Here is a 115,343-nt window from a genome sequence, read left to right on the forward strand (position 1 = left end):
AGACCGTCATCGCGCAGCTGCCAGGCTGGCTCGCCCACTACAACGAGGTGCATCCGCATCGCGCTCTGGGCTATCGTACATCGCGCAAACCCGCGAGGCCCCGTCAGGCCTTTAGGGGGCAACAACAGTTTGCTTTCGGGGGTATCTTCACGGGGACCGCCCGGCACCACTGCCGGACTACCCCATGGCCCTGCCGTCATTCCTGCCGTCGCGCGACAGGGCAAAGGTGGCGCACTCGGGCAGGGCAGGGACCGGTGCTCGACACGCGTGCGCCGTCGTCACCACCCTCGAGCACGCGCCGCGTGCCTGGCATGGCCGCGACCGGAGCATCCTCGAGAAGACGGTCGGTGATCGTCGAGCGACCGATCCCGACGATGCAGTTCGACGCGGAGGGCCGCACAGGCCGCAATCTTGAGAGAGAAGGCCTCAAGCCGGTGAGCGTTCAGAAGCCGCTCTCGAGCACCAAGCCATTCGACATTATTGCCGTCCATGCTCGCGTGATAGCTCGACAATGACTTCGCCGATCAGCTCTCTCAGCCAACGATGTGCCGGATCGTGGCGGTAGCGAACGTGCCAGGCCATCTCGACCGGAAAAGTGCCCAGATCGACCGGCGCAGCGAGAACCTTCAGACGCGGGTCGTGTCGGAGGCGGCGGCAGATGAGATCGGGCAGTGTCGCGCAGTAATCCGTCACCGCAATCATCTCCGCCACCGCAAAGAAGTTGGTGACGGAGATCGCGACGTCGCGCTTCAACTCTTGCTGCGCGAGCGCCTGGAACAGGCCGGCGCGCATGCGGCCGGGCGGCACGATGTTGACGTGCTTCAGCGTCTCGAACTGCTCGCGCGTGATCGTGTCGTCGACAGTCGGGTGATCGGCGCGAACTACGCAAGCGAGGCCTTCGTCCATCACATGCTGGACGACGAGGTTGTCCGGCGGATCGATGATCCGGCCAAGGACGAGCGCGGTGGTGCCGGAGACGACGCCCGTTTCGGAGAGGTCGTTGCCATAGGGCGTCAGGCGCAGCCGGATGCCGGGCGCGACCCGTTGCAGTCGGGCAACGATCGCCGGCACCAGCACGAATTCGACGTAGCCGTTGGGGGCGATGGTCAGCAGCCGCTCGGTGGTAGCGGGATCGAACGCCTGCTGGCCCAGCACCGCATCGTCGAGCCGCGAAAGCGCCTCGGCGATCGTCGGCGCGATCGCCAGAGCGACGGGCGTCGGCAGGATGCCATAGCGTTCCCGGATGAACAGCTGGTCGCCGAGCATCAGGCGCAATCGCGCGAGCGCATTCGACAACGCCGGCTGCGTCATCCCCAGGCGTTCCGCCGCGCGCGTGACGCTGCGCTCCTCCAGCAGGGCGACGAAGATCGGCAGGAGGTTGAGGTCGTAGCGCATGCAGTCATACTGAAGACGATATATCCGGGATCAAGATAATAAACTTCTGGAATATGTCGTCAGCCGCCATCTTGCTCCTGCCGCAGCGACTGCGGCGCATGGCAACGGAAGGCTTCCATGACCAAGGCGACCATACTCATCCTCGGGTCCAACGCGACGCAGATCACTCTACGGGGCGGCGGCAGCGCGTCGATCGGCCAGTATCTCAACGAGACGACGGTGCCCGCGATGGCGCTGATCGATGCCGGCTACGATGTCGTGCTCGCCACGCCCGACGGCACCAAGCCGCACATCGACGCGGTGTCCGACGATGCCAGCCACTTCGGCGGCGACCGATCCGCGTACGATCATGCCCGCCGCTTCTTCGCCGACGATGCGACGATGAACGACGTGCAGACCCTGCGCGCGGTGATCGAGGGCGGGCTCGACCGGTTCGCGGGTGTGTTCGTGCCGGGTGGCCATGCGCCGGTCGTCGACCTGATGCAGGATACCGATGCCGGCACGATCCTGCGTCACTTTCATCAGGTCGGGAAGCCGACCGCCCTGCTGTGTCACGGTCCGGTCGCCGTGCTGGCGGCGCTGCCCGAGGCGGCGGCATACCGGGCCGCGTTGGTGGCGGGCGACACGGCCGGAGCGACGGCGCTGGGCCGCGGCTGGGTCTACGCCGGCTATCGCATGACGGTATTCTCCGCGAGCGAGGAGCGCGTCGCCGAGGAGCATCTGCTGAAGGGGACGCTTGAGTTCGACATGCCGGCAGCGCTGCGGCTCGCCGGTGGTGAGGTGTCCGTCTCCGACACCGACTTCGCCCCCAACGTCGTTGTCGACCGCGAGTTGATCACCGGCCAGAACCCTGCATCCGACCATCAGCTTGCCGCAGCGCTGATCGACGCGCTGGATCGTTCGCTCGCGACCGCGTGAGCACGCGCATGACCGGCGGAGCACTGCGACCGCGCTCCGCCGCATCTTCCCCCGGTTCGAGGACCATTGCCATGCCTGCCAACGTCAAGATCGTCGCGATCCTCTCCGCCCATCCCGGTAAAGCCACGGCGCTGCGCGCACTGCTGGATGGCATGATCGCGCCGAGCCGCGCCGAGGCCGGCAATCTGCGCTACGACCTGTGGCAGGACCGGGCGAATGCCGACCGCTTCGTGCTCGACGAATTGTACCACGATGCCGATGCTGTCGCCGCGCACCGCGAAAGTCCGCATTTCCAGCATTACGCTTCGCTGATCGCTGAGCTCGCGGAGCGGACCGCCGTCGTCGTCGATCCCGTCACCGTCGCCTGACGCCGAACCGCCCCAGGTCTGCCGTCAGGCGATCGTCGGGACGATGCCGCCTTCGGCGCGGATGGCGGCGCCGTTGGTGACGGCGGCGAGCGGGCTCTACGGTCAGGTACGACGATCCTGATCACGCAATCGCCGGTCGATACCAGCGCAGGCGAGCCGCTTACCGTCATGGACGCGGCCGTTCCACAGCCGTAAGCGTCTATGATGTCCTGAATTACCGTCGACGACCTGGGAGAATGACGATGCGCAATGTGGCAAGTGCGATGGCCATCGTCGCCACGCTTCTATTCTCGACTGCCTTGCCAAAGAGCGCCGGCGCGCAATCGACGGGGTTGGACGACATGGTAGGTGCCCGCGCGGGCCAGTCCGAGGGTGAACTGCAGCGCCGCGGCTACGTCAACACCGGTGGTTCGAAGAGTGACGATCGCAGCTACACCAACTGGTGGAACGCAGCTCGTCGCCAGTGCGTGACGATCGCAACGATGAACGGGCGCTTTGATTCGATCACGCCCACCACCGCGCCCGACTGCCGTCAGCCCGCAAGCATGCGGCCACGCCCCGATGCCGGCGTCCGGCCTCGGCCAGGCTATGTGCCCGAACCAAGCTATCCACGTCCGCCAGACCAACCTGAGGGTGAACGTCCTTCCACGCTCCCGAGTGGTCCGGGAATAGTCGTTGGCGGCAGACCTGTCGGCCTCGGCTTGGTCTGCTTCGGAGACGGAACGCACGACGGCGTCGCAACCGGCACGACGTGGACCTGGAACCCGAGGCGAGATCGCTACGAGTATGGCAGCTACACGGAGTCTCGGCCTGAGATGTTCGATGCCTCGCTGATGGTGCAGACCTGGGATGGCGGCGGCCGGATCAGACTGCCGAAGTCGCTGATCCCGCCGATCAATTCGCGGGGGAACAATGGGTGGTGGGACCTATCGAACGTCTCGGTCGGCCCTGATGAGATACGCGCGACCTATCGGCTGAATGGACTGAATAAGCCGAGGATCGTCATCGATCGCCGCAGTGGGCGGATAACCGTGCAGGGCTCGTCCAACTACGGCTTCCGCGGACGTTGCGACACGATTGGTCACGACCAGCCACGTCGGTTCTAGGCGCATTGTCTCTGCCGATCGAACCGGCGCGGTCGACCGACCTCGTGGTCACGACGGCGATGTTCCACGGCTTCGGTCTCATGGTGATCGGGCGCTTGAAGCGAGCGCTCGATCACGGGCGACCACCCATCGCTGCCCCTCACGAGAGAACCAACCCGGCAGTTGCCGCCGTACGTGCGGCGAGATTTTAGTGGAAAGCTGTCCGGCGGCGTCCGGAGCTATGTCAGTCAAACAGCGCCTGATACAATTGACATATGTTATGTTATCACATTACGGAATGGCCCGTTAAATGCAGGGCATCAACAATGACCGTATCGAATATGAGGCATGTGCGAGCGGTACTTTTCGCCGGAACATGCATCCTTCCGTGGTCGTCGCTGGTGGCACAGGGGCCATCGATAGCGGCGGATGGAAAGGCGGTAACGCCCCGCGCCGGCGACATCGTCGTGACCGGGCGCTCGCTCGCCGACGATGGTCAGGTGGCGCTTCCGATCACCGTGCTCGCAGGCGACGAACTCGCGCACCGCCGCCAGGGCGGACTTGGCGAAACGCTGGCGGGACTGCCCGGTATCCACCTCGATAATTTCGGCGGAGGCGCTTCACGACCCGTTATCCGTGGCCAAACGCTGCCCCGGATCGAAATTCTGAGCGATGGCGCGAACGTCTTCGATGCTGCATCCGTATCGCCCGATCACGCGATCGCTACTGATCCACTGCTGCTCGACGCGATCGAGATACAGCGCGGCCCGGCCGCCGTCCGCTACGGCGGTAACGCGATGAATGGCGCGATCAATCTCATCGACGGCAAGGTGCCAAAGTCGATCCCCGCCGGCGGCCTGAGCGGCGCGACAGAGGTCCGTCACGGCACCGGGGATCAGGAGAAGACCGTGATGGGCCGGGTCACCGCAGGCGTCGGCGCGTTCGCCGTGCATGTCGAGGGTTCGAGCAGATCCAGCGAGGACTATGACGTTCCCGACGCCTACGGCAGCGACAAGCTCCGCGATTCCTTTGCGGACAGTGCAAGCTACAGTGCCGGGGCCTCGTGGATCACGTCAAAGGGATATCTGGGAGCAGCCTACACTCGCCAGACGAACAGTTATGGCTTGCCGGGACACAGCCATGCCAACGGGGCGTGCCACACCCACGCCATCAGGCTCCATTGCGCGATCCACGGCTCGATCACCCATCCGTTCAGGGGGCTCGACGATACGCTACCGGCCACCATCGACCTGCGCAGCGATCGCGTCGACATTCGCGGCGACTATGACAGCCTCGTTCCCGGGCTGGATCATCTTCGCATGCGCTTTTCCTACACCGACTATGCACATCGCGAACTCGACGGGCGGCTCGTTTTCGCGATCTACACGAACAAGGTTTATGACGGGCGCGTGGAGGCGACGCATCAACCCGTGCTGGGCTTTACCGGTACGTTAGGCGTCCAGTACACCAGTGGATTGTTCGGCGGCATTGGTAGCAGCCGCCCCAACATCCGCGACAATCAGGAGAAATTCAGAACTGACGACCTCGGCGTATTCCTGACCGAGCGAAGGTCGATAGGCATCGTGGATTTTGCGATTGCCGCGCGGAAGGACTGGAGAACGATCAATGTCGTACACAGGCCGTATGAGGAACTGCTGCCCGCTTCCTTCATAGCAGAACTCACTCCTGAAGAGTTGACTAAGGCGAAAGCGGTATTTGCCAGATCCTTTGAACTAAATTTTCCTGAATCCGACGTGTCGCCGTTGTCAGTGTCGCTCAGTGCGACAGCCAATATGTCGGATGGATTTTTCGCTGGAGTATCGCTTGGGCGATCACAGCGCGCTCCCGGCGTGCGTGAACTCTATGCGAAGAATAACAATCTGGCGACGAGCAGCTATGAGATCGGGCTCGCGCGAACGGAATTCCTCAGGGACCTTCCGCGACCTGTTTCAAACATCCTCGAAACTGCAAAGTCGATCGACGCGAACTTTGGCAAGAAGGGCGGAACGATCGAGTTTGACGTTGGCCTGTACTACAAGAATATCGACAACTACATCTTTGCGCGATTCCTGAGTTCGGAACCCGGAGCGATCCTGCTGGCGTACACGCCGGCGGATGTGCGTTTTCTGGGGGTCGACGGACAGATCAGCTACCGGCTGGATGCACGATCGCAAGTGACGGTGTATGGCGATTATGTCGACGCCGATCTGAAAAGCACGAACGACAACCTTCCGCGTCTTCCACCCGGACGCCTGGGTGTGCGCTATGCACTAGCCGAAGGTCCGATTACGGCCGATGTCGATTATAGCCGGACGTTCGCACAGATCCGCTTCGCCTCGTCCGAAACGCGGACCGCAGGATACGACAATCTCAACGCTACGTTTGCCTATCGTTTCGATACGGGATTGGGCAGAAGCGTGGAGTTCTATGTCCGCGGAACCAACCTGACCAACCAGCTTGCGTTTGCACACACGTCGTTCGTCAAGAATCAGTCGCCGCTGCGTGGCCGCAATGTCGTCCTCGGCATGCGCCACCAGTTCTGATCGACGGAGATATCATAGTCAGGTTCCTCGATCTTGCTCGGTTCCGCCGCGCTCCTGTCTTCGTTTGCCAGGGACAGGACGCGGGTATCGGGCACAGGTCCAGCGACCAGCTGTCTGAGCTGGCGGTCCTCTTCCGCAAGCAGCTTCAGGCGCTGCAACTCGGCGATGCCGAGTGCGCCCCGTAGACCTGCTTCAGCCTGCGTTGCCGGAGACCCTGCGTGGCGGCGTGGTCAACATGGATGCGACCGCCGGACACTGGGCGCCGGCACGCGCACGTTCCGGCGGCGCATCGAAGCGGAGAGCACGGACTGCCGGCACCGTTGAACGCGACGTGCGAGGCGCTTGCCCGGCAATCCATGAACGGGCGATGCTGCTCCGACTGAACCGCTTTTTCCCGGCTTCGGTGTGCCCATTCTTGCCTGTACGCCTTCCGCACACGGACGGGCACGACACCGGAGGTTGTACGACGCGGCGAATTACACGAGCGCCTCGCCCAATCGGAATTAAATATCGTCGAGCGCCAGGGTGACCAGCGAACTCATTGCCGCCGCCGCTTCATCGGGGTCGCCAGCGTGGATCGCGTCATAGACACGACGATGATCGGGAATGGGGTCGCGCGGCAGGGCGCGGTCACGCTGTCTCAGTCGGGTCGTCCATTCCACTCCCGCGGTGATGCCTGAGCTGAGCGAGGTTGGCGCGTCATTCCGGGTGGCGAAGATGATGCGGCGTGAATGGCCCGGTCGATCGCCTGTCCGGCTCTGGTCGCCAATGTCTCGTCAGCCATCATTTCCAGCGCGTCGTGCATCGTCCGCAGGTCGTCGTCATCCCGTCGCTTCGCGGCCAGCCGGGCGGCATAAGGTTCGATAGCAGACCGAAGTTCGAAGAGGCTGCGCAGCAGTTGCATATCGGGCGTATCCGCGAAGGCCCACTCCAGCACGTCCGGGTCGAGCATGTTCCATCTATGTCGTGGCAGTACGCGGGCACCCGTCTTCGTCCGGCTCTCGACAAGGCCCTTGGCGATCAGGGCCTGCACAGCTTCCCGATAGACGCCCATCCTCTCTGACGCCGTCAAATCCGTCGGCAGTATTTTCCCGGAATATACTCACCCGAGATGATCGCCTCGCCGAGCCCCTGAGGCGGCGCCCCGTGGGCAAAGACTTCTGGCCCTGCGGTCGAGCGCAATTCCTGGCTCCAACAATATCCTGTTGTCGGACGAGAACGATTCACTACCGCGGCGAACTATCGCCGACGAACCGACTGAAGAACGGCGTATTCAAGGAAATGAAACGAATTATGAAATGATCTATCCCACTGTTAATAATCTACAAATTTAGACCTGTGACGCTTAAACTATTAGCTTGATATATTTTATTCTAACATTGTATTATGATGTCTGCCCATGGCTTACAAAGTCGACGGTTGGGGAAGGATTAATCTTGTGAAAGCAGCATTGCCTTGCGGATTGGCGTCAGGCGTACTTTCGGGCGCATCCGCTTGAGGGCAATCAGACAATGGAATCCGAGTACCTGGAATGACAGGGGGTTGGCGAAGCCAATGTTACCTATATCGACGGCGAGCAGATCGTCCCGGCCGCAACCAATCTTCCATCGTGCCGCAACACGCTGCCCGGAGTGTCGAAGTACAGTTTCGACATGATCGGCCTTTACGAGCTCGGGCCGACGAGCATCCGCGTGGCATACAATTATCGTGGCGCCAACGTCGATACCTTCGGTGGCCCCGGCGTGTTCACTACCGTCTATTCGGACAAGGTAGGCAGGCTTGATCTTTCCGCGAGCTACAACCTCAACGATAACATCACGCTGACGGTGGACGCCACCAACCTGTTGCGCACGCCCTATCATAGCTACGTCAAGGACTCGCGTTACCCGCGTGACGTGCGGTGGGAGGCGAGCCTTTTGTCGGCCGGTGTTCGCTTCCGGTTCTAACGGGCCGGACGGTCGTGACGGCTGCTGTTACCCGTCACGGTCGCACGCCGTGTCATCGAATTGTCCAGGAGACATCTTCATGCTCGTATCCCGTCGTTTCCTGCTAGCCGGCGTCAGCGCGGTCGCCATCATGCCGATCGGCGGCGCGGCGTTTGCCGGGCAGGTCCGCCAGAGCGTGAAGCCGGTGCCGGCACGCTTCGTCCGGTTGAAACCGTCCCTTTTCGCCGACGCGTTCGAGGCCAATCGTCGCTACTTGCTCGAACTCGATCCCGAACGCCTGTTGCATAACTTCTACGTCTCCGCCGGGTTGCCCGCGCCCAAGCCGGTGTATGGCGGCTGGGAGGCGATGGGGATCGCAGGCCACATGATGGGTCACTGGCTGTCGGCATGCGCACTCGTCATCGCCAACACCGGCGACCGGCAGTTGTCTGCGCGGCTCGATCATGCGCTGGCGGAGATGGCGCGAATCCAGACCACGCACGGCGATGGCTATTGCGGCGGCACCACCGTCGAGCGCGATGGCAAGGTCGTGGACGGCAAGATCGTTTTCGATGAGTTGCGGCGCGGTGATATCCGCTCCGGCGGGTTTGACCTGAACGGCGGTTGGGTGCCGCTCTATACATGGCATAAGGTCCACGCCGGCCTGCTCGATGCCCACATACTTGCCAACAATCCGCGGGCCATGCCGATCATGCTGGGGATCGCAGGGTATCTGGCGAGCGTCCTCGAACCGCTGACCGACGAGCAGATGCAACGTGTACTGGCGGCCGAGCATGGCGGTCTGAACGAAACCTATGCGGAAACCTATGCGCTGACCGGCGACCGGCGATGGCTCCGTATGGCCGAGAAAATCCGTCACAAGGCGGTGCTCGATCCGCTGACAGTGCAGCAGGACCGGCTTTCCGGTCTTCACGCCAACACCCAGATTCCGAAGGTCATCGGGCTTGCCCGCCTGCACGAGCTGACCGGAAAACCCGCACATGCGACAGCGGCACGTTTCTTTCACGATCGGGTCGCACACCATCACAGCTACGTCATCGGCGGCAATTCGGAACGCGAGCACTTCGGACAGCCCGACATGCTGTCCGCCCGGGTCACCGAGGCCACATGCGAGGCGTGCAACAGCTACAACATGATGAAGCTGACGCGCTACCTGTACGGCTGGCAACCGGATGCGAGCTGGTTCGACTATTACGAACGCGTTCAACTGAACCACATCATGGCGCATCAGCATCCGGAAACAGGCCGGTTCGTCTATTTCATGCCGTTGGCACCGGGTGCGCGGCGCGTTTTCTCCAGCGCGGAGGACAGCTTCTGGTGTTGCGTCGGCTCGGGTATTGAGAGCCACGCCAAGCACGCGGACTCGATCTGGTGGAGTGACGCTGCGACCCTCTACGTCAACCTCTTCATTCCGTCCGAACTGGATTGGCCCGAGCGTGAGCTGGGCATCACGCTGGACACGAAGATGCCTTCCAGTGGCACCGCGACCCTCACCTTCCGCCGGGCGCCCGCGAAATCGCAGGAGCTCGCCGTTCGTTTGCCCGGATGGGCACAGAACCCGGTGATAACCCTCAACGGTGAAGCGATCACACCGAAGGTGCGCAACGGCTATGCGGTGATCGACCGGCCCTGGAAAGCTGGCGACGCCCTGCTCGTCACGTTGCCGATGACATTGAAGGCGGAGCCGCTGCCCGGTGATCCGTCCGTGGTGGCATTCACTCACGGGCCGCTGGTACTGGCGGCGGATCTGGGTGCCGCGGCCGAGCAATATGATGGCGTCGGGCCGGCGCTGGTCACCGCTGCCGCCGCCACGGCGGTGCTCACGCCGTCAGACGTCGACGGCGCGTTCCGTGCGATCGGTGCACTGGACGAAAAGCTGATCTTCAGGCCGTTCTTTTCGCAATATGACCGTCGTGCCGCGGTTTACATCCCGACGTTCACGCCGGAGGGGTGGACGCGGGCCAGGACCGATTACGTGGCCGCACAGCAAGCGGCTCGTACGCTCGCACGGCGGACGGTAGATGTCGTGCATCTCGGTGAAATGCAGCCGGAGCGCGATCACGGTTTCAGTGCGGCACATAGTGAAATCGTCAACTGGAGCGGCCGCGCGGCGAGGCGGCTTCGCCCCGGGGAATCGATGCGGATGATATTGGCCCGGCGTCCGGGGCCGGCAATATTGCGTTTACTGGTGGCCGCCGGGGATGCCGGTCGCGAAATGGCCATCACCGTCGACGGCCAGACGCTGGGTAAGGGGCGTCCCGCCGGTGACGCGACCGGTAACCTGGTTTCGGTCGATTATATCGTCCCTTCCAGCGGAGCGCAGGGGTCGCCGAATGTGGAGGTCACGGTCGCGGCGCAAAAGGAGGATGCGGTAGTCTACGAGATTCGGATGCTATCGGCGCCGAATGGATTGGTGTCGGTAACGTGAGCCGGCCCGGGCGAGAGGCAGTGGGCCCGTCGTCGTTCGTGCCCTCCCGATAACCTGCGCAAGAAAGCCTGCGAAACGCAAATCAGGCGATGGCCACAAGGGTCATCGCCCGAACATCGGCGCTACTTCCCGGCACGGGAATGGCGGTCGATGAAATCCTGATGTGACGGCATGTGGCGGGCGGCGGCGGCGGTGACTTGACCGATACGGTCGAGCGCGGCGCGTGCCTCGGCCAGGGGTAGCGCCGCGCCTATCGGATCATAGCTCGATGCGAGCAGCCCCTGGCCGTCCATCACTGCCAGCCAGCTCGTCTTGGTGAACAGCTCGTCGGTTTCGCGGAACACACGCCCCGTGCGGTTATAGATCGCGATCCGCTCCGCCAGCGTATCGGGGATCGGCATATCGGCGAGATGGCGCCAATAGGCGGTGTCGCGGCGGCCCGTGGCGTGGAAGTGGAGGATGATGAAATCGCGGATGCTGTCGAATTCGGTCGTCATCAGCCGGTTGTATCGACGGGTGTCGGCCGGTTCGAACGCGCGGGTCGGCAGCATCTCGAGCAACCGGGCGATGCCGGTCTGGATCAGGTGGATGCTGGTCGATTCGAGCGGTTCGAGGAAGCCGCCGGACAGGCCCAGCGCAACGCAATTGCGCACCCACAATGCCGAACGCCGCCCGGCGCGAAAGCGCAGCGTGCGGGGTTCGGCGAGCGCTTCCCCCTCGATATTGGCGAGCAAGGTCGCGGTCGCCTCGTCTTCGGAGACGTGATCCGCGGCGAAGACATAGCCGTTGCCGACGCGATGCTGCAGCGGGATGCGCCACTGCCACCCGGCGGCATGTGCGGTCGCACGGGTATAGGGCGGCGGCGGTCCGGTAACGGCACTCGGCACCGCGACCGCGCGATCGTTGGGCAGCCATGACGACCAGTCCTGAAAGTCCGCACCGAGTGCGTCGCCGAGCAGCAGCGAACGGAAACCCGAACAGTCGACGAACAGGTCCGCCTCGATCCTGCCGCCATCCGCCAGCGTAACCGCATCGATGAAGCCGTCGGTGCTACGGAGTGAGACATCGACCACGCGGCCTTCGCGGCGGACGACGCCTGTGGCTTCGGCGCGCGTGCGCAGGAAGCGCGCGTAGAGCGTCGCGTCGAAGTGGAAGGCATAGCCGATATGCGCAAGCGGCGTGTTGCCGGGCTGGGGCCGCATGAACCGCCCCGCCGCCGCCGCCGTCGCGCAGATCGAATAGTCCGATAGTGGACCGGCCGCGCCCTCCGCGCGCAAGCGCCGCCACATTGCCTCGAACGGCACCGCACCGGGATCGACGCCGTAGACGCCGAACGGATGGAAATAGCGGTGGCCGAGGTGGCGCCAGTCGACGAATTCGATTCCCAGCTTGAACGTGCCGCCGGTCGCGCGGACGAAGTCGTCCTCGTCGATGCCGAGCAGGCCGTTGAATGCCTGAATCGGCGGGATGGTCGCCTCGCCGACGCCGACGGTGCCGATCTCTTCGGATTCGACGAGCGTGATCGCGGGTCCATGGGGGCCGAGCACGCGGGAGAGCGCGGCAGCCGCCATCCAGCCTGCGGTGCCACCGCCGATGATCGCGATGCGGCGAACCGGGCCGTCGTCTTTCGCGTGGGTCATGACATCGCCTTGCATTGCAGGAACAAATTGCCGGTCAGTCGTCCGCGGCGCGGATCGGCGGCGGTAACGGGCAAATGCGACACCAGACCCGAATGGAGCAGCGCCGCACGGTATAGCACGAGCCGGTCGTAGCGAGCCTCGACCGCGCCGATGCGCTCGAACTGCGCGTCGGAACCGGTCCGGTAACCGGACGGCGGATGATCGATCATCTCGCGGTCCAGCGCAGCGCGATAGGAGGGCAGGCGATCGGCATCAATCGTCTCGTACCCGGTGGCCGAATGGCGGAAGAAGCCGGTGCCGTCCGCATCGTCGGGCGACAGGAAATGCACGGTCGCGAATTGTAGCCGGTCGACGGTGTCGACATGGGGCACGCACTGGTCGGGGCTGAGCGCCTCGGGTGGGATGGTCACCAGCGAGAAATTGCCACGGGCGCGGGCGGGAACGACCGGAACAGCGGTGAAATGCGCGGCGATCAGCGGCAGCACGAAGCGGATCATCGCTTCGATATACGCGACGGGAGCAGGCCCGAGCAGGCCAGGATAGCCGCTGCCTGCGCGTGCGGCGTCCGTAAACGACGTGTTCGCTGCCGCATCGACCAGCGCATCGGGGATGCCGCTGGCGCCGTCGATGACGACGACGGGTTCCCCCTCTTCGCCGACATGCAGCAAGCGCGTTGCGCCGGGCTCGGCGAACCAGCGTCGATCTTGATTGGTATGCGGGGTCACGATCGGCATCGAGTTCATCCACGCGGTACAGACGGGGCAGGATTGTGACGCCCGCCGCCGGCATCGGCAACGGGCAGTCATATTCGGTCATCGTTCGGAAACGGCGACCGGAGCTAAAAAACTGGCGCGATCGGAAGATCGCGCCAGGACAGGAGGAGCAGATCAGTAGGTTGCGCGCAACGACAGGCCGAACCGACGATCGTTGAGCTGATACTGAAGCGGCTGGGCCTCGGTCTGGATGTACGTAGCGTTCATCCGGTTGTTGAGGTTCACCACATCCGCCGACACGGCGATATGATCGTTCAGGTTTACGCTGAGCGATGCATCGAGCGAGGCATAGGGTTTGGCATATTGCGCAAATCCATTGGCGCCGCTGCCCGTCGTCGTATCCAGGTAACTCGAACGCCAGCTCCACGCGAGGCGGGCCGTGACCGGACCTTTCTCGTACAGACCGATCAGATTGTAGCTATGCTTCGACAGCTTCTCGAGCGGCAATTGTGGGGGCAGGTTCGAATTCGCCACCCCGGTCGGGTTCGAGACGCTCGAGTCGACGTATGTGTAGTTCGCCTGAACACCGAAACCGCTCAGCAAGCCCGGCAGGAAATCGAAGAACTGTTGGTATGCGACTTCCGCGCCCTTAACCGTGCCCTTGCCGGCATTGATCTGTGTGCTCACGAGATAACGGCGGCCCTGGAACGTCTGCTCATAGAAGCCCGGCGCCAGGAAGCCATCGACCTTCTTGTAGAACAGGCCCCCGGTCAGTGACCCCGCTCTCGCGAAATACCATTCTGCGGTCACGTCGAAGTTGTTCGACGTGATCGGATCGAGCCGCGGATTGCCCGCGCTGGCACTCGCGCGGCCCTGCTGATCGAGCTGGTTCGGATTGTTGAGCGTCAGGTTGGTCGACAGCTGATCGAAATTCGCCCGCGCCAGACCTTTCGAATAGGCGAAGCGCATCTGGAACTGGTCGGTCAGACGGGCGCGAAGGTTCACGCTCGGAAGGGCCTTGGTATAACTGTTAGTGGCCTGGAACGGGGTGACGACCGTGCTGGTCACGCCGTTGGTCACGACCGTGGCGAACGCCGAACCGGCGGACGTCGTGCTGGTCTTGATGATGCGAACGCCTGCTCCACCATCGATGCGAATGCCGCCCGCATCGAACGCATAATCGGCGACTGCCCAGGAGGTGTAGGTCTTTTCCGTTTGATTGTTGAGATCGCCCGGCGTGAACGCGTCCTTGGTCCGTGCGCCGAGCAGCGCATAAAGCGCCTTTGTCTGCTCCCAAACGCCGTCGCCTGCCGGGAATGCCGGATAAAGCAGACCGCCCTTCACGGTGTTACCATCGAACCAGTTGGACGACGGACCCCGCATCGCGAGCTGCGGGTTGCGGCCGAGCGGGATCAGCGGCGTGCCGGCAGGTGCCGAACAGCTGCCATCCGGGCCGATCGCGGTGACGCAGACGCCGTTCCAGGTGCCGCGCAAGTCGATGGTATTGTCCGCATAACGGGCGCCGCCGCGCAGCTTCTGGAGGAACCCGCCCTCGATGTCATATTCGATGTCGTAGGCGAGCGCGAGCGTATCGGCGTCATTGCGCTGTAGCGAATCCGCGATGAACGGGGTCGTGTAGTTCGCCGGATTGTTGAGCAACGACGGGTTGGCGACGTCCCAGCGCGGATATTTGCCGCGCAGGTCGAAGGTGACGCCGGTGGTATGCGGCGAGGTCAACACGGTCTGGCCACTCGTTGTGTACAGCGACAGCACATGGCCGTTGCGGTCGGCATTATAGTAGGACTTCAGATACTGGACGTCGAAATTGGCCTTTGCATTCGGCGTAGCCTGCCAGCCGACGTTGAATGTGAGGTTCTGGCTCGCGCTCCACAGTTCCTGATCGAACCGACCGGTTTCGAAGGTTTGCGGCGAGATCGTACCGCTGGTCGCGTAACCTTCCTTGTTGAAGGTGAAGGCGGCACCGGGAGCTGCCTTGGCCGCGTAAACGGTCTGCACGCCGTTGACGAACGTGTCGGATATGCTGTTGGCGTCGTAAAAATAGGCGCCCGTGCGATTGAACCAGTATTTGGTTCCCTGATATTGCGCGGTGACCAGCACATCCGGATTGGCCTGCCACTGCAATGCGGCAGCGACGCCCAGACGCTTGCGATCACCAGTGTCGTCATAGATTTCAAAGCCATAGGGAATCTTGGCACTGGCTGGCGCACCGGTGATCGTGCCGGGCTGCGCATTGCCGAACGGACCGGCGAGCAGGCCGTCCTGACGATACTGGCTCTTGGAATATACGGCATTCAGCAGCAGGCCGATCTCGCCCATGCCGGTGTCGTAACGGTTGCTGTAAAGGCCCGAGATCGAGCCACCGTATTTGTCGACACGATCGTAATAGTTGCCGCGTGCCGTCATCGAAATGACCTGGCCTGCCGTGTCGAACGGCTTGCGGGTCCGCAGATTGACCGCACCGCCGACGCCGCCTTCGATGATTTCGGCAGGCGCATTTTTATAGACGTCGATACCCGACAGCAATTCGGGCGGAATGCCTTCCAAATCGAACGAGCGACCGCCGGACGCGGAATAGACCGCGCGGCCGTCCAGCAGGTTCTGCGTCTGCGTCAAGCCGCGAACCGCGATTGCGGGCGAGGTGCGGTGATCGAAGTCGGTTGCGCCTTCGCCATAGCGGCGCTGGATCTGCACACCGGTGACGCGCTGCAGGGCTTCCGTCGTGTTGACGTCGGGAAGCTTGCCAATGTCCTGCGCGCTGATCGAGTCGACGATCTGGTTGGAATTGCGCTTGATCGCCTGAGCGGTGCCGAGGCTCGCACGGACGCCGGTGACGACAATGTCCTGATCGCTCGCCGGATCGGCCGCGGCCTGATCGGCGGTCTGCGCGACGGTGGTGCTTGGCTGTGTTTGCGCCTGCACGTGTCCTGCGCTGACCAGCGCGACCAAGGATGCGCCGGCGAACAGCCGGCCGTAATGACCCTTCATATTCCTCTCCCCTACTACCGACATCAGTGCCGTGTAATGTCCGACATATACCCAAGTCGGTTATGCCGGACAAATAAAAAGCGTGGCTATCGACCCATGATTCCGCGAGGGTGTGGCGGATATCACGCACACCCCAGGGAAGGGTTTGAAGAGGTTGGCAAAACGTGACGGGCTGCGGCCGGCGCATGTGACCATTGCACGCACGCTGGGGGTCGCCATCGTTACCGGCGAGTATCTTCCGGGTGCGACAATTCAGGGAGAGTTCGATCTCGCGGACCGGTTCGGGGTGGCGCGGAATGTAATCCGCGAAGCGTTGCGCATGCTGATCGCGAAGGGGCTTATCGAGAGCCGTCGAAAAACGGGTACGCGCGTACGAGCGCGTGCCGACTGGAATCTGCTGGATGCCGAAATGCTTGGCTGGATGTTCGAAGGTGCGCCGCCGCTCGCCTTCGTGAGGGATTTGTTCGAACTCCGGCTGATTATAGAGCCTGCGGCTGCCGCTCTTTCGGCGGAACATCGCACGATGCGGCAACTCTCCCGCATGGGCTATGCGCTTGAATTGATGACCCGGCATGGCCTGGATAACAGCGAAGGGCAGGAGGCAGATGAGCAATTCCATGCCATTCTGCTCGAAGCGACGCACAACGAACTGCTTGGTAGCCTGGCCGTCAGCATCTCGTCCGCCGTGCGGTGGACCACGTTTTTCAAGCACCGTTCGAGCATCGTTTATCCCGATCCGATCCCCCAACATCAGGATCTGTTCGAGGCGGTAGCCCGGTCTGACAGTGCCGGCGCGCGCGCGGCGGCGACCAGTCTGATCGATCAGGCGCGCCGCGATACCGAGATTACGCTGGCTGACGGTAACCCGACTCGACGGCACGAGACGCGCCTATAATGTCCTACATATAACTTTTTAGATCATTATATGGATCGGTGCATCGCCATGCGAGATTTTATGTCCGGTATGGTTTGTGGCATTCGCAGCGGCAGGTTGCGGCGCATCACGCTGGCGCTTGCGCTGACGGCATCGGCGGCGTCGGTCGGGGCACAGGACAGCCGGTTCGTGTCGATCAAAGGCGACAAGCGGGCATTGCGCGTGGACGGCCAGCCGTTTCTGCTACTGGGTATTCAGCTCAACAATTCGAGCGGTTTCCCTGCCGAAATGCGCCGGCTGGCACCGGCGATCCGTCGCAGTCAGGCCAATACCGTCATGGCGCCGATCGGCTGGGAATCGATCGAGCCGGTGGAGGGGCGGTTCGACTGGTCTGCGGTTGACGGACTGATTGCCGAGGCACGCTTGCAGCAGGTTCGGCTGGTGCTGCTGTGGTTCGGCACCTGGAAGAACGCCAATATGAGCTATACGCCCGCCTGGGTGAAGCGCGATACAGTCCGCTTCCCGCGGGTGGTGAATGCCGAAGGTCGGCCGATCGAAGTGATCTCGCCGATCAGCGTCGCAGGGCGCGAGGCCGACGCACGCGCTTTTGCCGCGCTTATGGTGCATCTGAAGGTCGTAGACAGGCGGCAAAGAACCGTCATCATGGTGCAGGTCGAGAACGAGGCGGGCACGCTGGGCGCCGATCGCGACTACGCGCCCGCCGCGGAGGCTCTGTTCCGGGCGGCCGTGCCGCCCGACATGCCGGGTGCAAGGCCCGGTGACTGGACCGCCAGCTATGGTGAGCGAGCGCCCGAGGCGTTCATGGCCTATCACACCGCGCGTTATATCGGTGCGGTCGCCGCGGCGGGGAAGCGTGCCTACGATCTTCCCCTTTATGCAAACGTCTGGCCGCGCGAGCAGCCAGGGCTGTTGCGCCCGGGGGACAGCTCGCCGTCGGGCGGAGCGGTATCGTGGCTGTTGCCGCAGTGGCGCGCGTTGGCCCCGGCGATCGATGTCGTCGGCGTCGACAATTACGACACAAACGCCGCGCCTTATATGGAGATCGCGCGCGCCTACGACGTGTCGGGCAATCCGCTGTTCGTGCCAGAGACGGGGGGCAGCATGGCCCACGCACGCCATGCTTTCTGGACGCTGGCGCAGCCATATGCAGTCGGCATCGGAAAGTTCGGTATCGATACCGGTTTCGGCATCAAGGATGGCAAGCAGATCGAGGAGCCGATCGCCCTCGACTATCGCCTCTTGCGTGAAGCGGTACCGTTTCTGGTGCCGTTGCGTGATGCCGGACAGGTGCGCGTCGCGGTGGAGGAGGATGGCATGGCGAACGTGCCGCTCGTTTTCGGCGACGTGGATCTCGTCGCCCGCTTCGGCGATGTGCGCGATGGCTATGGCGGACCGCGGGGGCAGGGCAATGGCGACCTATCCGGCAGGGTAATCGTTGCACGCGCCGCAGCCGATCGCTTCCTGCTCACCGGCGTGAGTGCCAACCTCAGGTTCGCGACCCGGTTGGGCAGGGCAGGCAGCGTCCAGCTCGTGTCCGTGGGGGAAGGGCATTTCGAGGGCGGCCGCTGGGTGCGCGACCGACTGGTCAATGGCGACGAAACCGCATTCGGCCTGATCCTGCCGGCGACGGGTCGTTCGCTGATGGTGACCGTGCAGGTGAACCCATGACGGCGCGGGTCGCATTTGCGATGCTGCTCACCGCACCGGTCGCTCTGACCGCAGCGGATGCGCCGGTGCGCTGGAATGCTGCCGGTTCTGGCAATCCCTTATTACCGGGCTATTTCGCCGATCCGTCCATCGTCCGCGATGGCGGACGCTGGTACGTCTTCGCGACGATCGATCCGTGGGGCGACGATCGATTGGGCATGTGGGTGTCGGATAATGGCCGCGACTGGCGTTTTTCGCAACCGGACTGGCCGACCAAGGCGGCGGCGACCAGCCCGACCTCGGGCGATTCGAAGGTATGGGCACCATCGGTAGTCAGGGCGGCGAACGGACGCTGGTATATGTACGTCTCGGTCGGCAGCGAGGTATGGGTCGGCAGCGCGGCATCGCCGGCCGGGCCTTGGGCCGACGCCAATGGTGGCAAGCCACTGATCGCAAAGGACTTCGCGCCTGCGTATCATATGATTGATGCCGAGGCGTTCATCGACAGCGACGGGCAGGCGTATCTGTACTGGGGATCAGGGCTCAACTGGGTCAACGGCCACTGCTTCGCCGTCCGCCTGAACCCCGACATGGTGACGTTCGACGGCCCGCCCCGTGACATCACACCGGCGCATTATTTCGAGGCGCCGTTCATGGTAAAGGCGGGCAAGCGTTACGCGCTGACCTACAGCGACGGCAACACCACCAAGGATACCTACACAGTTCGTTATGCGATCGGCGACACCCCCTTCGGGCCGTTCGAAGAAGCGGCCAACAGCCCGATCCTGAGCACCGACGCCGTGCGTGACATCGTCAGTCCCGGTCATCACGCCGTTCTCCGCAGCGGCACACAGAACTACATCCTGTATCATCGGCAGGCGCTGCCGTGGCCGCGTGGCGGCGACGACGTATTGCGACAGGTGGCGATCGATCGACTTGCGATCGGAGCGGATGGCACGCTGGCCCGGGTAGTGCCGACACATGGCAGCGTGGTCGGCGGGTTTGGCCGGGCGCGGCTGCGCGGGCTGCGCTGGCAGGCGTTCGGAAGCACGGGAGATCCCGTCTATGCCCCCGCTCGCGCTGCAGACGACAATTACGCGACGCTTTGGCGAGGCGGCGGGGAGGGGCGGGCCATGCTGGTGGCCGATCTGGGATCGGTGCGCGCAGTGCGGGGTAGCCGTTTGCGGCCGGAATATGCAACGCGATCCTATGAACTGGGGATCGAGGCGTCGACTGATGGCAAGGTCTGGCGCGCCGCGGTGCCGGTCGCGGTGCTGTCGGGATCGCCAATCACGTTACTGCATCCGCTGCGAGCACGGTATCTGCGACTGACGACCGCACACGGCGGGAATGGCTTTTGGGAATGGTCGATCGATTGAGAGCGATGCGGGCGCGACCGGTCAGCCGGCGGGGCAGGCGGGTCTCGCAGGTCCGCGGGTCAGGACGATGGTGACCACCGATCTTGGAGGCGCGGTCGTCCCGCTGACGCAGCGCGCATCGTGCGTCTGGTCGGTCAACACCATTTGCGGATGCCAGCCGGTGGGAACGACCAGCCAACGGGGGGTGATGCCGCCATTGACGTGCACCAGCGCCAATGTCCGTCCATCGGGCGACAGCGCACCCGCTGTGTCGAGGTCGTCGACCGGGACCAGTCGGTAACCGGGGCGGATATAGCGGCTGAACTGCGCCATCGCCCAATATTTACGGGTGATGTAGATCGCATGTGGCCCCTTTGCGGATGCGGTCAGATCGGTCTTCACGAGGCCCCAGTTCGATCCGGGTCCGATTTTTCCCGTGGCATCCTTGCGCGCCGACATATCCTCGATCGCTTGCCAGAACACCCAGGCCGCGGGTTCCAGTCGCTTGAGGTCGAGCACGATGTGTTCGGCAAAGGCCAGCGCCGAAGGCATAGCATCGAAATCTTCGGGGTCTCCGTCGAGCGGGGTGTCGTCCTCGCTCATCCATAGCCGGATACCCGCAGCCCGCGCGGCATCGCGCACGCCCGTCTGATGGATGTTGCCATAACTGTGGACGTTGAGCTGGCCGATCCGGGCCATGGTCGTCGGCGGGTAGGCGGCGATATCGGTCAGGAACAGGTGGGAACTGGTTTCGTCCGGCGCAGCGATGACGGTCGAAAGCCTGCGCGCCTTCAACGCGGCGTCGGCGGCGTCGATCATCGTGGCCTGTAGTGCCGGGCTCCAGTGCGCACCTTCCTGCTTGTTGGCGGCGAACCAATAGTTCGTGTTGGGCTCGTTGACCGGCGACAGCGTGCGGAAGGTAATTCGGTGGCGTCGTTGCAATTCGTCGACGCTGCGCGCCAGATAGGTGGCGAAGCGCCCTTCCTCGCCCGGCCGCAGATTGTCGTCGTCGCCCCGTTCAGCGCCCGACACGCGGCCGGATATCGTCATGAACCAGGGTGGCGAATTGGAGAAGGCCTCGAAGATCGCAGTCGGCACCCGGTCGCGGATCGCATCGAGCCACCAGCGTTGCGTCGCATCCTGCGACCAGTCCCACATCGCGGGCGCGTCGGCTCGCCAGTCCTCACCCGTCGTGCCGGACGGCAGCCGCCAGAAGCCGGGAACGGCGCCGCCGGGGCGCAAGTACGGCTTGATACCGCCCGCATTGCCGCCGCCGATATTGTAACGCGCGATCGTCCAGCCGAGCCCGCGGTCGGTATAGAACAGATCGGCCAGCCGGTCGCGCTCCGCCAGCGGCCAGTCGCCGGTAACGTTGGCGAACCAGGCAAGGGCAGTGCCCCATCCCTCGAACTCCGTCGAGGGGCGATCGATGGCGGGCCGCAGCGTCACCGTAACGGGCGTTGCGAGCGTGGACGACGGTGCCGTTCCGGTCGTCAACAGCGCAGCGGCCAGCATCGTCGATTGCAACATCGTTCTCGCTCCCCCGATACGGCCATTCCGATCGCGTCGGCCTGATCTCTTGCGTAATCGGTCCAAAACGATATGTCGGACATGAAATCGGATCAACCGATGATTTGGGGAGCGGACGATGCGGCGATCATGGCTGGGGTTGGGATTGCTCGCTGGCACCGCGACCGGCGCGGTATCCGCGCAGAACACGCCGCAGGTTCAGCCGGTGCAGGTCGACCCGGCCCGACCGGACTGGGAGAATCCCGCGGTGTTCGCGCGTGGCAAACTGCCCGCCCGTGCGACCGGCTTTCCCTTCGAGACACGCGAGAAGGCGCTGGCTGGCGACGAAGCATCGTCGGCGCGCTACGTGACGCTGGACGGTACGTGGAAGTTCGCACTTTCGCCCGACGCCGATGCGTTGCCTGCGGGATTCGAACGACCGGGGTTCGACGTGTCGGGGTGGAAGGACATCAAGGTCCCCGCCGACTGGCAGGCGGAGGGGTTCGATCAGCCGCGCTACAACAACATCACCTATCCGTTTCCGGCCAATCGCCCGCTGATCCCTCACGCTACCAACCCGGTGGGGTCGTATCGCCGCGATGTGACGATGCCCGCCATTTGGGTCGGCAATGACGTGATCCTCCACATCGGTGCGGCAGGATCGGCTTACTACGTTTGGGTCAATGGCGAAAAGGTTGGCTATTCCGAGGATTCCAAGCTGCCGGGCGAGTTCGATGTCACACGATGGATGAAGCCCGGCCGCAACACGATCGCGATCCAGATATTCCGCTGGTCGGACGGCAGCTATCTGGAGGATCAGGATTTCTGGCGGGTTTCGGGCATCGAGCGGTCGGTGTATCTGATGGCGGCTCCGTCGACGCGGATTGCCGACACCTTCGTTCACGCGGGACTGGATGCAGACTATCGCGACGGCATGCTTGCGGTCGACATCGCGGTGTCGGGAACTGCGGCGGCGACCGCTCGTGTGACGGTGATGGAGGGCACACGACAAGTGCTGACCGCCAGCCGTGCCGTGCCGATCCAAGGCGAGCGGCGGGTGACGTTGGAGGGCAGGGTGCCGGCGGTCCGAGCCTGGACGGCGGAGACGCCAGCCTTGTACACGCTCGTAACCGAGTTGGTCGATGCACGCGGCCGGGTGACGCAATCGACTGCGCGGCAGATCGGCTTCCGCACCGTCGCCATCCGGAACGGCCTCGTGTCGGTCAACGGCAAGCCGATTACGATCCGCGGCGTCAACCGTCACGAACATGATCCCGAGACCTTCCACGTCATCAGTCGCGCGTCGATGGAGCGCGATATCCAGTTGATGAAGCGCAACAACATCAACGCGATCCGTACGTCGCATTATCCCAACGACCCGTATCTCTACGATCTCGCCGATCGCTATGGCCTGTACGTCATGGACGAGGCGAATATCGAGAGCCACGCGTACATGGATTACGCAAACAAGCATCCGCGCGAGCGGGCGGCATACCAGATCGGCTTCGATCCCGCGTGGAAGGATGCGCACGTCAGCCGCGTCGTCAACATGGTTGAGCGCGACAAGAACCATCCGTCCGTCATCTTCTGGTCGCTCGGCAATGAGGCAGGGATCGGGCCGAACTTCGAAGCGGCGGCGGCGGCGGCGGCGAAGGCACGCGATCCCGATCGACTGATCAGCTATCTCGGCTGGGGCACGTGGGACGGGATCAGCGATCATCGCCCTAACCATTATGCCGACATCTATGCGCCGATGTACGATCCGGCCGTGAAGATGGAGGATTATGCGACCAACTGGAACTTCGCCCAACCGATGATTCAGTGCGAATATGCGCATATGATGGGCAATTCGGGCGGTAACCTGAAGGAATATTGGGATACGATCTACGCGCATCCCGACAAGCTGCAGGGCGGGTTCGCATGGGACTGGGTCGACCAGTCGATGTACCGCTATACCAACGATGGTCGCCGCTATTGGGGCGATGGCGGCGAATATGGTCCCAATCCGGGTGGCGAGATCGAGTTCGGCGACGGGCTGCTACAGGCGGATCGCACACCCAATCCGCTACTTTACGAGCTGCGCAAGGTCTATTCTCCCATCCAGTTCGACGGGTTCGATCCGGCGAGCGGGCGGGTGACGGTGCGGAACCGCCACGACTTCCGCGACCTGTCCGGCTTCGCGTTCGATTGGGTGGTGCTGGAGGACGGTGTCGACGTAGCGAGCGGCGCGCTGGCAACACCTTCAGTCGCGCCGCATGCTGCGGCGTTGGTCACGCTGCCAGTCGCCGCACTGCCTCGCAAATCGGGTGCGGAATATTTCGTGACGGTCCGGGTCAGGACCCGGAGCGAGGCGGTGCCGCTGGTGCCGGCGGGCACGCTGGTCGGTTTCGAGCAATTTGCGCTGGATCGAGTGGCGGAGCGGGCAGCGCCTGCGTCTGGCACGGATCGCGGCGAAGTGCGCGTCGCGAACGGTAGCGGCGTGATCGTGATGTCGGTCCAGTCCACGACGCTGGAGATAGACCGGACGACCGGTCTGATCCGCCGCTATGCTCGTGACGGGCGTGCGCTCGCGTCCGGGGGGGCTCCGCATTTCTGGCGCGCGGTGACCGACAACGACATCGGCATCGGCACCGACAGGCAACTCGCGGCGTGGAAGGGTATGAGCGACACCCGCCGCGTTACCGGTGTGCGCAGCCGCCGCACCGCAGTGGGTGGCGAGGTGACCGTGGAATTTGCGCTGGGCGATGGCGCGGCGACCTTTACGACGACTTATACGATGGCGGGGGACGGCAACGTCGCGGTCACGGGTTTTCTCACGCCCGTGAAGACGGACTTGCCGCCTCCGTTTCGCGTCGGGCTGGCGTTCGCGCTGCCGACCGATCTGAAGACGGTCGCATGGTACGGGCGCGGACCGCATGAAAGCTATACCGATCGCAAGACGTCGGCACCGATCGGCCTGTGGCGTGGAGCGATCGCCGAGCAGAATCACGATTACATCCGGCCGCAGGAGACGGGCAACAAGGTCGACGTCCGCTGGATGGAGCTGTCCGGCGCGGGCGGCGGGTTGCGTATCGCCGGCGACCGTCCGCTGATGATGAACGCGCTCGCGTTCCCCTATGCAGACCTTGATCGGCACAAGCCCGGTACGTGGAAGTCGACCGATGTCGTGCCGCACGGGCAGGTGACGTTGCTGGTCGACAGCGCGCAATGGGGCGTCGGCGGCGACACCCAATGGAGCGAGTTTGGCAAGCCGCTGCCGCACTATCGCACCACCCTGACGCCCACCCGCTTCTCCGTACGCCTCACGCCCTTTGCCGGCGAGGGCACGATGCCCGACAAGGCGCTTCCTGCAAGCGCAACCGCAGAGGAATGAGATGTCCGACCTGGAGTTGATCACCCGCCGCGGTGTCGTCGCCGGCGCTCTCGCCATCGCCGCTGCGCCGGGGGCCGTCGCGCGAACCCGCGACCCGATCGTGAACCCGATCGTCCGCCAGCGTGCCGATGCGCAGGTGTTCCGCCACAGCGACGGCTGGTATTACATGACCGGATCGGTTCCGGAATACGATCGACTGGTACTGCGCCGTGCGAAGACGATCGTCGGCCTGTCGGCGGCGCCTGAAGCGGTCTTGTGGCGGCACCCCGCGACAGGGCCGATGTCGGGATACGTGTGGGCGCCCGAGTTGCACCGGATCGACGGGAAATGGATCATGTATTTCGCCGCCGGGCCAAGTGGCGGCGGTGCGGACGTGTTCCGCATCCGGACCTATGCGCTCGCCTGCACCGCCACGAACCCGATGACCGGCACCTGGTCGGTGTTGGGCCAGCTCGAGACCCCATGGGACAGTTTCACGCTCGACTCGACCAGCTTTGTCCACCGCGGCCGCCGCTATCTTGCGTGGGCGCAAAAGGAGCCGGGGATCGCTACCAATTCCAACCTCTACCTTGCGCCGCTGGCGACACCGCTGACGCTTGCCGCGCAGCCTGCCAGGCTTTCGGTGCCGACGCTCGAATGGGAACGGCGTGGGTATAAGGTCAACGAAGCGCCCGCACTGCTCGCGCGCAACGGCCACCTGTTCATGACCTATTCGGCGAGTGCCACCGATGCACGCTATTGCATGGGGATGCTGACGGTCCGCGACGATGCCGACATCATGGACCCGGCCGCATGGACAAAGTCGCAAACGCCGGTGTTCCAGTCATCGCCCATCACCCATGTGTACGGACCGGGACACAACAGTTTCACCGTCGACGAACGCGGCCGCGACATGCTCGTCTATCACGCGCGCGATTACGACAGGATCGAGGGTGATCCGTTGCTCGATCCGAACCGTCACACTCGCGTTCAGCCGATCCGTTATCGCGCCGACGGGACACCCGATTTTGGGCAGCCCGTCGCCAACGGCAAGCTGATTTGAGGCGATCCTACAGACCGAACCGAAGCGTGGCGCGAAGATCGCGACCGGCGAGCGGCGCGAAATCCTTCAGGAAGCTGGATGCGCGCCGCGCCGTGACATCGAAGATATTGTTTGCGCTGAGGAGCAGCTGCGTCTTGTTGTCGCGCCCGAACGGCGACAGGGCGATGCTGGCGTTGACCATCGTATAGTCGTTCGTCCGGGTTTCGAAATCGGCGGTTCGGTTCTGCCGGAAGGCGTGCTCGACCTCGGCGCGAGCGGTCAGAAAATCGGTCTGCGCTTCCAGCCCGCCGAGCACGCGCGGCGCCGGAATGCGCGGTACCGGTCCGACATCGACGATATTGGCGTGGACGTAATCGCCCAGCACGTCGGCGTTGATCCTGGTCGATCCGATCGTGAACAGGGACGCCGACAGGTCGGCCTCGAACCCATAATAGCGCGCGTCTGCCTGCTGGTACTGGAAGCAGGGAAGGTCGACCTCGCGCGGGTCCGCCGCGGCCTGGCAGACCGCAGGATCGACCTGATTTTCCGAGATGTAATTGGAAAACCAGTTGTAATAGGCGGATGCGTCGAAGTTTGCGCGATCGGTATGCGCGTGCAGCGTCGCCTCGACGCCCCAGCTCTTCTCGAGCCGGAAATCGGGACTGCCGAGTTCGTACGCCTGCGTACCGGCATGGCCGCCGTTGGCGAACAATTCCTCTGCCGACGGCGCACGTTCGGTGCGTGACAGGTTGACGCCGAAACGGACGGCATCGCTGACACCATAGGAAGCGCCGAGCGAACCGGACAGCGCGTTGAAGCTGCGATTGCCAACGAAAAAGCGATTGTCAGGATCGGTCTTCGCCGTCAGGTCGCTCCATTCGTAGCGCAGCCCGCCCTCGGCACGGAAGCGGCCGAAGTCGAACTGCTGGACGGTGAACAGGCCGGTCTGGTTGGTTTCGTTGCGCGGCAGGAAGGCCTCTTCCCCGGCGACATCGAACAAGCGATTGAAATACTGGACGCCGGATGCCCCGCTCCAGGGGCCTCGGCGGGCTTGAACTATTTCTACGCGGCCTTCGGTGCCGTTGTTGAAAAAGGCGGTTCCGATCGAGCCGTCCTCCTCCAGTTCGTAATGGCGATAGGTCGCGTGGCCGATCCGCACACGGATGGCGCCGATGACGTCGCCGCCGGTCCGGACTTCGCCGCGCAGGTCGACGCGGTTCTGCACGAGGTCAAGCCGCGGCGCCTCCTGTTCCTGTCCCACGGCGGTCGCGTAGCGGATCGGGATGCCGTACAGGCTGTCGTAGTGGCTGTACGACACGCCGAGCGAGCCGGTGTCGGTGACGATGCTGGCGCCGACGCCGGCGGTCCAGGTCTCTGCGGCGGAATTGGGCAGCTTGCCGCGGATGGCGGCGGAGCCCGCGAAGTCGATCGGCTCGTCCGCAGGATCCTGCGGCAGTCCGACCTGACCGAGCGCCGCAGTCCGGGCGCCACGCGACAGCGCATTGCCGCCGATCCGCAGATCGCCGGTCTTGAGGTACGATCCATCGGCGTGCAGCACCAGATGATCGCCGACCGCGACGTCGCCGGCGCCTTGCAGCGAACGCTCGTTCGCGGCCGAACCGTAGTTGGCGATACCGTTCAGGCGATAGCCGTTGGCCGGCAGGGTGCGCGGGATGCGCGTGTCGACGACGTTGACGACGCCGCCGACCGCGGACGATCCGAAGAGCAACGCCGAGGGTCCGCGCAGCACCTCGATCCGCTCGGCGAGCAGCGGATCGATCACCACGGCGTGATCGACCGAGGTGTTCGACACGTCGATCGATCCGATGCCGTCGGTCAGCACGCGGATACGCTCGCCCTGAAAGCCGCGCAGGATCGGGCGCGACGCGGTCGGTCCGAACGATGTCGCCGACACGCCGGGCAGGCGCGCGAGCGTTTCGCCGATCGTGGGACGCAGCGCTCGGCTCAACGCCTCGCCACTGAGTACGGACGTGCCTTGCAACACGTCGCGCTCGCTCTGCTGCAAGACGCCGGTGACGATGATGTCGTTGGACCGGGGAGCGGGCGCGGTGTCGCTGCCCTGCGTCGCGGTCTGCGCATATGCGGCCGGCATGGCCAGCAGGGACACGAGGCTGACCCCGATCAAAAACGTCTTCATAGCTGCCCTTTCTGAACGAGGCATCCGCTTAGGAGGTACAATATAATGTATCAATCCGTTTCTGTGTGCGATGCGGCGAAGCGAGGCCGGGCGTGCGGAAGCGATGCGCCGAAGTGAGTGGAGGGAGGCGGTCCCAAGCCCGGCATCCGTGTTCGCCGACCATGTTCCCCGGCCTTCGCCGGGGACCGAAAGGAAGGCTGGCGGTGCAGCCTTCCCGCTATCGCGCGGTCGACATGGAATACGGCCGTGCCGCGGCGGCGCTGCCCCATTCACGGTTGGGGGTCGCCGCCATCGTGAAGCGGAGTTCGCCGCCCGCCCGAATCTCTGCGTCGCGAACGAAGCTGCGCGTCAGCGGCCTGCCGTTGAGTGTCACCGCGGCGACGTATAGGTTGGTGTCGGACAGGCCATCCGCGACCACGGCGAAGCGTTTGCCCGCCGGCAGCTTCAACACCGCACGATCCACGAACGGACGGCCGATGACATATTCGTTCGAGCCCGGCGCGACCGGGTAGAAACCGAGTGCGGTGAACACCAGCCAGGCCGACATCTGGCCGAGGTCGTCGTTGCCCGACAGGCCATCAGGCGTCGGCTTGTATTGCGAGGCGACGATCTGGCCGAGCCGCTCCTGCGTCCGCCACGGCGCGCCGGCGTAGCCGTACAGATAGGCGACGTGATGGCTCGGTTCGTTGCCGTGGATGTACTGGCCGATCAGTCCGGCGATATCCTCGGCATGGCTGTAGTCGAGCTTCGAGGTGTCGTAGTCGAACATCGCGTCAAGCCTGGCGATCGTCTTGGCGTCGCCGCCGAGCAGGCGGATCAGCCCGGCCTGATCCTGCGGCATGAACCAGCTGTATTGCCACGCATTGCCTTCGGTATAATCCGAGCCGTAGTTGATCGCGGTCGGATCGAAGGGGGTGCGGAAGGCACCGTTCGCCAGCCGTGCGCGCAGCCAGCCGCTCTTGATATCGAAGCTGTTGCGCCAGTTGCCGGCACGTCGATCGAACCGGTCCGCGACCTCGGTACGGCCCATCGCGCGCGCCATCCGGGCGATCGTCCAGTCGTCATAGGCATATTCGACCGTCTTCGACGCCGCTTCGGGTTCCTGGTCGATCGGGACGTAGCCGCGCTGCATATAGGCGCCGAGGCCGCCATAGGGGGCGTAGGTCGCGCTGGCGATCATGGCGTCGAGCGCGGCATCGGCATCGAAACCGCGGATGCCCTTCAGATAGGCGTCGGCGATCACCGGCGCAGCGTGATAGCCGATCATCGTCCATGTCTCGCGCCCGGCGAACTGCCAGACGGGCAGGATGCCGTCGGGGCTGTGGCGGCGACTTTCGATCAGCGAGCGCACGATGTCGGTGGTGGTCCGTTCCGGCTGGACCAGCGTCAGCAGCGGATGTTCGGCGCGGAACGTATCCCAGAGCGAAAAGGTGGAGCGGAAGGTGAAGCCGTCGGCCCGGTGGACCTGATCGTCCGGCCCACGGTAGCGCCCGTCCGCGTCGCTCCACACGCCGGGCGCGAGCAGCGTATGATAGAGCGCCGTGTAGACGCTGGTGCGCATCGGCGCGGCGGCATCGATCTGCACCGCGCCCAGCGCATCGCTCCACGCGGCGGCGGTGCGGGTGCGGACGGCGTCGAAGCCGCCGGTTTCCGCATCGAGATTGGCGATCGCGCCGTTCTCGTCGACCCCAGACAGCGCCACCTTCACCTCCAGCGGGGCAGCGAGACGGCCGAAGTCGATCTGTGCTTCCAGCGCGCGACCCAGCTTTTCCGCGACGGCGGTGCTGCCGCGCCCCGGTCCCTGAAAGCCCTTGTAGGTCACCGCCGCGTCGCGATCGACGAAGCTGTGCGCGGTGGCCGGCGTGGAAAAGCGCATCGCGAAATACAGCTTGCGGCCCGGCGCCCACCCGCGCGTCTCGCGGAATCCGGTCAGCGTGCCGTCGGGTCGCCAGTGCAGGCCGGACCACAGGATCTTGCCGGGGTAATCGTAGAGCGATGACCGCAGGTCGAGGACGAGGTGTGCCGCCTGTCCGGCAGGGAAGGTGTAGCGGTGGACGCCGACGCGGGTGCCCGCCGTCATTTCCGCGCGAATGCCGCCGTCGCGCAACGTCACCGCATAATAGCCGGGGTGCGCGATCTCGTCGCGGTGGTCGAACCGCGATCGATAGCCGGAACCCGGCCGCTTCGGATCGCCGGGGTCGAGCCGCACCGTATCGCCCGCCTGCGGCATCACCAGCAGGTCGCCGAGATCCGAATGGCCGGCACCTGAAAAATGGGTGTGGCTGAACCCCTGGATTGTCGGGTCATCGTAGCGATAGCCGGCGGCATGACCGTAGCAGGCGCGGATCTCGCACGTCGTATCGGTGTCCGGCGATAGCTGGACCATGCCGAACGGCGCGGTCGCGCCGGGAAAGGTATGGCCCTCTCCACCGGTGCCGATCATCGGATCGACCGCATCGATCGGGGCGGGAACGCTCTGCCCTACGGCGGCGGTCGATAGCGACAAGGCGATCAGGATTAAGGTGCGCATCCCGTGAGTTAAGCAGGTGCGGGGGCTATCTGTCCAACATCATCCGGCCGGCGGCGCGACATAGGGTTCGGTCGACACGGCGTAGATCGCCGGCGCACCTTCCATGTTGGTGCGATAGACGATCCATTTCCCGTCCGGCGTGAAATGTTCGTTGGGTTCCAGCGTATAATCGTGCGTCGCGAGGCTGGCGAGGCGGGTCGTTTCCAGCACGCCGGGCGAGATCAGCCCGGGCTGCGGCGTCGCAGTCGCGCGCGGTTTGAACAGGCTGATCCATTTGCCCGCGTTGCTGCCGTCGCCGGCGAACACGCTGCGATCCGGCGACAGGGTGAAGTGATAGGAGCCCTGATCGTCGGCCAGCGCATAGCGCGACCGCGCGCCGGAGGTGACGTCGTAGCTCGCCAGCCAGCCGGCGCCCTTCGCCGGGGTACGCAGGTCGTACCAGATCGTCTTGCCGTCGCTGCTCCAGAATTCGTGGCCGGCGATCTCGCCCGCGATCGTACGGGTATGCACCCGGGTCAGGCCCTTGCCGTCGGCGCGGATCGTCCAGATGCGGTCGACCTTGCTCCACGGCCCTTCGTGGCAGAACATCAGCAGTTTGGGATCGGTCGGCGAGAACTGGACGTGGTTGAGCCAGTCCGTCGCGCGATGGATCGTCCGCCGGCGACCATCGGCGATCGCGATGCTGTACATCTCCATCGGCACCCGCGCCGCCAGCCGCGCCTCCATCCACTGCGCCTTGGCCGCACCGAACGACAGCGGCTTGCCGTCGGGGCCGGTGCCGGCATAGCCCGGCGCGCCCGTCTTCGGATCGCGGCGGCCCTGCGCGGCGATCGCCGGCGGCGGCGGTTGCAATTCGCGTTCGCCGGCCAGCAGCGTCTCGTCGGCGTTGATCGCCTCGATCCGTCCGCCCGGCACGTCGGCGACCTTGCGCGTCGCACCGCTATCGAGGTCCACCCGCCATACCTGGAACGGTCCGCCGTCGTCGACCGCGACGTCGCGCACGGTGTAATATGCGCTGCGGCTGCGCGGGCCGGCGAACAGCAGCCGGTCGACCTTCGCGCGCAGCACCAGTCGCGTCGCCCACGTTTTCAGATCGACGACGCGGATCCCCTCCGGCGTCAGGTAGATCATCAGGTCGCCCTGCGGCGTGAACGGATTGTAGTTGAAATAGAGGGCGTAATTGCCCGGCGTCGAATCGATGCGGACGATCTGGCGCCCGGTCGTCGGGTCGACCCACGATGCCGGAGCGGAAAGCGTGGCGGCGGCGAGGGACAAGATGGTCAGCATCGGCTCTCGATCGGTCGTTCAGAAGGATGTCGGCTCCGCCCGTCCGGTGATCATCCGGACAGGCGGAGGGCAGGGGTGCGTCAGAAGCGCGCGGTCGCGCCGAGCGTGAACGTGCGACCGATGCGCGTCTCGAACAACGTGTCCTGACGCTTGCTGTCGATATACAGCGAGTTGCGTTCGTCGGTGAGGTTCTGCACCTCGGCGATCAGCTTGAACTGGTCGGTGATGTTGAACGAGGCAGAGGCATCCACGAACGTGTTCGGGCGATTGCCTTGCAGGTCGCTGCCCGGCGAGGCCGGGATGCCGCGGATGTAGCGGTCGCGATAGCTCGCCGTGCCGCGGATGCTGAAGCGCTTGTCCTCGTAGTACAGCGTGCCGCTGGCGGAGTTCTTCGACAGGCCGACGAGGTCGGCGGTGCTGGTCACCGTCGCCACCCCGTTCACGGAGGCGAGGACATAGGTGATTTTCGACGTCACGCGATTGTAGTTGGCGAGGACGCCGAAGTTGCTGAGGAAGCCGGGCAGGAAGTCGAGTTGCACCTGCGCATTGACCTCGAACCCCTTCAGCTTGCCGCCGGGCGTGTTGAGCGGGCGGCTGACGTTGAAGATTTCGGTCGGCGCCGTGTTGGTGTTCGCCAGCAGCGCGTCCGGCAGGCCCAGTTCGTTGAACGGGATCTGGCTCGACACGCGCTGAACGTAGGTGCCGATGTCCTTGTAATAGCCAGCGATCGACAACAGCGAGCCGGGCTTGAAATACCATTCGAGGCCCAGATCGGCGGTGTTCGCGCGGATGGGATCGAGCAGCGGATTGTTCAGCGTGCCGGTGCGAGTGGTGGCGGTGACGCCGCTGTTGGGTGCCAGCGAGGGCAGGTCGGGACGCGACATCACCTTTGCGCCCGATACGCGAAGCAGCAGTTCGGGCTGCAGCTCGAACACCACGTTGGCGGACGGCAGCCAGTCGTTGTAACTGCGATCGACCACCGCACGCTGGCCGCGCAGGCCGGTGGGCGTGGTCGCATCGGCGACCGGGATGAAGCCGACCGAATGCTGGTTGGTGCGGACATAGCGGATACCGAAGTCACCGCGCACGGGCAGGGGCAGAGCCGACCCCGTGTCGAACTGGCCCATGGCATAGGCGCTCGTCACCTGTTCGCGGATCTGCGACACGCCCGCACCGCATTCGGCACCGCAATAGCGCACGCCATCGAAGTTGAACGTCTTTTCCCACGCCTCGCTGTCGATCGCGACCCAGCTGGCGGGCGCGCCGGTGCCGAACAGCTTGTCGACGCCGCTGATCTGGCGCGTGATGCTCGACAGGCTGGTGCCTGCGGGCAACGCGGTGACGACCGTCTGCGCCAGAAAGGGCAGCGTCCCCTTCGACTGGAAGTCGGATTCGCGATACTGGCCGCCGGCGCGAACCTTGAAGCCCGGCGTCGCCTTCCATTCGAAATTGGCTTCGTAGGTCTGGTTGACGGTCGTCTGCTTCAGGGGACGGCCCTGGAAGCTGAATCCGCCGAGTACGGTGCCGTCGGACAGCGCGGGCGCGTAGGCGAAGTTGGCGGGATTGGCGACATCGAAGCCGAAGCCGAGCGTCGGCGTGCTGCCACCGTCACGATAGTCGATCGTGAAATTGTCGGTGTCGATCGCATCGATGAAGGTCTGGAGCCGCTTCTTGCCGTCGAGGATCGACTTGTTGACGCCGGCCATCATCGTCACGCGGAACGTGTCGGTGAAGTCGTGCTCCAGGTTCCAGTTCACCTGGCCGAAGCTGGAGACGTAGCGGTCGACCAGCCCCTCCGACCGGACGTCGACGCCGTCGAACAGGCCGTAGGTCAGGCTGCCGAGCGGATCGAAGCTGATGTCGCGCACCGACGTCATCGGCTGGCCGTTGTTGGTGACGCTGCGGCCGAACGAGATGGCGGCGATGTAATTGTCGCGGCGGGTGACGTCGAGGCGCGAGTAGAGCGTGTCGATCCACATGTTGGTGGCGTCGTCCGGCGCCCATTGCAGCGTGACCGATCCGCCGATCCGCTCCTGCTTCTGTTCGGAATTCACATAGCGCGGCAGGCGCGGCAGGAAGGCGCCGCTGCCCTGAACGTTGGGCAGGTCGGGCCGGCGCAGGCCGATGACGGTGTTATAGGCGGCCGCGGTGCTGGTGCGCGGGTTGCCGGTGCTGCACAGCGACGCGGTCGCGCCCTTGGTGCCGAGCGGCGGGCTGACCGGCGTGAAGCCGACCGGGGTACAGAAGGGCGCGTTGACGCCTGCGGTGGTCAGGCCGTTGGTGTTGGCGGACAGGATGTCGACCGCGGAATAGCCGACCTCGCGGGTCTCGCGCTTCTGGTACGACCCGGAGGCGAGGATGCCGAACTTGCCGTCGCCGAACTGTTTGGAGATCAGCAGCGAGGCGCGCGGGTTCACCTTCTTCGCCAGTTCGCCGTAGGTGCCGCGCAGCGTCGCCGCGACGACGAGATCCTGCTTGTAGTCGAGCGGGCGGGGCGCGCGCAGGTCGACGGTCGCGCCGAGCGAGCCTTCCTCGAGGTCTGCGGACGGCGTCTTGCGCACGGTCAGTGCCGAAAAGATCTCGGACGGGAAGACGTTGAAGTCGAAGCTGCGGCCGGCGTTCTGTGCGCCGTAGATGTCGGACGAGCCGGTCTGTGCCGATCCCTCCATCCCGTTGATGCGGACGCGGGTGAAGGCGGCGCCGAGGCCGCGGACCGAGATGTTGCGCCCTTCGCCGCCGTCGCCGCGTGCCAGCGACACGCCGGGCACGCGCTGCATCGATTCCGCCAGATTGGAATCGGGGAATTTGCCGACGTCTTCGGCGACGATGCTGTCGATCGCCGCGGTTTCGCTGCGCTTCTGGTTGAGCGCGCTGTTGAGCGATGCGCGGAACCCGGTGACGACGATGTCGTCGCCTTCGGTCTGGACCGCCGGCGTCTGGTCGGCCGCGGTGGTCGCGGCGGGCGTTGCGGTCGCGGTGGAATCGGCGGACGGCGTCTGGCTCTGCTGCTGTTCGGGCGCGGTTGCGGTCTGCGCGACGGCGGGCGTCGCCGTCAGGCCGATCGTCAACGCGATGAACGATGTAGTGCCGCAGATACGTCCCAGACGATTGACGTGCATAGCCTTACCTCTCCTGTGCTGCCGATCGGATCAGGTCCGACTTCTTGGCGTGTTCGCAAGCGACGCTAGGCACCGGACGGGCAGGGTCAAGCCATCATTTGCCGCGGTCTACCACGATATGGGATGCGCACGGTATCCAGATCGTTTCGCACATGGTTTGTCGGCGAGTGTGACCATCGCGCAACATCCCATGCGAAACGTCCATTTCAGGCCTAGCGCCGGCTCGTCCTGACGAGTGTCGCCGTCGTCAGGCCTTCCGCCCGGGCGGTCAGCGTCAGCGCGCCGGCACCACGACCGCGCAGGAACGCGACGGCCTTGCCACCCACCACCTGTCGCGTGGTGGCGGAGAAGGGGGTGTGATCGGTGATGCTGCCGTTGTCGAAGGCCGCCAGCGTGCCCGCGCCGGTCACCGCCAGCGACACCGCATCGGTCGCGGTCGGCACGATCACGCCGCGCGCGTCGACCACCTCGATGCGTACCGCCGCGACGTCGTCGAAGCCCGACCCGACGTCGCCGCGTTCCGCGACCAGCCGCAGCGCGGTCGCCGGCCCGGCGGTGCGCAGCACGTCTTCGGCGACCTTGCGCCCGCCGCGATAGCCGATCGCGCGAAGTTCCCCGGACGCGAACGGCACCGACCAGGTGATGGCGGAATCGTCTGCGTTGCGCGGCTTGCGGCCCAGCGATCGGCCGTTGAGCAACAGGTCGACCGTATCGACGTTCGCATAGACCTCGACCGTCTCGGCATGCGGCTGGCGATCGGTCGGCGACCAGTCGGCGAGCGCGCCCGGCCCCCTGGGCTGCGGCACGGCGATTCCGACCATCGTCGGCATCTCGCTGACGTCGATCACCTCGGTCACCCGCCGCGCGAGCTTGACCATCGGCGTCTCCGCCCACCAGCTGGCGCGTTCCCAGCCGATCGGCTTGACGCCATCGACCCGGTCGACGAGGCCCGATGGATTGCTGATCGCGGGCCAGCCGATCCGGTCCGCCTCGCCGAGGTAGTCGACGCCGGTCCACAGAAACATGCCCGCATAGGCAGGGTCGTCGCGCACCACGAGCCAGCTGCCGCGGTTCTTGCTGTTCTCGGTTCCGACGATCGCGCGCGACGGCTTGTCCGCATGTGCCTTCGCCAGTTCGGTCTCGCGGTAGTTCTGGCCGACCACGTCGAGCAGGTCGGCGGTGCCGTTCTGGTAATCACGCGTCGTGTTGGGGCGGAACAGCGCCATCGTCACCGGCCGCGTCGGATCTTCGGCATGGAAGATCGTCTTCAGCCGGGTGATGATCGATTGCGCGACCAGCGGATAGGGCGTGTCGTGGATCTCGTTGCCGATCGACCAGATCACCACGCTGGGATGATTGCGATCGCGCCGGACGAAATCACGCGCGTCGATCGACGACCAGTCGGTGAAGAACAGGTGATAATCCTGCGGGTTCTTCGCGACCGTCCACATATCGAACGCCTCGTCCATGACGACCAGTCCCAGGCGGTCGCACAGGTCGAGGAATTCCGGCGAGAAGGGATGGTGCGCGGTACGGATCGCATTGACGCCGAGCGCCTGCAATCCGCGCAGCCGACGTTCGTAGACCGCGAGCGGCACCGCCATGCCGAACGGCCCGCCATCGGCATGGATCGCGACCCCCTTCAGCTTGATATTGCGTCCGTTGAGCCAGAAGCCGCTGGCCGGCACGAAACGGGCATCGCGGACGCCGAACGGCACGCGCTCCTCGTACAGGATCGTCCCGTCGGCGGCGCGGACGCGGACCAGCGCGCTGTGCATCGCCGGGTCGCGGATGTCCCATCGCCGGGGATCGGCGATCGATCCGGTCAGCGACAACGCGATCGTACGACCGGCAGGCAGCGTGACCGTCGATCCGGAAACCAGCGGGAGTTCGCGCCCGTCCGGCGTGCTGACGATCGCCTCGAGCCGGGCCTGCACCGGTGCGGCGGACTGGTTGATGACGTCGCTGACGATGGTGAAGCCTGCGTTGCGTGCGTCGGGTGTCGTCACGCGAACCTGCGTGCCCCATGCTTCGGCATGGACGTCGCCGGTGACGATCAGGCGAACGTGGCGATAGATACCGCCGCCGGCATACCAGCGCGAGGCAGGCTGCGCGCTGGTGTCGGCACGGACGGCGATCACGTTGGCGCCGCCGGCCGCGGCGAGGTGGGGCGTGATCTCGTAGCGGAAGCTGGCATAGCCGTTGGGACGATGGCCGACATGATGGCCGTTGATCCATACTCCGGACCGTTCCATCACGCCGTCGAATTCGACGAACACACGCTTGCCGGCTGCCCCGGACGGCGACGTGAAATGCTTGCGATACCAGGCGACGCCGGTCGGCAGAAAGGCGCCCGAACCGGTCGCGGCCGCATGCTCGTCGAACGGGCCGGCGATCGCCCAGTCGTGGGGCAGGTCGACGGCCTGCCAGCGGCTATCGACGAACGCCGGCTGCTCCGCGCCGTTCACGTCGCCCCGGTTGAAGCGCCAGTCGTGATCGAACCCCTGCGTTCCGATGGGTTGCGCGACGGCCGATACCGACGCCAGGCCCAGCAGCACGCATGCCGCCGCCATGATCTTCGCCCAGTGCATTCCGCTCTCCCGATCTTTTCGGGCAGTCTGCGTTAGCCACGGCAATTCCGCAATGCGTTAGTTCGTCTCAATTAATGGATCTGAAAAGCCGCGAGGCTCTCCCGTACGCGCGCGAGCGCGACCTGCTCGACGTCGCTCTGACCCATCGCCGCCCAAGATCCGGTGATCGCGAAGCTGCAATGGCCATGGACGATCGCGACGAGGGAGCGGGCAAAGGTGCCGAGCGTTTCGTCCAGCGGCCGGTCGAGCGCGGTCGCCACCTCTGCCGCGACGATCCGCATCGGCCGCCCGCGGACCTCCTCCTGTTCCGGGGTCAGCGTCTCGCAGGCCGGACGGTGATCGTAGATCGCGGCCCAGCGTCGCGGGTTTTCGCGGGCGAAACGGAAATACCCCTCGGTCAACGCGGCGATCCGGTCGGTGTCCGCTTCGGCAAGGCTGTGTTCGAGCGCATCCGCCCAGTCCGCGAAGGCCTGCGTGTTGATCGCCGTAACCAGCCCGTCGACGTTACCGAAAACGTTGTGGATCGTGCCGATCGTGTACCCGACCCGCTTCGCCACTTCGCGCGCGGAGAAGCCGGCGAAGCCGACCTCCGCCATCAGCGCGATGCCGGCGTCGAGGATCAGGGCACGCAATTCGGTGCGGCTGTGGTCGGAACGTCTGCCCATGGCGTCTGGCTATGTCTCCAGGCGGGTTTCGGCAAGTCGCAACCGTGCCGCCGGGCATCACCGGACGTATAGCGGCATGCGACCGGTCAGCGGCGTGATCGCGTAATCGCTGCCGCCGCGGGGCGAGGGCCACATCGCGATCTGGAACCGCTGCTTCGCGCCGCAGGCGTTCACCGTCCATTGTTCGAAATGGCCGCCGCGGCGATCCGCTGCGATGGTCGGACGCGCCGGGGCGAGGCCGCGCGGCATGATCCGCATGTCGGCGGAGAACAGAAACGAACAGCCGCCCGTGGCCTTCGAATAGCGTGCGATCTCGCGAAGCACGTCCATCGTCAGCTGCGGGCTGGCGAGGGTGCGCCCAGTCGTCGTCAGTTCGTAGGCGGCGGCCGGCTGGCTGGAGAGCACCGCGCCGGCAAGGATCGCGCCGGTGATGAGGGTCTTGAGCGTCATGATCTGTCTCCTCGTATCGATCTCGGGTGGAGATCGCCCGCGGCATCATTCCTGCCGCACCCGTTAAATATGCAATGCTCAATTAATGCAAAATGAACGGCGTTCATTTTATTTGCCGTGCGGTCGATACGGGAAGGGAACGATCGTCAGGCCCGTGCGTCGTCCGGCTAAACGGGAGAGATGCCATGGCATTTTGCCACCAATGCGGGGCTTCGCTGAACGAGGGTGCACGGTTTTGCGGGCAGTGCGGCGCTGCCGTGCAGGCCGAAACGAAGAGCGTGGAGCGACCGATTTTGTCGGGCGATACGCCCGGCGTACCACCCTATCGCCCAGCTCCGGCAAGCGGATCGGGCAGGGCGGGCATGGGGGCGGTGCTGCCGGTGCTGATCCTGATCGCGATCCTCGCCATCGGTTACCTGGTGTTCGCCCAGAGCAGGACGAAACAGGGCGTCACCGATACCGAGGTTGCGGCAACCGGCGACGATCGACCCGACGCGATCGGGTCGGCCGGATCGGGCGGTGCCCGTTATGAAGAGCGGGCGGTCGATCGTGCGTCCGATGCTGCGGCGATCGCATCCGAAGGTGTCCGCTCGTCGGGGTCCGCCGTGCCGGCGTCGGCACTCGACGCGGCGTTCTTCCGCGATCCCGATGGCGCGGCGATCCGCTATGCCGGTCCGATCCGCGTATCGGGCACGATCGCATCGATGGTGCAGCCGGGTTCGACGCCCGCGCTGTCGATGGAGGGCCGGACGCGCTTCAACTACATGGTCGTCAACTTCCCCGCGGGGTATCGCCAGCAACTCGCACCGCTGGCGAAGGGGCAGTATATCACCATCGCCTGCGACGACGTGCGTGGCCTGGGTGGCACCACGATCCTGTCGGGATGCCTGTTGACCTGACGCGGGGCGACTTGACGCGGGGCGATTGCGTTGCCGCGTTGCGGCTGGCACCCTGCCCGAGACTGGGCTGACGACGGGAGAGCGCGATGGACAGGGTTCGGCGGTTCGGATGGTTCTATTTCGCCGGGTTCATGGCGGTCGTCGCGATCGGCTATGTTCCCGGCTTCCATGACGCGGACGGCAATCTGTTCGGCCTGTTCAAGCTCGATCTGTACGACGACAGCCTCCATTTCTTTTCCGGCGTATGGGCCGGCGTCGCCGCCTGGTGGTCGTATGGCGCTTCGCGGACGTACTTTCGTCTATTCGGGCCACTGTATTTCGCCGACGGGGTGATGGGATTGTTTCTGGGGAGCGGCTATCTGGATGGCGGCATCTTCCTGTACGGACCGATCCGGCAGTCGCTTTACGCCCATGTCTTCGCGAACCTGCCGCATCTGCTGATCGGCGGATTGGCGATCTGGGTGGGCTATCGGCTTGCCGCACGCCCGCCGGGCCGCGATCCCGTGCCGGCGTGAAGCGGCGCTGGCGTATCGCCGCGGCGGTCGGCGGCGTGGCGGCGGTGCTGGTGTTGACGCCGCTGGCCTATATCGAACTGGGGTGTCGATCGCCGCTCGCGCCGGATGTGCTGCCGAAACCGTTTACCGGCGGTTCCCCGCTGTCAGCCGCCGAGCGGCGGCCCGGACCGCGCACGTTCCTGACCTATCCCGAATGGCATATCGTCTATGAGGCGGATGCGTTCGGCCGGTATCTCGCTAGCGGAGCGCCGCCGAGCGGCTTTGCCTATGGTCGGTGGATCGGCAGCTTCTGGACGTCCTATTGCGCGGTCAATCGCGCGACCCGGGGCAGCGAGGCCGCCGGCGATGCGAAGGTCACGATCTATACGATCGGCATCAGCTATACCGTCGAACTGGCGGTCAAGGCGGCCTATGAACGCACGATCGGCCGCGTCTTCGAATGGGCGAGCGGGTGGCGGAGCGCCGACGATCGTCACGCGGCGCAGGTGCAGGTCCGCTATGGCGCCTTCCTGCACGAAACGCCGTGGTATCGCTTTCCGTTCGGCGATGCCCTGCGCGGGCTCTGGCGGACGCGCGAGCCGGATCGGACCGCGCGGCATTGGGAAAGGCGGGCTGCGCTGACCGCCGAATATGCGGTCAAGGCGGGCTATGCGAAGGCCATCGATGCCGCCACGGGGGCGACGGTCGGACGCGACGATACGACGTTGCGGTTCGTGACCACGGCGCATGCGGCGACGATCCGGGCGATCGATCCGCGTCTGAAGCCGGTACGTGCTCTCGCTGGCGGCGGACTGGTGGTGGAGGCGCCGCGTTACCAGCAATTCAACGCGCTGCTTGGCAAGCTGGCGGTGGCGAATGTGCCGCTGGTCGAGATTGCGGGCAACCGGACGATATTCGCGACGCTGCTGCTGCCCGCCGGCGCGGCGCATGCTCCTGCTATATTCGCGATGCCCGCGGATCGCGACGGCTGGCAACGGATCGGCGTCGCCGTTGCGGTGCCGGAGGTGCCCGCGTTGCTGCGCGATACGCGGCGGACCGGCGGCGTCGTCGAGCATGTCTACGATTATTGAGCGGACCCTCCGGGCTATAGCGCTGGTCGCGCTCGTACTGGGGCTGTGGACCGCGATCCTGGTGGCGATGCCGTTCGTCGGGCCGGCGGGGCGTCAGGTCGCGGTGATCGGCGACGGCGCGTCTGCGGTACGGGCGATCGCTGCGGCCGGAGGTGTGGTGGTGGAGGTGCGCCGCGGCGCGACGCTTGCACGCGCCGGGCGACGTCCGGGCTTCGTGCGCGCGCTTTATGCCGCCGGAGCACCGCTGGTGATCGAGGGTCGCATCGCCGCTGGTTGCTTTGCGAAATAGGGGGCGTAGCGGGCGTACCAGGTGTTGCTGAAGGTGCCGGTCGGGTCCCACTGACGCTTGGCGGCGAAGAACTCGCCGATGTCGGGATAGGATCGCGCCAGCTGTTCGGGCGAATAATGCAGCTGGTACGGCAGGAAGAAGCGCCCGCCATGCGCCAGCGTCAGGTCGATGAGGTCGCCGGTCAGCTTGCGCATCCGCGCATTGCCGACGTCGGTGGTCGGCTGGTTGAGGTAGAGGACGACGGAAAAGGCGGGGGCGGGGGCGTAGGACAGGGCGTTGTCCTCGACGCCGACCGCGCGGATCGACGCGTTGACCAGATTGGCCTTCTCGTCCTGAAAGATCGTCCGCATGCCGTCGATGAACGGTACGATATTGGCACGCGGCACGAAATATTCGTGCAGGATGTCGGTTTCGCCGGGGAGGTTGTTGAACAGGTAGGCGACGGAATCGTGCATCGGATCGTTACGCGCGACGAGGCAGGCCTCGCCCGATCCCTGCGCCTGTGCCCGCGTCACGGTGCAGGATTCGAGGCGGTGTTCGAGGTTCTTCTCGCTCCACCATTTCCACGATTTGAACAGGTCGTTCTTCTTGGCGAGATTGACGGTCAGGCGCCGCACCTTGGTCGATGCGACCTCCGCCAGCGGCGTGCGGAGCAGCGCCTGATCTTCGGGGAAGCGGCGGTATTGGTAGACCAGTGCCTCCTGCAACAGGCTGCCCGGCGCGGTCGACAGATGGACGTAGCTGAGGCCGACGGACGGATCGGCGGCGATGCGGGCGAACGTCGCCGGGAACTCGCGATAGTCGATCAACGCGCGTTCCGAGCGGTAGATGTCGTTCGGCACGACATCCAGCGTCGCGGACAGGATCACGCCGAACAGGCCGTAGCCGCCGACGACGTGGCGGAACAGGACGCTGTTCTCGTCGCGCGAGGCGGTGACGATCCGCCCGTCGGCCAGCATCAGGCGGATGCTGCGCAATGATCCCATCACGGCGCCGGCCTGGTGATCCATTCCGTGTGCGTTGACCGAGATCGATCCGCCAACCGAGAAGATGTCGGTCGATTGCATCGCCTTCACCGCGAACCGGGGATGCACCGCCAGCTGGATGTCGTGCCACGTCGCTCCGGCGCCGACGGTGACCGTCCGCGCCGCCTCGTCCAGCCGGATCGCACGCATGCCGCGCATGTCGAGGACCACGCCGCCCTTGCGGAACGCCTGCCCGCCCATCGAATGCTTCACGCCGGCGGCGGACACCGACAGGTCGTGTGCGCGGGCGTAAGCGAGCGCGGTCGCGACATCGGCGTCCGTCCGGGGACGGACGACACCCGCCACGGCCGTCCGGCTGAGGCAGCTCGCGTCGTTGACGGTGCCGCCGCGTTGCGACCAGCGTGGTTCGGCCACGGTCGCCGGCGCGGCGCGTTGTCCGGGCAGGCTGGGCAGGACGTCCGCACAATCCTTTGCCCCCTGGGGGTCGGCGGCCAGCGGGAGCGCGTACAGTGTCGCGCCACCGGCGGCCAGCGCGATCGCCGATACGCCCGCCAATCCATATCTGCCGCGTCGTGTCATGTCGCCCGCTCCGCTGCCTTCGGAACGCGGGTATAGTCTATCGACGGGGCGTCCGTCGATGCGGCCCGGTGGACGTCAGAAGATCGGGTCTTCCGTCGGCAGGGGAGAGACGTGGATGCCGCATTCGACCTTGTCCCAACCACGCCAGCGCCCGGCACGGGGATCTTCGCCGGGCTTCACCTTGCTGGTGCAGGGTGCGCAGCCGATCGACAGATACCCCTGCGCCTCCAGCGGGTGGCGGGGCAGGTCGTGTTCCTCGAAATAGCCGTCGAGCTGCGCCTTGTTCCAGTCCGCCAGCGGATTGATCTTCAGCCGCCCCTCGTCCTCCTCGAATCGCGGCAGCGCGGTGCGGGTGCCGGCCTGAAAGCCCTTGCGACCCGAAATCCATGCATCGAACGGTGCGAGCGCCCGGCGCATCGGTTCGACCTTGCGAATCTCGCAGCAACCGTCGGGATCGTAGGACCAGCGCATACCGGTCGCATCCTTCAGCGCCAGCATACGCGGATCGGGACGAAAAACGCGCAGATCGGTCAGGCCCAGTCGCTCCGACAGTTCATCGCGATAGGCGAGGGTTTCGCCGAACATCTTCTGGGTGTTGGTGAAGACGACCGGCACGTCCTTGTCGATCTGCGCCACCATGTGCAGCAGCACCGCCGATTCGGCGCCATAGGACGATACCGAGGCGATCCGGCCGGCGAGCTCGCCGGTCAGCAGCTCGCGCAGCATGTCCTGCGCCGCAACCCCGGCGAAGCGGATCTGCATCGCCGCGGCATCACGGGTGGTGAAGGGCGGGGCGACGTCGATGGTGTCGAGCTGGCGGGCGGGCTCACCCATGGCGTAGTTTCCATACCGGCACGGCCGGATCGGCGGCGGCTTGATAGCGATAGTCGTAACGGTCGAGGCTGCGTTGCAGTGCGTCGCCGTCGATCGGCGCTTGCGGCGAGAAGCTGTCGAACCCGCAACGGCGCATCAGCGGCAATTGATCGACCAGCACGTCGCCCGCCGCACGCAGTTCGCCGGTATAGCCCGCCTCGCGCAGCACGCGCGCGGCGCTGTACCCGCGACCGTCGCGGAAAGTGGGAAAGCTGACCTCTACCAATGCCAGCTGGCCGAGTTGCGGCAGCAGCGCACGCGCATCCTCCCCCGCCTCGAGCCGGACGGCGGTGGCGTTGCTCTGGCCCAGAAAGGCGTCGAGCGTCACGGCAGGCTCGTCATGCGGTTCGTCGTCGCGGAAGCGAAGCAGGGCATCAACCATAGATCGCCTCCTTGAACGGTTCGAAGCCGACGCGGCGATAGGTGTCGAGAAAGCGTTCGCCATCCTCGCGCACCGCGACGTATTTCTTGGTCACGCGCTCGATCGCGTCGACGACACCGTCTTCGGAAAAACCGGGCCCGGTGATCTTGGCGAGGCTGACGTCTTCCGCGCCCGAACCGCCAAGCGACAGCTGGTAGTTTTCGGTGCCTTTCTTGTCGACGCCGAGGATGCCGATGTGGCCAGCGTGATGATGGCCGCAGGCGTTGATGCAGCCGCTGATCTTGAGCTTCAATTCGCCCAAATCGCGCTGGCGGTCGCGGTCGGCGAACCGTGCGGCGATCTTCTGCGCCAGCGGGATCGAGCGGGCGTTGGCGAGGCTGCAATAATCGAGGCCGGGGCAGGCGATGATATCGGTGATGAGGTCGAGGTTCGCTTCGGCCAGCCCGGCTTCGGTCAGCGCATTCCAGACCGCTTTCAGATCGCGGATCGCGACATGCGGCAGGACGATGTTCTGGGCATGGGTGACCCGCAGTTCGTCGAACGAAAAGCGCTGGCCGAGATCGGCGAGCAGATCGATCTGGTCCGCCGATGCGTCGCCGGGAATACCGCCCGCCGGCTTCAGACTGACGTTGACGATGGCATAGCCCGGCTGTTTGTGCGCGACGACGTTCTGGTCGAGCCAGACGGCGAAGTCGGGATCGCTGCGGTCGATAGCGGTGGGTGCATCCGCGTCGAATGCCGGCGGCGCGAACATCGCGGTGATCCGCGCCAGTTCCGCGCGAGGCGGATCGAGGCCGAGCAGCTTCACCGCCGCGAACTCCTCCTCGACCTGGCGGCGGTATTCGTCCGGGCCGATCTCGTGCAGCAGGATTTTGATCCGCGCCTTGTAGATGTTGTCGCGGCGACCGTACCGATTGTAGACCCGCAGACACGCCTCGAGATAGCTCATCAGGTCGTCGGCGGTGACGAAGTCGCGGATCAGGTGGCTGATCATCGGCGTCCGGCCCATGCCGCCGCCGACGTAGATCCTGCCACCCAGTTCGCCGTCGCGTGTCACCAGCTGGATGCCGATATCGTGCAGCCGCATCGCTGCGCGATCCTCGTCCGCGGCGATCACCGCGATCTTGAACTTGCGTGGCAGATAGCTGAATTCGGGGTGGAAGGTGCTCCACTGGCGCAGCAGCTCGGCCCAGGGGCGGGGATCGGCGACCTCGTCCGCGGCGGCGCCCGCATATTGATCGGCGCTGATGTTGCGGATGCAATTGCCGCTGGTCTGGATCGCATGCATTTCGACGGTCGCCAGCTTGGCGAGAATGTCGGGCGTGTCGGCGAGCTTGATCCAGTTGAACTGGAGATTCTGACGCGTCGTGAAATGGCCGTAGCCACGGTCGTAATCGCGCGCGATGCTGCCGAGCATCCGCATCTGACGGCTGTCGAGCGTGCCATAGGGGATGGCGACGCGCAGCATGTAGGCGTGCAGCTGAAGGTACAGGCCGTTCATCAGCCGCAGCGGCTTGAACTGATCCTCGGTCAGCTGCCCCGACAGGCGGCGTTCGACCTGATCGCGGAATTCATCGACGCGGGCGTCGACGATGGCTTGGTCGTATTGATCGTATTTATACATGATCGGCTTTCCGGCCTTCGTGTTTGGCGAAGGCGATGTGGTTCACGCAAAGGCGCAAAGGCGCGAAGGAGAATATGGCAGCGGTGTTCGCGCAGAGGCGCGGAGGACGCAGAGAGGAAGGGGGCCGCGCGCTTCGTTCATCCCAATCCGTCATCCCGGCGAACGCCGGGACCCATGGACGCAAGCGGCTGCTGGTCCGCGCTACGACGAGCCAATTGAAACCATGGGTCCCGGCATTCGCCGGGATGACGGACGAAAGGGTCTTCTTTTCTCCGCGCCTTGGCGTCTTCGCGTGGATCATATGACCCAGCTTCCCGCATCGGGGTCCGCCGGCTTCAGCGTCAGATCGGGCCGCACGGTCGGACCGAGCGCGCGGATACGATCCTTGATGTGCGCGGGCCGTGGGCCATCCGCCGTCGCCACCGCATCGATCAGATACGGCACGTTGACGCGGCGCGCGCCTTCTTCCGCCTGGAGGATGCTTTCGCCTTCGGTGCCGACGTCGACGGCATCCTCGACATGGCGCGACCAGCCGGAACCGGTCCACCAGACGACGTCACCGGTCGGCAGGTCGTTGCCCGTCAGCAGCCTCATGCCGCAGTCTCCTCCGCGATCCGCGCCCAGCGCGCGAGCTTGTCCTGCGCATCGGACAGTTCGACGACCTCGCCGACGACGATGATCGCCGGGCTCTGCACCGCCTCCCGCGTCACCATCGGGCCGAGATCCGCGAGCAGCGTGCGCAGCGCCCGCGATCCTGCCAGCGTACCGCGTTCCAGCACCGCGACCGGCATGTCGGGCGCGACGCCGTCCGCCATCAGCTTATCGGCGATGTCGCTCGCCGTGGCGACGCCCATGTAGATCACCAATGTCCGACCCTGTCCGGCGAGGCCGGACCAGTCCTGTTCGCTCAACCCCTTGCACTGGCCGGCGACGAAGCTCACCGCACTCGAATGATCGCGATGCGTCAGCGGCAGCATCGCCTCCGCCGCGCAGCCCAGTGCAGCCGACACGCCGGGAATGACCTCGACCGGCAGACCGGCGGCGCGCACCGCCTCGACCTCCTCACCGCCGCGGCCGAAGATGAACGGATCGCCGCCCTTCAGCCGGACGACGATCGCGCCGGTCTTCACATGCGCGACGATCAGCGCGTTGATCGCCTCCTGCGGCAGTGTGTGCCGGGCGCGCTGCTTGGCCACCGAGATGCGCTGTGCCGAGGGCGGCGCGATATCGAGCACGCGGGGATCGATCAGTCCGTCGTGGACGACGACGTCGGCGCTCTTCAGCGCGGCGACGGCGCGGACGGTCAGCAGGCCCGGATCGCCGGGACCTGCACCCACCAGAATGACGCGCCCGCGGGCGTTCGGATCGAGAAGCGTGGCCATGCTCCGGAGATGGCCCCCATACCCGCATCGAACAAGCCAGCGTTGCTTTGGCGCGGCTTAGGCGAGCTTTTGCCGCAGTTACCCTCTGGTCACGTTTCGGCGGTAGGTCCGATCCGGGCAAGGGAATGACGTGACGCGAACCGGTATCCGAGACAGGCATGACGTGCATCCCGTGCAGCTGTACGACGGGGTGCCGGCGTCGCTCGATCTGGTGTCGGACGCCGCGGCGGCGGACCGGCGGTTCCTGCGGGCAGGATGGTTCGCGGGATTTGCCGGCGCGCGGCTGAGCACCGCGTTGCTGCGCGATCGATCCGGCGTCCCCATCGCAGCCTTGCCGTTCGTACCGGTCGGTCCGGCGGTGATCGGCGCGCGCGCGGTGCCCGGATGCTATTGGCCGTTCCGCGGGATGGCGGTGGCGGACGACGCCGGTCCGGTCGCGCTGTCCGACTTATTCGCCAGCCGGGGACTGACGCGCGCCTTGCCATCGGTGTTGCGGATCGGCCCCGCCTATGACGACGCCACCATGGCGGTGGTGGAAACCGGCGCGTTGCGTGCCGGCTGGTCGGTGATGAAGCGCAGCGTCGGCCGCGCCTTCATCCTCGACCTCTGCGCGGGCGATCCGAAGGGGTCGAAACGCACGGCGGCCTATGAGCGCAAGCTGGCATCGCAGGGTGCCGTCGCGGTCGCGACGATACGCGGCCCGGACTGGACGCCGGCGGTGCTGGAAGCGCTCGGCCGGATCGAGTCGGCGAGCTGGATCGCGCGGCGGACGGACGGCAGCGGAGCCAAGTTCATCGATGCGGCACGACGCGACCGCTGGCTGCGCGTGCTGGCCGATCCGGTGCTGGCGGAGGCGCTGAGCGCGACCATCCTGTCGGTGGATGGCGTCGCGGTGGCGTTCAGCTTCGACCTGGCCGCAGGATCGCGGCAATATGCGATCGCCAGCAGCTATGACGAGGCGTTCGCCGCCTGGCGCGTCGGGCGGATCGTGACCGCGCACCAGTTGCGCCGGGCGCGGGCCGAGGGGATCGACACGGTCGACCTCGGTGCCGGCGACAGCGGCTACAAGCAGGATCTGGGCGCGGTGGCGGGTCCGGTGCTGGTCGATTGCCTGCTGGTGCGTCGTCGTTCGCTGGCGACGTTGCTGCGGCGCTGGTGGGAAGGTGCGGAGGCATCGGCCGGACTGGCGGCGATCCGCAGCTGGGTGGCGCAACCGGGTGAACCGCGACGACGGCCGGGCCCGCAGCCGTCATCGGGATGGGAGCAACTGGTGGCAGCGGCAGCGCTCGCCGCCGCCGCGATGGCGCTGGCCGAATAGCCCGACCGGCAAGCGCGGCGATCAGGCGTCGCGCAGGCCGATGCCGATATTCGCCCGTGCCGCCTCGGCTTCGTTGCTGACCACCGGATAGGCGCAATAATCGGCGGCGTAATAGGCGCTGGGGCGATGGTTGCCGCTCCAGCCGACACCGCCGAACGGTGCGGAAGACGACGCGCCGTTGGTCGGCCGGTTCCAGTTGACGATGCCGGCGCGGATACCGGACCAGAAGCGATCGTAAAGCGCCGGCGTCTGGCTGACGAGTGCGGCGGACAGGCCGTAGCGGGTGTCGTTGGCGGTGGCGATCGCCGCGTCGAAATCCCGTTCGCGATACACCTGCAGGATCGGGCCGAACAGCTCGATGTCCGGTCGCTCGGTGGCGTTGGTCATGTCGATGATCGCGGGGACGAGGAACGGCCGGTCGTCCTGCACCCGTTCGAGGTGGCGGATCGGGCGGCCGCCGCGCATCAACAGCGCGAGGAAGCTTTCGGTCAGCTGGTCGGCGACCTGATTGTCGATCACCGGGCCCATGAACGGTTGCGGATCGTCATGGGGAGCGCCGACGATCAGGCGGCCGACCATCGTGTTGATCGTCTCGACCAGCGGATCGTACAGCCGGTCCTCGACGATCAGGCGGCGGGCGGCGGTGCAGCGCTGCCCGGCGGTGGTGAAGGCGGACTGGATGACCAGCACCGCGGCCGAATGCAGGTCGGGCGTGTCCCAGACGATGATCGGGTTGTTGCCACCCATCTCCAGCGCCAGGATCTTTTCGGGCTTGCCGGCGAAGGCGCGGTTGAGCGCGAGACCGGTGCGTGCCGATCCGGTGAACAGCAGGCCGTCGATCTCCGGGTGTTCGGCGAGCGCCTTGCCCTCTGCCGGGCCGCCGATCAGCAGGCGGATGTTCGCATCGGGAACGCCGGCCGCGCGATAGCAGTCGACCAGGAACGCACCGGTCGCGGGCGTCTTTTCCGATGGCTTGAACACCACTGCATTGCCGGCGAGCAGGGCGGGGACGATGTGGCCGTTGGGCAGATGCGCCGGGAAGTTATACGGCCCGAGCACCGCCAGCACGCCATGCGGCTTGTGGCGCAGCGCCATGCGGCTGCCCATCGGCGCATCGAGCCGACGCTGGGCGGTGCGTTCGGCATAGGCGGTGACCGAGATATCGACCTTGGCGATGACCGTATCGACCTCGGTCCGGGCTTCCCACAGCGGCTTGCCGGTTTCGCGAGCGAGCAGATCGGCGAATTGTTCGTGGCGCTGGCGGACGACGTTGCCGAAGCGGCGCATGGTTTCGATACGGACGGTCAGCGGCAGTGCGGCCCAGGCCGACCAGCCGGCACGCGCGGCCGATACCTCGGCATCGGCATCGCCGATCGCCCCTTGCCACAGTTCCGCGCCGGTCGCGGGTTCGTACGAGATGATCACGTCAGCCATGCGTGCCCTTTGAGCTCTGCGCGCGAGGGTTAGGGGAATGGTGTCTTGGCGGCAAGACGGGGGAACGAAGGCACATCCTACGAGAGAGCATCCCCCATCTGCCGGATCGCCGCGACCTTGGCGTGTAGCCGCGACCAGTCGTCCGCCTCGGCGATCGGCGCCCAGATCGCCTCGACCTCGTCGATCAGCATGCTGCATGGTTCGCCCCGCCAATAGGGATGGCTGCGGTCCTTGCGGGGGGAGTAGCGGGCGACGGCGGTGCGGAAGGCATCCCATTCCGCGCCATATCCGGCCGGAAGGTCGCCGCCGAACACATCGAAGAAGAACCGGTCCATCGGCGTTGCAGTCGTACGCAACGCGCGTTCCATCGCCTGCACCAGCGCCCGGTCCTCTTCCGGGGTCCGCGAAAGCAGGCCCAGCCGCCAAAGCAGCGATTCGGTGATCCGCGGCTGATAGCGCGGCCCGAATTGTTCGAGCAGCGCGATCAGCGGGTCGCTGTCGGCGATCAGGCGCAGCGACGCCGCCAGTTGCATCACGTCCCAATGGATCGCTTCGGGCTGGCGGCCGAACGCGTAGAGGCCGGCGTGATCGAAATAGGCGGCGGTAAAGGCGGGGTCCCAGGTCGGGGCGAAACGCCACGGGCCATAATCGAAGCTTTCGCCGGTAACGTTGATATTGTCGCTGTTGAGGACGCCGTGGACGAACCCCGCGGCCATGTATCGCGATGCCAGCGTCGCGGTGCGTGTGACGACATGGTCCAGCAGCCGGATCGGGTCGTCCGATGCCTCGCCGTACAGGTGATGGAGGACATAGCGGACGGCAGCACGCATCCCCTCTTCGTCCTGAATATAGGCGAGCCGCTGGAACGTGCCGATGCGGATATGGCCATGGCTGAGCCTGACCAGCACCGCCGACCGGGTGGGCGACGGCTCGTCGCCGCGGGTCAATTCCTCGCCCGTCTCGATCAGTGACAGCGTCCGGCTGGTGGGAACGTTCAGCGCCTCCAGCATCTCGGTCGCGAGGATTTCGCGCACCCCGCCCTTCAGCGTCAGCCTGCCGTCGCCGAAGCGGCTATAGGGGGTCTGCCCCGATCCCTTCGTGCCGAGATCCATCAACCGGCCACGATCGTCGCGCATCTGGGCGAAGGTAAAGCCACGGCCATCGCCGATGTCGGGATTGTACTGGCGGAACTGGTGACCGTGATAGCGTAGCGCCAGCGGCTGCGGCAGCGTGCCGGGGAGGGGCACGAAGCGGCCGAAGGCTTGCGTCCATTCCGTATCGTCCAGCGTGTCGAGACCGACCTGTGCGGCCGCTGTTTCGTTGCGGAAGCGCAGTGTCGTTTCAGGAAAATCGGCAGCATGCACCGGGTCCCAGAGCGTGGGGCCGAGGTCGAGCAGCGCGGCTTCGGGGCGGTATGCTTGCGGGTGAGTAGGCATGTGTGGATATGGAGGTCGCCCATCGCCGGGTGCAACCCCGAGGATCGTTCATGGCCGCTTACGAGAATTGCTATTGGATGTCGGCCGACGGGCTGAAGCTGCATTACCGGCTGTATCCGGGCGACGCCGCCCTGCCACCGGTCCTGTGCCTGCCAGGGCTGACGCGCAACGCGCGCGATTACGACGCGCTCGCCGCACGGCTGGCGGGGCGACGGCAGGTGATCGCGGTCGATTTTCGTGGCCGCGGCAAGAGCGAATACGCGAAGGACCCGATGACCTACATGCCCGCGACCTATGTCGCCGATGTGCAGGCGTTGCTCGCCGAAAGGGCTATCACCCGCCTCGTCGCGATCGGGACGTCGCTGGGCGGCATCGTGACGATGTTGCTCGCCCAGGCCGCGACAGGGGCGGGCGCAGGCATCGCCGCGGCGTTGCTCAACGACGTCGGACCGGAAATCGACCCGGCGGGTATCAGCCGGATCAGGGGTTATGTCGGCAAGGGCAGCAGCTGCCCGACATGGATGCACGCGGCGCGCAGCCTCGCCGACGCGCACGGCGACGTCTATCCGGACTGGCATATCGAGGAATGGCTGGCGATGGCCAAGCGCGTCTATCGGCTGAACAGCAGCGGACGCATCGTGCTCGACTACGACCTGAAGATCGCCGAGCCGTTCCGGACGCCGGGTAACGAGGCCGGGCCGGATATGTGGGCGGCGCTATCGGCGTTGCGGGACACGCCCGTCCTGCTGGTGCGTGGCGGACGATCGGACGTGCTGGCACAGCCGGTGGCGGAACGGATGCTGGCGGCGCTCGACCGAGCCGAACTGGTGACGCTGCCGGGCGTCGGCCACGCGCCGACACTGGCGGAACCCGCGTTGCACGGCCCGATCGACCGGTTGCTGGAGCAGGCGCGGGCGTGAGTGTTCCCGGCGCAGAGCCGGATGGTGCTCCGAGAATTGCGTTGCTCGATATCCTGCGCGGCATCGCGATCCTCGGCATCCTGCTGATGAACGTCAGCGAGATGGGCGCGTCGATGACCGCCAACTGGTCCGATATCCGGCACATCGGCTGGAGCGGTGCGGACAGGATGGCGTGGTGGCTGCGCACGCTGCTGGTCGAGGGGACCGCGCGGGCGCTGCTGGAGATGCTGTTCGGTGCGGGCATGCTGATCCTCACCGATCGGATCGCGTCGGCATCGGCGGGCACGGCGGCGGTGTCGCTGCGCTACGGCTGGCGCAATGTCGTGCTCTGGATGTTCGGGATGGCGCATATGATGCTGTTGCTGTGGCCCGGTGATATCCTGCACACCTATGCGGTCGCGGCATTGCTGGCCTGTGCGTTCCGGACGTTGCCGGCACGTGCGTTGCTGACGATCGGTCTGTCTTATGCGGCGTTCACCCTGGTCATCGGCGTGGTCGCGGTGCAGCAGCCGATGCGGCCGGTCATGGCGCAGATGGCCGAAGCGGATGCGACGGCGGTACGGCGGGAGGATGCATTCGGCCACGGCGATCGTCGCGCCTGGGTCGAAGGGCAGCGCCGCGTCGGGCTGGACCGGCTGGACAGCGACGAAATCGTGTTCGTGTGGGAAGCCGCCGCGACGATGCTGGTCGGCGCGGCGCTGTTCCGCTGGGGGATCTTGCAGGGCGACTGGTCGCGGCGGCGCTATCGCTGGCTGCTTGCGGGAGGATACGGCATCGGCCTGCCGCTGCGCATCTATGGCGCCTGGGAGGCGACCCGCTTCGACGGGCGGGCGCAGATCGCGTGGATGTGGGAGGATGTCGCGCGACTGGCGATGACCTGCGGCCATGTCGCGGCCATCGCTCTGGCGGTGACGACCGTCGCGGGTGCGCGCGGGCTTCGCCCGTTCGTCGCCGCGGGCCGGACGGCGTTGACGCTGTACGTCGCGCAGACGCTGATCGTGTCGTGGCTGATATTCTCGCCGTTCGGGCTGGGGTTGTATGGCGCGTTCGGCTGGGCGTGGCTGATGGCGCTCGCGCTGGCTGTGAACGCGCTGCTGCTATGGGCGGCGAATGCGTGGCTGCGGCGTTACCGGATCGCGCCGGTGGAATGGGCGTGGCGTTCGCTGGTCGAGCTGCGATGGTTGCCGATGCGGTGTGGCAACATTCTTCCTCCGGCAGGCCGGGCGGGTTAAGGCGGCATCATGCCGCAGCCGATCCACATCCTCCACCTCCATTCCAGCTTCAGCCTCGGTGGCAAGGAGGCGCGGGCCGTGCGGCTGATGAATGCGTTCGGCGACGCAGCACGGCATACGATCGTCAGCGGCGTGCCCGACCAGCTCGGCGCGCGCGATTCGATCGCCCGGGGCATCCGGTACGAAATGGCGCAGGAGCCCCCGTCGCTGACCGGACGTCCGTCGGTGGCGCGGTACGAGGCGCTGGCGCGCTACATGCGGCGCTTCGATCTGGTGCTGACCTACAATTGGGGTGCGATCGACGGCGTGATGGCGCGGCGGGTGTTCGCCAAAGGCGCACCGCCGCTGGTCCATCACGAGGACGGCTTCAACGCGGACGAGGCCGGCGGGCTGAAGATCGAGCGCAACGTCTATCGCCGGATCGCGCTCGGCGCTGCGCACGCCCTGGTGGTACCATCCGAGGTGCTGGAGGCGATCGCGCTGAAGACCTGGAAGCAACCGCCCGCGCGGGTGCACCGCATCGCCAACGGCATCGACACCGCTGCCTACGGCCAGAAGCCCGATCCGCGCGCCATCCCTGGCTTCGTCCGCAACGAGAAGGAGGTCGTGATCGGCGCGCTCGCGGGCCTGCGCGCGGTGAAAGACCTCCCGCTGCTCGTCCGCGCCTGCGGCGGTGTGTCGGGGCGGTTCAGGCTGGTGATCGTCGGTGAGGGTCCCGAGCGCGAACAGATCCTGCAAGCGGCGCGGGCGATGGACATTGCCGACAAGGTAGTGCTGGCTGGATTCCTCGATCGGCCGTATCGCTACATCGGCGCGTTCGACATCATCGCGCTGTCGTCGAAAAGCGAGCAATTTCCGATCAGCGTGGTCGAAGGGATGGCGGCCGGCCTGCCGGTGGTGAGCACGCCCGTCGGCGACGTGCCGCGAATGGTGTCGGCGGAAAACGCCCCTTTCGTTACCGGCGCCGACGAGGTGCTGCTGCGCGACGCGTTGCAGGCGCTGGTGCTCGATCCGGACCTGCGGTCGCGGGTCGGCGCAGCGAACCGGGCAAAGGCGCGCGCGGAGTTCGACGAGCGCGTGATGATCGCGCGCTACAAGGCATTGTACGCAGAGGCGATGCGGCGACCGGGCGCGCTCGAATAGGTGCCCGCAATCAGGTCCCCGATATTTCCGCGGCATTCCTGACGACGAACTGCAGTGCGGCGGTATCGGCCTGTCCCGTCGCGACGAGCGCCAGATCGCTGGCGCCGTGCAGCAGGCCATCCTCCACCTCTGGTTCGTGCGCTTCGGCGGCGACAACGGTGGCGGCGAGTATGTCGCGCGCCTGCTCCTCGCCATAGGTCATCGCGAACGCCGTCAGCGCCACGGCGAAGCAATCCCGGTCACTCGCCGGCGCCGCATCCTGATGCTGGAGCGAGGCGCAGGCCGCGCCCAGCACATAGGCACGCGACCATGCCGAGCCCGTCGGCCCATCGCCCGGCGTTTCCCCGACCGACAGCCCCAGTCGCTCGATCTGCGGCAGCAGCAGCGCACCGAGCGGCGAGCGCAACGTCGCGGCGAGATGCCTGCGCGCCGGACGCCTGGGCGCGATCAGGTGATTGAGAACCCCCATCCGTCGATACTTTCCCGTATGTCATCGTAAAGCTGCGATCCTGTCTGCACGATCGAGGTTAACCGACGGCTAAGGCGCGCTTTCTGCCACGCATCGGGGACGGACGCGCGTTGCGGCACTGATCCACATCGCAATTCCTTCGCATCACCGCATCCTTCTTGTATAGCCGGCCGTATTTACCCCCGGGATGAGGTGACGTTTTCCGTGTTCAAGGGCCTGAAGCCGATCGTGTACAATGGCCGTGAGGTCTGGCCGCTTGTCGAAGGCGGCAAGGGCGTCGCCGCGACCAATCATGCTTCCGCCGGTGCATGGGCCGCCGCGGGCGGAATCGGCACCGTGTCCGCGGTCAACGCCGACAGCTACGATCCCGATGGCAAGATCATTCCGCAGGTCTACACGGCGCTGACGCGTCGCCAGCGGCATGAGGAACTGGTGGAATATGCCATTGAGGGCGCGGTCCAGCAGGTCGAACGTGCATACGAGATCGCGGGCGGCAAGGGCGCGATCAACATCAACGTGTTGTGGGAAATGGGCGGGGCGCAGCGCATCCTGCACGGCGTGCTCGAACGCACCCGCGGTAAGGTGGCGGGCGTCACCTGCGGCGCGGGCATGCCCTACAAGCTGTCCGAGATCACCGCGTCCTATGGCGTGTCGTACCTGCCGATCGTGTCGTCGGGCCGAGCGTTCCGTGCGCTGTGGAAGCGGGCGTATTCGAAGGCGGCGGACTGGCTGGCGGCGGTGGTGTACGAGGACCCGTGGCTCGCCGGCGGGCACAACGGCCTGTCCAACGCCGAAGACCCGTTGAAGCCGCAGGACCCGTTCCCGCGCGTCGCCGAGCTGCGCGCGGTGATGCGCGAGGGCGGCATTCCCGACAGCACGCCGATCGTGATGGCGGGCGGCGTCTGGTATTTGCGCGACTGGAACGACTGGATCGACAATCCCGAGTTGGGGACGATCGCCTTCCAGTACGGCACGCGCCCGCTGCTGACGCAGGAAAGCCCGATCCCGCAGGACTGGAAAGACCGGCTGACGCACATCGAGGAGGGCGAGGTGCTGCTGCACAAGTTCAGCCCGACCGGTTTCTATTCGTCGGCGGTGCTCAACCCGTTCCTGCGCAACCTTCAGTCGCGGTCGGAACGGCAGATCGCCTTTTCGACGCAGGAAGCGGGCGATCACCTGTTCCAGCTCGACGTTGGCGTAAAGGGCAAGAATTTCTGGGTGACGCGCAACGATCTGCTGCGCGCGCGCCAGTGGTTCGGCGAAGGCCATACGGATGCGTTGAAGACGCCCGACAACACCCTGGTGTTCGTGTCGCCGACCGAGAAGGGCATCATCCGCAAGGATCAGGCGGACTGCATGGGTTGCCTGTCGCAATGTTCGTTTTCGAGCTGGGCGGACACCGAGACCAACTCGACCGGGCGGCTGGCCGATCCGCGGAGCTTCTGCATCCAGAAGACGCTGCAGGACATCGCCCATGGCGGCGACGTCGACCAGAATCTGATGTTCGCCGGCCATGCGGCGTATAACTTCAAGCGCGATCCGTTCTATTCCAACGGCTTCGTGCCGAGCGTGAAGCAGCTGGTCGATCGGATCCTGACGGGGGACTGAGCCGACCGCAGGAGTGCCGCCCCGTACGTAGCCGTCGCTCTTGTCACTCGCTTTGGCTACCGGCGAAGGAGTCCGTTAGCAGCGGTCCAAGTATCCGGAAGCGCCGGGTTGAGGCTCGGCGCTTCCGAACCTCGTTAGTCGGCGACGGTGCCGACGACGGCGCCGGCAGTGCCACCGACCGCTGCGCCCTTTTCGACGCTGCCGCCGGTCGCCGCGGCGACACCCGCACCGCCAGCTGCGCCGATGCCGGCACCCTTGAGGGTCGAGCATGCCGAGAGGCTGAGGGCCGAACCGAGCAGCAGGGCGGCGGCGGCGAGGGGCTTGATGGTCATGATCGTGTCCTATGTTGCGGAGGTGCGGCGTTAATGTCGCGGCGCAGCAAAGGTTTCGTTCAGCAATGAATCAACACGTTTTCTGGTGCTCAGGCCCAGCCTTCGAGCACCTGATCCGGTGGACGGTGACCATCCGCCCACATCCGGATATTCTGGATGACGCGTTCGCCGGACGCCTGTCGCCCTTCGAGCGTGGCGCTGCCCATGTGCGGCGTCATCACCACATTCGGCAGCGCGAGCAGGCGCGGGTCGATACGCGGTTCGTGCTCCCACACGTCGAGGCCGGCGCCTGCCAGCTCTCCTGCCTCGAGCGCGTCGACCAGCGCGGCCTCGTCGAGAATGCCGCCGCGCGACGTGTTGATGACGTAGACATGGCGGCGCATCAGGCCGATCCGGCGGCGGTCGATCAGGTCGCGGCTGTCGGCGTTCAGCGGCGTGTGGATGCTGACGATGTCGGTGGCCACGAGCATCGCGTCGAGATCGGCGTGGAAGGTCGCGCCCAGTTCCGCTTCGACCACGCCGGGCAGGCGATGGCGGTTGTGATAATGTATCGACAGGCCGAACGCGCGGGCGCGGCGGGCGACCGCCTGACCGATGCGGCCCATGCCGACGATGCCCAGTGCCTTGCCGCCGATGCGGTGGCCGAGCATACCGCCGGGACTCCAGCCGTGCCATTCGCCCGATCGCACCAGCTTCTCGCCTTCCGCCAGCCGCCGCGGCACCGACACGATCAGCGCCATCGCCATATCCGCGGTATCCTCGGTCAGCACGCCCGGGGTATTGGTGACGATGATCCCGCGCGCGCGCGCAGCTTTCAGCGCGATATGGTTCACGCCGGCACCGTAATTGGCGATCAGGCGCAGCCGGTCGCCTGCGCCCGCGATCAGATCGGCATCGATATCGTCGGTAACGGTCGGCACCAGCACGTCGCAGGTCGCCATCGCCGCCGCGAGCTGGTCGCGGGTCATGGCGGCATCGCCGCGATTGTTGGTGGTGTCGAACAGCGCTTCCAGCCGCTGCATGACCGGATCGGCGAGTTCGCGGGTCACGACCACGCGGGGATTACGGCGGGGTTCTGTCATCGCAGTAACGGCTTGGCGAAGCGCACGACAAGCGTCAACGGATCGTTGCTGTTCCGGGCCGCCGCGCTAGAGAGAGGATCATGGGGAAAAGGACAGGGACAATGCGGCATTGGGCTTTGGCGATTGCCGGATGTGCGGCAGCGCTGGTCGTCGATGGCCACGCATTGGCCGCGGATGCCAAGAAGACGCTGCCGTATTATGCGTCGATCAGCGCCGGGCGCGCCCGGATGCGGACCGGCCCTGAAAAGACCTATCCGGCGAGCTGGCTGTACCAGCGTGCCGATCTGCCGGTGCGGGTGATCGCCACGTTCAAGCAATGGCGCAAGGTCGAGGATCCGGACGGGACGCAGGGCTGGATGCTCGCGGCGCTGCTTAACGAGCGGCGTACCGCGATCGTGCGTGGTGACCAGCCCGTCGAGATGCATGAGCGGCCATCGCCCGTGTCCAGGCTGCTGTGGCGTGCGGCACCCGGTGTCGTCGGCCGGCTGAGCGAATGCGCAAGCGGCTGGTGCCGGCTGGATGTGAAGGGGCAGGCCGGTTTCATCGAAGTGGCGAGCCTGTGGGGCGTCGAGGCAGGCGAGCGGCTGCCTTGACGCGGAGCGACGGGCCTGATCCGGATCATACTCCCGAAGTACCTCAGCGACTATCCCCGAACACGAGCTTGCTCCTCCGTTGCATGTGGAGAAAAGTGGCGCACGTTCGGCGGCGATAACCCTCGAACACGGCCGGGACTGCGGGGTGTCGAGCCCACCAAGGCCCCATGAACGGAATTGGCGATCGACCCTAACAGCTTGTTAGGACCGAGAGGTTAGGCACGATGGCTTACCGGCGATGGAGGCCGAACGATGCTCCCGACCGAACCGTTGCCGCTGCATCACAGCTGGCCGATGAGCGATGCCGGCGAGCGGCTGGACCTGGGCCGGGTCCATGACGGCGATCCGGCGCCCGGGTTCACGCCGGCACCGCTACATGCCGCCGACCGGGCTACCGGACGCTGGGCATGCGATCTTGCCACCAATATGCTTACCTGGTCTTCCGCGGTTTATCGCCTGTTCGGCATGCCGCAGGACAATCCGGTCGATCGCGGTGTCACCGTGTCGATGTACGCCGAACGATCGCGGGCCGCGATGGAGCGGCTGCGAACCCACGCGATCCGGCACCGCCGCGGTTTCACCCTCGACATCCAGATCGCGCCTCTCGACGACGTCTGCCGCTGGCTTCGCCTGACCGCCGCACCGATCTGTGACGCGGGGCTGGTGGTGAGTCTGCACGGGTACAAGACCGACGTATCCGATCTGTACCGCCGCGGCCCCGCGCTATCGTATGACGGGGGCGATATGCCCTTGGCAGCTGTCAGTCGATAAGTTCGACCGCCATCGCCGTTGCCTCGCCGCCGCCGATGCACAGCGAGGCGAGACCGCGACGCTGACCATTGGTCTGCAACGCCGACAGCAACGTCGCGAGGATCCGCGCACCGCTGGCGCCGATCGGATGCCCCAGCGCGCAGGCGCCGCCATGGACGTTCAGCCGCGCCGGATCGATGCCCAGATCGTGGATCGCGATCATCGACACGGCGGCGAACGCCTCGTTCACCTCGAACAGGTCGATATCGTCGCGGCTCCAGCCGGCGCGTTCCATCGCCTTGCGCATCGCGAACACGGGCGCCGTGGTGAACTTTGCCGGATCGTGTGCGTGAGCGGCATGCGAGACGATGCGGGCGATCGGGGTCAGGCCAAGCCGTTCGGCGACGCTGGCGCGCGTCATCACCAACGCGGCCGCACCGTCGGAGATCGACGACGCGTTGGCCGCGGTGATCGTACCGTCCTTCGAAAAGGCCGGCTTCAACGTCGGGATCTTGGCGATATCGCCCTTGGCCGGCTGTTCGTCGAGCGACACGGTCGTGCTGCCCTTGCGGCCCTTCACCTCGACCGGGACGATCTCGCGGTCGAACGCGCCGGATCGCTGCGCCTTTTGCGCGCGGGTCAGCGATTCTATCGCGTAATCGTCCATCGACTGCCGCGTGAACTGGTATTCGGCCGCCGTATCTTCGGCGAAATGGCCCATCAGTTTGCCGGGTTCGTACGCATCCTCCAGACCGTCGAGATACATATGGTCGTACATCGTGTCGTGGCCGATGCGCGCGCCGGCGCGATGCTTCTTCGACAGATAGGGCGCGTTGGTCATGCTCTCCATGCCGCCCGCCACGAGCATCTCGACCGATCCGGCAGCCAGCGCATCGGCCGCAAGGATCGCCGCCTGCATGCCCGACCCGCACATCTTGTTGATCGTGGTCGCCTCGACATGGGTGCCGAGACCGGCGCCGATCGCCGCCTGTCGCGCGGGCGCCTGACCGAGACCGGCGGGCAGTACGCAGCCCATGTAGATGCGCTCGATCGCCGCCGCCGACGCGCCGGACCGCTCCACCGCCGCCTTCACCGCCGCCGCGCCGAGTTCGGTGGCGGACGCCCCGGACAGCGCGCCCTGGAACGATCCCATGGGGGTGCGGGCATAGCCGAGGATGACGACGGGATCGGTGGACATGGGCTCTCCGGTGTTTTTCGTTGCACGCCATCTAGGATGCGGGGCAGGGCGGGGCAATGAGCGAGCCGGCCGACGCCTGTCCTGCATATGCTAAATCCGGCAGGATCAATTCGCGTCGCCGCGCGCTGGGGCGCGATGGAAGATTTTATCGAGCCGATACGGTGGTTTGCCTCGATCAGCGGGATGATCGCCGCGACCATCGTCGCATTGGACTGGGGGCGGCGCGACACAGGCTGGGCGATGGTGCTGTTCTGCCTGTCCGCGATCGCATGGATAACGGGCGCGGTGCTGATGCGCGACTGGGCGCTGGGATCGCAGAACGTCGTGTTGCTCGGCATCGATATGCTCGGTGTCTATCGCTATTTGATCCGCGATCCGGAGCCTGCCGGGGCCTGACATGAGCGCGGCCATGGCGTGGCCGCTCGTCCTGACGATATTGGGCGCGATCTTCGGCAGCTTCATCGGCGCGCTGGTGGTCCGCTGGCCGGCCGGACGATCGGTGATGGACGGGCGATCGGCGTGCGATGCCTGCGGGCGGACGCTAGGTCCGGCGGAACTGGTGCCGCTGGTCAGTTACGTGGTGCAGCGCGGGCGATGTCGTGGCTGCGGCGTGGCGATCGACCGGCGCCATTGGTGGATCGAACTGCTGGCAGCGGCGATCGGCGGCGCGGCGGGACTGGTGGCGCCGGGTTGGGAAGGGGTGGGCGGCGCGGTGTTCGGCTGGCTGCTGCTCGCGCTGGCGGCACTGGACCTCACCGCCTTCTGGCTACCCGACCGTCTGACCGGGCTGCTGGCGGCGGCAGGCCTGATCGCCGGCGCGGCGGGATTCGCCCCCCCGCTAACGGATCGGCTGATCGGCGGCGGCTTCGGCTTCGGCATGCTCGCGCTGGTCGCCTGGGGGTATGAGCGGACGCGGGGTCGCGCGGGAATGGGCGGCGGCGATCCCAAGCTGCTCGGCGCGATCGGCCTGTGGCTCGGATGGCGCATGATACCGGCGGTGCTGGTGATAGCCAGCCTGATCGGACTGGGCGTTGCGGCGTTCGCGCATTGGACCGGGCGCCGGATCTCGCGCGACACCGCACTGCCGTTCGGCACGTTGCTGGCGGTGGCGGCTTACCCCGCGTGGATCGCCATGATAGTGCTGGCGCCATGATCGCGTTGTTGCTCGCCGTCGCGGCTCAGGCCGCTCCCGTTCCTGCGACGCCGATGCCGGGCGCGATCGGCGAACAGCGACTGCCCGCCAAGGGGTGCGCGGCCTATCTGTGGAGCGCTGCCGACCGGCAGCTGGTCGCGATGGCGACCGCCGATCCCGCGACCATCCGCATTTCGCTCGGCGGCAAGATCGTCGATCTCGCACGCACCGGTGGCGATACCGGGGGCGCGGCGAGGCTCGGCTTCGCGGATGCCGCCGAATACCGTGGCGGCGATATCACCGCCCGCCTGACGATGGATGTCGTCCAGCAGGAGGGATTGACGGCGGGGGCAAAGGTGCCGACCGGCTCGCTTCAGATCGACCGCGCCGGGCAGGACGGCATCGTCGTGCCCGTCGCCGGACTGATCGGCTGCCGCGCATGAGGATGGACGCGCTGCTCGATGCGCAGCGCGCCGCTTTCAACGCCGGACTGCCGATGCCGATCGCCGCGCGCAAGGACCGGCTGACGCGCGCCGCGGCGATGATCCGCGACAATGCCGTCCGCTTCTGCGACGCGTTGAGCGAGGATTTCGGCCATCGCAGCCGCGACCAGTCGATGCTGACCGATATCGCCGGATCGATCGCGCCGATCGCCCATGCGCTGAAGCATCTGGAACGCTGGGCGAGGCCGGAACGGCGCAGCGTCCAGTTCCCGCTGGGGCTGCTCGGTGCGAAAGCGTGGGTCGAATATCAGCCGAAGGGTGTCGTCGGCGTGATCGCGCCGTGGAATTTTCCGGTCAATCTCGTGATGGGCCCGGTCGCCGGCGCCTTCGCGGCGGGTAATCGTGTGATGGTGAAGACCAGCGAGTTTACGCCGGCCACCGCGGCATTGTTCGAGGAGATCGCCGGCGCCTGGTTCGCAGCGGACGAGCTCGCGTTCGTCTCCGGCGGAGCGGAGGTCGGCAAGGTATTCGCCGCGCTGCCGTTCGACCATCTGCTGTTTACCGGCGCGACCGGGATCGGTCGCCACATCCTGCACGCCGCCGCCGACAATCTGACGCCGGTGACGCTGGAACTCGGCGGCAAGAGCCCGGCGATCATCGGCGCGGGGGCGGACATCGGCCGGGCAAGCGAGCGGATCGCGCTCGGCAAGATGCTCAATGCCGGCCAGATCTGCCTCGCGCCCGATTATGTGCTGGTGCCCGCCGCGCGGGAACAGGCTGTGGTCGACGGACTGATCGCGGCGGCGACGGCGATGTACCCGACGGTGCTGGCGAACCCGGACTACACGTCGATCGTCAGCGACCGGCATCACCGCCGGCTGACCGACTGGCTGGACGATGCGCGATCCAAGGGGGCCCGGGTCGAAACGGTCGATCCGGGAAGCGAGGATTTCGCTGGTTCGAACAGCCGCAAGATGCCGCTGCACATCGTCCGCGACGTCAACGACACGATGACGCTGATGCAGGAGGAGATATTCGGGCCGATTCTGCCGATCGTGCGCTATGACGGGATCGACGATGCGATCGCACGCGTAAATCGCGGCCCGCGGCCGCTCGGCCTTTATTACTTTGGCCCGGATCAGGCGGAACGTCGGCGCGTGCTCGATCGGACGATATCGGGTGGCGTGACGCTCGACGACGTCGTGTTCCACGTATCCATGGAGGATCTGCCGTTCGGCGGCGTCGGATCGTCGGGCATGGGCAGCTACCACGGCATCGACGGGTTCCGCACCTTCAGCCACGCCAAAGCGGTATTTCGCCAGTCGCGGCTCGACGTCGCGAAGCTCGCCGGGCTCAAGCCTCCCTACGGCCGGGCGCTTGCCGCATCGGTGAAGCGACAGATGAAATTCTGAGTACGCTCCGTCGGTCGACGCGAGGTTTAGTGCTGTATGACAAGCTATTAGCTTGAGTTAGGTCGAAAAAGTTATGCCGCGGCGCAACCAAGCCGACGTGCCGACGTTATCGGGATGCTTGGGGGTGGATTCGAACGCGAACGCTCTCGCAAAGGGGAACGGGACACGCGTGCGAGTATCGACCGGACGACATCACTGGCTTGCCATCGCTCTGGTCGCAGGTAGCCCCGCGGCAGCACAGCTCAATCAGCAGCAAGGAACGGCGCCCGCGCGTGGCCCCGATGCGCCGAAGTCCGATAGCGCGCGCGCGAATGCGCCACAAACGACGGAGAGCGGAGCCTCCGCAACCGCGCCGATCGTTCCCGAATCCGAATTCAATGCTGCCCTGCCGCCGCTGACCGGCGATATCAATGCACCGCTGGAGCCGATGCCGGCCCAGCAGCCAATCGGCAGCGCTGCGGCTCCCGCGACGACCACGCCGGCTGCACCGCTGGTCGCCGATGGCAGTCTGCCCCCCGCCGCGCCCGAAAACCCCGAACTGGCGCAACCGCTGCAACCGCTGGCGACGTTCGACACCGCGCCTTTGCAGACCGCGGCGGACATCAAGGACAAGGATGCGCCGCAGATCCGCTACGATACGGTGTTGAAGGGGCTTGAGGAACTCGACCTCGCTGGCCAGTTCAAAGCACTGTCGGCGCTGAAGGAAGGCGACGGCAAGGCGGCGAACGCTACACAGGTCGCGGCGCGTGCGCGCGAGGACGAATCGCTCGCGAAACGGCTGATGACGTCGCTTGGTTACTACGACGGCAATGCGATATCGCTGATCGAGGCGACGCAGGACCCGGCCGATGCGAACAAGCCGGGCCGCCTGCGCGCGACCGTCACCGCCACGCCCGGGCGCCTTTATACCCTGTCGTCGATCGACGTTCAGGCGCAGCCGGTGGTGCCGGCCGATCTCGTTACGCGCAATCTGCCGCTACGGGTCGGCGATCCGATCGAGGCGGCGCGTATACAGGGTGCCGAGGCGAACCTCAGCCTCGTGCTGCCGCAGCAGGGCTATCCGTTCGTCAAGGTCGGCGAACGTGACATCCTGCTCGACGACCAGTCCGAAAAGGCGACGGGGGCGTATACGCTGCCGGTCGACACGGGGCCGCGGTCCGCTTTCGGCAATCTCGTCACCACGGGTGATCCGGTGTTCGACCTGAAACACCTCAACGTCTTTCCGCGCTTCGACGACGGAGATCTTTACGACAGCCGCAAGACCGACGACCTGCGCGACGCGCTGGTCGCAACCGGGCTGTTCTCCAGCGTCGCGGTGGAGCCGCAGCGCACCGGCCGCACCAATCCCGACGGCACCGAGGCGGTCGACCTGCTCGTGCGTCAGAGCAAGGGGCCGGCGCGGACGCTGGCGGGCAGCGCCGGTTATTCGACCGGTCAGGGTTTCAAGGCGGAGGGAAGCTGGACCCACCGCAACCTGTTCCCGCCGGAAGGCGCGCTGATCGGCACGGTCGTCGCCGGTACACAGGAACAGGGCGCGTCGGGCACCTTCCGCCGCTCGAACGCCGGCAGGCGTGACCGCACGTTCACGGCCATCGCCAGTGCGGTGCATCAGAGTTACGACGCATTCGACGCGTTCACCGGCACCCTCTCGGCGCGCTGGAGCTACGTTTCCACGCCGATCTGGCAAAAGCGGTTCACCTATTATTACGGTGGCGAGATCGTCGGCACCAACGAGAGCGTGTATGATTTCACGCAGGGCCGGAACGTCCGCCGCACCTATGGCATCGCTGCGCTGCCCGGACAGGTTGAATGGGACACGTCGGACAGTCTGTTGAACCCGACCCGCGGCTATCGCCTACGCCTCAACCTCAGCCCGGAAGGTGCGGTGAGCGGCGGGTTCAAACCGTACGTTCGCACGCAGATAGAGGCGACCTATTATTACCCGGTATCGGACAGCCTGGTGATCGCAGGCCGCGCGCGCGCCGCGTCGATTCAGGGCATCGCCCGTGACGACCTCGCGCCGTCCCGGCGCTATTACGGCGGCGGCGGCGGATCCGTGCGCGGTTACGGATATCAGCGGCTCGGACCGTTCGACCCCAACGGCGATCCGGTGGGTGGCCGCAGCCTCAACGAATTCGCGCTCGAGGCCCGCTACCGGTTCGGCAATTTCGGCATCGTGCCGTTCGTCGACGCCGGCAACAGCTATGAATCGAGCCTCCCCAAGGGGTCGGAACTGAAGTTCGGCGCCGGCATCGGCGGGCGGTTTTACACCAACTTCGGCCCGATGCGCATCGATGTCGCCACCCCGCTCAATCCGCGGCCGGGCGATGGCAAGGTCGCGCTTTACATCTCGATCGGTCAGGCATTCTGATGGCGGAGGATACGCCCGTTACCGAATCCAGCGATGCAACGGTCGTGACGAAGCGCCCGCTCTGGCAGCGTGTCCTGAAATGGGCGCTGTTCCTGGTCCTGGGCCTCATCGTGCTGGTCGGCATCGTCGTGCTGGGGATCAACACCGATCCCGGACGCCGCTACGTCGCCAATCGGATCGGCGGCTACACCACCGCATCTGGCCTCAATATCAAGGTCGGCCGCATCGACGGATCGCTATACGGTCAGATGACCCTGTCGGACGTCCGTGTCGCCGATCCCAAGGGCGTCTTCCTCACCAGTCCCCGCCTGAATGTCGACTGGCGCCCGTTCGCATTCGTCGACAACCACGTCGACGTGCGGACGCTTTCGACCGAGCTCGTCACGCTCGCACGCCGGCCCGAGCTGAAGCAGACGCCGCCGACCGACGAAAACGCGCCGCTGCTCCCCGATCTCGACATCGACGTCAATCGGCTTCACGTCGGGCGACTGGTGCTGGCGAAGCCGGTCACCGGTCAAACGCACATCGTGCGGATCGACGGCGCCGTGCACATCGCCGATCGCCGTGCGCAACTCGTTACCGATGCCGCTGCACTGCGTGGCGCAGGGGTGGCCGGCGGCGATACGCTGCACCTCAAGCTCGACGCGGTGCCGGAGCAGAACAAGCTCGACATCGATCTGAAGCTGAACGCTCCGGTTGGCGGCGTCGTCGCCACCATGGGTTCGCTGAAGGCGCCACTCACCGCGACCGTCGATGGCCGCGGCAGCTGGCAGGCGTGGCAGGGCAAGGCGATCGCCACGCTCGGCGGTGGTCAGCTGGCCAATCTCAACGTCAACGCGCGCAACGGGCATATCGAGGTGCGCGGCTTCACCACGCCCGGTCTGTACCTGCAGGGTCCGGTGGAGCGATTGACCGCGCCACGGCTGGACCTGGCGCTTGATACCACTCTCAACGATCGCAAGGCGGACACGCGACTGACGCTGAAGTCCGATGCGCTGGCGGTCGATGCGGGCGGTCTTATCGATCTTGCCAACAGCACGTTCGGACATTTCGCAGTCGACGCGAAGCTGCTGACGCCGGGTGCCATCGCACCGAACCTGCGCGGTCGCGACGTCACCGCTCGGGTCGTCCTCGACGGTGCGTTCGCGACGCCGACGGTGGACTATAAGATCAAGGCGGCGGCGATCGGCTTCGGCACCACGACGGTCGAGGATGTCTATGCCGAAGGTCTGGCCCGCGTGAACGCGGACCGCATCCTCGTGCCGGTCACCGCGCGTGCGCGCCGCGTCACCGGCCTCAATGCTGCGGTCGGCGGGCTGGCGAACAACGTGCGCATCCAGGGCGATTTCGCGATCTCGATGCCGAATATCCTGTCGGATAATCTGCGTATCCGTTCGGATAATATCGATGCGACCGCGATCGTCGTCGCGAACACCCAGACCGGCCGTTACACCGGCGCGCTAAAGGGGCGGGTCAACAACTACCGTCTCGAAAGCATCGGCATCCTCAATCTGTCGACGGACGCCAAACTGGTGCCCGGCGCCAATGGCGGTTTCGGCATCACCGGCCGCGTCGTTGCGCAGACGAAGCAGCTGTTCAACAGTGGCGTGCGCGATTTCCTCGGCGGCAATGCGATCGTCCGCAGCGATATCGGCTATAGTCCGGAAGGGATCGTCACCTTCCGCAATCTGCGGATGAATGCGCCGCAATTCCGTATCACGCGGGGCGAGGGCCGGTTCGATCCGGCCAACGGCAGCGTCCTGGTGAACGCCGACGCCTATTCCGCGCAATACGGACCGCTGTCCGCGCGCGTGACCGGCACCGCCACAGCACCCTTCGTGGTGCTGCGTGCGGCACGGCCCGGCGTCGGCATAGGATTGGTGAACCTCAACGCGCGTGTCGTCGGGCGCAATGGCGCCTATGCCGTGACGGCGAGTGGCGGCACCAACTACGGCCCCTTCACTGCGGATGTGCTCGTGAGGCCCAGCCCGCAGTTGACGGTCGATATCAATCGCGTCGTCTTCGCCGGCATCGTAGGCAGCGGCCGCGTGGTCGCGACACCGGCGGGTCCGTTCGCCGGCGCTTTGCAGTTCGCCGGTCGCGGGATCAACGGCACCGTGCGCCTTGCCAATCAGGGCGGGTATCAGCGCGCCGATATCGCCGCGCGCGCGTATAACGCGACGATCCCCGGCTATGCCGACTTTACGATCGGTCGTGCGATCGTCGACGCGAATGTGGTGATGCTGCCGAAGGCGCCGCAGGTGGTTGCGGACGTGCAGGTGGCCGACACCCGCTACAATGCCTTCGTCATCCAGACGATGCGCGCCAAGATCAATTATGTCGGCGGACGTGGCACCGCACAGGCGCTGCTGACCGGATCGAGCGGCGTGCCGCTGCGGGTTGCGGTAAACGCACAACTGTCGCCGGGCAATTACCTCGTCGCCGCGCAGGGACAGGCGAACAACATCGCCTTCCGCACCGTCAACCCGGCCCGGATCACGTCCGTCGGCAACGCCTATAGGCTCGCGGCGACGCGGATCGATTTCGGGCAGGGTCCGACCGCCGGCTCGACACGGATCGCCGGATCGTTCGGCGGCGGCGTCACCGCGGCGCAGGCACGGCTGGACCGCCTCAACCTGTCGATGCTGTCGGCCTTCGTACCGAACCTCGGCCTCTCGGGTGCCGTCACCGGCAGCCTCGATTATCGCCAACAGGGCAATGCCATTCCGGCCGCCGATGCCCGGTTGACGATCGCCGGCTTCCAGCGCACCGGCCTTGCGGCGGTGTCCGAACCCGTCGACGTCCAGTTCGTCGGCCGCCTCGTTCCCGATGGCGGCGAGGCGCGGGCGCTCGTCAAGCGTGGGCCGACCACTATCGGCCGCATGCTCGCGACGCTGCGTCCCTTGCCTCCCGGTGCGGGGTCGTGGGCGACCCGGCTGATGCAGGCACCGCTATCCGGCGGTATCCGCTACAACGGGCCGTCCGCAGTGCTCTTCAGCCTTGCTGCCTTGTCCGAACAGCAGTTGACGGGTCCGATCGCGGTTGCGGCCGATTTCTCCGGCCGGGTCGCCGCGCCGCGGCTCAATGGCCTGATCCGGGCCGACAATCTGACCTATGACAACGAGACCTATGGCACGCGCCTGTCGCAGATGAAGATCGCGGCGCGTTTCAACAACGATCGGCTCGAGCTGACCAATCTATCTGCCCGCGCGGGCGACGGGACGGTTCAGGCGCAGGGCAGCGTCGGGCTAGCCGCCGACAGCGGCTTCCCGATCGACCTGCGGGCGACGTTGAACAATGCGCAGCTCGCCAAGAGCGATGCACTGGCGGCAACCTCCTCTGGCACCGTTCGGTTCACCTACGGGCGCGAAGGCGGGCTGTTGCAGGGCAACCTCAACATCCCCGAGGCGCGCTATCAGATCATCCGTCAGGGTGCTGCCGAGGTGCCGGAACTCACCGGCATCCGCCGCAGGAGCCAGCAGGTCACGCCGCGTCCCACCGATCGGCCGAAGCCGGCGCCCGTCAGCCTCATTCGGCTGGACCTTACCGTGCGCGCGGAAAACCAGCTGTTCGTCTCCGGAATGGGTCTGGAGTCGGAATGGGAGATGAACCTGAAGGTCGGCGGGACGTCGGCGGCTCCGGTCATCACCGGCGGGCTGGATCTGGTGCGCGGCACATATTCCTTCGCCGGCAAGCGGTTCGAGGTCACGCGCGGCACCATCCGCTTCCGCGGCGGCGCCCTGACCGATCCCGACATCAACATCCAGGCATCGACCACAGTCAACGGCATCACCGCAGTCATCGCCATCACCGGCACGGGGCAGCGGCCGCAGATCGCGTTTACGTCGACGCCGGCGCTGCCGCAGGACGAGGTGCTAAGCCGCCTGCTGTTCGGCACCAATCCGGAGAATCTGTCGGCGACCGAGGCGATCCAGCTGGCTAGCGCGCTCAACTCACTCCGTGGTTCCGGCGGCGGCGGGCTCAATCCGCTCGGCAAGCTGCGGTCCGCCACCGGTTTCGACCGCTTGCGGGTGCTCGGTGCGGACGAGGCGAGCGGGCGCGGCACCAGCCTCGCGGCGGGCAAGTATCTTACGGATGACATCTATGTCGAGATCGTCACCGACGCCCGTGGGTTCACCGCGACGCAGCTGGAGATTGCCCTGACGAGGGCGTTGAGCTTGCTCACATCGACCGGGTCGGCCGGAGGGTCGGATGCGCGGCTGAAATATTCGAAAGACTATTGATGTGAACCGGGATAGGCCTCTCCACGAAACCGAATAACGGGTATGGTGGAGAGGCTGATGGCCGAACATTTCGATGTGGTCGTGGTGGGAGCCGGAATATCCGGGATCGGGCAAGGTTATCACCTGCAGACCCGCTGCCCCGAACGCAGATATGTGATCCTTGAGGGGCGGGCGGTGCTCGGCGGCACATGGGACCTGTTTCGGTATCCGGGTATCCGGTCGGACAGCGATATGCATACGCTGGGCTTCTCGTTCCACCCGTGGACGAGCGCCAGGTCGATCGCCGATGGTCCGTCGATCCGCGCCTATGTCGAAGAGACGGCGAACACCTATGGGATCGATCGCCACATCCGGTTTCGCCACCACGTCACCGAAGCGAGCTGGTCGACGGACGAGGCGCTGTGGACCGTCCGGGCGACGGGCAAACACGGCGAGCCCCTGACGTTCACCTGCAACTTCCTGTGCATGTGTTCGGGCTATTATAATTACGCTAAAGGCTACACGCCGGAATTCACGGGGGCGGAGCGGTTCGGCGGACGCATCGTCCATCCACAGCTCTGGCCCGAAGACCTGGACTATGTAGGCAAGCGCGTCGTCGTGATCGGCAGCGGCGCGACCGCGGTGACGCTCGTGCCGGAAATGGCCAGGACGGCGGCGCACGTGACGATGTTGCAGCGATCGCCGACCTATGTCGTTTCGCGACCGGCGGAAGATCGTATCGCCAACTGGCTACGGACCAAGCTGCCCGGCAAGGTCGCTTACGGGGTCACACGCTGGAAGAACGTGCTGATGAGCATGTTCTTTTATCGTATCGCAAAAAAGCAGCCCGAAAAGTTCAAGGCCCGCCTGATCGGAATGGTGCGCGAACATCTTGGGCCTGAGTACGATGTCGATACGCACTTCACCCCGCGCTACAATCCCTGGGACCAGCGGCTGTGTCTGGTGCCGGACGCGGACCTCTTCAAGAGCATCAAGGCCGGTGATGCGTCGGTCGCAACCGGTACGATCGAGAGCTTCACCGAGCATGGCGTCCGTTTGCATTCCGGTGAAGAACTGCCCGCCGACATCATCGTGACGGCGACCGGGCTCGAACTACAGCTGCTCAGCGACGTGCGCTTCAGCAAGGACAATGCACCAATCGATCTCAGCAAGGCGCTACAATATAAGGGGATGATGTTTTCGGACGTGCCGAACCTCGCCTATACGTTCGGCTATACCAACGCATCGTGGACGCTGAAGGCAGATCTGGTGGCAATGTATGTCTGTCGCCTGCTCAACACGATGAAGAAGCGTGGCCTGCGGCAGGCTATGCCGCACAACGGCGATGTTGCGATGGCGACGGAGCCGTTCGTCGACTTCACGTCCGGCTATATCAAGCGTGCCGAGCATAAGCTGCCCCGGCAGGGTTCGCGCAAGCCATGGAAACTCAACCAGAATTACGCGCTCGACGTGCTCGCGTTACGGCTGGGTTCGGTGGACGACGACATGGTGTTCGGAAATCCCGAACCGAAGACGACACGAGCGCCCGGCGAACTCGCCGCATGATGTCACTGCAAATGCCGTAAGGATCGGCTCGGGTTCCTGTCCGGTGACGCCAAATTGACGTCGGCCGAGGCACCCGAGCCGGGTAAGCGATTTACCAGGGCTTGATGTCAACCGACAGGGCCGAGACGAACGCCAGGAACAGTTCCAACATGCTTATCTCCCTTGTTTTGGCATCCCGAGGATGCGTGTTAATCTTAACAGGTCGTTAAGCATTCGACAATCGGGATTGCATGGGGCCGCCGGAGCCCCGCCGGTTAATTCAATCTTCAACCCTGTCCGGTAGTTCGATCCGGTCATGACCGTCGCGCATCGCCCGGAATCCGTGGATAAACTGGCCCCGTTCGGCGGGGGCACAGCTGCTGTCGCCACGGGCGAGCCGTTCCGTTTCCAACTGCTGGTGGAGATCGCAAACTTCGGGGATCTGCGTCGACAGCTCGGTTGCCAACGGGCCGATCTGCTCGCCGGACTGGTATCGGAGCGAATCGGCAGGGTGATGCCGACCGCCAGCGTCGCGATCATCGGCCGAACGCAAATCGCCTGCGGTTTCCGCGGTTCGCGCGGCGATGCGATGGACGGACACATCGTCGCTCTCGACAAGGCATTCGAGCGTCCCTTCACGCTCGACGATCAGTCGGTCACGATCCTGCTCACATTCGGTGGCGCAAGCGCGCCCGCCGCGAACGTCGACGAGGTTGCGATGGTCGAACAGGCCGAGGCGGCTCTGGCAGAGGCACGGACGGCATATCGTGCCGTCACCCATGCAGTCGTGCCGCGCACCGCCAGCGATACGCTGCGGCTCGCGCGGGAGCTCGATCAGGCGATCGATCGAGATGAACTGGTTCTGCATTACCAGCCCAAGGTGCATGTTCGCCGGCAGGAGATCACCAGTGCCGAGGCATTGGTACGCTGGCGTCATCCGACCCGCGGACTGGTGATGCCGAACGACTTCATTCCGGTGGCCGAGGAGTGCCATCTGATCGATCGGATGACGCTGTGGACGATCCGCCGCGCCATCGCCGACCAGCGCGATCTGGCCGCGCGCGGCCATGACCTGCGGTTGTTCATCAACATTGCGGGGCAATTGCTTGCCGACACCGCCTTCGTGCGCGAGGCGTGTGCGCTCGTCGGTGGCAGCGATGCCAAACTGGGTTTCGAAATCACCGAGACATCGGTCATTCGCGATCCGGCGAGTGCGATCGCCAATCTTCAGATCTTCGCCGATTTCGGCATCACCATCGCCATCGACGATTACGGTGCCGGTCTGTCGTCGCTGGCGTATCTGAAGCAGCTGCCGGCGCGCGAGTTGAAAATCGACAAGCTGTTCGTCACGCAGCTGACCAGTTCGAACCGCGACCCGTTGATCGTGCGGTCGACGATCGATCTGGCGCATGCACTGGAGATGGAGGTCGTCGCGGAGGGTGTGGAAACCCATGCGGCACTCGCGCTGCTGACGGTCATGGGCTGCGACATGGTGCAAGGGTTCCTGATCAGCCGTCCGGTCGTGCTTCCATCGCTGATCCAGTATCTCGACGAGGGGCGGCATCGCGTGCCGGCGCCCGATCCGTTGGCCGGTTTCGGTGGTTTCGCCGCGTCCCGGCGTCAGGCCTGAATGCGCATTCCGGTGACGCCGCTCGTCCGGTTCGCCGCGGTCTGGCTGCTATGCCTTGCCGGGTTGATCAGTTCCGCTCACGCCGCGCCGATCGAGCGCCAGTTCGATCGGCTTGCGGCCGAAGCGAAGACGGCGATGCTGACCGATCCGCACGTGACGGTCGCCAAGGCGCTGGCTGCGGAACGCCTTGCCAGTCGCGAACCCAAGTCCAGAGATCGCGCTGTCATGCAGGCGACGGCGGTATGGCTGCGGGGCGAGGCGCTGATGCGGCTGAACGACGTGCCCGGCGCCGATCCGCTGGTCACGCGCGCGGTGCAGGTGTCGTCGCGCGTGGCACCCGGATCGCAGCTTCATGGCGATGCGCTGCTGGCGAGCGCCTGGATCAACACCGTACAGGCCAACGTCGCCGCTGCGCTGAACGACTATCAGCGCGCCTATGATATCTTTCGAAAACTCGGCGATCTGCGCAGCCAGTCCAAGGCGCTGCAATCGATCGGATCGTTGTACAACAGCGCGAACGATTATGCGAAAGCGTTGAAGTATTTCGATCAGGCGCTGGCCCTTTACAAGTCGGACCCGAAGCTTGCGCTATCGGTGTACAACAACCGCGGCAATGCGCTGAAGGATCTGGGGCGCTTCCATGCCGCGGAGGCGCAGTTCCGACAGGCGTTGACGCTGACTGAGCGCATGGACAGTCCGTTGCTGCGCGTGCTGGTGCTGGGCAACATCGCCGAGGCGCGACTGCTGGGCAAGGATGTCGCCGGTGCGCAGCGGGCGATCGACGAGGGGCTGGGGCTATCGACGCGCGGCGAAGGTGCGGGCTACCGCAAGCTGCTTGTCGCGCTCGCAGCGCAGGCCGCGTTCCAGCGCGGAGACATCGCCAGAGCGACGACGTTGATCGGCGAGCGGTTCGCGGGCGAAGACCTTGCCAAGACGACGCTGATCGATCGCGAGGCGCATCGCACCGCCTATACGATCTACCGCGCGAACGGCGAGCACGACCTTGCGCTGCGGCACCTCGTCGCGTTGAAGCGCCTCGACGACGAGGCGACGGCGCTGGCACGTTCGACCGGAGGGGCGCTGATGGCGGCGCGGTTCGACTTCGCCAATCAGGAATTGAAGATCACGAGCTTGCAGCGTGACGAGGCCCGCCGCAACGCCGCGTTCGCACAGGCACGCGCACGGACGCAGCGCGATATCTTCCTTGTCGCCGCGGTCGCCACGGCGATCGTCGTCGCGTTGCTGGCATTCGGCCTCATCACCATTCGCCGCAGTCGCAATCATGTGCGTGCCGCCAACGCCGATCTGGCGATCACCAACACCGCGCTCGGCAAGGCGCTGGCGGCAAAGACCGAATTCCTCGCCACGACCAGTCATGAAATCCGCACGCCACTGAACGGCATCCTCGGCATGACGCAGGTGATGCTCGCCGACGGCAATGTCGCGGGTTCGACGCGTGATCGGCTGACGGTGGTGCACAGCGCCGGCATGACGATGCGGGCGTTGGTCGACGATATTCTCGACGTCGCCAAGATGGAAACCGGTCATCTGGTCATCGAGGCAGCACCGTTCGATCTGCGTGCGATGCTGGCGGAATCGACACGCCTGTGGGACGATCAGGCGCACGCGAAGGGGCTGCACTTCCGCCGCAATCTGGATGATTGTCCGGCCATGATCGTCGGCGACGCGGCACGCCTGCGGCAGATCGTCTTCAACCTGATGTCCAATGCGCTGAAGTTCACCGCCAGCGGCAGCGTCGTGCTGGATGTCGCTGCGACCGGGGACGAACGGCTGCGCATCGTGATCGCTGATACCGGCGTCGGCATTGCGCCGGACAAATGCGACGAGATTTTCGAATCGTTCAAACAGGCCGACACCAGCACCACGCGCCGGTTCGGCGGCACCGGCCTGGGTCTCGCGATCTGTCGCAATCTTGCACGGGCGATGGACGGTGACGTGGCGGTCGAAAGCGTGCCGGGCGAAGGGTCGCGGTTCGTGGTCGATCTGCCGCTCGTTCGGACCGATGCGATGGTGGGGGCGGGGGCGGACTGCGCCGATGCCGCCGTGCCGTCGTTGCTGATCGTCGATCGCAATCCGATCACGCGCAACATGCTCAAGACCTTACTGTCGCCGCATGCAGATGCCATCGCGCTGGCTGGCACCTGGGACGACGCCGTGATTGCGTTGGGCCGTGGAGGCATCGGTCGGATCGTCGTCGATGCGTCGGTCGCCCCGCCGATCGATGCGGATCGCGATGGTGGCGAGGCCTGGCTGGACGAATTGACCGCTTTGGCGGGAGATGCGCGGACCGTGATTTTGTGGCCCGCAGGCGACGACGGCATGCGCCGCTCGAAGACGGTAACTCATCGATTTACCAACGTTATCAAGCCGGTCAGTGGCATGTCATTGGTCGCATTCGTTTATCCTGAGGGTGACGCAACACTTGTGTCGCAGGCGGCATGAAGCGTAGACGCAGGACCATGTCCTACAAACCGCCGACCATGCTGATGTCCTCGCAATGAACGTGTTGTTCATCGAGGACGACCGGATGAACCGGCGCGTCGTGCGGGATATGCTCGATGTCGCCGGGGCTACGATGGCGGAGGCGGAAAGTGCCGAAGCCGGGCTGGCGGCACTCGATACCCAAACGTTCGACATGTTGCTGGTCGATCTGCGCATGCCGGGGATGGATGGCATTACGGCGATCGAACACATCCGGGCGCGCGGCGATGCGAAGGCGAACGTCCCGATCATCGTCATCACCGCGGATACGGCGCTGGACTTGCGCGAGCGCTGTATCGCTGCGGGTGCCGACGAGGTGCTGTTCAAGCCGGTAGCGATGGATGCCCTGTTCGAGGCGATGGGCCGGATCCTCGCGCGTGACGCCGATGGCGGAATGATCGTCTGAGGATCAGCCGCCCGGCTTCAGGGCGGCGGCGAGCGACGCGGTTGCGCTGCCCCGGCGCGCCGGTTTCGGCTGGGAGGCATCGGGCGCCCAGCCGGTCAGGAACACGATGACGAACCGTTCGGTGGTTCGCCCGTCCGGAGCGGCGGCCGCAGCGAAGGCGGCGGCGGCGCGCGCCAGTGTCTCGCGCGACATCGCCACGCGATCGACCAGCACGTTGCTGGCGGCCATTCCACGCAAATCGTCGAGCAACCGGCCGAAGCTGGCATAGCGCACGTCGAACGTTTCGATATCGGCCACCGGCAGCGAAAAACCGGCGCGCACCAGCAGGTCGCCAGCCGAGCGGACGTCGATCTGCGGGTGAAGACGCGCGGCCGGCCGGTCGCCTTCCGCCGTGCGCAGCGACGCCCGTAATGCGGGCAAGCTGCCCGCCCCCAGAAAGGCACCCAGGAACAGGCCATCCGGGCGCAACGTACGGCGGATCAGCGACAAAGCGCCGGGCAGATCGTTGACCTGATCCAAAACGCCCGCGCTCAGAACACCGTCGAAGCTGCCGTCCGCAAAGGGCAGACGATCCTCATCCACCTGGACTCCGCCCGTGCGCTGCGCGAAGCGGAAACCCGGATCGGCGCGGGCGATGCGTGCATTCGGTACTGCGATCCCGGCATCGGGGGCACCCAGATCGAGAATATCGGTGAAATCGCGTCTCACGGCATCCAACCGTTCCAGAATGCCCTCGACCATAACGTCACGCAGGAACGCGTGCGCGGCATAGTCATGCGCCGCAGCGCGGTCACGGCGCAGCCTGCGGGCCACGCGGTCGAAGATGTCGGGTGCGCTCACGCGGCGGCTTGTGCCCGCTGCGACTGCGCGCGACAAGCGGCCATGGGACCGTACGTCGCATCGCTGGGCAGATTGGTCGCGCGAGCGGGGGCGTCGATCGTTGCGCTGGCGCTGCCACCCCGTTGCCCCGGTTGCGGAACGCCCGTCGCGGCGGATCACCGGTTCTGCGCATCGTGCTGGGCGGGCCTGCATCTGATCGGCCCGCCGTGGTGCGCCGGATGCAATCTGCCGTTCGATTATGATCGGGGGCAGGGTGCGATGTGCGGGCCGTGCCTGGCCGATCCGCCGCGTCACGCGGGCGTGCGTGCCGCCGTCGCTTATGGTGCCGTCGCGCGCCAACTCGCCTTGCAACTGAAATACGGTCGGCGCATCGGCATCGCGGATACGATGGCGGCGCGGATCGCCGTCGTCGTACCGCCGGGACTCGATCTGCTGGTGCCGGTGCCGCTGCATCGCTGGCGCCTGTGGTCGCGCGGGTTCAATCAGGCGGGACTGATCGGGGATGCGCTGCATCGCCGATGCGGCGTGGCGCACGATCCCTTCGCTCTCGTCCGGCGGCGGCAGACGATCGTGTTGCGCGGTCTCGGCAGTCGCGGGCGACGTCGGGCGGTCAGCGGCGCCTTCGCGGTGCCCGATCGTAGCCGCGTCGCGGGCAAGGCGATCGGTCTGGTCGACGATGTGTACACCACCGGCTCGACCACAGCTGCCTGCACCCGTGCATTGATCGCAGCGGGCGCGGCGTCGGTCACGATCCTGTGCTGGGCGCGGGTCATCGCGGACGACACCCCGGGCGATTGACAAGAGAGGTGCGAACCCACACCTCGTGGTCATGGCAAAGGTCGAAATCTACACCAAGGCGTTCTGTCCCTATTGCTCGCGGGCGATGCGGTTGCTGGGCTCGAAGGGCGTGACGCCGCAGGAATACGACATCACGATGGGCGGCCCCCAGCGGCAGGAGATGATCCAGCGGGCGGACGGCCGCACGACGGTGCCGCAGGTGTTCATCGACGGTCGGCATATCGGCGGATCCGACGATCTTGCGGCGCTGGACGCGCGTGGGGAGCTCGACCCGCTGCTCGCGGTATGAGGATCGCGCTGCTGCAGATGACGAGCGGGATCGATACCGCCGTCAATGCCGCGGATTTGCGTCACGGCATCGCCGCTGCTGCCGCCAATGGCGCGGTCATGGCGTTCGCGCCGGAGATGGCGGGCCTGATCGATCGCGATCGCGGGCGCGCCGCCGCATCGATCCACGCGGAGGCGGATGACCCCGTGCTCGCGAGCGTCCGTGATGCCGCCGCCAGGGCCGGGATATGGGTCCAGCTGGGATCGCTGGCGATCCAGCGTGAGGACGGGCGCTGGGCCAATCGCAGCTTCGTGATCGATGCGACAGGCGCGATCCGGGCACGTTACGACAAGATGCACCTGTTCGACGTCGATTTGCCCACGGGCGAAAGCTGGCGTGAATCGGCGGCCTATGCTCCCGGTGAGGCGGCGATCGTCGCCGATACGCCGGTCGGGGCAACGGGATTGTCGATCTGTTACGATCTTCGGTTCCCGGCGTTGTACGCTGGGCTCGCGGCGGCTGGAGCACAGGTGTTGTCGATTCCCGCGGCCTTCACCCGCCCGACCGGATCGGCGCACTGGCACGTCCTGCTGCGTGCGCGCGCGGTCGAAACCGGCTGCTTCGTCGTGGCGGCGGCGCAGGCCGGGGCGCATGAGGACGGCCGTCTGACCTATGGGCATTCGCTGGTCGTCGATCCCTGGGGCGAGGTGCTGCTCGATATGGGTGAAGCGCGCGGGCTGGGATTCGCCGAAATCGATCCGGAGCGCGTCGCCGATGTCCGGTCGCGTATTCCCGTCCTGTCGCATCGCCGCACGATCCCGCCGATCACGCACGTATGATCGTGTTCGACCTGCGCTGCGGCGGCGGCCACGTATTCGAGGCGTGGTTCGGATCGAGTGCCGATTACGAGGCGCAATCGGCCGCCGGTCAGGTCGCCTGCCCGATGTGTGGCAACCCCGAGGTCGTGAAGGCGGCGATGGCGCCCGGCATAGCGGCTAAGGGCAACCGGCGCAGCGAACCGCCGTCACCGGCAGTGGTCAAGCAGGCGTTGCGCATGCTTGCAGCAGGGCAGGCGAAGGCGCTGGAGGGATCGACGTGGGTCGGCACCGGTTTCGCGGCCCAGGCCCGCGCTATGCATGCGGGCGACGAGGCCACCAAGCCGATCCACGGTCAGGCCAGCCTTGCCGAGGCGAAGGCGCTGATCGACGATGGCGTTCCGGTCGCGCCATTGCCGTTGCCGGTGGTGCCGCCCGAAAAGGCGAACTGAAGATCGTTTGGCCGGCAGCCTCGTTTGGTGACGGGCAGAGAGGTTCGAGGCCGCCTTTAAGGAATGCGACGCCTCGATCTCCGGTGACGAATGTCGATCCGGCCTAGACCCGCTTGGCACCGCCCGGTATCATTCGGGTCGACGGCCCCGTAGCTCAGCAGGATAGAGCGCCAGATTCCTAATCTGTAGGTCGCGCGTTCGAATCGCGCCGGGGTCACCACGTTTTCTGACTGCCGATGAAGTCGTTGGCAGTCGTGAAGCAGCGCGTTGACGTCGATTGGATCAGCGATAGGCTCTCCGATCAGGGACACCGCCGGCCTTTCTCCCGTCAGCTTCGCGGCCGCGTCCGGCTTCGCGAGGGCAGAATTGCGCGAGTGGGCGGGACACGATCACTCCTGCCGAACGCGTCTCATGATCCTCACGACGCCCGTACGTCTGCGGTGTTTCTCTCATCGTCCTATTTTGCGGCCGCGGGGACTGGACGAAAAGCGTTGCCGATGCGTTATGAAACCGTCGCGGCGGGAAACAAAAATTCGTGCTCGTCACACGATCCCGCCGCGGCACCGCATCCGGGCGCAGGCATGCCCCTGCAAATCTATCCCGGCGCGGCACTTGCCTTACCTATAGGTCAAGCCCACATAGTGGATGGTACGGCGGTTCCGGGTCTCCCCCCGCTGCTCCCGCCGTGCCACCCCATTGATGTGAAAGAGGCCCGCAACATAGCGCTGCTATGATGCCGTCGGTGTTGGTCGACGGGATGTTCGGGTATGAACGGTCATGGCGCGGCTGTTCCGTCGCAAGCGCGGCGGGCATGAAGCCGCTGTCGTTCTGGATCTACGTTGCCGCCGGTGTGACGATGATCATGGTCTCGATCGTCATCCTGCCCTTCGTCGATGCGCGCGGACGCTGACGGTACGGATTGGCGACCGCTAGCGCTATCTAACGCTTATCGACACATCCTGTCGGGAGCACCGGCGTCCGCACGGCGCGATGCTCCCGATGGGATGTCGATCGGGCTCAGGCCTTCACATGCTGCGAAATGTACTTGTTCATCTCGAACATGGTGCACTTGTCGCGACCGAAAACCTTCTTCAGCTTTTCGTCGGCGAGAATTTCGCGCTTGTTCTCGGGGTTCTGCAGGTTGTTGGCCTTGATGTATTCCCACACCTTGCTGATCACCTGGCTGCGCGGCAGCTTCTCGTTGCCGACGATCGCGCCCAGTTCCTCGGAGGGCTGAACGGGGGCGTGGATGCCGCCGGTCTTGGTAGTCGTAGCCATCGCATTCCTTCCTGCTGGCGTCCGGTCCATACCGGACGCTTGAAAATCACGCCTTCTTGAGCGCGCCCGCCTTGTGCGCCGCCTTTCCACCGTTGTCACTCTCTACGATGTACTGCGGATCGTCCTTCGATGCCCTGACCGTATGGCCCTTGATATGCGTGTCGCTCGTCTGCTTCTTCTCGACCTTGCCATGGGCGGTGCCGCCATGGCTCTTCCACGTCACTTTGTCGCCGGCCTTGAGCTCTGCCATCATCCGTCTCCCGTTGAGGTCCGTGCGCGAAAAGCGCGCAGACCCGTCAAACGGTTGCACCGCTGCCAAAGACTTCCATCGATCAGAATTTGAACCCGGCGGCGAGGCCATAGCGGCGCGGCTCGATAGTAAAGATGTTGGTGAACAGGCCCGACGACTGGTCGGTGACATATTGCCCGGTAATGCCGTTGTTCTTCGTCAGGTTCTGCACGAAGCCGCGGACGTAGAAACGGTCGTCGGGCGCGTTGAACTGCACCTGCGCATTGACGACCTCATAGCCCTGCACGCGGTTGATGGCACGGTTGAAGATGCTGGCGTAGAATTCGCCGGTGTAAGCGAGGTCGACCCGCGGCACGATGCTGTACCCGTCGCCGAACTGCGCGGTATATTGTACCCCGGCGGAGAATTTGTAGCGCGGTGCCTGTGGCAGCTGGTTGCCGCGAATGTTGACCAGCACGCCGCTGCGGTCGACCACGAACGGCAGCGCGCCCGCGCCGTTGGTGCCGAATGCGGCATTGAGCGGGCCCTGCAATGCTGCCAGCGCTGGATTGTACACCGCGAGGGCACCCGCCGATGCCGCCGCCAGCGCGTCGCAGATCGAAAAGGCGCCTGTCGTGCCGGTATTCGGCACGCCGACCGGCGCACGCAATCCGAACGCACTGTTGACCGCACCGACGAAGGCATTGGCACCTGCGGCATTGCCTGCCACCGTCGGGCGCACCGCACAGTTCGACGCGTTGGTGATATCCTTGATAATCACCGTATCGGTGCGGCCGTTGGCGGGATCCTGCGGATTGCCGATGAACTTGTCGCTGGTGATCTTCGACTTCAAATAGCTGAAGTTCATGTTCACCACCAGGGCGCGTGACGGGCGGACGATCGCCTCCGCCTCGATACCATAGATGTCAGCGTTCACGTTGTCGTTTACGGCCGTGCGCGCGACGATGCGGCTGAGTTGCAATCGTTTGTACTTGTAATAAAAGCCGGTTAGATTGAGCTGCAACGTACGGTTCAGGAACGAATTCTTCGACCCGATCTCGAACGAATCCACCGTTTCCGGCGCGAACGCCTGCGGCACAGCGAACACCGGCGACAGCGGCGGATTGACGCCGCCCGATTTGTAGCCGCGCGAGTAGGACGCGTAGAGCAGATTGTCCGAGGTGATCTGGTAATCGAGCACCGCGCGGCCGGTCAGCCGTCCGAACGATACGTTGGCGAGGCCGAACGGCTGGTTACCGGTGGTGAACGGATCGTAGTCGAGCGTCGCGTAATCGACCGCATTCTCCAGCGAGCCGGGATTGGCGTATGGGACGAGCGCGGTCGATACCGCCGATACCGCAATCGCATTGCCCTCCGCATCGCGTCGCGTCGTACCGCTCGCGTCGACCAGCGTCCGCGTCTTGGTATCGAAGATGAACGACGTGCGGGCACGAACGTCCTTTTCGTCATGATTGTAACGCAGGCCGAGCGTCAGCTTCAGCCGGTCGTTGAACGCAAAATAGGTTTCGCCGAACAGACCGTAGGATTTGAGATGCACGCGGTCGGTGAAGCTGCGGTAGAAGGGCGTCGAGGCGAAGACGTTGGGGATCGTTCCTCCCGCGGCGCGGGTGCCGAGCGCGTTCGCCGCGCCGATCACCGCCGCGCCGTAATCGAGCGGGAAGGCGGTAACATAATAGCTGTTGTCGCGGATTTTCTGGTCGACGTAGATGCCGCCGATCAGAAAGTTGAACATGCCGTCGAAGTTGCTGTCGATGTGCGCCTCTGCCGAAAATTGCCGGCTGCGCGCGTTGGAGCGGTCGACGTCCTGACTGCGCGGCCCGCACAACGCATCACCGCTGAACACGCCGTTGCCTGGTCGTGGATTGGACTGGCAAACGGTGCCGGTGTTGCGATTGGGGAACAGCGCCGCAACGGCGTCGGTGAAAGGATTGATCCCGCCGGGGAACAGCGCGCCGGGCGCGGCGGCGGTGCCGATCAGCGTCAGCGCCCCGACGTTCGTACCGAGTGGGTTCTCCACCGCAAGGTTGTAATCCGTGGTCGAATCCACCGAATTGCGCGCATAGCCGCCGGTGAAGTTGAACGATACCGGCCCGAAATCGTGGAAGATCTTGGCGGTATATTGCTCTTCCTCGCTAAAATACGTCGGCTTATAGTCGACGTTCACCGTTCGCACGTCGCCCGGGTTGATCACACCGGCATAGGTATCCGGCCCGTAAACGCTGGCCAGCGCATATTGCGCAAAGGTCGCGCCGAGCGAGGATGCGTAGAATTCGCGCGAACTATACATCGTCGCCAGCGTGGAATTGCCGTTGGTCGTTTCGTTCGCCAGCCGGTCGGGCAAGCAGCCCAGGACGCCGGTGGGGTCGCGATGGCATAGCTGCTTCTGGATCCGGCTGCGATCGTCGCGTTCGTCGAAATAATAACCGATCAGGTCGATGCGCGTGTCGCTGGTCGGCTCCCACGACAGCGTGCCGCGGAGCGAATACAGATCGCGCCCGTCGAGCCGGCTGCCGTCGAACAGGTTCTTCGTATAGCCGTCGCGCTTCAGATAGGTGCCCGCGACGCGGATGCCGAGCGTGTCGCCGATCGGCAGGTTGAACATGCCGCGCACGCGTTTCGAATCAAAATTGCCATATTCGAACTCGCCCGCCGCGTGAATTGCCGAAAGATCGGGCTTCGCGGTGATGAAGTTGACGACGCCCGAGGTCGCGTTGCGGCCGAACAACGTTCCCTGCGGTCCGCGCAGCACCTCGACGCGCTCCAGATCGAAGAACTCGCTCTCGAACAGCCGCGTCGACACCAATGGCATGTCGTTGACGTGGATCGCGGTCGCGCTGTCGCAACTCGCGCCGACGCACAGATCGCCGATCCCGCGGATCGTGAAGCTGGACGAGGTGAAGTTCGTCTTGGTGAAGGTGACGTTGGGCAGCGTCTGCTGCAACGCCGTCGGATTGACGATCTGCTGTTTCTCCAGATTTTCCGCGGTGAAGGCGCTGACCGCGATCGGCACGTCCTGCAATCGCTGCGACTGGCGCTGTGCGGTGACGACGATATCGCTGGCGTCGGTCGGCCGCGCCGGCTGGCCCGATTCCTGGTCCGGCCCGTTGGTGGGTGCCGTCGTCTGTGCGGACGTGGTAGTGGCGCTTTGCGCGGCGGCGGGAATCGCTGGCAGCATGACGAGTGCCGATGCGACGAGCAGGTCGTACTTCTTCATGGTGGCATCCTCTCCCTGTCCCGTTCGCGTGGTCTGACGCCTGCGATACGAAAGTTCCAGTTTCGGGTATGGCGAAGCTAACGATTGTTGAAATGCTGCGTCAACCGGTATTTGCTTGGTAGATCACGGGTATGTCGGTCAGTTGACGGGATGGACGAGTTGCAAAATCGAACTTGCGGTTGGTTGCGGCGCAGCATGATGGAGAAGACGAAACATGGCTGATCGCACTGCGACGCCCGACGACGGCGACCTGATCGAGGGCGGCGGCACGGCCGCCATTCCCGCGGATGTCACCGCGGCCATCGCCACGCTGATCCGATGGGCAGGCGACGATCCCACACGCGAAGGGCTGATCGACACCCCGCGTCGCGTGGCGAAGGCGTGGAAGGAATATTGCGCCGGCTATGGCGACGATCCTGCCAAACATCTCGAACGCGTGTTCGAAGAGGTGGGGGGCTATGACGAGATCGTGCTGCTGAAGGACATCCCGTTCCAGTCGCATTGCGAACATCACATGGCGCCGATCATCGGCAAGGCGCATATCGCCTACCTGCCGCAGAACCATGTCGTCGGGATCAGCAAGCTGGCGCGCGTGCTGCATGGCTTCGCCCGCCGGTTGCAGGTCCAGGAGCGCCTGACCGCCGAGGTCGCCGACTGCATCTGGGACAATCTGAAGCCGCAGGGGGTCGCCGTCGTGATCGAGGCGAGCCACGCCTGCATGACTGCGCGCGGCGTCCGTACGCCCGGTGTGTCGATGGTCACCAGCCGGATGATGGGCGTGTTTCGGGACGACGAGCGCAGCCGCAAGGAAGTGCTCGCGCTGATGGGTTGCTGATGCGCACCGTGCTGGTGACCGGCGGCGCCAGGCGGCTCGGTGCCGCGATCGCGCGGGCAGCGGCGGGGGCCGGATGGCGCGTGGTGATCCATTACGGCCATTCGGCGGATGCGGCGCGGGCTTTGGCCGAGGAACTCGGCGGCGCGATCGTGCAGGGCGACCTCGCCGATGCGGCGGGCGCGCCCGCTGTGTTCGCACGGGCGCGCGAAGCCGCTGGCGGCCCGATCACCGCGCTGGTCAACAGCGCGTCCGCGTTCGAATACGATCGTCCGGAGGCGATCGACGCCACGCTCGCCGCTCGCCTGCACGCGATCAACACCGTTGCCCCCGCCATGCTCGCCGCGGCGCTGGCGGCGCAGGACGATGTCGAGGATGGCGCCGTGGTCAATCTGCTCGACCAGAAGCTCGCCAACCCCAATCCCGATTTCTTCAGCTATTCGCTCAGCAAATACGCGCTCGCCGGTGCGACGGAGATGCTGGCGCAGGCGCTTGCGCCCCGCGTGCGGGTCAACGCCATCGCTCCCGGCATCACCTTGCCGAGCGGCGATCAGAGCGAGGCCGAGTTCGCCCGCGTCGCCTCCGACAACATCCTTCGTCGCCCGGTCGGTGCGGCGAACGTCGCGGAAGCAGTGGTTTACCTGCTGGGCGCGCGCAGCATCACCGGCCAGACGCTGTACGTCGATTGCGGTCAGCGCTTCGTGAAACGTGATGGCGACGTGATGTTCGATGGCCGGGATGGCTGAATACACCATCATCCTCGACGGGCTGGAGGTCGCGATGCGGCTCGGCATCCACCCGCACGAAGCGGTCCCGCAACGCGTCCGCCTGACGGTGTGGATGACGGTCGATTACGCCGCGCCGCCGAGCGGCGACCGGATCGGCGAGGTGCTCGACTACGACTTCATCCGCACCGGTATCCAGGCTCTGGCCGAGGGGCCGGGGTTCGACTTGCAGGAAACGCTGGTCGATACGGTGGCGTCGCTCTGTCTCCGCGACGTCCGCGTACGCGAGGTGCGGGTCCGGTCGATGAAGCCGGATGTGTATCCCGATGCTGCCGTAGGGTGTGAGGTCGTGCGCGGTCGGACAATCGCCTGACCGCGGCACGTGTTCGATGTCGGCGGTCGGTCACCGCGGCGGCCTAGGCCCGGTTCGCCGCGCTCAGCACCGCGCGCACGCTCGCGGTGGCGATGTCGGTATCGAGGCCGACACCGAACACCGTGCGCCCGTCCGCGGTGCGGCATTCGACGTAAGCCGCCGCCTGCGCATCGGCGCCATGACCGATCGCATGTTCGCTATAGTCGACGACGTCGAGCTCCGGACCGGTTTCGCCCAGTGCAGCGATAACGCCGGAGATCAGGCCGTTGCCGCGACCGGAGATCGACCGCTCGGTCCCGTCCACCGCCACGCGGCCGACGAACAGCCGCGAACCCGCGGTGCCGGTTTCATCATAGTCGCGCAGGACGAAGCGGTCGCCTTCGCGGGGCAGATAGGTCGCCTCGAACCGGCCCCAGATGTCGGCGGCGCCGAGTTCGCGGCTGGTCTCGTCGGCCAGCGCCTGGACGTGGCGGCTGAAGTCCGCCTGAAGCCGTTTGGGGAGCTTCAGGCCCTTGTCCTGTTCGATCACCCATGCGACGCCACCCTTGCCGGACTGCGAATTGACGCGGATCACGGCTTCGTAGCTGCGGCCGAGGTCTGCGGGATCGATCGGCAGGTACGGTACTTCCCACAGCGCATCGTTGCGGGCCGCCTGTGCCGTGAAGCCCTTCTTGATCGCGTCCTGATGACTGCCGGAAAAGGCGGTGAAGACGAGATCGCCCGCGTAGGGCGTGCGCGGATGGACGGGGATGTTGGTGCAATAATCCACCGTCTTCACGATTGCGTCGATGTCCGACAGGTCGAGGTTCGGCGATACACCCTGCGTGTACATGTTGAGCGCGACGGTCACGAGGTCGCAATTGCCGGTGCGCTCGCCATTGCCGAGCAGGCAACCCTCGACCCGGTCGGCGCCCGCCATCAGGCCGAGCTCGGCGGCGGCGACGCCGGTGCCGCGATCGTTGTGCGTGTGGAGCGAGATCACGACCGCCTCGCGGTTCGGAATGTTACGGCCGAACCATTCGATCTGGTCGGCATAGACATTGGGTGTCGCGCATTCGACCGTGGCCGGCAAATTGAAGATGATCGGTTTGTCGGCGGTCGGCCGAAGCACCTCCATTACCGCCGCGCACACCTCGACCGAGAAATCGAGTTCGGCGGTCGAGAACGTCTCCGGACTGTATTCGAAATGCCAGTCGGTATTCGGGCGCCTGGCGGCTTCGTCGCGCAGCACCTTGGCGCCGCCGATCGCGATCCGCTTCACTTCGTCGCGGGTCATGCCGAACACGATCTTGCGCCACGCGGGCGAGACGGCGTTGTAGAGGTGGACGATCGCCTGCTTCGCGCCGTCGAGGCTGGCGAAGCTGGTTTCGATCAGGTCGCGGCGCGACTGCGTCAACACCTGCACGAATACGTCATCGGGAATGCGACCGGTCTTCACCAGCCCGCTGATGAAGTCGAACTCGGTCGCACCCGCGCTGGGGAAGCCGACCTCGATTTCCTTCAGCCCCGTCTTCACGAGCAGGTCGAAGAAGCGGGTTTTCTTCTCCGCGTCCATCGGATCGATCAGCGCCTGATTGCCGTCGCGCAGATCGGTGGACAGCCAGCGCGGCGCACGCGTGATGACGTTCGACGGCCAGCGGCGGTCGGGCAGGTCGATAGTGGGGAAGGGGCGGTATTTGGTCGAAGGATCGCGGAGCATGTGTCGGTCCCGTCTTTGCTGCGGACCATCGGGTCTCACGCGGCGGAATTGGTGCTGAAGGGTTATCCGGCCCTTAGGGGAGCGTGCACGAGCAACAGCCGCCCTAAGGGCGGATAAGTCGTAGAAGGGTGCGAACGCGGTCCATGCTGGATGCGTTCATGGCCGAGCAGCGGTCCATTGTCCACAGACCTCGGCAAAAGCCCCGATTTGCGATCCGATCGGAACCGGTGACCTGTCGTTAACCCTGGCGGGGTATCGACAATAAGGACGGTCGTTCGTCCTATTAACATGTGTTGGGAACGACTTACGATGCGGCAACTCGTCTATATCAGCAGCATACGGCGTCAGGCGATCGTCGATCCGGTAACCATTCTCGCGCAATCGCGCCGCAACAATGCGCGCGCGCGCGTCACCGGGCTGCTGTTTTTCGACGGCAAGAGGTTTCTTCAGGCTCTCGAGGGTGACGACGCGTCGGTCGATACGACGTTCGCCCGTATCCAGCAGGACGATCGGCACCATGCACTGGTCGTCCTGTCGAACCGGGACATCGAGCGGCGCGAGTTCGGCGAATGGGCGATGGCATATAATGCGCCGGGCGAGGACAATAGCGACGCGATCGACCGGATCGCGCGGCTGACGGCCAACGCCGATCCTACGGTGCGTGCGACGTTCGAAGGGTTCGCCAAAGTGCGGCGCGCGGCCTGATCGGGCCGCGCACCGCCAGAGTATTATGCCAGAGTATTATTGGGCGACGAATGCAGCGTTGATGTCGAGCTTGACCTGATCGGACACCACCGGCACCGCCATGCCGAGGCCGAAGTCGCTGCGGTTGATCGTGGTGGTGCCACGGAAGCCGAAATTGACCTTCTTGTTCATCGGGTTGGTGCCGGCGCCGACGAAGGTGGCATCGATCGTGACCGGCTTGGTGACATTCTTGATCGTCAGATTACCGGTGATCTTCGCCGTGCTGCCGCTTGCGACCACCGCGGTCGAGACGAAGCGCGCGGTCGGGTAGGTGGCGACGTCGAAAAAGTCTTTCGACTTCAGGTGGTTGGAAAAGCCCGACGACGTAACCGACAGCTGGTCGATCGCGAATGTCACGTCGAGCTTTGCGGCCGCCGGCTTGGCGGGGTCGATCGTGAGCGTGCCGTCCTGCGCCCCGAACTGACCCGAAAGCATGCTGAAGCCCATGTGATTGAGCGTCCACGTCACCTGCGTGTGAGCAGGGTCGACCTTGTAGGTGCCGGCCGTGACGGCAGCCTTGCTCTGGGTGCCGGGCAGGCCGGTTTGCGCGATCGCAGGGATGGCGGCGGTGAGGGCGAGGGCGGCGAGGATGAGGCGCATGATGGAAGCTCCGAACGATTGTTCCGGAGGTTTAATCATGGGTTGGCGGTTTGCGGAAGGGCCAAAGCCGAAACGGATCGTTTGCCACCATCCTGTTCCTCCCCCGCAAGGGGGAGGGGGACCGTTCGGCGTCAGCCGAATGGTGGAGGGGGAGGTAAGCGATCTACTTCGATGGCAGGTGCGCCTCATGTCTCCCCCTCCGTCATGGCTTCGCCGCGCCACCTCCCCCTGGCCGGGGAGGATTTGGGGTGGGGCTCAGTTCTTGTCCTTGTCCACCAGCTTGTTGGCGCCGATCCAGGGCATCATCGCGCGTAGCTCGGTGCCGACCTTCTCGATCGGATGCGCTGCGGCCTGCTTGCGGCTGGCCTTCAGCTCCGGCTGGCCGGCCCGGTTATCGAGGACGAAATTCTTGACGAAGCGGCCCGACTGGATGTCGGCGAGGACGCGCTTCATTTCCTTCTTGGTCTCGTCGGTGATGATCCGCGGGCCGGTGACGATGTCGCCATATTCCGCGGTGTTGCTTATCGAATAGCGCATGTTGGCGATGCCGCCCTCATACAGCAGGTCGACGATCAGCTTGGTTTCGTGGAGGCATTCGAAATAAGCCATTTCCGGTGCGTAGCCGGCCTCGGTCAGCGTCTCGAACCCGGCCTGGATCAGGTGGGTGATGCCGCCGCAGAGCACGGCCTGCTCGCCGAACAGGTCGGTTTCGCATTCCTCGCGGAAGTTCGTCTCGATGATCCCCGAACGACCGCCGCCGACGCCCGATGCGTACGCAAGCGCGACGTCATGCGCGTTGCCGCTGGCGTCCTGATGGATCGCGATCAGGCAGGGGACGCCGCCGCCGCGGACATATTCGCTGCGCACGGTGTGGCCTGGACCCTTGGGCGCGATCATGATGACGTCGATGTCCTGCGGCGGCTCGATCAGGCCGAAGTGGACGTTGAGGCCGTGCGCGAAGGCGAGCGCCGCGCCGGGCTTCATGTTCCCCTTGAGGTCCGTGTCCCAGATCGCCGCCTGATGCTCGTCAGGGGCCAGGATCATGACGATGTCGGCCCATTGCGCCGCTTCCTTGTTCGACAGCACCTTGAAGCCGGCGTCGATCGCCTTCTTTGCGGTCGCCGAGCCTTCGCGCAGCGCGATCGCGACATCCTTGACGCCGCTGTCGCGCAGGTTCTGCGCATGGGCATGGCCCTGCGATCCGTAACCGACGATGGCGATCTTCTTGTCGGTGATCAGGTTCAGATCGGCGTCGCGATCGTAATAGACCTTCATTGTACTAGTCCCTTTTTGTCATCCCCGCGGAGGCGGGGATCCATACCCGCTGCGGTCAGTGATTATGGATCCCCGCCTCCGCGGGGATGACGAAATTTAGGCCGCCTCTTTACCGCGGCTGATGGCGACGATGCCGGTGCGGGCGACCTCGATCAGGCCGACTTCGCCCATCAGTTCGACGAACTTGTCGATCTTCTCGATCGATCCCGTCACCTCGAAAACGAAGCTGCTGGTCGTCGCATCGACCACACGGGCGCGATAGACGTCGGCCAACCGCAGCGCCTCGATCCGGTGATCGCCAGTGCCGCGCACCTTGATCAGCGCCAGTTCGCGTTCGACGTGCGCGCCCTGTGCGGTCAGGTCGGTGACCTTGTGCACGGGGACGAGGCGGTCGAGCTGCGCCATGATCTGCTCCATCGTCGCCGGCGATGCGCTGGTGACGATGGTGATGCGGCTGACCGACTTGTCGGCGGTGATCTCCGACACCGTCAGGCTCTCGATATTATAGCCGCGCGCGGTGAACAGGCCGGCGATCCGGGCGAGGATGCCTGGCTCGTTGTCGACGATCACCGCCAGCGTGTGGCGTTCGGCTGTTTCGGTCTTGATGTGCATCGCTATCTCGCTCCCCTCCCTTTCAAGGGAGGGGCTGGGGGTGGGTGGCGTCCTGGCGGTCTACTGTAGAGCAGGGTGTGGTCGGCACCGTAATGCGAGCACGCCACCCACTCCCGATCCCTCCCTTGAGGGCACCCATCGAAGTAATACTCGGATGGACCCGACCGGGCGGGGAGCCGCTATCAAACCAGCGCCTTGGCCTCGTCGTCCATCGTGCCGGACACTTCGTTGGCCTGAAGGATCATGTCGGTATGTGCCGCTCCACTCGGGATCATCGGGAAGCAGTTCGCCAGCTTGGCGACGCGGCAGTCGACGATCACCGGGCCGTCATGGTCGAGCATCGCCTGGATACCGTCGTCCAAGTCGGCGCGGTGGTCGATGCGGATACCCTTCCAGCCGTACGCCTCGCCGAGCTTGACGAAATCGGGCAGCGAGTCCGAATAGCTTTCGGCATAGCGGCTCTCATAGGTCAGCTCCTGCCACTGGCGGACCATCCCCATATATTCGTTGTTGAGGATGAAGATCTTGACCGGCAGCCGATATTGCGTCGCCGTGGCAAGCTCCTGAATGTTCATCTGGATGCTGGCCTCGCCGGCGATGTCGATGACCAGCGCCTTGGGATTACCCAGCTGCGCCCCGATCGCGGCGGGCAGGCCATAGCCCATCGTGCCGAGACCGCCGCTGGTCAGCCACTTGTTCGGCTTCTCGAAGCCGAAATGCTGCGCCGCCCACATCTGGTGCTGGCCGACCTCGGTCGTGATGATCGGATCGCGCGCACGCGTCGCCTCCCACAGCGCACGCACGGCGCGCTGCGGCATGATCGCGTCGCCGATCTCCGGGAAATCGAGGCTCTTCTTCGCGCGCCAGTCGGCGATCCGGTTCCACCAGTCGCGCGTATCCGGCTTGGGATGCTGGCGCGATTTCCAGATGCGGACCATGTCCTCCATCGCGTGGCCGGCATCGGCGATGATCGCGAGGTCGACGCGGACGTTCTTGTTCACGCTCGACCGGTCGATATCGATATGGACCTTGCGGCTGTTCGGGCTGAACGCATCCAGCCGCCCGGTGACGCGGTCGTCGAACCGGCTGCCGATCGCGACGACCAGATCGGCCTGGTTCATCGCCATGTTCGCCTCATAGGTCCCGTGCATGCCGAGCATGCCGAGGAACTGGTCGGACGAGGCGGGGAAGCAGCCGAGGCCCATCAGCGTCGACGTCACCGGCGCACCGGTGATCCGCGCCAGCTCGCGCAGCAATTGCGACGCCGCCGGTCCCGCATTGATGATGCCGCCGCCGGTGTACAGGATCGGGCGTTCGGCCGCGGCGAGCATGTCGACGACCTGCTCGATCTGCGTCTGCGGTGCCTTCACCTGCGGGCGATAGGTCTTGTGCTGGATCGGACCGGGCTTCGTGTAGCGCGCGGTGGCGACCTGCACGTCCTTGGGGATGTCCACGACGACCGGGCCGGGGCGACCTGAAGTGGCGATATGGAACGCCTCATGGATCGTCGCGCCCAGCTTCGCCGGGTCCTTCACCAGATAATTATGCTTCGAACAGTGACGGGTGATGCCGACCGTGTCCGCTTCCTGGAAGGCGTCGGTGCCGATCAGCGCGGTCGGCACCTGCCCGGTGATGACGACCATCGGGATCGAATCCATCAGCGCGTCGGTGATGCCGGTGACCGCATTGGTCGCGCCGGGACCCGAGGTGACGAGCACGACGCCAGGTTTGCCGGTCGAGCGAGCATAGCCCTCCGCCGCATGCGTCGCCGCCTGTTCGTGGCGAACGAGGATGTGCTTGAGCCGACCCGACCGGAACATCGCGTCGTAGATCGGCAAGACCGCCCCACCGGGGTAGCCGAACACGACCTCCACGCCGAGATCGCACAGCGCCTCGACCAGGATGTCTGCTCCGCTCTTTTCGCCCACGGTTCGTCTCCACTCATGCTGGACAGGTTCGATGGGAGGGGCGGGTAGACGTGGTACAGGGCCGGGTCAACCCCATTCTTGTAACAAACTTGCGATCGAAGGCGCAATTTGGGTTGAATCTGTCGTCTTGATCCAGTCGTCCGGCGGTTGGTTGCGGAACCACGTATACTGCCGCTTGGCATAGCGGCGCGTGTCGAGTTGCACCTGCGCGATCGCCTCGCGGCGGGTGATCTCCCCCGCCAGCAGCGCGGCGATCGGCGGCACGCCGATCGCACGGCGGATCGGCGCGTCGGCCACGACATCGGTGCGCGCGAGCAGGGCAGCGACCTCCTCGATGGCACCCCCGGCGAACATGGCCTCGCAGCGGACGTCGATGCGGTCGAACAGCGTCTCGCGATCGGGGAGCAGGATAGCCGCGGCGAGCGCGATCGAATCGCCGGTGCCGCCGACGCGCTCCCGCTGCCAGTCGGCCAGCGGGCGACCGGTCGAGCGAACCACCTCCAGCGCGCGTGCGACGCGGGTGGTGTCGGCCGGTGCGAGCCGGGCGGCGGCGGCAGCATCCTCGATGGCGAGCAGGCGGTGCGCCTCGGCCACGGGAAGCGCGCGGACGGCGGCGCGGACATCCGGGTCGATCGCGGGGACGGGGGCGATGCCGTCGAGCAGCGTGCGCAGATAAAGCCCGGTGCCGCCGACGAGGATCGGGAGCTTGCCGGCATCATGCGCCGCGGCGATGGCGATGCGCGCCTCGGCGGCCCAGCGTGCGGCGGAATAGCCGGCGTCGGCGGCATCGACATGACCGAAAAGCCGGTGCGGCGTACTGGCCTCCTCCGCGGCGCTGGGGCGGGCTGTGAGGATGCGCAGGTCGGCATAGACCTGACTGGCATCGGCGTTGATGACGATGCCGTCATGGGCCTGCGCCAGCGCGATCCCCGCGGCGGACTTGCCGCTGGCGGTCGGCCCTGCGATGAGCGCGACCCTCGGTTTTTGGGAGGCAGCGATGTTCACGGCGACGCTCATAGGCGATGCACTCGGCGCAGGCGACCTTTCGGCAGCGGCGGACCGCCTGGCCGCGGCGGGATGCGCACCGGGCGCGGGGGTGTGGCTGGAAGAGGCCATTGCCGCCGACCTGCCGTTCGCCAGCGATGCCGCAGCGGCCCGCGTCGCGCTGGAGGGTGCGTTCGCCCGCACCGACGTGGTGGTCCAGCCGACCGCGACGCGGCGCAAGGCGCTGATCGTCGCCGACATGGATTCGACGATGATCACCGTCGAATGCATCGACGAACTCGCGGATTATGCCGGCATCAAGGCGGAGGTTTCCGCGGTGACCGAGGCGGCGATGCGCGGCGAACTCGACTTCGAGGGGGCGCTGGATGCCCGTGTCGCGCTGCTGGAGGGGTTGGACGAAGCGGTGATCGCGCAATGCCTCGCCGAACGCGTCCACATCATGCCGGGGGCGAAGGCGTTGGTCCGGACGATGCGGGCGAACGGCGCGGAGGCGGTGCTGGTGTCGGGCGGATTTACCCGCTTCGCCGAACCCGTCGCAGCCGACATCGGGTTCGATCGCGCCATCGCCAACGTACTGCTGATCGCGGACGGCAGGCTGACCGGCAAGGTCGCCAAGCCGATCGTCGGCTCCGCGACGAAGGAGGAGACGCTGCTGGCGGCTATAACGACGCGGGGGATCGATCCCGCACTGTCGCTGGCGGTCGGCGACGGCGCGAACGACCTGGCCATGATCAGGCGCGCGGGGCTGGGGGTGGCATACCACGCCAAGCCGATCGTCGCCGCGGCGGCGGGTGCGCGGGTGGATCACGGCGACCTGTCCGCCCTGCTCTATGCACAGGGGTATCGGCGGGCGGACTGGGTCGCCTGACGGCGCCGTGGTGGTGAGCGCTAGGGCGCCACCACCACGCACGACACGCCCGAGGCGGCGCAGGCCTTTTGCGCCGCCGTTTTGGAGGCGAAGCCGCTGGCTTGCAGGCGGATGACGTTGCCCGCCTTTGCGTAGACCGGTTGCGCGCCGGCCAGCTTGCCACGGACGCGGGACCATTGGGTCTGCGCGTTGGCCTGCGTGCTGAAGGCGCCGAGCTGGATTTTCCAGGCACCACCGGTGGCCGGCTTCGGCGCCGGTCGCACGTCCTGCCTGACCATGCGGTCGTTCACCGGCCGATCCGGTGACGGCTGGGGCGGCGGCATCCGCTCGGGCCCACCACGCGGCGGGAGCCTCGTCGGGCGCTGCTGGCCGACCGGCGGACGCGAGGGCGGGACATCGGTGGTCGCGACCGCGGGCCGGCGCGGGCCGGTCGCATCCACGGCCATCATGCCGCCTCTGCCGCCCTGCGCCGGCGCATTGCGGAGGTCGGAGGCGTAACGTTGCGCCAGCGCGGTGCCCCGCTCGCGATCGGCGGGGGTGATGTACTGGTCCATCTGCGCAAGCGTTTCCGAGGCGGACTTGAGACCGGCGCGGGATGCCATCGTCATCAGCGCATAGGCGCGGGGATAGTCGCGGGGCACGCCGTCGCCGTTGAACAGCATCGTGCCGAGCACCAGCTGCCCGCGCGCCTCGCCGCGTTGCACCGACTTCTCCAGCCATGGCGCGGCTTCGGACTTGCGACCTGCCTGGAACAGCGCGAGGCCGTAATTGTCCTCGGCCTGTTGATGGCCCTGCAACGCCGCCTTGCGGAACCAGCTTTCCGCGAGCGCCGGGTCGACCGGCACGCCGCGGCCGAGCTTGTACGCCTGCCCCAGGTTGAACTGTGCATCAGCATCGCCTGCCACCGCAGGTGCGCGCCACTGCGACACCGCAGCGTCGAAGTCGCCGCGGCCCCACGCATCGACGCCCGCCTTCACGTTCTGCGCGGCCGCCGGCGCCGTCATCGAAAGGCCGACCACCAGCATCGCCCCTGCGATCCAACCGGTATTACGCATGCTTGTCACCCTTTTACCCGTCTTTTCCCATCATGCCCCGGCTCGGCCTTCAGGCAAAGCGTCATCGCACATCGGGCTCCATTAACCGCTTCTTAGGCCCACTCTGGCAGGTCTGCTGGCGGGATAGCGGCAATTTTTTTGAAGGGGGCCTATGCGCGTTCTCGCGATGGCATCGCAAAAGGGTGGATCGGGCAAGACGACCTTGTCCGGGCATCTGGCCGTGCAGGCGCAGCTGGCGGGGCACGGCCCGGTCGTGCTGATCGACATCGATCCGCAAGGATCGCTGTCGGAATGGTGGAACGAGCGTACGTCGGAATTCCCGGCCTTCGCCCAGACCACGGTCGCGCGGTTGCAGGCGGATCTGGAAGTGCTCCGCCAGCAGGGTTTCAAGCTGGCGATGATCGACACGCCGCCCGCCATCACGATGGCGATCCAGAGCGTCATCAACGTATCCGAACTGGTCGTCGTACCGACGCGCCCGTCGCCGCACGATCTGCGGGCGGTCGGCGCGACCGTCGACCTGTGCGATCGCGCCGGCAAGCCGCTGATCTTCGTCGTCAACGCCGCGACGCCAAAGGCGCGGATCACCAGCGACGCCGCCGTCGCATTGTCGCAGCACGGTACGGTCGCTCCGATCACGATCCACCAGCGCACCGATTTCGCCGCATCGATGATCGATGGCCGGACCGTCATGGAGGTCGATCCCAAGGGCAAGTCGGCGGCCGAGGTCGCCCAGCTATGGACGTATATCGCCGACCGGCTCGAAAAGAATTTCCGCCGCACCGTATTCAGCGTGCCGACCGTCTCCGGCGGCCCGGGCTTCGGCCAACGACCGGCGGCGAGCGGCTTCGGCCGCCGCGTGGTGGGAGGATGAGCATGTTCGGATCGTCCAAGCCGATGGCATCGCTGTCGTCGGGCCTGCTCGCCCGCAAGGGGCAGGCGCGGCCGGCGATGCGCAGCCAGGCATTCGGCGGCTTCGGCGTCGCCCCGCAGGCGGGCGATGATCTCGGCTGGAACGACATGGGTGGAAGCGAGCCGGTTTCGGCTGCGGTCCCTGTTCCGGCCCCTGTTCCGGCCCCTGTCCTGGCCCCAGTCCCTCGCCCCGCACCGGGCCCGGTCGCGGCGCGCGGTGTCGAACCCGTACCCACCGTGCTGGTGCAGCGCGAACTGCTCGAGGCGCAGATGGTGTCGCCGGAAGCGAAGAAATCCGTGTCCGTCGCCACCGCGACGCGCATCCGGCGTGAGACGCAGCATGGCGGCAAGGCCGCCTTCACGCTGCGGGTCGACGCCGACCGTCACCTGCGGCTGCGCCTGGCATCCGCGATCACCAATCGATCCGCGCAGGATCTGGTGACCGAAGCGCTCGACGCGCTGCTCGGCGCCGTGCCGGAGGTGGAGGCGCTCGTTGCGCAGCTGCCGGTGGCGAAGACGAAACAGTGATGACCTTGGGGGGTAATCCGATGACACCGCGCCTGATCCTGACGTTCGGCATGTCCGCCCTGGTATTGGGCGGGACGATGGTCGGCTGCACCGCCACCAGCGGCCGGATCGCGTCGGCGAGCGACCGCAGCGCGACGCTGGCCGCCAAGGCCGCGTCCCGCAGCGCGGACGACGCCCGCCGTGCGCTGGCAGCGCGTGACGCGATCAAAGCGGTGCCGCTGGCCGAGTCCGCGGTCGCCGCCGCGCCGCAGGATGCGGGCTATCGCATGCTGCTGGGGCAGAGTTACCTGCAGGCGGGACGCTTCGTATCCGCCCGCGATACGTTCGCCGACGTGCTGGCGTTGTATCCTGCGGACGGCAAGGCTGCGCTGAACCTCGCGCTGGCGCAGATCGCGACCGGCGACTGGGCGACGGCACGCACGACGCTGAACGCCAATGCCGCGATCATCCCGGTCGGCGACCTCGGCCTCGCCACGGCGCTGGCGGGCAATCCCGCGGGCGCTATCGAGATGCTCAACGCCGCGGCGCGGGCGCCGGGCGCGGGTGCGAAGGTGCGGCAGAATCTGGCGCTCAGTTATGCGCTGGCCGGCGAATGGAGCATGGCGCGGGTGGCTGCTGCCGCCGATATGTCGCCTGCCGACGTCGATGCCCGGATGGAACAATGGGCCGCGTTCGCGCAGCCGAAAGGTGCGGCGGATCAGGTTGCCAGCCTGCTCGGCGTGACGCCGGTGGCCGATAGCGGTCGACCGGTCGCGCTGGCGCTCAACGCTGCCGTTCCGGTGACGCCGGCACAGGCCGACGAGCCGGTGCAGACGGCGCTTGCCGTGCCCGCCGAGGCGCCGGCTCCGGTGGAGACGCCGCAGGCACAGTTCGCCAAGGTCGTGGCGTCCGGCGTGACGTTCGGTCCCCGGAACGAGGTGGTACAGCCGCTGCCGACGATGCTGATCCGCGCCGAAGCCCGGCCGACGAAGCTGGCGCTGGTCCGTACCCCGGCCAATCGCATCGTGCAGATGGTGCCGGCGGCCAAGCCGTTCGTCCGCACGTCGACCGGCGGCGAATGGTTCGTGCAGATCGGCGCGTTCAGCAACGTGGCGGTCGCCAAATCGGGATGGAGCACCGCGACGCGTCGCTTCGCCGCCTTGTCCGGGCACCAGCCGACCGGAACCAACTTCGCTGCCCGGCAGGGCTCGCTATACCGCCTGTCGGTCGGTGGGTTCTCGCGTGGCGAAGCCGATCGGATGTGCCGCGCATATCGTTCGAAGGGCGGCAATTGCTTCGTTCGTCGCGAAGCCGGCGATCGGATGGCGCAGTGGCTGAAGACGCCGATCCAGATGGCGTCGCGCTGACGCGCCATTCCCGCGGGGCGGGCTAGCGTCCCGGCCCCGCAGGTCCGCGCGTCAACGAACCTCCCGGCCGCCTTTCCAGACGCGGAGCACCCGTCCCTGCACGGGCAGGCCATCGAACGGGGTGTTACCCTCCGAACCAACGAAGGTCGTGCCGTCGATCTGCCAGGGCGTCTCGGCGTCGAACAGCATCAGGTCGGCGGGTTTGCCGGCCTCCAGCGTCCCGGTATCGAGTCCCAGCACCCGCGCCGGGTTGACCGCCAGCAGCGCCAGCAGCCGTTCGAGCGGCAGCAGGCCGTCGCGGACCAGCATCAATCCGAGCGGCAGCAGCGTCTCGGCCCCCGCCATGCCCGCCGCCGAATCGGCGAAGGGCAGGCGCTTTTCCTCCGGACCATGGGGATCGTGGCCGGAGCACAGCACGTCGATCGTGCCGTCCCTCACCGCCGCAAGCGCCGCCTGCCGGTCGCTTTCGCTCCGCAACGGCGGAGAGAGATGGGCGTAGGTGCGGAAATCGCTCATCGCGATGTCGGAGAGGTGGAGGTGCGCGGGCGTGATGCCGCAGGTGACCTTCACGCCGCGACGTTTGGCGGTGCGGATCAGGTCGAACGCGGCGGCGGTCGTCACCTGACGGATGTGGAGCCGGGCACCGGTTTCCTCCGCCAGCATCAGGTCGCGCGCCACCGCCAGCGCCTCGGCGACAGCGGGGGCGGAAGGCAGGCCCAGCCTCGTCGCGGTTTCGCCATCGGTCGTCACAGCGCCGGTGGTCAGTCCGCCATCCTCGGCGTGCGTCACCACGGCCACGTCGAGGTCGCGGGCGTAGGCGAGCACGCGCAGCATCACGCCGCTGTCGGCGATCCAGTGCCGGCCGGTGCCGACCGCTTTGGCTCCGGCGGAGGCACAGACCGCCATCTCCGCCAGGTCGCGACCGTCCAGCCGCTGCGTTGCGGCGGCGATCGGGTGGATCCACAGGTCGGGCTTGCCGATCAGCGCGGCGCGCTGGACCATACCCGGATCGTCCAGCACGCGCGCGCCGTCGGGCATCAGGCCGACGCGGACGATGCCGCCGGCGCGGAACGCGGCGCGGTCGATCCTGAAAACGCCGAGGTCGACGATGCCCGGAGCCAGCGTCGAACCCTCGCAGTCGATCACCGTCGCGCCCTCGGGCACGTCGCCGTAGCCGGTGACGACACCGTCTTCGACCAGCAGCGACACGCCGATCTTCACGCCGCCGACGGGGCAGGCGAGGCGGGCGTTGCGGAATGCGGTGACGCTCATGCCCAGCCCTCCACGCCGCGCGCGCGCCGGGTCAGCACGTCCAGACACGCCATCCGCACCGCCACGCCCATCTCAACCTGTTCCGTGATCGCCGATTGCGGCCCGTCCGCGACGCTCGAATCGATCTCGACCCCCCGGTTCATCGGGCCGGGGTGCATGACCAGCGCGTGCGGAAGCTTCGCGAGCCGTTCGGGCGTCAGGCCGTAGCGCATGCGATACTCGCGGCTGGAGGGAATGTAGCCGCCGGCCATCCGCTCGTTCTGCACGCGCAGCATCATCACCACGTCCGCTCCGACCAGCGCTGCGTCGAAATCGGTGAACGGCGTCACTCCCATGCGCTCGATTCCGACCGGCATCAGGGTGGACGGCGCGCAGACCCGCACCTCCGCCGCCAGCGCGGTGAGCGCGAGGATGTTCGACCGCGCGACCCGGCTGTGCAGCACGTCGCCGCAGATCACCACGCGCTGTCCGGCGATGCCGCCCTTGCGGCGGCGGATCGTCAGCGCATCGAGCAGCGCCTGTGTCGGATGCTCGTGCCGCCCGTCGCCGGCGTTGAGCACCGGGCAATCGACCTTGTCCGCGATCAGCCGCACCGCACCGCTCGACATATGCCGGATGACGATCACGTCGGCGCGCATCGCGTTCAGCGTCTGCGCGGTGTCGATCAGCGTCTCGCCCTTCTTCACGCTCGACGTCGCGGCGTGCATGTTGACGACGTCCGCGCCCAGTCGCTTGCCCGCGATCTCGAAGCTCAGCAGCGTGCGCGTGCTGTTCTCGAAAAAGGCGTTGATCTGGGTCAGGCCGGCGAGCCGCTTGTCGGGCGCGGCATGGCTGCGGTTCGCCTCCACCCACGTCTCCGCCTCGTCGAGCAGGAACGCGATCTCATGCGGCTGGAGCCCGTCGATGCCGGTGAGGTGCCGGTGCGGGAAGACGGCGCCACCCTGGATGAGGGTGGCGGGGCGGTGATCTGAACGCTGCATCAAGCGCGCGGAGTAGCGGCGGCGCGGGATGGGGGCAAGCGGGTGCGGCCGTTCGCGGCTGGTCTGGCCGCCGCTAACGGAGAGCCGCGGACGCGCGATTGCCGCCAGCGACGCAGGAGGCTACCGGCGGGTCATGGCAAAAGCGGATAGGTTGGCACGGCTCGACGCGCGTCGGCTGGAGCTTGAGGCGGATTACGCCGAGGCGTTGATCGCGGCGCTGCGGCGCGCGGCCGCGGGCAAGCCGGGGCTGTTCGGGCGGGATGGCGATCGGGCGTCTCGCGCGACGTTCGCGGCGGCCCTCGCAGAGCTTGGCGAGATCGGCACGGCGATCGACGGCGCACGGGACCAGCTCGGGTTGCCCCCATTCGTGTTGCAGCAGGACTTTCTGGCGTCCCGCGGGCCGGTCGGGCCGCAGGCGGCGGGGGAGCGCAAGCAGGCGCAGGCGTGGCTGGATCGGCTGGACGCCGACGGCGCGGTGCGTACCTGAGGCAAGCCTCGGTCTACCCGTCCTGCACCATCACCAGCGCATCGATGGCGGCCTGCAGGATATGCGCCGCCGCAAGGTTGTCGATGCGTTCCGCCCGTTTGGCGCGGCTCATGTCCTGTTCGATCATCGTGCGCTCGACCGCGACGGTAGACCAGCGTTCGTCCCACAGCAGGATCGGCAACCCCAGATCTTCGCAATTCTTCGCGAACGCGCGGGTGGACTGACTGCGCGGGCTTTCGGTGCCGTCGAGGTTGAGCGGCAGGCCGAGGACCCAGCCGCGGACGTGTTGCGCGGTCCCCAACGCTACCAACGCTGCCTTGTCCTTGGTGAACTTGGTGCGGCGGACGAGCTCTGCGGGGCTGGCGAAGCTCCATCCGGCGTCGCACAGAGCGGTGCCGATCGTCTTCGTACCGAGGTCGAGGCCGAGCAGCCGCCCGCCCGCGGGTAGCGCTTCGCGAAAGACGGCGCGGTCGAGGGTGATCATGTGCCGGAGCCGAATGCGGCCAGCCGGCGGCTGGCGTCGGCGCGGACGTTGGCCCAGAACAGGCTGTAATCGTAGACGTGGTAGTTGTTGCCGGGAAGGACGTAGCCGCCGACCTCCGGTGCGTCGCCGATCAGCAGGAACCCGCGCGGGCCGCAATGGGCGGGGACCTTGCCGGCGGCGATCGTCGCCGTGGTCAGGTCGGCGGAGGGATAGAGCGTGCCGAGGTTCGCGCTGGCCGGCGCATCCGCCCCGGCCGTGCCGGTCAACGGGTTGGTGCAGACGATCGGGCTATCCTTCCGGGCGCGGCCGTCGAAGCCCTTCGTCTGGTCGTAGACGTCGGTGATCATCGATGGGTCGGCGGGTTCGGCAAAGCTTTCCCACGACAGCAGGCAGCGTGCCTGATCCGCTCGCGTGCATTCGGCCATGCCGAGCGCGGCGAGATCGGTTGTTCGCGATACCGGCCAGCCGACCACGTACGCCGCGACGATGCGGCTTGCGATCGGCTTGCCGGCGATCTCTTCGCGCAGCAGGCGGGTGAGGTGGAGCGCGCCCTGGCTGTGCCCGGCGAGGATGATCGGGCGCTTCGGATCGACCTGCCGGACGAACGCGGCAAACGCTGCCGATACGTCGCCGTACGCAAGGTCGAGCGCGCGATTGGCATCGGCGACGCTGGTCAGGAACGCGCCGAACGTCGCCTGGCGATAGCGGGGCGACCAGATGTCGCCGGCGGCGTTGAAGGCGCTGGCCTGCCCGCGCAGGAAGATCGCCGCGCGGGCATTGGTCTCGGCATCGTTCAGCGCGGCGTTCCAGTGATCGCGGCCGATGTAGGATGTCGGGTGGATGAAGAAGACCGCGGCTTTCGGCTTCGCCTCGGGCTTATAGCCGGCGGGGGTCCAGAGCGCGGGATTGCCGGGGATGTCGGGTCGGGCGATCCACATCGCCTTGTCGGCGTAGACCCGTGGATCGACGCCAGGCTGCGTCTTGAACGATTCGGACGGGACGAGCGCCATGCGCAGGATCTGGTTGCCGTAAAGGCGATAGGCGAGCGCGCCGGCGATGACGAGCGCGATCAGGAACGCGAAGACGTAGAGGAATTTGCGGGCCAAGGCGTCTGGGTTCCGGACGGGTCAGAAGAGGCGCTCTGATGGACGAGCGTCGTCGAACTGGCAACACGCGGTTGCGCTGTGGGAGCCGCCTCTGCTAGCCGCAGCCTCATGTCCGTAGACACCGCCACCGTGAAGAAGGTCGCCGCGCTTGCGCGCATCGCGATCACCGACGAGGACGCGACGCGCCTCGCTCCCGAACTCAGCAACATCCTCGGCTGGATCGAGCAACTGGGGGAGGTCGATACGACCGGCATCGAGCCGATGACCGCGGTCATCCCCAACCACCTGCGCCTGCGCGACGACGTCATCAACGCCGATCCGCTGACCGGCGGCGGGATCCGCGACCAGCTGATGGCGAACGCTCCCCAGGCGGAGCATGGCTTCTTTACCGTCCCCAAGGTGATCGAATAATGGCCGACCTGACCGATCTCGGCATCGCCGGCATCCGCGACGGTGTGCGCACCGGTGCATTCTCCGCCGTCGAAGTGGCCGACGCCTTCGTGGTGAAGGTGGCCAAGGCCAAGCCGCTGAACGCATTCCTGGTCGAGACGCCCGACCATGCGCTGTCCGCCGCCCGCGCCGCCGATGCCGCCCGCGCGGCGGGCGAGACGCTCAAGCCGCTGGCGGGCGTGCCGATCGGGATGAAGGACCTGTTCTGCACCAGGGGTGTGCAGACGACCGCGGCGAGCCACATCCTCGAAGGGTTCGTGCCGACCTACGAATCGACCGTTTCACAGAACCTGTGGGACGCGGGCGCCGGCATGTTGGGCAAGCTCAACATGGACCAGTTCGCGATGGGGTCGTCGAACGAGACGAGCGCGTTCGGCAACGTGATCTCGCCATGGCGGCGGCCGGGCGACACCGCACCGCTGGCACCGGGCGGCTCGTCTGGCGGCAGTTCTTCGGCGGTGGCGGCACGGCTGTGCCCGGGCGCGACCGGCACCGACACCGGCGGCTCGATCCGCCAGCCGGCGGCGTTCGTCGGGATCAGCGGGATCAAGCCGACCTATGGCCGTTGTTCGCGCTGGGGCACGATCGCGTTCGCCTCGTCGCTCGACCAGGCCGGCCCCATGGCGCGCGACGTCCGCGATTGCGCGATCATGCTGGAGGCGATGGCGGGCTTCGACAAGAAGGACGCGACCTCGCTCGATCTCGACGTGCCGAAGTGGGAGCACGGCCTGTCGCCGAGCCTCGCCGGCAAGCGCGTCGGCATCCCGAAGGAATATCGCGTCGATGGCATGCCCGAGGAGATCGAGGCGCTGTGGCAGGCCGGCATCGACTGGCTGAAGGACGCTGGTGCCGAGATCGTCGAAGTGTCGCTGCCGCACACCAAATACGCACTGCCCGCTTATTACATCATCGCACCGGCGGAGGCCTCGTCCAACCTCGCGCGTTATGACGGCGTTCGCTACGGCTTGCGCGACCTGCCCGAAGGGGCGGGGTTGCAGGACATGTACGCCGCGACCCGCGCCGACGGCTTCGGTGCGGAGGTGAAGCGCCGGATCATGATCGGCACCTACGTGCTGTCGGCGGGCTTCTACGATGCCTATTATACGCAGGCGCAGAAGGTGCGGGCGCTGATCGCCCGCGACTTCGAACTGGCGTGGGACAAGTGCGACGTGCTGCTCACCCCGACCGCCCCATCGGCCGCGTTCGCGCTGGGCGAGAAGTCGGCGGACCCGATCGCGATGTACTTGAACGACGTGTTCACCGTGCCGTCGTCGCTGGCCGGACTGCCCGCGATGAGCGTGCCGGGTGGCCTCGACAAGGCGGGCCTGCCGCTGGGATTGCAGATCATCGGCAAACCGCTCGACGAACAGGGCGTGCTGAACGCCGGATTGGCAATCGAACAGCGTGCCGGGTTCACGGCGCGACCGAATGCGTGGTGGTAGACCTGTGTCGCGTCCGGTGTTACCGAGGTAACACCGGAGACGTACGATGAACGCACCGCTCGACAAACGCACCACGACGAACATGACGAGCAAGGGTCAGGTGCTGATCCCCAAGGACGTGCGCGATGCGATCGGCCTGGTGCCTGGCCGTCCCGTCGACGTCGGGGTCAACGATCGCGGCGAGGCGGTGGTCGTGCCGGGGCGTCGCTGGCCGGATGAGTCCCCTGAAGAGCGCAAGGCGCGACTCGACGGCTTCTTCGCCCGCATGAGCAAACGTCCGCATTTCACGCGGTCGGGTGCGGACATCGTGCAGGACTTGCGCGGTGACGAACCGCTGCCGTGATCTTGCTCGATACCAACATCATCGCCGACCTCTTGAGCAATTCCGGCAGCGCCGAATCCAAATGGTCGCGCCGCAGTTACGATCTAGCCGAACGCTCCGACGTGCTGGTTTGCAACCATATTGTTCTGGCGGAGGTCGCAGCCGGATCGGATCTGCCCGATGATCTCCTTGATGATCTCGACCGTCTGCACGTCGACGTGCTGCCCCTGACGGTCGAGGCCGCACTCGCCGGTGGCCGGGCGTTCGGCGATTATCGTCGACGCGGCGGCAAGCGGGAGCGCGTGCTGCCGGATTTCCTCATTGCCGGTCACGCCGAAGCGCTCGGCGCCGTGCTGATGACCCGCGATTGCCGCATGGCCCGCTATTTCCCCGACCTCACCCTAATCACGCCAGAGACTCATCCATGACCGACACCAGCTATCGCATCCAGGGCGCCACCGGCGAGTGGGAGGTCGTGATCGGGTTGGAGGTCCACGCCCAGGTCACCTCGAACGCCAAATTGTTCTCGGGCGCGGCGACCGAATTCGGCGCGGAGCCGAATACGCAGGTCAGCCTCGTCGACGCGGCCATGCCGGGCATGCTGCCGGTGCCGAACATGGAATGCATCCGTCAGGCGGTGCGTACCGGCATGGCGATCGATGCGCAGATCAACCGCTGGTCGCGTTTCGATCGCAAGAACTACTTCTACGCCGATCTGCCGCAGGGCTATCAGATCAGCCAGTTGTACCATCCGCTGGTCGGTGAGGGGACGGTCGAGATCAGCCCGGACGACAAGAACCCCGATGCGACCAAGGTGATCGGCGTCGAGCGCATCCACGTCGAACAGGACGCGGGCAAGCTGATGCACGACCAGCATCCGACTCGCTCCTACGTCGACCTCAACCGCTCGGGCGTCGCGCTGATGGAGATCGTCAGCCGGCCCGACATGCGCTCGCCCGCGGAAGCGGGGGCTTACCTGCGCAAGCTGCGCGCGATCCTGCGCTATGTCGGGTCGTGCGATGGCAACATGGAAGAGGGCTCGATGCGCGCCGACGTCAACGTCAGCGTGCGCAAGCCCGGCGACGAGCTCGGCACGCGGACCGAGACGAAGAACGTCAACTCGGTCCGCTTCGTGATGGCGGCGATCGAGTACGAGGCGAAGCGGCAGGTCGAGGTGCTGGAGGACGGCGGCCGCATCGTTCAGGAAACGCGGCTGTTCAACGTCGAGAGCGGCACGACGCGGTCGATGCGGTCGAAGGAAGATGCGCACGACTACCGCTACTTCCCCGACCCCGACCTGCTGCCGCTGGAGCTGGAGGAGGATTTCCTCGCCGATTGTCGCGCTTCGCTGCCCGAGCTGCCCGACGCCAAGCGCAAGCGGTATGAGGCGCTCGGCATCTCCGCCTATCAGGCGAACGTGCTGACCGCGGAGGTCGAGGCGGCGCGCTGGTTCGATACCCTGCTGGAGGCGGGCGCGAAGCCGGTCGCGGCGGCGAACTGGACGACGTCGGAGCTGTTCGGGGCGCTCAACCGCACCGGGCGCGATATCGCGACGTCACCGGTGTCGCCGACGCAGGCGGCTGAGTTGCTCGCGCTGGTCGCGGACGGCACACTCTCGGGCAGCCTCGCCAAGCAGGTGTTCGAGGTGATGCTGGAAACCGGCGACGCACCGGCCAAGATCGTCGAGGATCGCGGCCTGAAGCAGACCAGCGACACCGGCGTGATCGAGGCGGTGATCGCCGAGGTGATTGCGAAGAACCCCAACCAGCTCGCGCAATATCGCGGCGGCAAGGAAACGCTGTTCGGCTTCTTCGTCGGCCAGACGATGAAGGCGATGGGCGGCAAGGCCAATCCGGCAGTGGTCAACGAACTGCTGAAGAAGGCGCTCGGCTGATGCTGCGGCGGTCGGTCGTGCTGGGTCTGGCGCTGCTCGCCGGTGCCGTATCGGCGCAGCAGGCGCCGTTACCCGCGCCGCCACCTGCGCCGCTCCCGCGGGTGGCGCTGGAGACGACTGCCGGCCGCATCGTGATCGAGGCGGACACCGTGCGCGCACCGATCACCGCGGCCAATTTCCTCAAATACGTCGATCGCAAGCGGTTGGACGGCGTCGTCTTCTACCGCACCGTAAAGGTCGCCGACCGGTTCGGCTTCGTGCAGTTCGGCACCAACGGCGACCCGAAGCGGGCGCTGCCGCCGATCAAGCACGAACCGACGACGCAGACCAGGCTCCATCATACCGACGGCACGATTTCGGTGGCGCGCTTCGCGCCGGGAACGGCGACCGGGGATTTCACCATCAGCGTCGGCGACCAGAGCGCCTCGCTCGATGCCGACCCGGGCAAGCCGGGCGACAACCTGGGCTATGCCGCGTTCGGGCGGGTGGTCGAGGGAATGGACCGGATCGTAACGATCATGGACGCCCCGGTGTCGCCGACCGCAACGGTGCGCGGGTCCTTCAAGGGCGAAGTGCCGGTAACGGCAGTGAAGGTGTTATCCGCAAGGCGGATCGGGGCGTAGGTCCATCCCGGCCAATGCCGGGACAAAGGATTTCCATCGCCGGATGTGGCGGGCCGACACGACGGAAACAAAAAAAGGCGGCCCCCGCAAGGACCGCCTCTCCAATTCCGACGCCAAGCTATTGCTGCGTCAGATCCTGGTTCTTCACCACGCCGCCGGTGCCGCTATTGCCATCGAACTCGCCCGTATCGGTAAAGCGCACCGGCTCGTCCCCGCCTTCGCCACGCGCGACCGCGTCGGATCGGGCCTCGACCGCCTGCTGGATATCCGGGCGAGGATCGTCACGCTCGCCATCGGGATTGCTGTCCGGAGCATCCTCAGGCAGCGCGTCGACGTTCGGATCGATCTCGGCCATCGTCAGATCTCCGCCGGCTGAGACGTGCCGGGATCGCCCGCAGGCATACCGGGCGACGGGATGTCGATGTCCGGGCCGGGCGTCGTCACCTCGGGCGGCGGGCCGTCGGGCTGAACCGGCTGCGGATCGGGGGCGGGCATTTCCTGCGGGGGTTGCGTGGCCATGTCAGTCTCTCCTTCAGCCACCCCAACGCCCCGAAATCGCGCAAGTTGCCTCAATGCTTGCCCCCGGACGTCACGCTGGTATAGACGCGCGCCCAAGGGAATGCGCGACGGATGTCGGGTAATCCTACGGCAGGTCCTTCGTGCGGGCGTGGCGGAATTGGTAGACGCAGCAGGTTTAGGTCCTGCCATCGCAAGATGTGGGGGTTCGAGTCCCTTCGCCCGCACCAGTCCCGCCGCTGCTATGCGGGGCGACAGCCACAAGAATTTGTTCGAGATTTCTCAAGATTGAAGGCCGGATATGCAGACTGTCGAGACGTTGAACGAGGGCCTGAAGCGCGCCTACACGCTGACCATCACCGCCAGGGATATCGACGCCAAGGTCGATGCCGAAGTGAAGCGCGTCGCGCCGCAGGTGAAGATGCCCGGCTTCCGCCCCGGCAAGGTGCCCGCGAACCTCGTGCGCAAGATGCATGGTGAATCGCTCGCCGCCGACGCGCTCAACACCGCGATCCAGCAGGGCGTGCAGCAGCTGCTCGCCGACAACGCCCTGCGTCCCGCGATGCAGCCGTCGGTCGCGCTCAACGACGACTATGCGCCCGGCAAGGACGCCGAGATCACCGTCGAGATGGAAGTGCTGCCGACCGTGCCGGCCCCCGCGATCGACGCACTGAAGCTGGAGCGGCTGACCGTGCCGGTCGCCGACGAACTCGTCGATGAGCAGCTCCAGAAGTTCGCCGACCAGTCGAAGAAGTGGAACGACGCGGACGACAAGGCCGCCGATATGGGCGACCTCGTCACCGTCGATTTCCTTGGCAAGACCGCCGATGGCGTCGCGTTCGACGGCGGCACCGGCACCGACATGGGCGTCGAGCTCGGCTCGGGCCGTCTGATCCCGGGCTTCGAAGAGCAGCTCGTCGGCGTCAAGCTGGGCGAAGAGAAGACGCTCAACGTTACCTTCCCCGAGGATTACGGTGCCAAGGAACTCGCCGGCCAGCCCGCGACGTTCGACATCACCGTCAAGAAGATCCAGGTCGCCGCGGAGAGCGCGATCGACGAGGATCTGGCCAAGAACCTGGGGCTCGAGAGCCTCGAGCAGCTCCGCGGCCTGATCAAGGGTCAGATCGAGCAGGAGCATAACGGCCTCACGCGCACCCACATGAAGCGCAAACTGCTCGACCAGCTCGCCGAGGGTCACGATTTCGAAGTGCCGCCGTCGATGGTCGAGGCCGAGTTCGCGCAGATCTGGCAGCAGCTCGAGCACGAAGCGACGCACGAGGAAGACCCCGCCGCGGCTCTCGCCGAGATGGAGTCGGAGCGCGACGATTACCGCAAGATCGCCGAGCGCCGCGTGCGCCTGGGCCTGCTGCTGTCCGAGATCGGCCAGGCGAACGGCGTCGAGGTGTCGCAGCAGGAAATGAACCGCCTGATCGCGCAGGCCGCGCAGCAATATCGCGGCGAGGACCAGCAGCGCTTCATCCAGTACGTCCAGCAGGAGCCGATGGCGGCCGCCCAGCTGCGTGCGCCGCTGTATGAGGACAAGGTCGTCGACTTCCTGTTCGAGAAGGCCGACGTGACCGACCGCGAAGCGACCCGCGAGGAGCTGGAAGCCGCGATCGAGAGCGAGGACGGTTTCGCGACCGGGACGCACAGCCACGACCACGACAACCACAAGCCGAAGGGCAAGAAGAAGGCCGACGCCGCCGAGGGCGAGGCCAAGCCGAAGAAGGCCGCAGCCAAGAAGCCGGTCGCCAAGGACGACAATGCCGGCGTCGAGGCCGAGGAAGCGCCTGCCGGCGAAGAGGCCCCCGCCAAGAAGCCGCGCGCCAAGAAGGCCGCTGCTCCGGTCGAAGCCGAGACGGCGGTAACGGAATCGTCGCCCGTCGCGGCCGAGGCAGCCGAAGGCACGGAAGCCGCCGATGCGCCCGCGAAGAAGCCACGCGCCAAGAAGGCGAAGAGCGAGGCGTAACGGCTGGGGAGGGCGCTGCTCTCCCCCACCTCCGTCACCCCGGACTCGTTCCGGGGTCCACGGTGCGGCGACCGGAATCGCTAGAGGCTCATTGGTATCCTGTGCGGACGGGTGGACCCCGGAACAAGTCCGGGGTGACGGCGATATCTGGGAAGACCTCCTAAATCCGTCATCCCGGCGAACGCCGGGACCCATGGAGGCACTAGGCTGATTAGGAGCGCAACGGCAGCGTTCTGGCAGCCATGGGTCCCGGCGTTCGCCGGGATGACGGTTTAAAGGGCAAAGCTCGACTTGCCTTCGTCATCCCCGCGCAGGCGGGGATCCATAGGCGAGAGGCTCTCGATCTATCGACGCGTTACCGGCTATGGATCCCCGCCTGCGCGGGGATGACGATCGATTGGGCAGACACCGATTGGCAGAGGCCGATCGTGCAGACAGGGAGCCAGAATGACGCAGCCGACCATCGCCGTCCTGCTACCCTGCTATAACGAAGCCGCTGCGATCGCGCAGACCGTCGCGGGCTTCCGCGCCGCGCTGCCGGACGCGAAAATCTACGTCTACGACAACAACTCGACCGACGACACGATCGCCGTCGCCCGCGCCGCCGGCGCGATCGTGCGTACCGAGCGCATCCAGGGCAAGGGCAACGTCGTCCGCCGGATGTTCGCCGATGTCGACGCCGACGTCTATGTCATGGCCGACGGCGACGCGACCTACGACGCCGCCTCCGCCCCCGCCCTCGTCGCGCGCCTGTTGGGCGAGCAATGCGACATGATCGTCGGCAGCCGGATCAGCCAGGTGCAGGAAAGCTATCGCCGCGGCCATCGCTTCGGCAATGCGGTGCTGACCGGCATGCTCGCGCGGCTGTTCGGGCGCAGCTTCACCGACATCCTGTCGGGCTATCGCGTCTTCTCGCGCCGCTTCGTCAAGAGTTTCCCGTCGCTGTCGTCCGGATTCGAGATCGAGACCGAGATCAGCGTCCACGCGCTCGAACTGAAGATGCCGTGCGCCGAGATCGAGACGCCATATTACGCCCGCCCCGAGGGGTCGGCATCGAAGCTCAGCACCTATGGCGACGGGTTTCGCATCCTGTCGACCATCCTGACCCTCTATCGCATCGAACGGCCGCTGCTGTTCTTCGGCGCGATCGGGGCGTTGTTCGCGGCGCTGGGGGTGGTGCTCGGCGTACCGTTGGCGCTCACCTATATGCAGACGCATCTCGTGCCGCGTTTCCCGACCGCGATCCTCATCACCGGGCTGATGATCATCGCCGCCCTGTGCGTGTTCGCGGGGCTGATCCTCGACACCGTGGTGCGGGGCCGGCGCGAAGTGCGGCGGCTGGCCTATCTGGCACATCCCGCACCCTCTGCCGGGGGTTGAACTCCCCTGCCGGAGCGCCGATGTTGGCGGCTCTGAGGGCATAAGAGAGACACCCATGCACAATCCGTTCGAGACCGGCGATTTCATGAACCCGATCGCCCACGCCGGGCTCGGCCTGCAGCAGACGCAGGCAGGTCTGGTTCCGATCGTGATCGAACAGTCGAATCGCGGCGAGCGTTCCTTCGACATTTTCAGCCGCCTGCTGCGCGAGCGCATCATCTTCGTCACCGGCGGCGTCGAGGATGGCATGGCCAGCCTGATCACCGCGCAGTTGCTCTTCCTCGAGTCCGAGAACCCGAAGAAGGACATCTTCATGTACATCAACTCGCCGGGCGGTGTCGTCACGGCGGGCATGGCGATCCACGACACGATGCAATACATCCGGCCGCGCGTCGGCACGGTCTGCATCGGTCAGGCGGCGTCGATGGGCAGCTTCCTGCTCGCCAGCGGTGAACCGGGCATGCGCGTCGCGCTCACCAACGCGCGGATCATGATCCACCAGCCGTCCGGCGGCGCGCAGGGCATGGCGTCCGATATCGAAATCCAGGCACGCGAAATCCTTCGCATCCGCAAGCGGATGAACGAGCTGTATTCGCAATACACCGGCCAGCCGATCGAGGAGATCGAGCGCCGGATGGACCGCGATACGTTCCTGGAAGCGAACGAAGCTAAGGACTTCGGTCTGGTCGACGAGGTGTTCGACAAGCGCCCGGCACCGACCGAGGAAGCCGCGAAGGCGGCGTAAGGGCGCGGATACGCGGCGGATCGTTCCATTAGGGACGTTTCGCCGTTGTGGTTTGCGTAACGGCCGGGCTACCATGCCCGGCCTCACCAGCGGGTCCGATCCCGCGACAAGGAAGTGTGAATGACGAAATTGAGCGGTGGCGACTCGAAGAGCACCCTCTACTGCTCGTTCTGCGGCAAGTCGCAGCACGAGGTCCGCAAGCTCATCGCGGGCCCGACCGTGTTCATCTGCGACGAGTGCGTCGAGCTGTGCAACGACATCATCCGTGAAGAGACGAAGTCGGCTCTGGTGTCGAAGAAGGACGGCGGCGTGCCCACTCCGCAGGAGATCTGCGACGTCCTCGACGATTACGTCATCGGTCAGAAGCGCGCCAAGCGGGTCCTGTCGGTCGCGGTGCACAACCATTACAAGCGGTTGAACCATGGCGCCAAGGGTGCCGACGTCGAGCTGTCGAAGTCGAACATCCTGCTCGTCGGCCCGACCGGCTGCGGCAAGACGCTGCTCGCGCAGACGCTGGCCCGCATCCTTGACGTGCCGTTCACGATGGCCGACGCGACGACGCTGACCGAAGCCGGTTACGTCGGCGAGGACGTCGAGAACATCATCCTCAAGCTGCTCCAGGCCTCCGATTATAACGTCGAGCGGGCGCAGCGCGGCATCGTCTACATCGACGAGATCGACAAGATCAGCCGCAAGGCGGAAAACCCGTCGATCACGCGCGACGTGTCGGGCGAGGGCGTCCAGCAGGCGCTGCTCAAGCTGATGGAGGGCACCACCGCCAGCGTCCCGCCGCAAGGTGGCCGCAAGCATCCGCAGCAGGAATTCCTGCAGGTGGACACGACGAACATCCTGTTCATCTGCGGCGGTGCCTTCTCGGGTCTCGAAAAGATCATCGGCGACCGTTTGCAGGGCAAGTCGATCGGCTTCGGTGCCTATGTCGCCGCTCCCGAAGAGCGTCGCACGGGCGAGATGCTGCGCCAGACCGAGCCGGAGGATCTGCTGAAGTTCGGGCTGATCCCCGAATTCGTCGGCCGTCTGCCGGTGATCGCGACGCTGGAAGACCTCGACATCGACGCGCTCGTCAAGATCCTGAAGGAGCCGAAGAACGCGCTGGTGAAGCAATACCAGAAGCTGTTCGAGATGGAATCGGTCGACCTGGGCTTCACCGACGAGGCGCTGGTCGCGGTCGCCAAGAAGGGCATCGAGCGCAAGACGGGCGCGCGCGGCCTGCGGTCGATCCTCGAGGCGATCCTGCTCGACACGATGTTCGACCTGCCCGGCATGGACGGCGTCGACGAGGTCATGATCGACAAGGATGTGATCGAGGGTCGTAAGGAACCGATCCGCGTCTATGCCGAAAAGAAGAAGGACGGGGCCGGCGCTGCCGCCTGATCCTGCCGCTTCGGAACGAGGAAAGGGCGTCGCGCAAGCGGCGCCCTTTCTGTTTTCGGATATCGCCTGAACCTGACCGCTTCACTCTTCGTACGTCATCCCGGCGTTCGCCGGGATGACGGAAGGGAGGGGTGCCAGCACCGCAAGTACCGGCATCCCGCTCGTCATCTCCCCTCCTCATCCGGCGTTAACGCGGCATCGTTCATGACGGCGCACCAATCGACAGGACAACGATGGCAGCGACACGGATCGAATCCGCACCGACATTCAGTTCAGGCTGGCGCAGGGGCAGGGGGCCGCTGGCGGTACTGCCGCCGTTGCTGTTCCACGATCGACGGCCGTGGCTGGCGATCCTGATCGGATGGGTGCTGACGATCGTCGGCAGCATGCTGATCAGCTACGTGGTCGCCTATCTCGTGCCGAACAATCCCGGGCCCGATCTCGGCGATGCGTCCGCCCCGGTGAAGCTGTTCCTCATCGCCGGATTCAGCCCGGTGGTCGAAACGCTGATCATGGCCGGCATCCTCGCCGTGCTGTTGCGGTTCCTTGCGGGATGGCAGGCGGTGATCGCCAGTGCCGCGATCTGGGGCGTATTGCACAGCCTCGCCTCGCCATTGTGGGGCGCCGTGATCTGGTGGCCGTTCCTGATCTTCTCGACGTTGTACGTGACGTGGCGACCGCACGGATTCTGGAAGGCGGTCGGGATCGTCGCCGCGGTGCACGTTCTTCAGAACCTGTTCCCGGCGATCCTGATCGTCATGGGGTATTGAGCGAGGACGAACCGGCGACGCGGGCGCCGCCGGTTCGTCGCTGCATCAGGGCTTGCCGATCTGGTCGGCCTGCGCGCCGCTGTCGGGCCGGGCGGGGCCGAGGATGGGTTCCTCGCCCAGCGGTTCGTTGCGGAAGGTCGTGAATTCGCCCTTGCCGTCGATGGACGGGCCGCTGGTCCACCGGCCTTCGGGTGCGGTGCCGTCGATCGAGGTGACGTAGAAGTTGTAGTTGTTCTGCTGGTCCTCCTCGCTCTGCGGGAAGCTGTTGGGGATCGGGACCTGCGCCGCCGCACCGCCCAGCTCCTCCACCACGGCCAGCCACTGGTTCTGGTGCATCGTGTCGCGCGCGATCATATAATGCAGCATCTTCTTCATGCCGTCGTCGTGCGCGGCGTTGAACAACCGTACGGCCAGCACGCGGCCGGTGCTTTCGGCGGCGACGTTGGCATACATGTCGGCTGCGATGTTACCGCTGGCGTAGATGTGGCTCATGTCGAAGGGCACGCCGTCGGAATCGACCGGCATCGCGGACAGGCCGGACGACAGCAGGTTCTTGTGGATGATCCCCTCGATCGCGTGGCGGGGACGTTCGCCGCCCATCACCGCGCCGACGATGCCGTCCGCCGCACCCTGTTCCTGAAGCGAAGCGGGGGCCTTGTCGAGGTTGAGCG

At 65.9% G+C, this 115,343-nt stretch carries 98 protein-coding genes, 2 tRNA genes and 4 pseudogenes (1 of these 104 running past the window's edge); 61 read left to right on the forward strand and 43 right to left on the reverse strand.

All coding sequences use genetic code 11. From position 1 onward, the window contains the following. Positions 1–89, forward strand: a pseudogene (locus LRA87_RS18485) (integrase core domain-containing protein); the annotation flags it as partial. A gap of 388 nt (positions 90–477) precedes the next feature. Here the strand turns inward: LRA87_RS18485 and LRA87_RS05275 are convergent. After that, complete coding sequence (locus LRA87_RS05275) at positions 478–1,395, reverse strand: LysR substrate-binding domain-containing protein (protein WP_230629830.1); 918 nt, start codon at positions 1,393–1,395, stop codon at positions 478–480. Positions 1,396–1,512: 117 nt separating this feature from the next. Here LRA87_RS05275 and LRA87_RS05280 point away from each other — a divergent pair, with 117 nt between their 5' ends. The 4 genes from LRA87_RS05280 (at position 1,513) to LRA87_RS05295 (ending at position 6,309) form a co-directional block, all read left to right on the forward strand. Continuing rightward, on the forward strand, positions 1,513–2,313 hold the full coding sequence (locus tag LRA87_RS05280) for a type 1 glutamine amidotransferase domain-containing protein (protein ID WP_230629832.1): 801 nt from the start codon (positions 1,513–1,515) through the stop codon (positions 2,311–2,313). 71 nt (positions 2,314–2,384) lie between these two features. After that, a complete protein-coding gene (locus tag LRA87_RS05285; protein WP_230629834.1) occupies positions 2,385–2,681 on the forward strand; it encodes a putative quinol monooxygenase in 297 nt (98 codons plus the stop codon). Between the two features lie 236 nt (positions 2,682–2,917). After that, positions 2,918–3,787: a hypothetical protein gene (locus tag LRA87_RS05290; RefSeq protein WP_230629836.1), complete on the forward strand. Its 870-nt coding sequence runs from the start codon at positions 2,918–2,920 to the stop codon at positions 3,785–3,787. A gap of 305 nt (positions 3,788–4,092) precedes the next feature. Beyond that, positions 4,093–6,309: a TonB-dependent receptor domain-containing protein gene (locus tag LRA87_RS05295; protein ID WP_230629838.1), complete on the forward strand. Its 2,217-nt coding sequence runs from the start codon at positions 4,093–4,095 to the stop codon at positions 6,307–6,309. 503 nt (positions 6,310–6,812) lie between these two features. Here LRA87_RS05295 and LRA87_RS18445 read toward each other — a convergent pair. Continuing rightward, a pseudogene (locus LRA87_RS18445) lies at positions 6,813–7,363 on the reverse strand (FadR/GntR family transcriptional regulator). 598 nt (positions 7,364–7,961) lie between these two features. On the opposite strand from LRA87_RS18445, the gene LRA87_RS05305 reads away from it, so the two are divergent. After that, positions 7,962–8,255, forward strand: a complete 294-nt coding sequence (locus LRA87_RS05305; RefSeq protein ID WP_329958583.1) for a hypothetical protein — start codon at positions 7,962–7,964, stop codon at positions 8,253–8,255. A gap of 79 nt (positions 8,256–8,334) precedes the next feature. Then, complete coding sequence (locus LRA87_RS05310; RefSeq protein ID WP_230629840.1) at positions 8,335–10,683, forward strand: glycoside hydrolase family 127 protein; 2,349 nt, start codon at positions 8,335–8,337, stop codon at positions 10,681–10,683. A 122-nt stretch (positions 10,684–10,805) separates the two neighbouring features. On the opposite strand, the gene LRA87_RS05315 is transcribed toward LRA87_RS05310, so the two are convergent. The 3 genes from LRA87_RS05315 to LRA87_RS05325 form a co-directional block, all read right to left on the reverse strand. Next, positions 10,806–12,323: a tryptophan halogenase family protein gene (locus tag LRA87_RS05315; protein WP_230629842.1), complete on the reverse strand. Its 1,518-nt coding sequence runs from the start codon at positions 12,321–12,323 to the stop codon at positions 10,806–10,808. After that, on the reverse strand, positions 12,320–13,057 hold the full coding sequence (locus LRA87_RS05320; RefSeq protein ID WP_230629844.1) for a DUF6445 family protein: 738 nt from the start codon (positions 13,055–13,057) through the stop codon (positions 12,320–12,322). Before LRA87_RS05320 ends, LRA87_RS05315 begins: the two co-directional genes overlap by 4 nt. Before the next feature lie 153 nt (positions 13,058–13,210). Beyond that, positions 13,211–16,042, reverse strand: a complete 2,832-nt coding sequence (locus LRA87_RS05325; RefSeq protein WP_230629846.1) for a TonB-dependent receptor — start codon at positions 16,040–16,042, stop codon at positions 13,211–13,213. Positions 16,043–16,154: 112 nt separating this feature from the next. Between LRA87_RS05325 and LRA87_RS05330 the strand changes: the two genes are divergently transcribed. From LRA87_RS05330 to LRA87_RS05340, 3 genes are read left to right on the forward strand one after another with little or no spacing between them, the layout of a single operon-like run. Next, positions 16,155–16,937: a FadR/GntR family transcriptional regulator gene (locus tag LRA87_RS05330; RefSeq protein WP_230629848.1), complete on the forward strand. Its 783-nt coding sequence runs from the start codon at positions 16,155–16,157 to the stop codon at positions 16,935–16,937. A 60-nt stretch (positions 16,938–16,997) separates the two neighbouring features. Continuing rightward, the gene (locus tag LRA87_RS05335; RefSeq protein ID WP_230629850.1) at positions 16,998–18,605 is read left to right on the forward strand and encodes a DUF5597 domain-containing protein; all 1,608 of its coding nucleotides are present in this window, start codon (positions 16,998–17,000) and stop codon (positions 18,603–18,605) included. After that, a complete protein-coding gene (locus LRA87_RS05340; RefSeq protein ID WP_230629852.1) occupies positions 18,602–19,963 on the forward strand; it encodes a family 43 glycosylhydrolase in 1,362 nt (453 codons plus the stop codon). Before LRA87_RS05335 ends, LRA87_RS05340 begins: the two co-directional genes overlap by 4 nt. Before the next feature lie 21 nt (positions 19,964–19,984). Here the strand turns inward: LRA87_RS05340 and LRA87_RS05345 are convergent, their stop codons facing one another. Further along, positions 19,985–21,472 (reverse strand): glycoside hydrolase, encoded by a 1,488-nt coding sequence (locus tag LRA87_RS05345; RefSeq protein WP_230629853.1) that lies wholly within the window; start codon positions 21,470–21,472, stop codon positions 19,985–19,987. Between the two features lie 118 nt (positions 21,473–21,590). Between LRA87_RS05345 and LRA87_RS05350 the strand changes: the two genes are divergently transcribed. Both LRA87_RS05350 and LRA87_RS05355 read left to right on the forward strand, forming a co-directional pair. Continuing rightward, a complete protein-coding gene (locus LRA87_RS05350; protein ID WP_230629854.1) occupies positions 21,591–24,824 on the forward strand; it encodes a glycoside hydrolase family 2 TIM barrel-domain containing protein in 3,234 nt (1,077 codons plus the stop codon). A gap of 1 nt (position 24,825) precedes the next feature. Then, positions 24,826–25,860, forward strand: a pseudogene (locus tag LRA87_RS05355) (glycoside hydrolase family 43 protein); the annotation flags it as partial. 13 nt (positions 25,861–25,873) lie between these two features. Here LRA87_RS05355 and LRA87_RS05360 read toward each other — a convergent pair. The 7 genes from LRA87_RS05360 to LRA87_RS05390 form a co-directional block, all read right to left on the reverse strand. Next, complete coding sequence (locus tag LRA87_RS05360) at positions 25,874–28,003, reverse strand: TonB-dependent receptor (protein ID WP_230629856.1); 2,130 nt, start codon at positions 28,001–28,003, stop codon at positions 25,874–25,876. Positions 28,004–28,220: 217 nt separating this feature from the next. Continuing rightward, positions 28,221–30,533, reverse strand: a complete 2,313-nt coding sequence (locus LRA87_RS05365; RefSeq protein ID WP_230629857.1) for a GH92 family glycosyl hydrolase — start codon at positions 30,531–30,533, stop codon at positions 28,221–28,223. 39 nt (positions 30,534–30,572) lie between these two features. Further along, positions 30,573–31,820: an oligogalacturonate lyase family protein gene (locus tag LRA87_RS05370; protein ID WP_230629859.1), complete on the reverse strand. Its 1,248-nt coding sequence runs from the start codon at positions 31,818–31,820 to the stop codon at positions 30,573–30,575. A gap of 80 nt (positions 31,821–31,900) precedes the next feature. Then, positions 31,901–34,939 carry a TonB-dependent receptor gene (locus LRA87_RS05375; protein WP_230629861.1) on the reverse strand — a complete coding sequence of 1,013 codons (3,039 nt, stop codon included), beginning with the start codon at positions 34,937–34,939 and terminating at the stop codon, positions 31,901–31,903. 212 nt (positions 34,940–35,151) lie between these two features. Further along, a complete protein-coding gene (locus tag LRA87_RS05380; RefSeq protein ID WP_230629863.1) occupies positions 35,152–37,530 on the reverse strand; it encodes a glycoside hydrolase family 2 TIM barrel-domain containing protein in 2,379 nt (792 codons plus the stop codon). A gap of 71 nt (positions 37,531–37,601) precedes the next feature. Continuing rightward, positions 37,602–38,195 carry a TetR/AcrR family transcriptional regulator gene (locus tag LRA87_RS05385; protein ID WP_230629865.1) on the reverse strand — a complete coding sequence of 198 codons (594 nt, stop codon included), beginning with the start codon at positions 38,193–38,195 and terminating at the stop codon, positions 37,602–37,604. 57 nt (positions 38,196–38,252) lie between these two features. After that, entirely contained in the window at positions 38,253–38,645 is a 393-nt protein-coding gene (locus tag LRA87_RS05390) for a hypothetical protein (RefSeq protein ID WP_230629867.1), read from the reverse strand. Between the two features lie 185 nt (positions 38,646–38,830). Here LRA87_RS05390 and LRA87_RS18490 point away from each other — a divergent pair. The 5 genes and pseudogenes from LRA87_RS18490 to LRA87_RS05410 form a co-directional block, all read left to right on the forward strand. After that, positions 38,831–38,896 (forward strand): annotated as a pseudogene (locus tag LRA87_RS18490) (zinc-ribbon domain-containing protein); the annotation flags it as partial. A 27-nt stretch (positions 38,897–38,923) separates the two neighbouring features. Further along, positions 38,924–39,544 carry a hypothetical protein gene (locus LRA87_RS05395; protein WP_230629869.1) on the forward strand — a complete coding sequence of 207 codons (621 nt, stop codon included), beginning with the start codon at positions 38,924–38,926 and terminating at the stop codon, positions 39,542–39,544. Between the two features lie 86 nt (positions 39,545–39,630). Further along, a complete protein-coding gene (locus LRA87_RS05400; protein ID WP_230629871.1) occupies positions 39,631–40,059 on the forward strand; it encodes a DUF4383 domain-containing protein in 429 nt (142 codons plus the stop codon). Further along, positions 40,056–41,129: a hypothetical protein gene (locus tag LRA87_RS05405; protein WP_230629873.1), complete on the forward strand. Its 1,074-nt coding sequence runs from the start codon at positions 40,056–40,058 to the stop codon at positions 41,127–41,129. The genes LRA87_RS05400 and LRA87_RS05405 overlap by 4 nt, the downstream gene beginning before the upstream one ends. Further along, complete coding sequence (locus tag LRA87_RS05410) at positions 41,113–41,418, forward strand: hypothetical protein (protein ID WP_230629875.1); 306 nt, start codon at positions 41,113–41,115, stop codon at positions 41,416–41,418. The genes LRA87_RS05405 and LRA87_RS05410 overlap by 17 nt, the downstream gene beginning before the upstream one ends. Here the strand turns inward: LRA87_RS05410 and LRA87_RS05415 are convergent. The 6 genes from LRA87_RS05415 to cobA all read right to left on the reverse strand — a co-directional run bounded on the left by LRA87_RS05415 (position 41,355) and on the right by cobA (position 47,244). Beyond that, on the reverse strand, positions 41,355–42,983 hold the full coding sequence (locus LRA87_RS05415) for an FAD-binding oxidoreductase (RefSeq protein ID WP_230629877.1): 1,629 nt from the start codon (positions 42,981–42,983) through the stop codon (positions 41,355–41,357). The genes LRA87_RS05410 and LRA87_RS05415 overlap by 64 nt on opposite strands. Before the next feature lie 75 nt (positions 42,984–43,058). Next, positions 43,059–43,817 (reverse strand): phosphoadenylyl-sulfate reductase, encoded by a 759-nt coding sequence (locus LRA87_RS05420; protein WP_230629879.1) that lies wholly within the window; start codon positions 43,815–43,817, stop codon positions 43,059–43,061. Beyond that, positions 43,810–44,238: a DUF934 domain-containing protein gene (locus LRA87_RS05425; RefSeq protein ID WP_230629881.1), complete on the reverse strand. Its 429-nt coding sequence runs from the start codon at positions 44,236–44,238 to the stop codon at positions 43,810–43,812. The genes LRA87_RS05420 and LRA87_RS05425 overlap by 8 nt, the downstream gene beginning before the upstream one ends. Beyond that, positions 44,231–45,862: a nitrite/sulfite reductase gene (locus LRA87_RS05430; protein WP_230629882.1), complete on the reverse strand. Its 1,632-nt coding sequence runs from the start codon at positions 45,860–45,862 to the stop codon at positions 44,231–44,233. Before LRA87_RS05430 ends, LRA87_RS05425 begins: the two co-directional genes overlap by 8 nt. A gap of 297 nt (positions 45,863–46,159) precedes the next feature. Next, positions 46,160–46,456 carry a DUF2849 domain-containing protein gene (locus tag LRA87_RS05435; protein WP_230629884.1) on the reverse strand — a complete coding sequence of 99 codons (297 nt, stop codon included), beginning with the start codon at positions 46,454–46,456 and terminating at the stop codon, positions 46,160–46,162. After that, the gene (gene cobA / locus LRA87_RS05440) at positions 46,453–47,244 is read right to left on the reverse strand and encodes a uroporphyrinogen-III C-methyltransferase (RefSeq protein WP_230629886.1); all 792 of its coding nucleotides are present in this window, start codon (positions 47,242–47,244) and stop codon (positions 46,453–46,455) included. The genes LRA87_RS05435 and cobA overlap by 4 nt, the downstream gene beginning before the upstream one ends. Before the next feature lie 163 nt (positions 47,245–47,407). Between cobA and LRA87_RS05445 the strand changes: the two genes are divergently transcribed. Next, the gene (locus LRA87_RS05445; RefSeq protein WP_230629888.1) at positions 47,408–48,562 is read left to right on the forward strand and encodes a GNAT family N-acetyltransferase; all 1,155 of its coding nucleotides are present in this window, start codon (positions 47,408–47,410) and stop codon (positions 48,560–48,562) included. A gap of 21 nt (positions 48,563–48,583) precedes the next feature. On the opposite strand, the gene astD is transcribed toward LRA87_RS05445, so the two are convergent. Next, positions 48,584–49,996 (reverse strand): succinylglutamate-semialdehyde dehydrogenase, encoded by a 1,413-nt coding sequence (gene astD, locus LRA87_RS05450; RefSeq protein ID WP_230629890.1) that lies wholly within the window; start codon positions 49,994–49,996, stop codon positions 48,584–48,586. Positions 49,997–50,073: 77 nt separating this feature from the next. Then, complete coding sequence (locus LRA87_RS05455) at positions 50,074–51,432, reverse strand: protein adenylyltransferase SelO family protein (RefSeq protein ID WP_230629892.1); 1,359 nt, start codon at positions 51,430–51,432, stop codon at positions 50,074–50,076. Positions 51,433–51,482: 50 nt separating this feature from the next. On the opposite strand from LRA87_RS05455, the gene LRA87_RS05460 reads away from it, so the two are divergent. The 3 genes from LRA87_RS05460 to LRA87_RS05470 are packed head-to-tail and all read left to right on the forward strand — an operon-like array spanning position 51,483 to position 54,727. Continuing rightward, a complete protein-coding gene (locus LRA87_RS05460) occupies positions 51,483–52,352 on the forward strand; it encodes an alpha/beta fold hydrolase (protein ID WP_230629893.1) in 870 nt (289 codons plus the stop codon). Further along, positions 52,349–53,584: a DUF418 domain-containing protein gene (locus LRA87_RS05465; protein WP_230629895.1), complete on the forward strand. Its 1,236-nt coding sequence runs from the start codon at positions 52,349–52,351 to the stop codon at positions 53,582–53,584. Before LRA87_RS05460 ends, LRA87_RS05465 begins: the two co-directional genes overlap by 4 nt. Before the next feature lie 9 nt (positions 53,585–53,593). Beyond that, positions 53,594–54,727, forward strand: a complete 1,134-nt coding sequence (locus tag LRA87_RS05470) for a glycosyltransferase (RefSeq protein ID WP_230629897.1) — start codon at positions 53,594–53,596, stop codon at positions 54,725–54,727. A 10-nt stretch (positions 54,728–54,737) separates the two neighbouring features. Here the strand turns inward: LRA87_RS05470 and LRA87_RS05475 are convergent, their stop codons facing one another. Then, complete coding sequence (locus tag LRA87_RS05475; RefSeq protein ID WP_230629899.1) at positions 54,738–55,196, reverse strand: hypothetical protein; 459 nt, start codon at positions 55,194–55,196, stop codon at positions 54,738–54,740. Positions 55,197–55,400: 204 nt separating this feature from the next. Between LRA87_RS05475 and LRA87_RS05480 the strand changes: the two genes are divergently transcribed. Next, on the forward strand, positions 55,401–56,804 hold the full coding sequence (locus LRA87_RS05480; protein ID WP_230631154.1) for an NAD(P)H-dependent flavin oxidoreductase: 1,404 nt from the start codon (positions 55,401–55,403) through the stop codon (positions 56,802–56,804). A gap of 134 nt (positions 56,805–56,938) precedes the next feature. Here the strand turns inward: LRA87_RS05480 and LRA87_RS05485 are convergent, their stop codons facing one another. Together LRA87_RS05485 and LRA87_RS05490 are read right to left on the reverse strand one after the other, a co-directional pair. Then, the gene (locus LRA87_RS05485; protein ID WP_230629901.1) at positions 56,939–57,136 is read right to left on the reverse strand and encodes a hypothetical protein; all 198 of its coding nucleotides are present in this window, start codon (positions 57,134–57,136) and stop codon (positions 56,939–56,941) included. Positions 57,137–57,225: 89 nt separating this feature from the next. Then, the gene (locus LRA87_RS05490; protein WP_230629903.1) at positions 57,226–58,218 is read right to left on the reverse strand and encodes a 2-hydroxyacid dehydrogenase; all 993 of its coding nucleotides are present in this window, start codon (positions 58,216–58,218) and stop codon (positions 57,226–57,228) included. Between the two features lie 101 nt (positions 58,219–58,319). On the opposite strand from LRA87_RS05490, the gene LRA87_RS05495 reads away from it, so the two are divergent. Next, positions 58,320–58,811 carry an SH3 domain-containing protein gene (locus LRA87_RS05495; protein WP_230629905.1) on the forward strand — a complete coding sequence of 164 codons (492 nt, stop codon included), beginning with the start codon at positions 58,320–58,322 and terminating at the stop codon, positions 58,809–58,811. Between the two features lie 252 nt (positions 58,812–59,063). Next, entirely contained in the window at positions 59,064–59,582 is a 519-nt protein-coding gene (locus LRA87_RS05500) for a hypothetical protein (protein ID WP_230629907.1), read from the forward strand. Here LRA87_RS05500 and LRA87_RS05505 read toward each other — a convergent pair. Then, complete coding sequence (locus LRA87_RS05505; protein ID WP_230629909.1) at positions 59,572–60,759, reverse strand: acetyl-CoA C-acyltransferase; 1,188 nt, start codon at positions 60,757–60,759, stop codon at positions 59,572–59,574. The genes LRA87_RS05500 and LRA87_RS05505 overlap by 11 nt on opposite strands. An 87-nt stretch (positions 60,760–60,846) precedes the next feature. On the opposite strand from LRA87_RS05505, the gene LRA87_RS05510 reads away from it, so the two are divergent. From LRA87_RS05510 to LRA87_RS05555, 10 genes are all read left to right on the forward strand, one after another. Further along, positions 60,847–61,155 (forward strand): hypothetical protein, encoded by a 309-nt coding sequence (locus tag LRA87_RS05510; protein ID WP_230629911.1) that lies wholly within the window; start codon positions 60,847–60,849, stop codon positions 61,153–61,155. 1 nt (position 61,156) lies between these two features. After that, positions 61,157–61,912 carry a prepilin peptidase gene (locus LRA87_RS05515; protein WP_230629913.1) on the forward strand — a complete coding sequence of 252 codons (756 nt, stop codon included), beginning with the start codon at positions 61,157–61,159 and terminating at the stop codon, positions 61,910–61,912. Next, complete coding sequence (locus LRA87_RS05520; protein WP_230629915.1) at positions 61,909–62,334, forward strand: hypothetical protein; 426 nt, start codon at positions 61,909–61,911, stop codon at positions 62,332–62,334. The genes LRA87_RS05515 and LRA87_RS05520 overlap by 4 nt, the downstream gene beginning before the upstream one ends. Then, the gene (locus LRA87_RS05525) at positions 62,331–63,746 is read left to right on the forward strand and encodes a coniferyl aldehyde dehydrogenase (RefSeq protein ID WP_230629917.1); all 1,416 of its coding nucleotides are present in this window, start codon (positions 62,331–62,333) and stop codon (positions 63,744–63,746) included. The genes LRA87_RS05520 and LRA87_RS05525 overlap by 4 nt, the downstream gene beginning before the upstream one ends. A gap of 169 nt (positions 63,747–63,915) precedes the next feature. Then, positions 63,916–66,117, forward strand: coding sequence for an autotransporter assembly complex protein TamA (locus LRA87_RS05530; protein WP_230629919.1), 2,202 nt, complete (start codon positions 63,916–63,918; stop codon positions 66,115–66,117). After that, positions 66,117–70,361, forward strand: coding sequence for a translocation/assembly module TamB domain-containing protein (locus LRA87_RS05535; RefSeq protein ID WP_230629921.1), 4,245 nt, complete (start codon positions 66,117–66,119; stop codon positions 70,359–70,361). Before LRA87_RS05530 ends, LRA87_RS05535 begins: the two co-directional genes overlap by 1 nt. Positions 70,362–70,418: 57 nt before the next feature. After that, positions 70,419–71,906, forward strand: coding sequence for a flavin-containing monooxygenase (locus tag LRA87_RS05540; protein WP_230629922.1), 1,488 nt, complete (start codon positions 70,419–70,421; stop codon positions 71,904–71,906). Positions 71,907–72,228: 322 nt separating this feature from the next. Further along, entirely contained in the window at positions 72,229–73,515 is a 1,287-nt protein-coding gene (locus tag LRA87_RS05545; RefSeq protein ID WP_230629925.1) for an EAL domain-containing protein, read from the forward strand. Between the two features lie 12 nt (positions 73,516–73,527). Further along, positions 73,528–75,978 carry a tetratricopeptide repeat-containing hybrid sensor histidine kinase/response regulator gene (locus LRA87_RS05550; RefSeq protein ID WP_230629927.1) on the forward strand — a complete coding sequence of 817 codons (2,451 nt, stop codon included), beginning with the start codon at positions 73,528–73,530 and terminating at the stop codon, positions 75,976–75,978. Between the two features lie 55 nt (positions 75,979–76,033). Continuing rightward, entirely contained in the window at positions 76,034–76,423 is a 390-nt protein-coding gene (locus LRA87_RS05555; protein ID WP_230629929.1) for a response regulator, read from the forward strand. Between the two features lie 3 nt (positions 76,424–76,426). Here LRA87_RS05555 and LRA87_RS05560 read toward each other — a convergent pair whose 3' ends face one another. Beyond that, positions 76,427–77,263 carry a methyltransferase domain-containing protein gene (locus tag LRA87_RS05560; RefSeq protein WP_230629931.1) on the reverse strand — a complete coding sequence of 279 codons (837 nt, stop codon included), beginning with the start codon at positions 77,261–77,263 and terminating at the stop codon, positions 76,427–76,429. A 42-nt stretch (positions 77,264–77,305) separates the two neighbouring features. Here LRA87_RS05560 and LRA87_RS05565 point away from each other — a divergent pair, with 42 nt between their 5' ends. The 6 genes from LRA87_RS05565 (at position 77,306) to LRA87_RS05590 (ending at position 80,506) form a co-directional block, all read left to right on the forward strand. Next, the gene (locus LRA87_RS05565) at positions 77,306–78,061 is read left to right on the forward strand and encodes a ComF family protein (RefSeq protein WP_230629933.1); all 756 of its coding nucleotides are present in this window, start codon (positions 77,306–77,308) and stop codon (positions 78,059–78,061) included. Positions 78,062–78,092: 31 nt separating this feature from the next. Beyond that, a complete protein-coding gene (gene grxC, locus LRA87_RS05570) occupies positions 78,093–78,350 on the forward strand; it encodes a glutaredoxin 3 (RefSeq protein ID WP_230629935.1) in 258 nt (85 codons plus the stop codon). Next, complete coding sequence (locus LRA87_RS05575; protein WP_230629937.1) at positions 78,347–79,168, forward strand: carbon-nitrogen hydrolase family protein; 822 nt, start codon at positions 78,347–78,349, stop codon at positions 79,166–79,168. The genes grxC and LRA87_RS05575 overlap by 4 nt, the downstream gene beginning before the upstream one ends. Continuing rightward, on the forward strand, positions 79,165–79,596 hold the full coding sequence (locus LRA87_RS05580; protein ID WP_230629939.1) for a DUF1178 family protein: 432 nt from the start codon (positions 79,165–79,167) through the stop codon (positions 79,594–79,596). Before LRA87_RS05575 ends, LRA87_RS05580 begins: the two co-directional genes overlap by 4 nt. Before the next feature lie 143 nt (positions 79,597–79,739). Next, positions 79,740–79,816 (forward strand) — tRNA-Arg (locus LRA87_RS05585). 510 nt (positions 79,817–80,326) lie between these two features. Further along, entirely contained in the window at positions 80,327–80,506 is a 180-nt protein-coding gene (locus LRA87_RS05590) for a hypothetical protein (protein WP_230629941.1), read from the forward strand. A 107-nt stretch (positions 80,507–80,613) separates the two neighbouring features. On the opposite strand, the gene LRA87_RS05595 is transcribed toward LRA87_RS05590, so the two are convergent. The 3 genes from LRA87_RS05595 to LRA87_RS05605 all read right to left on the reverse strand — a co-directional run bounded on the left by LRA87_RS05595 (position 80,614) and on the right by LRA87_RS05605 (position 84,338). After that, positions 80,614–80,874, reverse strand: a complete 261-nt coding sequence (locus LRA87_RS05595; RefSeq protein ID WP_230629943.1) for an SWIB/MDM2 domain-containing protein — start codon at positions 80,872–80,874, stop codon at positions 80,614–80,616. A gap of 46 nt (positions 80,875–80,920) precedes the next feature. Further along, the gene (locus tag LRA87_RS05600; protein WP_443024839.1) at positions 80,921–81,127 is read right to left on the reverse strand and encodes a DUF2945 domain-containing protein; all 207 of its coding nucleotides are present in this window, start codon (positions 81,125–81,127) and stop codon (positions 80,921–80,923) included. Positions 81,128–81,206: 79 nt separating this feature from the next. Further along, positions 81,207–84,338, reverse strand: a complete 3,132-nt coding sequence (locus tag LRA87_RS05605) for a TonB-dependent receptor (protein WP_230629945.1) — start codon at positions 84,336–84,338, stop codon at positions 81,207–81,209. Positions 84,339–84,552: 214 nt separating this feature from the next. On the opposite strand from LRA87_RS05605, the gene folE reads away from it, so the two are divergent. Genes folE through LRA87_RS05620 form a run of 3 tightly spaced genes read left to right on the forward strand, consistent with a single transcriptional unit; the run spans position 84,553 to position 86,268 of the window. Next, complete coding sequence (folE, locus tag LRA87_RS05610; RefSeq protein ID WP_230629947.1) at positions 84,553–85,173, forward strand: GTP cyclohydrolase I FolE; 621 nt, start codon at positions 84,553–84,555, stop codon at positions 85,171–85,173. After that, entirely contained in the window at positions 85,173–85,916 is a 744-nt protein-coding gene (locus tag LRA87_RS05615) for an SDR family oxidoreductase (protein WP_230629949.1), read from the forward strand. Before folE ends, LRA87_RS05615 begins: the two co-directional genes overlap by 1 nt. Next, the gene (locus tag LRA87_RS05620) at positions 85,909–86,268 is read left to right on the forward strand and encodes a dihydroneopterin aldolase (protein WP_230629951.1); all 360 of its coding nucleotides are present in this window, start codon (positions 85,909–85,911) and stop codon (positions 86,266–86,268) included. The genes LRA87_RS05615 and LRA87_RS05620 overlap by 8 nt, the downstream gene beginning before the upstream one ends. A 43-nt stretch (positions 86,269–86,311) precedes the next feature. Here LRA87_RS05620 and leuA read toward each other — a convergent pair whose 3' ends face one another. Further along, on the reverse strand, positions 86,312–87,967 hold the full coding sequence (gene leuA / locus LRA87_RS05625) for a 2-isopropylmalate synthase (RefSeq protein WP_230629953.1): 1,656 nt from the start codon (positions 87,965–87,967) through the stop codon (positions 86,312–86,314). A gap of 309 nt (positions 87,968–88,276) precedes the next feature. Between leuA and LRA87_RS05630 the strand changes: the two genes are divergently transcribed. Then, positions 88,277–88,672 (forward strand): BLUF domain-containing protein, encoded by a 396-nt coding sequence (locus tag LRA87_RS05630; RefSeq protein WP_230629955.1) that lies wholly within the window; start codon positions 88,277–88,279, stop codon positions 88,670–88,672. A gap of 36 nt (positions 88,673–88,708) precedes the next feature. Here LRA87_RS05630 and LRA87_RS05635 read toward each other — a convergent pair whose 3' ends face one another. The 5 genes from LRA87_RS05635 to miaA form a co-directional block, all read right to left on the reverse strand. Then, positions 88,709–89,311 (reverse strand): YceI family protein, encoded by a 603-nt coding sequence (locus LRA87_RS05635; protein ID WP_230629957.1) that lies wholly within the window; start codon positions 89,309–89,311, stop codon positions 88,709–88,711. Between the two features lie 255 nt (positions 89,312–89,566). Beyond that, entirely contained in the window at positions 89,567–90,586 is a 1,020-nt protein-coding gene (gene ilvC, locus LRA87_RS05640; protein ID WP_230629959.1) for a ketol-acid reductoisomerase, read from the reverse strand. Between the two features lie 96 nt (positions 90,587–90,682). After that, a complete protein-coding gene (gene ilvN, locus LRA87_RS05645) occupies positions 90,683–91,198 on the reverse strand; it encodes an acetolactate synthase small subunit (RefSeq protein ID WP_230629961.1) in 516 nt (171 codons plus the stop codon). 182 nt (positions 91,199–91,380) lie between these two features. Continuing rightward, positions 91,381–93,126 carry an acetolactate synthase 3 large subunit gene (locus LRA87_RS05650; RefSeq protein ID WP_230629963.1) on the reverse strand — a complete coding sequence of 582 codons (1,746 nt, stop codon included), beginning with the start codon at positions 93,124–93,126 and terminating at the stop codon, positions 91,381–91,383. 66 nt (positions 93,127–93,192) lie between these two features. After that, complete coding sequence (gene miaA / locus LRA87_RS05655; protein WP_443024840.1) at positions 93,193–94,143, reverse strand: tRNA (adenosine(37)-N6)-dimethylallyltransferase MiaA; 951 nt, start codon at positions 94,141–94,143, stop codon at positions 93,193–93,195. Here miaA and serB point away from each other — a divergent pair. Further along, a complete protein-coding gene (gene serB, locus LRA87_RS05660; protein ID WP_230629966.1) occupies positions 94,124–94,999 on the forward strand; it encodes a phosphoserine phosphatase SerB in 876 nt (291 codons plus the stop codon). The genes miaA and serB overlap by 20 nt on opposite strands. Positions 95,000–95,019: 20 nt before the next feature. On the opposite strand, the gene LRA87_RS05665 is transcribed toward serB, so the two are convergent. Then, positions 95,020–96,054: an SPOR domain-containing protein gene (locus tag LRA87_RS05665; protein WP_230629968.1), complete on the reverse strand. Its 1,035-nt coding sequence runs from the start codon at positions 96,052–96,054 to the stop codon at positions 95,020–95,022. Between the two features lie 151 nt (positions 96,055–96,205). Here LRA87_RS05665 and LRA87_RS05670 point away from each other — a divergent pair, with 151 nt between their 5' ends. Genes LRA87_RS05670 through LRA87_RS05680 form a run of 3 tightly spaced genes read left to right on the forward strand, consistent with a single transcriptional unit; the run spans position 96,206 to position 98,840 of the window. Continuing rightward, a complete protein-coding gene (locus tag LRA87_RS05670) occupies positions 96,206–96,928 on the forward strand; it encodes a ParA family protein (RefSeq protein WP_230629972.1) in 723 nt (240 codons plus the stop codon). Next, on the forward strand, positions 96,925–97,494 hold the full coding sequence (locus tag LRA87_RS05675) for a hypothetical protein (RefSeq protein ID WP_230629974.1): 570 nt from the start codon (positions 96,925–96,927) through the stop codon (positions 97,492–97,494). The genes LRA87_RS05670 and LRA87_RS05675 overlap by 4 nt, the downstream gene beginning before the upstream one ends. A 20-nt stretch (positions 97,495–97,514) precedes the next feature. Continuing rightward, positions 97,515–98,840 carry an SPOR domain-containing protein gene (locus LRA87_RS05680; protein ID WP_230629976.1) on the forward strand — a complete coding sequence of 442 codons (1,326 nt, stop codon included), beginning with the start codon at positions 97,515–97,517 and terminating at the stop codon, positions 98,838–98,840. Between the two features lie 51 nt (positions 98,841–98,891). Here the strand turns inward: LRA87_RS05680 and LRA87_RS05685 are convergent, their stop codons facing one another. Then, a complete protein-coding gene (locus tag LRA87_RS05685; RefSeq protein WP_230629977.1) occupies positions 98,892–100,112 on the reverse strand; it encodes a dihydroorotase in 1,221 nt (406 codons plus the stop codon). After that, positions 100,109–101,092 carry an aspartate carbamoyltransferase catalytic subunit gene (locus LRA87_RS05690; protein ID WP_230631156.1) on the reverse strand — a complete coding sequence of 328 codons (984 nt, stop codon included), beginning with the start codon at positions 101,090–101,092 and terminating at the stop codon, positions 100,109–100,111. Before LRA87_RS05690 ends, LRA87_RS05685 begins: the two co-directional genes overlap by 4 nt. Before the next feature lie 133 nt (positions 101,093–101,225). On the opposite strand from LRA87_RS05690, the gene LRA87_RS05695 reads away from it, so the two are divergent. Continuing rightward, positions 101,226–101,579: a hypothetical protein gene (locus tag LRA87_RS05695; RefSeq protein ID WP_230629979.1), complete on the forward strand. Its 354-nt coding sequence runs from the start codon at positions 101,226–101,228 to the stop codon at positions 101,577–101,579. Positions 101,580–101,592: 13 nt separating this feature from the next. Here LRA87_RS05695 and ruvX read toward each other — a convergent pair whose 3' ends face one another. Then, positions 101,593–102,063 (reverse strand): Holliday junction resolvase RuvX, encoded by a 471-nt coding sequence (gene ruvX, locus LRA87_RS05700; protein ID WP_230629981.1) that lies wholly within the window; start codon positions 102,061–102,063, stop codon positions 101,593–101,595. Then, entirely contained in the window at positions 102,060–103,169 is a 1,110-nt protein-coding gene (locus LRA87_RS05705) for a DUF3089 domain-containing protein (RefSeq protein WP_230629983.1), read from the reverse strand. Before LRA87_RS05705 ends, ruvX begins: the two co-directional genes overlap by 4 nt. Before the next feature lie 108 nt (positions 103,170–103,277). Between LRA87_RS05705 and gatC the strand changes: the two genes are divergently transcribed. The 6 genes from gatC to LRA87_RS05735 are packed head-to-tail and all read left to right on the forward strand — an operon-like array spanning position 103,278 to position 107,900. Next, entirely contained in the window at positions 103,278–103,580 is a 303-nt protein-coding gene (gatC, locus tag LRA87_RS05710) for an Asp-tRNA(Asn)/Glu-tRNA(Gln) amidotransferase subunit GatC (protein ID WP_230629985.1), read from the forward strand. Continuing rightward, the gene (gatA, locus tag LRA87_RS05715) at positions 103,580–105,061 is read left to right on the forward strand and encodes an Asp-tRNA(Asn)/Glu-tRNA(Gln) amidotransferase subunit GatA (protein WP_230629987.1); all 1,482 of its coding nucleotides are present in this window, start codon (positions 103,580–103,582) and stop codon (positions 105,059–105,061) included. Before gatC ends, gatA begins: the two co-directional genes overlap by 1 nt. 46 nt (positions 105,062–105,107) lie before the next feature. Next, positions 105,108–105,404 (forward strand): AbrB/MazE/SpoVT family DNA-binding domain-containing protein, encoded by a 297-nt coding sequence (locus LRA87_RS05720; RefSeq protein ID WP_230629989.1) that lies wholly within the window; start codon positions 105,108–105,110, stop codon positions 105,402–105,404. Positions 105,405–105,406: 2 nt separating this feature from the next. After that, positions 105,407–105,811: a type II toxin-antitoxin system VapC family toxin gene (locus LRA87_RS05725; protein ID WP_230629991.1), complete on the forward strand. Its 405-nt coding sequence runs from the start codon at positions 105,407–105,409 to the stop codon at positions 105,809–105,811. Further along, positions 105,808–107,277, forward strand: coding sequence for an Asp-tRNA(Asn)/Glu-tRNA(Gln) amidotransferase subunit GatB (gene gatB, locus LRA87_RS05730; protein ID WP_230629993.1), 1,470 nt, complete (start codon positions 105,808–105,810; stop codon positions 107,275–107,277). The genes LRA87_RS05725 and gatB overlap by 4 nt, the downstream gene beginning before the upstream one ends. Then, positions 107,277–107,900, forward strand: a complete 624-nt coding sequence (locus tag LRA87_RS05735) for a peptidylprolyl isomerase (RefSeq protein ID WP_230629995.1) — start codon at positions 107,277–107,279, stop codon at positions 107,898–107,900. Before gatB ends, LRA87_RS05735 begins: the two co-directional genes overlap by 1 nt. 118 nt (positions 107,901–108,018) lie before the next feature. On the opposite strand, the gene LRA87_RS05740 is transcribed toward LRA87_RS05735, so the two are convergent. Together LRA87_RS05740 and LRA87_RS05745 are read right to left on the reverse strand one after the other, a co-directional pair. Next, positions 108,019–108,255 (reverse strand): hypothetical protein, encoded by a 237-nt coding sequence (locus LRA87_RS05740; RefSeq protein ID WP_230629996.1) that lies wholly within the window; start codon positions 108,253–108,255, stop codon positions 108,019–108,021. Positions 108,256–108,257: 2 nt separating this feature from the next. Beyond that, the gene (locus LRA87_RS05745; RefSeq protein WP_230629997.1) at positions 108,258–108,419 is read right to left on the reverse strand and encodes a hypothetical protein; all 162 of its coding nucleotides are present in this window, start codon (positions 108,417–108,419) and stop codon (positions 108,258–108,260) included. A 142-nt stretch (positions 108,420–108,561) separates the two neighbouring features. On the opposite strand from LRA87_RS05745, the gene LRA87_RS05750 reads away from it, so the two are divergent. The 6 genes from LRA87_RS05750 to LRA87_RS05775 all read left to right on the forward strand — a co-directional run bounded on the left by LRA87_RS05750 (position 108,562) and on the right by LRA87_RS05775 (position 114,672). Beyond that, positions 108,562–108,646 (forward strand) — tRNA-Leu (locus tag LRA87_RS05750). 71 nt (positions 108,647–108,717) lie between these two features. After that, a complete protein-coding gene (gene tig / locus LRA87_RS05755; RefSeq protein ID WP_230629999.1) occupies positions 108,718–110,385 on the forward strand; it encodes a trigger factor in 1,668 nt (555 codons plus the stop codon). A gap of 447 nt (positions 110,386–110,832) precedes the next feature. Then, complete coding sequence (locus tag LRA87_RS05760; protein ID WP_230630000.1) at positions 110,833–111,765, forward strand: glycosyltransferase family 2 protein; 933 nt, start codon at positions 110,833–110,835, stop codon at positions 111,763–111,765. A gap of 55 nt (positions 111,766–111,820) precedes the next feature. Next, complete coding sequence (locus LRA87_RS05765) at positions 111,821–112,510, forward strand: ATP-dependent Clp protease proteolytic subunit (RefSeq protein ID WP_329958584.1); 690 nt, start codon at positions 111,821–111,823, stop codon at positions 112,508–112,510. 120 nt (positions 112,511–112,630) lie between these two features. Beyond that, positions 112,631–113,902 (forward strand): ATP-dependent Clp protease ATP-binding subunit ClpX, encoded by a 1,272-nt coding sequence (gene clpX, locus LRA87_RS05770; protein ID WP_230630002.1) that lies wholly within the window; start codon positions 112,631–112,633, stop codon positions 113,900–113,902. Positions 113,903–114,135: 233 nt separating this feature from the next. Continuing rightward, positions 114,136–114,672: a hypothetical protein gene (locus LRA87_RS05775; protein WP_230630004.1), complete on the forward strand. Its 537-nt coding sequence runs from the start codon at positions 114,136–114,138 to the stop codon at positions 114,670–114,672. 45 nt (positions 114,673–114,717) lie between these two features. Here LRA87_RS05775 and LRA87_RS05780 read toward each other — a convergent pair whose 3' ends face one another. Further along, a protein-coding gene (locus LRA87_RS05780; protein ID WP_230630006.1) for a manganese catalase family protein crosses the window boundary here: on the reverse strand, positions 114,718–115,343 show its 3' portion. 235 nt of this gene lie beyond the right edge of the window; 626 of the gene's 861 nt are visible here — the last part of the coding sequence; its start codon lies off the right edge, out of view; the stop codon is at positions 114,718–114,720.

Origin of the sequence: Sphingomonas sp. Leaf37, assembly GCF_920939475.1 — a bacterium.
In the GTDB taxonomy this organism is placed as follows: domain Bacteria; phylum Pseudomonadota; class Alphaproteobacteria; order Sphingomonadales; family Sphingomonadaceae; genus Sphingomonas.

Excerpts from the sequence above, each read along its gene's own strand:
- LRA87_RS05600 (WP_443024839.1), bottom strand. The coding sequence starts at position 81,127 with ATGATGGCAGAGCTCAAGGCCGGCGACAAAGTGACGTGGAAGAGCCAT.
- LRA87_RS05515 (WP_230629913.1), top strand. The coding sequence starts at position 61,157 with ATGAGCGCGGCCATGGCGTGGCCGCTCGTCCTGACGATATTGGGCGCG.
- serB (WP_230629966.1), top strand. The coding sequence starts at position 94,124 with ATGTTCACGGCGACGCTCATAGGCGATGCACTCGGCGCAGGCGACCTT.
- LRA87_RS05685 (WP_230629977.1), bottom strand. The coding sequence starts at position 100,112 with ATGAGCGTCACCGCATTCCGCAACGCCCGCCTCGCCTGCCCCGTCGGC.
- LRA87_RS05765 (WP_329958584.1), top strand. The coding sequence starts at position 111,821 with ATGCACAATCCGTTCGAGACCGGCGATTTCATGAACCCGATCGCCCAC.
- LRA87_RS05400 (WP_230629871.1), top strand. The coding sequence starts at position 39,631 with ATGGACAGGGTTCGGCGGTTCGGATGGTTCTATTTCGCCGGGTTCATG.
- LRA87_RS05490 (WP_230629903.1), bottom strand. The coding sequence starts at position 58,218 with ATGACAGAACCCCGCCGTAATCCCCGCGTGGTCGTGACCCGCGAACTC.
- gatB (WP_230629993.1), top strand. The coding sequence starts at position 105,808 with ATGACCGACACCAGCTATCGCATCCAGGGCGCCACCGGCGAGTGGGAG.
- LRA87_RS05510 (WP_230629911.1), top strand. The coding sequence starts at position 60,847 with ATGCTAAATCCGGCAGGATCAATTCGCGTCGCCGCGCGCTGGGGCGCG.
- LRA87_RS05595 (WP_230629943.1), bottom strand. The coding sequence starts at position 80,874 with ATGGCTACGACTACCAAGACCGGCGGCATCCACGCCCCCGTTCAGCCC.
- LRA87_RS05380 (WP_230629863.1), bottom strand. The coding sequence starts at position 37,530 with ATGCACTGGGCGAAGATCATGGCGGCGGCATGCGTGCTGCTGGGCCTG.
- LRA87_RS05615 (WP_230629949.1), top strand. The coding sequence starts at position 85,173 with ATGCGCACCGTGCTGGTGACCGGCGGCGCCAGGCGGCTCGGTGCCGCG.
- LRA87_RS05505 (WP_230629909.1), bottom strand. The coding sequence starts at position 60,759 with ATGTCCACCGATCCCGTCGTCATCCTCGGCTATGCCCGCACCCCCATG.
- LRA87_RS05310 (WP_230629840.1), top strand. The coding sequence starts at position 8,335 with ATGCTCGTATCCCGTCGTTTCCTGCTAGCCGGCGTCAGCGCGGTCGCC.
- LRA87_RS05485 (WP_230629901.1), bottom strand. The coding sequence starts at position 57,136 with ATGACCATCAAGCCCCTCGCCGCCGCCGCCCTGCTGCTCGGTTCGGCC.
- LRA87_RS05760 (WP_230630000.1), top strand. The coding sequence starts at position 110,833 with ATGACGCAGCCGACCATCGCCGTCCTGCTACCCTGCTATAACGAAGCC.
- LRA87_RS05605 (WP_230629945.1), bottom strand. The coding sequence starts at position 84,338 with ATGAAGAAGTACGACCTGCTCGTCGCATCGGCACTCGTCATGCTGCCA.
- LRA87_RS05735 (WP_230629995.1), top strand. The coding sequence starts at position 107,277 with ATGCTGCGGCGGTCGGTCGTGCTGGGTCTGGCGCTGCTCGCCGGTGCC.
- leuA (WP_230629953.1), bottom strand. The coding sequence starts at position 87,967 with ATGCTCCGCGATCCTTCGACCAAATACCGCCCCTTCCCCACTATCGAC.
- tig (WP_230629999.1), top strand. The coding sequence starts at position 108,718 with ATGCAGACTGTCGAGACGTTGAACGAGGGCCTGAAGCGCGCCTACACG.
- LRA87_RS05415 (WP_230629877.1), bottom strand. The coding sequence starts at position 42,983 with ATGACACGACGCGGCAGATATGGATTGGCGGGCGTATCGGCGATCGCG.
- ilvN (WP_230629961.1), bottom strand. The coding sequence starts at position 91,198 with ATGCACATCAAGACCGAAACAGCCGAACGCCACACGCTGGCGGTGATC.
- LRA87_RS05325 (WP_230629846.1), bottom strand. The coding sequence starts at position 16,042 with ATGAAGGGTCATTACGGCCGGCTGTTCGCCGGCGCATCCTTGGTCGCG.
- LRA87_RS05620 (WP_230629951.1), top strand. The coding sequence starts at position 85,909 with ATGGCTGAATACACCATCATCCTCGACGGGCTGGAGGTCGCGATGCGG.
- LRA87_RS05285 (WP_230629834.1), top strand. The coding sequence starts at position 2,385 with ATGCCTGCCAACGTCAAGATCGTCGCGATCCTCTCCGCCCATCCCGGT.
- LRA87_RS05565 (WP_230629933.1), top strand. The coding sequence starts at position 77,306 with ATGGGACCGTACGTCGCATCGCTGGGCAGATTGGTCGCGCGAGCGGGG.
- LRA87_RS05280 (WP_230629832.1), top strand. The coding sequence starts at position 1,513 with ATGACCAAGGCGACCATACTCATCCTCGGGTCCAACGCGACGCAGATC.
- LRA87_RS05695 (WP_230629979.1), top strand. The coding sequence starts at position 101,226 with ATGGCAAAAGCGGATAGGTTGGCACGGCTCGACGCGCGTCGGCTGGAG.
- LRA87_RS05720 (WP_230629989.1), top strand. The coding sequence starts at position 105,108 with ATGAACGCACCGCTCGACAAACGCACCACGACGAACATGACGAGCAAG.
- LRA87_RS05500 (WP_230629907.1), top strand. The coding sequence starts at position 59,064 with ATGCTCCCGACCGAACCGTTGCCGCTGCATCACAGCTGGCCGATGAGC.
- LRA87_RS05360 (WP_230629856.1), bottom strand. The coding sequence starts at position 28,003 with ATGAAGACGTTTTTGATCGGGGTCAGCCTCGTGTCCCTGCTGGCCATG.
- LRA87_RS05370 (WP_230629859.1), bottom strand. The coding sequence starts at position 31,820 with ATGCTGACCATCTTGTCCCTCGCCGCCGCCACGCTTTCCGCTCCGGCA.
- LRA87_RS05555 (WP_230629929.1), top strand. The coding sequence starts at position 76,034 with ATGAACGTGTTGTTCATCGAGGACGACCGGATGAACCGGCGCGTCGTG.
- LRA87_RS05675 (WP_230629974.1), top strand. The coding sequence starts at position 96,925 with ATGAGCATGTTCGGATCGTCCAAGCCGATGGCATCGCTGTCGTCGGGC.
- gatC (WP_230629985.1), top strand. The coding sequence starts at position 103,278 with ATGTCCGTAGACACCGCCACCGTGAAGAAGGTCGCCGCGCTTGCGCGC.
- LRA87_RS05390 (WP_230629867.1), bottom strand. The coding sequence starts at position 38,645 with ATGACGCTCAAGACCCTCATCACCGGCGCGATCCTTGCCGGCGCGGTG.
- gatA (WP_230629987.1), top strand. The coding sequence starts at position 103,580 with ATGGCCGACCTGACCGATCTCGGCATCGCCGGCATCCGCGACGGTGTG.
- LRA87_RS05420 (WP_230629879.1), bottom strand. The coding sequence starts at position 43,817 with ATGGGTGAGCCCGCCCGCCAGCTCGACACCATCGACGTCGCCCCGCCC.
- LRA87_RS05365 (WP_230629857.1), bottom strand. The coding sequence starts at position 30,533 with ATGCGCACCTTAATCCTGATCGCCTTGTCGCTATCGACCGCCGCCGTA.
- LRA87_RS05475 (WP_230629899.1), bottom strand. The coding sequence starts at position 55,196 with ATGGGGGTTCTCAATCACCTGATCGCGCCCAGGCGTCCGGCGCGCAGG.
- LRA87_RS05345 (WP_230629853.1), bottom strand. The coding sequence starts at position 21,472 with ATGTTGCAATCGACGATGCTGGCCGCTGCGCTGTTGACGACCGGAACG.
- LRA87_RS05690 (WP_230631156.1), bottom strand. The coding sequence starts at position 101,092 with ATGCAGCGTTCAGATCACCGCCCCGCCACCCTCATCCAGGGTGGCGCC.
- LRA87_RS05680 (WP_230629976.1), top strand. The coding sequence starts at position 97,515 with ATGACACCGCGCCTGATCCTGACGTTCGGCATGTCCGCCCTGGTATTG.
- LRA87_RS05775 (WP_230630004.1), top strand. The coding sequence starts at position 114,136 with ATGGCAGCGACACGGATCGAATCCGCACCGACATTCAGTTCAGGCTGG.
- LRA87_RS05575 (WP_230629937.1), top strand. The coding sequence starts at position 78,347 with ATGAGGATCGCGCTGCTGCAGATGACGAGCGGGATCGATACCGCCGTC.
- LRA87_RS05520 (WP_230629915.1), top strand. The coding sequence starts at position 61,909 with ATGATCGCGTTGTTGCTCGCCGTCGCGGCTCAGGCCGCTCCCGTTCCT.
- LRA87_RS05525 (WP_230629917.1), top strand. The coding sequence starts at position 62,331 with ATGAGGATGGACGCGCTGCTCGATGCGCAGCGCGCCGCTTTCAACGCC.
- folE (WP_230629947.1), top strand. The coding sequence starts at position 84,553 with ATGGCTGATCGCACTGCGACGCCCGACGACGGCGACCTGATCGAGGGC.
- astD (WP_230629890.1), bottom strand. The coding sequence starts at position 49,996 with ATGGCTGACGTGATCATCTCGTACGAACCCGCGACCGGCGCGGAACTG.
- LRA87_RS05385 (WP_230629865.1), bottom strand. The coding sequence starts at position 38,195 with ATGGGCAGACGTTCCGACCACAGCCGCACCGAATTGCGTGCCCTGATC.
- LRA87_RS05290 (WP_230629836.1), top strand. The coding sequence starts at position 2,918 with ATGACGATGCGCAATGTGGCAAGTGCGATGGCCATCGTCGCCACGCTT.
- LRA87_RS05340 (WP_230629852.1), top strand. The coding sequence starts at position 18,602 with ATGACGGCGCGGGTCGCATTTGCGATGCTGCTCACCGCACCGGTCGCT.
- LRA87_RS05410 (WP_230629875.1), top strand. The coding sequence starts at position 41,113 with ATGTCTACGATTATTGAGCGGACCCTCCGGGCTATAGCGCTGGTCGCG.
- clpX (WP_230630002.1), top strand. The coding sequence starts at position 112,631 with ATGACGAAATTGAGCGGTGGCGACTCGAAGAGCACCCTCTACTGCTCG.
- LRA87_RS05335 (WP_230629850.1), top strand. The coding sequence starts at position 16,998 with ATGTCCGGTATGGTTTGTGGCATTCGCAGCGGCAGGTTGCGGCGCATC.
- LRA87_RS05635 (WP_230629957.1), bottom strand. The coding sequence starts at position 89,311 with ATGCGCCTCATCCTCGCCGCCCTCGCCCTCACCGCCGCCATCCCTGCG.
- LRA87_RS05315 (WP_230629842.1), bottom strand. The coding sequence starts at position 12,323 with ATGACCCACGCGAAAGACGACGGCCCGGTTCGCCGCATCGCGATCATC.
- LRA87_RS05430 (WP_230629882.1), bottom strand. The coding sequence starts at position 45,862 with ATGTATAAATACGATCAATACGACCAAGCCATCGTCGACGCCCGCGTC.
- grxC (WP_230629935.1), top strand. The coding sequence starts at position 78,093 with ATGGCAAAGGTCGAAATCTACACCAAGGCGTTCTGTCCCTATTGCTCG.
- LRA87_RS05305 (WP_329958583.1), top strand. The coding sequence starts at position 7,962 with ATGATCGGCCTTTACGAGCTCGGGCCGACGAGCATCCGCGTGGCATAC.
- LRA87_RS05540 (WP_230629922.1), top strand. The coding sequence starts at position 70,419 with ATGGCCGAACATTTCGATGTGGTCGTGGTGGGAGCCGGAATATCCGGG.
- LRA87_RS05295 (WP_230629838.1), top strand. The coding sequence starts at position 4,093 with ATGACCGTATCGAATATGAGGCATGTGCGAGCGGTACTTTTCGCCGGA.
- LRA87_RS05275 (WP_230629830.1), bottom strand. The coding sequence starts at position 1,395 with ATGCGCTACGACCTCAACCTCCTGCCGATCTTCGTCGCCCTGCTGGAG.
- LRA87_RS05745 (WP_230629997.1), bottom strand. The coding sequence starts at position 108,419 with ATGGCCACGCAACCCCCGCAGGAAATGCCCGCCCCCGATCCGCAGCCG.
- miaA (WP_443024840.1), bottom strand. The coding sequence starts at position 94,143 with ATGAGCGTCGCCGTGAACATCGCTGCCTCCCAAAAACCGAGGGTCGCG.
- LRA87_RS05535 (WP_230629921.1), top strand. The coding sequence starts at position 66,117 with ATGGCGGAGGATACGCCCGTTACCGAATCCAGCGATGCAACGGTCGTG.
- LRA87_RS05320 (WP_230629844.1), bottom strand. The coding sequence starts at position 13,057 with ATGCCGATCGTGACCCCGCATACCAATCAAGATCGACGCTGGTTCGCC.
- LRA87_RS05580 (WP_230629939.1), top strand. The coding sequence starts at position 79,165 with ATGATCGTGTTCGACCTGCGCTGCGGCGGCGGCCACGTATTCGAGGCG.
- LRA87_RS05375 (WP_230629861.1), bottom strand. The coding sequence starts at position 34,939 with ATGCACGTCAATCGTCTGGGACGTATCTGCGGCACTACATCGTTCATC.
- ruvX (WP_230629981.1), bottom strand. The coding sequence starts at position 102,063 with ATGATCACCCTCGACCGCGCCGTCTTTCGCGAAGCGCTACCCGCGGGC.
- LRA87_RS05630 (WP_230629955.1), top strand. The coding sequence starts at position 88,277 with ATGCGGCAACTCGTCTATATCAGCAGCATACGGCGTCAGGCGATCGTC.
- LRA87_RS05435 (WP_230629884.1), bottom strand. The coding sequence starts at position 46,456 with ATGAGGCTGCTGACGGGCAACGACCTGCCGACCGGTGACGTCGTCTGG.
- LRA87_RS05665 (WP_230629968.1), bottom strand. The coding sequence starts at position 96,054 with ATGCGTAATACCGGTTGGATCGCAGGGGCGATGCTGGTGGTCGGCCTT.
- LRA87_RS05350 (WP_230629854.1), top strand. The coding sequence starts at position 21,591 with ATGCGGCGATCATGGCTGGGGTTGGGATTGCTCGCTGGCACCGCGACC.
- ilvC (WP_230629959.1), bottom strand. The coding sequence starts at position 90,586 with ATGAAGGTCTATTACGATCGCGACGCCGATCTGAACCTGATCACCGAC.
- LRA87_RS05495 (WP_230629905.1), top strand. The coding sequence starts at position 58,320 with ATGCGGCATTGGGCTTTGGCGATTGCCGGATGTGCGGCAGCGCTGGTC.
- LRA87_RS05670 (WP_230629972.1), top strand. The coding sequence starts at position 96,206 with ATGCGCGTTCTCGCGATGGCATCGCAAAAGGGTGGATCGGGCAAGACG.
- LRA87_RS05470 (WP_230629897.1), top strand. The coding sequence starts at position 53,594 with ATGCCGCAGCCGATCCACATCCTCCACCTCCATTCCAGCTTCAGCCTC.
- LRA87_RS05425 (WP_230629881.1), bottom strand. The coding sequence starts at position 44,238 with ATGGTTGATGCCCTGCTTCGCTTCCGCGACGACGAACCGCATGACGAG.
- LRA87_RS05740 (WP_230629996.1), bottom strand. The coding sequence starts at position 108,255 with ATGGCCGAGATCGATCCGAACGTCGACGCGCTGCCTGAGGATGCTCCG.
- LRA87_RS05460 (WP_230629893.1), top strand. The coding sequence starts at position 51,483 with ATGGCCGCTTACGAGAATTGCTATTGGATGTCGGCCGACGGGCTGAAG.
- cobA (WP_230629886.1), bottom strand. The coding sequence starts at position 47,244 with ATGGCCACGCTTCTCGATCCGAACGCCCGCGGGCGCGTCATTCTGGTG.
- LRA87_RS05455 (WP_230629892.1), bottom strand. The coding sequence starts at position 51,432 with ATGCCTACTCACCCGCAAGCATACCGCCCCGAAGCCGCGCTGCTCGAC.
- LRA87_RS05590 (WP_230629941.1), top strand. The coding sequence starts at position 80,327 with ATGATGCCGTCGGTGTTGGTCGACGGGATGTTCGGGTATGAACGGTCA.